The sequence below is a fragment of the Streptomyces sp. NPDC048600 genome, from assembly GCF_055587025.1.
Genome location: NZ_JBVJGZ010000003.1, coordinates 338,853 through 453,659 on the forward strand (window position 1 = coordinate 338,853; position 114,807 = coordinate 453,659).

Below are 114,807 nucleotides of genomic sequence, written 5' to 3' on the forward strand. Positions count from 1 at the left end.
CTCCTCCTCTTCCCCTCTCTCCCTCGGGGCCCCCCCCCCCCCCCTCTCTCCCTCCCCCCCCCCCCCCCCCCCCCCCCCCCCCCCCCCCCCCCCCCCCCCCCCCCCCCCCGCGACCGTTGTGACGCCGCGTCGGGCTTGCAGGAGAGGCCCTGTTGCAGTGCCCCGCAGGGAACCGGCGTCAGATGTGGGCCGCGCCCGCGCCGCCCGCCTCCGCGTTCGCGCCGCGCTTCGTGAGGAGGGCGACCAGGACGGCCACGCCCGCGACCCCCGCGGCGACCAGGGAGGCGAGGCTCATGCCCGAGATGAAGGTGTCGTGGGCCACGTCAGTGATCTTGGCGACGATCTGCTCGGGCGTCCCCGGGGCGACCGGCGGCACGCCGACCTGAACCGCCTCGGAGGCCTTGTCGAGCTGCTCGGGGGTGAGCTCGGGCAGGCCCGCGCCGGTCCAGTTGCCCGCCAGGTCGCTGTCGACCTTCGAAGCCATGACCGCGCCGAGCACGGCCGTGCCGAGGCTGCCGCCGATCTGCATGGCGGCCTGCTGGAGACCGCCGGCCACACCGGACAGCTCCATGGGCGCGTTGCCGACGATGACCTCGGTGGCGCCGACCATGACCGGGGCGAGGCCCAGGCCGAGGAGGGCGAACCAGAGCGACATCAGACCGCTGCTCGTGTCCACCTCGAGCGTGGACATGCCGTACATGGCGAGCGCGGTGACCGCCATGCCGCCCGCGAGCGGGACACGCGGGCCGAGCTTGGTGATCAGGGCGCCCGCGAGCGGGGAGCCGACGATCATCATGCCGGTCAGCGGCAGCAGATGCAGGCCCGCGTCGATCGGGCTCATGCCGTGCACGTTCTGGAGGTAGAACGTCACGAAGAACAGGCCGCCCATGAACGCGATGGCCATCAGGACCATCAGCACCACACCGGCGGACAGTGCGACCGAGCGGAAGAGGGTCAGCGGGATCAGCGGTTCGCGGACCCGGGTCTCCCAGAACGCGAACAGCGCGAAGCCCAGCAGCGAGGCACCGATGAACGTCCACGTCCGGCCGGCGCCCCAGCCCCACTCCGGAGCCTTGATCAGGGCCCAGACCAGGCAGAACATCGCGCCCGACAGCAGGCCGATGCCGAGCAGGTCGAAGGAGCGCGGGGCGTTCTCGGCCCGGTGGTCGAGCAGGATCATCGCGCCGAGGACGAGCGCGAGGACGCCGACGGGGACGTTGATGAAGAACACCGACTGCCAGCTGACGTGCTCGACCAGCACGCCGCCGAGGATCGGGCCGCCCGCGGTGGAGGCACCGATGACCATGCCCCAGATGCCGATGGCCATGTTCAGCTTCTCGGCGGGGAAGGTGGCCCGCAGCAGGCCCAGCGCGGCCGGCATCAGCAGCGCGCCGAACAGACCCTGCAGGACGCGGAAGGCGACGACCGCGGCGATCGAGGAGGACAGGCCGATCGCGCCCGAGGCGGCGGCGAAGCCGACGACGCCTATCAGGAAGGTCTGCCGGTGGCCGAAGCGGTCACCGAGCTTGCCCGCGGTGATCAGGGTGACCGCGAGGGCGAGGAAGTACCCGTTGGTGATCCACTGGACGTCGGCGAAGCTGGCGTTCAGGTCCTTCTGGATCGCCGGGTTGGCGATGGCCACGATGGTGCCGTCCAGGGCCACCATCATGACGCCGACGGCGACGGTGAGCAGGGTGAACCACGGGTGCCCGCGCAGGCCCCGGACAGGCGCCGGGGCCGGCGGGGTGAGCGGTGCGCCGTCCCCCGGCCCCGTCTTGTCGATGGTGGTCTGACTAGTCATGCCCAGAGGCTAGTGACAGCCGCTGACAATTGACAAAAGAAATCAGTAGTCGGTAACTGACAGCTATGGAAACACTGCGCGAGCGCAAGAAACAGCGCACCCGGGACGCACTGGTCCGAGCCGCGTTCGAACTCTTCACCACCCGGGGCTACGAGCAGACCACCGTCGACGAGATCACCGAGACCGTCGAGGTCTCCCAGCGCACCTTCTTCCGCTACTTCGCGGGCAAGGAGGACGCCGCCCTCTGGGTCGCACACCTGACCGAGGAGCACTTCTACCAGGCCGTACACGCCCGTCCGGCACAGGAGCCGCCGCTGGAGGCGATGCGCCGGGCCGTGCTGGAGGGCTGGGACACCATCAGCGAGGTCATCGAGTCCGTCGTACCGCTGGAGCTGTATCTGCGGATGTGCCGGGTGATCGAGTCGACGCCGGCGCTGCTCGCAGCGCATCTGCGGCGGTCCGCCGACACCGAGGAGCGCTTCGCGCGGCTGATCGCCGAGCGCGAGGGCCTGGACGTGGACACCGACCTGCGGCCCAGGGTGGCGGTGGCCGTCTTCGGCGGGGTGATGCGGATGACCGAGCGGCAATGGAGCGCCCGCGACGAACTGAACGTGGAGGCGATCCGTGAACTGACGACCGCGTACCTCGATCAGGTGGGACCGGCGCTCGCGGGGAGCTGGCGCACCCCCTGACCGGGCGCCCCAGGTCGCCGAACGTGACCACGGCCGTACGGTCCGAGAGAGCGTACGAATCGTCAAACGTGATCCCCATCACTCAGTTCACGCGAGACCGTGTCGTTCTCCTAGTGTGTCCTCCCAGTGACTTCCTTCGACACCTCCCCGCAACTCAACGTCTGGCGCATGCTGCTCGCGCTGGCCGTGGTGTTCGTGATGCTGGCGACCACCGGCTGGACCGCCATGCGCGGCCACCGCACGACCACCGAGCTGGCGGCCTCGCTCTCCGCGTGGGAGCACGGCAGCATCGCCGGGCACCGGCTGCCCGACCCCGAGGCGGCGCCCGCGCTGCTGGCCGGCTTCTTCGCCACGCTCACCGAGGGCCAGCAGACCTCGCTCGCCCGCCGCTACCCGCTCGCGGTGGGCAACATGAACGGTGCCCCCGCCCAGCTGCGCTACCGGGCGAACCGCATCGCCCTCGGCAAGGCCCGCCGGGTCGAGCTCGCCCGCATGCACGACAAACGCCTGACGGCCTCGGGACAGCATCTGGCGGGACGCCGGATGCACCGCCTGGAGTCACTCATGGAGCCCGGCCGGCAGATCCTCTCCTTCGATCCCGACGGCACCGGACGGGTCGCCGAGGTGCTCGGGGATCTCGACAAGGCCGAGCGCGTCTCCGTCGTCGTCCCCGGGGTCGACACCGACCTGCTCACCTTCCAGCGCACCGACCGCCGTCACTCGGCCCCCGCCGGCATGGCCGGGGCGCTCTACGACGCCGAGCGCGCGGCGAGCCCCGGGACGCGGACGGCCGTCATCGCCTGGGCCGACTACACCGCCCCCAGCGGGCTGGGCATGGACGCGGCGACCGCGCTGCGCGCCGAGGCCGGGGCCGTACGGCTGAACGGGCTGCTGCGGGCGCTGCCCGGCGATGCCCCGGTGTCGCTGTTCTGCCACAGCTACGGCTCGGTGGTGTGCGGGGTGGGCGCGCGGTCCCTGCCCGGGCGGGTGACCGACATAGCGGTGGCCGGCAGCCCCGGCATGCGCGCCGAGAGGGCCTCCGGGCTCGGCACCGGCGCGCGGGTGTGGGCCATGCGGGACGCCGACGACTGGATCGAGGACGTGCCCCATCTGGAGCTCGGCGGCCTCGGACACGGTGCCGACCCGATGTCCCGCGAGTTCGGGGCGCGCGTGCTGTCGTCCCGCGACGCCCGGGGCCACGCGGGCTACTTCGTGCCGGGCACGGACAGCCTCAGGAACTTCGCCGAGATCGGCACCGGCGCGTACCGCGCGGTGGACTGCGCCGACGACAAGGACACGTGCCGGGCTGGTTTGTCCGACGGTGCGTCGGCCTGACGCGCGTAGAGGCGCAGGAACTGCGGTCCGCGCGGGGAGGGGACGGAGAAGCTCGTGCCACATACGATGAGCCGCATGGGTGACGTACTGGCCGGATTTCATGCCGCCTGGGAGTTCGAGTCCGACTCCGTGCTCATCCGCTACGAACGGGGGATTCGGACACCCAAGCTGTTCCAGGCTCTGAAGGAGCGCCGGGTGCCGCTGGCGGCGCTGCGGGGGGTGTCGCTGACGCCGGGACGGCGGGGGACGGTGGTGCTGCGCGCCGAGCTGCGGCCGGGCGCCGATCCACTGCTGGAGGCTGCCGCCGGGCAGCTGAAGGAGACCAGTGATCCGTACCGGCTGGTGCTGCCGGCCGAGCGTGAGGTGCTGGCCGAGTACTACGCCGACGAGCTGCGGGCGGCGCTGCCCGCGGACACCGGGGCGGCCGACCGGTTCCTGGTGCCCGCGCCGGAGCCGTCGTTGCAGTTCAAGGCGTACGACGGGAAGGCGTCCTTCGACGGGTCGACCGTCGGGTTCCGCTGGTTCTGGACCGGGGCGTCCTCGGCGAAGTGGAAGGCCGGGGACCAGAGCTTCGGCCTCTCCGAGCTCAGCGGTGTCGAATGGCGCTCGCCGGAGGTGTTCGAGGGGCATCTGCGGCTGCTGACCCGCGAGGGCGGGCAGCCCGCGCAGGCCGACCAGGACCCCGCGGCCGTGGTGTTCGGGCTCGGGTACGGGCCGGTGCACGAGTCGCTGCCGTTCGCCGCGGCGGTGCTGGCCGCGGTGCGGGACAAGGGGCCCGTCGCCGCGGTGCCGGCCGGACCCCGCAGGGACCCGGCCGACATCGCCGAGCGCATCCGGCATCTCGGCGAGCTGCACCGGGCCGGGCTGGTCACCGACGAGGAGTTCTCCGTGAAGAAGGCCGAACTCCTGGCGGAGCTCTAGCGGCTGTCCCGGCAGGCCTCGCTCGCCGGCCTCACTCGCGGCCGGCGGAGGTGAACGCCATGTTCGGGTATCGGTCGCCCGCCACCCGGGCCGCGATGCCGTCGAGGAGCTCGAGGTCCGTCTCGTCCAGGGCGATCCCCACGGCCGCCGTGTTCTCCGCCACCCTGGCGGGGCTGCGGGTGCCCGGGATCGGGATCACCGGGAGGCCGAAGACCTCCGTCCGCCGCTGCACCCAGGCCAGGGCGATCTGGCCGGGGGTGGCGCCGTGCCGGGCGGCGACCGTGCGGACCGGCTCCAGCAGGGCCGCGTTGGCGGCGGCGTTCTCGCCCGTGAAACGGGGCTGATGACGGCGGAAGTCGTCCGGGGAGAGGTCCTCGGCGCGGGCGAAGGAGCCGGTGAGGAAGCCCCGGCCCAGCGGGGAGTACGGCACCAGCGTGACTCCGAGCTCGGCGGCGGCCGGCACGACCTGGGCCTCGATGTCCCGGCTGAACAGGGACCACTCCGACTGGACGGCCGCGATCGGGTGGACCGCGTGGGCCTCGCGCAGTTCGGCGGCGGTGACCTCGCTGAGGCCGAGCTGCCGGACCTTGCCCTCGCGCACCAGGTCGGCCATGGTGCCGACGGACTCCTCCAGAGGGACGTTCACGTCCCGGCGGTGCATGTAGTAGAGGTCGATGACCTCCACGTCGAGGCGGCGGAGGCTGGCCTCGACGGCCTCGCGTATGTACGGCGGGTCGTTGCGGGTGATCCGGCCGGTCGGCTGGTCGGGCACCACGGCCAGGGCGAACTTGGTCGCGACGAGCAGTTCGTCGCGGTGGGCCCGGAAGAACGGGGACAGGAAGCGCTCGTTCTCGCCGGAGCCGTACATGTCCGCGGTGTCGTACAGCGTGACGCCCAGTTCCAGGGCCCGCTCCAGGGTGGCCCGGGACTCCTTCTCGTCCGAGGGGCCGTAGGCGAAGCTCATGCCCATGCAGCCCAGGCCCTGCACACCGGCTTCGGGGCCGTCCACGCCGAGGCGGGCGGTGGGAATCCGGTTGTCGGTCATCGGTTCGTCTCCGTTTCGCGGGCGTCTGCGGCGCCGCTGTAGATGCTGATCTTGCGGTCGAGCACGGCGAGGGTGTCGCGCAGTTCGGCGATCCGGGCGAGCACGTCCCGGCGGGTGGACTCCAGCAGCTCGCGCCGCTCCCCGTAGGTCTCCTCGCCCTCGCGCACCAGCTCGGCGTACCGGACCATGTCGGCGACCGGCATGCCGGTCAGCCGCAGCTTTCCGACGAGGTCGAGCCAGTCCAGGTCACGGTTGGTGTAGCGGCGCTGGCCGGTGTGCGAGCGGTCGATGTGGGACATCAGCCCGATCCGCTCGTACCAGCGCAGGGTGTGCGCCGTGAGGCCGGTGAAGGCCGCGACCTCGCTGATCGTGTAGCGGTCGTCGCCGTCGGGGCGGGGGTGCGTGGGGGGTGGGGCGGCACAGATGTCCGCGGGGGTCTGCGGGGCTCCTTCGGTGGTCACGGCCGTGGTCTGTGTCACCGTCATGGCCACCACGCTATGGCCTTCGAGCGTGCTCGAAGCAAGCGAGAACCGTAAGAAACCAGAGGGAGTTGTCCCGGCCTTCACCCCTGTCGGGGGTGGTTCGACCGGCGTCGGGCGGGCGCGGGTCCGTCGTGGCCGCTCGCGCAGTTCCCCGCGCCCCTACAAACCGAGCGGGGTGACTGCCGTCGGGCAGGTGCGGGTCCGTCGTGGCCGCTCGCGCAGTTCCCCGCGCCCCCAAAAGCCAGCGCCGTCGTGGTCCGTCGCGCAGTTCCCCGCGCCCCTATAAGCCAGCGCCGTCGGGGTCGGGGGTGGGAGGGGCGCGGGGAACTGCGCGAAAGGGGTTGAAGGGGCGGAGCCCCTGTGGGACGGGACGGGTAGGGGCGGCGGGGGCGAGGAAAGAAGGGACTCGGCGCCCCGCGGCCCGGTGCGACCCCTCGATGGAGTGGTGGTCGGCGGGCGCATAGGGTCGGGGTATGTCGTTGAAGAGCCTCGCGTTGATCGAGAACTGGCCGGTCCCCACCGCTGCGGCGGGTGTCGTGCGGGCCGACGGTACGGTCCTGGGCACGCACGGACCGGCCGGCCGGCGCTTCCCCCTGGCCTCGGTCACCAAGCCGCTGGCGGCGTACGCCGCGCTCGTGGCCCACGAGGAGGGCGCGATCGAGCTGGACGAGCCCGCCGGGCCGCCCGGCGCGACGGTCCGGCATCTGCTGGCGCACACCTCGGGCCTGGCCTTCGACGAGCACAAGGTGATGGGCGCGCCCGGCGAGCGGCGGCTGTACTCCAACGCCGGGTTCGAGCAGCTCGGCGACCACATCGCCAAGGCGACGGACATCCCGTTCGCGGAGTATCTGCGGCAGGCCGTGCTGACCCCGCTGGGGATGGACGACACCTCCCTGGAGGGCTCCTGCGCCAAGGACGGCGTCTCGACCGTCGAGGACCTGCTGCGGTTCGCGGCCGAGGTGCAGGCACCGCGCCTGCTGGACCCGCGCACGGTGGCCGACGCGATGACCGTGCAGTACCCGGGCACCAAGGGCGTACTGCCGGGCTACGGCCACCAGAACCCCAACGACTGGGGCCTCGGCTTCGAGATCCGCGACGGCAAGTCCCCGCACTGGACGGGCGCCTCGTCCTCCCCGCGCACCTTCGGCCACTTCGGGCAGTCGGGCACCTTCCTGTGGATCGACCCGGCCGCCGGAGCGGCCTGCGTGGCGCTGACGGACCGGGCGTTCGGGCCGTGGGCGGTCGAGGCGTGGCCGCCCTTCACGGACGCCGTGCGCGCGGAGCTGTAGGGCCGGAAGAGGGCGGCGCTCAGTCGACCTTCTCGCCCGCGCGGGGCGCGGGCAGGGCGCCGAGCTTCTCGCCCGCCCCCTCGGTGTCGATGTGCGGCAGGACGCGGTCCATCCAGCGCGGCAGCCACCACGCGTGCGGGCCGAGCAGGGTCATCACCGCGGGCACCATCAGCAGCCGCACCACGGTCGCGTCGATGAGCACACTGACGGCGAGACCGAGCCCCAGCATCTTCACCACGATGTTGTCGCTGACGATGAACGCCGCGAACACGCTCACCATGATCAGCGCGGCACAGGTGATGACCCGCGCGGTGATCTCCAGCGCGTGCGCCACCGAGGCCTTCGCGTCGCCGGTGCGGATCCAGGCCTCGTGCACCCGGCTCAGCAGGAAGATCTCGTAGTCCATGCTCAGGCCGAAGATGATGGCGAACATCATCATCGGCACATAGCTCTCGATGGGCACCTTGCCGTTGACGCCCAGGGCGGGCCCGCCCCAGCCCCACTGGAAGACGGCGACGACCACACCGTAGGACGCGGTGATCGACAGCACGTTGAGGACGGCCGCCTTCACCGCGACCAGCAGACCGCGGAAGACCGTGAGGACGATCAGGAAGGCCAGCCCCACCACGACCCCGATGATCAGCGCCAGCCGTTCGGCGACGATGTCGCGGAAGTCGACCTGGGCGGCCGTGGTGCCGGTGACATAGCCCTCGGCGTCGGTGCCGGAGACCGACTTGGGCAGGGTGTCGTCCACGAGCCGGTTCACCAGGTCGGTGGTGTCCTGGTTCTGCGGGGACACCTTGGAGTAGACCGTGCCGATCAGGACGTCGCCGTCCTGCGTCGGGCTGAGCGGGGAGACGAACGCGGCCCCCGAGACACCGTTGAGGGCCTTCTGGACGTTCGAGGACAGGTCCGAGCGCTGCGAGTCGGGGACCGAGGTCTGGTCGACGACGACGGTGAGGGGCCCGTTGGAGCCGGGGCCGAAGGCGTCGGACATCAGGTCGAAGGCCCGCCGGTCGGTGAACGAGGTCGGGTCCGCGCCGTCGCCGATGTGGCCGAGCTGGATCGTGAAGGCGGGGATCGCCAGCACCGCGATGACGGCGAGGCCCGCGGTCAGATAGCGCAGCGGATGGTGCTCGACGCGCTGGGCGTAGCGGTGCCAGGTGCCCGTGGCCTCCGCGCCGGGCTCGGCGCCGGCCTCGGCCTCGGCGACGGGCTTGCGCACGGTGTAGCGGTCGATACGGGTGCCGATCAGGCCGAGCAGGGCGGGGACCAGGGTCAGGGCGCCGAGGACCGCCGAGACGACCGTGACGGCCGCGGCGAGGCCCAGTTTCCCGATGAAGGACACCCCGGAGGCGTACAGGCCCATGAGGGCGACGATGACGGTGGTGCCGGAGACGAGCACGGCCCGTCCGCTGGTGGCGGCGGCGTGTCCGGCCGCGCGCACCGGATCGGCGCCGTCCATCAGGTTCTGCCGGTGCCGGGTGATCAGGAACAGGGCGTAGTCGATACCGACGCCGAGGCCGATCATCGTGGCGAGGGTGGGCGAGACGGTGGCGAAGGTGAACGCCGCGGCGAGCAGTCCGAGGCAGGCGAGGCCGCCGACCACCCCGATCAGGGCGGTGACCAGGGGAAGCCCGGCGGCGATCACACTGCCGAAGCCGATCAGCAGGACGACGATCGCGACGGCGAAGCCGATCAGCTCGCTGACCCGGTCGTCGGCCTCGGGCCGGGCCAGCTCGCCCAGCGAACCGCCGTACTCGACCTGGACACCGGCGCTCTTGAGCGGCTGCACGGCGTCGTCGACGCCGTCGAGGTAGCCGTCGCCGAGGGTGCTGGGCTGCTCGCTGAAGCGGATGGTGACGTAGGCGGTCTTCCCGTCGGAGGACACGGGTCCGACCTGGGAGGAGGTCGCGTCCAGCGGGTTCTGCACGGACAGGACGTGCGGCAGTTTCTGGAGGTCGCCGACGGTGGTCGACATCTGCGAGCTGTACGACGTCAGGGCCTTGTCGTCGTGCAGGACGATCTGGCTGCTGTAGCCGCCGGCCTGCGGGTCGTGCTTCTCGAGGACCTCCAGGCCCTTCTGGGACTGCGCGTCCGACAGGGAGAAGTTGTCGGAGTACTCGCCGCCGTAGAAGTGGTTGAGGGTCTGGAGCGCCCCGAGGGCGACCAGCCAGGCGATGATCACGATCACGAAGTGGCGTGCGCACCACTGGCCCAGTCCGCGCAGTCCCCCGGCCGGTGCCTCGCCCCGTCCCCCTGCTCCGTCACGAGCGGCCATGGTCGGGTCTCACTCCCTGCCGGGCGGGTGCCCTGGCCCTTCCCAGTAGACGCCCGGCGCCACCCGTCGGCATCTCGGGCCCCGCTAGGCCCTGTCCGCCCCAGGGCCCCCATCCGTCATGTCCGCCATCTCCCACATCAGCAGTTCCGCCCGCGACGCGGCGACGGCCGTCAGTTCCCTGGAGTCCGTGATCCGCACCGAGTCCCCCGCCGCGAGCGTCACCTCGTCCACCCGCACCTCGCCGCGTACGACGTGGACGTACACATGCGCCGCGTCCGGGACGGCCGTGCGCTCCCCGTCGGCCAGCCGCCGCACGTGCAGCAGGGCGCCGGCCTCGGGGACGGCGTACGGGGTGGAGTCGGCGATCCCCGTCACGGTGCCGTACACCGGGTCGCCGCCCGGGTCCCTCGGCGCCAGCCACATCTGAAGGAACGTCAGCGGGGTGTCCCCGTCGTTGCGTTCCACATGGCGGACCCCGGCCGCCGAGCTGAGGTGCTGCACGTCGCCCGGCCGCACCCGGGTCTCGCGGCCCGTGGAGTCGCGGTGGGTCAGCTCGCCCTCGACGACCCAGGTGATCAGCTCGGTGTGGCTGTGCGGGTGCTCGTCGAAGCCCGCGCCGGGCGCGAGGCGCTCCTCGTTGCAGGCGATCAGCGCGCCGAAACGGAGGTTGTCCGGGTCGTAGTGCGGCCCGAAGGAGAAGGCGTGCCAGGACTCGATCCCGGCCTGCGGTTCCCCGCCGCGGTAGCGCTCTGCGGCGCGCCGTACGTCCATCACGGACCCCACGGTAGACCCCGCGCGGACCCCCCGCCGACCCCCCATGACGCATGCTCCCGTCCGGATAAGGCAGTCTTGTCCCCGTGCCCGAACCCGAAGCCCGCACCCCGGCAGCCGCAGCGCGTCCCGCCCATCCGCACTCCGCGACGCTGAAGCGGCTGGAGAGGTCCTCCGGATCGCTCGCCGCCCAGGCCATCGCGCGGATGGACGAGACGCTGCCGTGGTACCGGGCGATGCCGCCGGAGAACCGCTCCTGGATCGGGCTCGTCGCCCAGGCGGGTATCGCCGCCTTCACCGAGTGGTTCCGGCACCCGGACGCCCCGCAGGCCATCTCCACCGATGTGTTCGGCACCGCGCCGCGCGAGCTGACCCGGGCGATCACGCTGCGCCAGACCGTGGAGATGGTGCGCACCACCATCGAGGTCATGGAGAGCGCGATCGACGAGGTCGCCGCCCCGGGCGACGAGCGCGTGCTGCGCGAGGCACTGCTGGTCTACGCCCGCGAGATCGCCTTCGCCACCGCGCAGGTCTACGCGCAGGCCGCCGAGGCACGGGGTGCCTGGGACGCGCGCCTGGAGTCGCTGGTGGTGAACGCGGTGCTGAGCGGCGAGGCCGACGAGGGCGCCGTCTCCCGGGCCGCGGCGCTGGGCTGGAACGCGCCGGACCATGTGTGCGTGGTGCTGGGCACGGCACCCGACGGCGACTCCGAGCTGACCGTGGAGGCCATCCGGCGGGCGGCGCGGCACGCCAAGCTCCAGGTGCTCACGGGGGTGCTGGGCGACCGCCTGGTGGTCATCGCGGGCGGCAGCGACAACCCGCTGGGCGTGGCGAAGTCGCTGATCGGACCGTTCGCCGCGGGGCCCGTCGTCGCCGGGCCCGTGGTGCCGGACCTGCTGGCCGCCACCCGGTCCGCGCAGGCCGCCGCGGCCGGACTGAAGGCCTGTTCGGCGTGGCAGGACGCGCCGCGGCCGGTGCTGGCGGACGATCTCCTGCCGGAGCGCGCCATCGCCGGAGACCCGAGTGCGCGCGAGCAGTTGGTGGAGGAGATCTACAGACCGCTCGAGGAGGCCGGATCGGCGCTCCTGGAGACGCTGAGCGTGTATCTGGAACAGGCGAGCAGTCTGGAGGGCGCGGCGCGGATGCTGTTCGTGCATCCCAACACCGTGCGCTACCGGCTTCGACGTGTGACTGACGTCACGGGCTGGTCGCCGTCGGATGTTCGGTCCGCGTTCACGCTGCGGATCGCGCTGATCCTGGGTCGACTGGCCGACGGTGACCTGCCTCTCTAGCGCATTGTCGGAAGCCCACAAAACCCCCTCGTGTTCTTCGTCCTAGTCCCCACGGGCGGCCGTGGCCGTCCACAAGAGAGAGTGTGAGAGTGTTCGTACTCGTCGCTCCCGGCCAGGGCGCTCAGACGCCCGGCTTCCTGACCCCCTGGCTCGAACTGCCCGGCGCCGCCGACCGGCTGGCCGCCTGGTCCGAGACCATCGGTCTGGACCTCGCCCACTACGGCACGCAGGCCGACGCCGACGCGATCCGCGACACGGCGGTCGCCCAGCCCCTGCTGGTCGCCGCCGGGATACTGTCCGCCTCGGCACTGGGTGCCACCACGCCGGGCGCCGTCGCGGGTCACAGCGTCGGTGAGATCACCGCCGCCGCCTTCGCCGGAGTCCTGGACGACACCGCGGCCCTCACCCTCGTGCGCAAGCGCGGTCTGGCCATGGCCGAGGCCGCGGCGATCACCGAGACCGGTATGTCGGCCCTGCTGGGCGGCGACCCCGAGGTCTCCGTCGCGCACCTGGAGAAGCTGGGCCTGACCCCGGCGAACGTCAACGGCGCCGGCCAGATCGTCGCCGCGGGCACGCTGGAGCAGCTCGCCGTGCTGGCCGAGGACAAGCCCGAGGGCGTCCGGAAGATCGTTCCGCTCAAGGTCGCCGGCGCCTTCCACACGCACCACATGTCCCCCGCGGTCGACGCGCTCGCGAAGGCCGCCGAGGAGCTGACCCCGGCCGACCCGAAGATCGCCTACGTCTCCAACAAGGACGGCCGCACCGTCGACTCCGGCGCGGAGGTCCTCTCCCGTCTGGTCGGCCAGGTCGCCAACCCGGTCCGCTGGGACCTGTGCATGGAGACGTTCAAGGAACTCGGTGTGACGGCGCTGATCGAGGTCTGCCCCGGCGGTACCCTGACCGGTCTGGCCAAGCGTGCGCTCCCCGGCGTCGCGACGCTGGCCCTGAAGACCCCCGACGATCTCGACGCGGCCCGCGCGCTCATGGCCGAGCACGCCTGACGCGACGTCCCCAGAAGGAGCCGAACGGACATGCCGAAGATCAAGCCCTCCAAGGGCGCCCCGTACGCGCGCATCCTGGGTGTGGGCGGCTACCGGCCGACCCGGGTCGTGCCCAACGAGGTGATCCTCGAGACGATCGACTCCTCCGACGAGTGGATCCGTTCGCGCTCCGGCATCCAGACCCGTCACTGGGCGAACGACGAGGAGACGGTCGCCGCGATGTCCGTCGAGGCGTCCGGCAAGGCCGTCGCCGACGCGGGCATCGAGGCCGCGCAGATCGGCGCGGTGATCGTCTCCACCGTCTCGCACTTCAAGCAGACCCCGGCCGTGGCCACCGAGATCGCCGACAAGCTGGGCACGAACAAGGCCGCCGCCTTCGACATCTCGGCCGGCTGCGCGGGCTTCGGCTACGGCCTGACCCTCGCCAAGGGCATGATCGTCGAGGGTTCGGCCGAATACGTCCTGGTCATCGGTGTCGAGCGGCTCAGCGACCTGACCGATCTGGAGGACCGCGCGACGGCCTTCCTGTTCGGTGACGGCGCGGGCGCGGTCGTCGTCGGCCCCTCGGACGTGCCCGCGATCGGCCCCACGGTCTGGGGCAGCGAGGGCGACAAGTCCGAGACCATCAAGCAGACCGTGCCGTGGACGGACTTCCGCGACGGCACCGTGGAGCGGTTCCCGGCCATCACCCAGGAGGGCCAGGCCGTCTTCCGCTGGGCCGTGTTCGAGATGGCGAAGGTCGCCAAGGAGGCGCTGGACGCCGCCGGGATCTCGCCCGAAGAACTGGACGTCTTCATCCCTCACCAGGCGAACGAGCGGATCATCGACTCGATGGTGAAGACCCTCAAACTGCCGGAGTCCGTCACCGTCGCCCGCGACGTGCGCACCACCGGCAACACCTCGGCCGCCTCGATCCCGCTCGCGATGGAGCGGCTCCTGGCGACCGGGGAGGCGAAGAGCGGTGACACCGCGCTCGTCATCGGCTTCGGGGCGGGTCTGGTCTACGCCGCCACGGTCGTTACCCTCCCCTAGGCACACCGCCACACCCTCTGAGAAACATCTACGAAGGAGCGCCGACATGGCCGCCACTCAGGAAGAGATCGTCGCCGGTCTCGCCGAGATCGTGAACGAGATCGCCGGCATCCCGGTCGAGGACGTCCAGCTGGACAAGTCCTTCACCGACGACCTGGACGTCGACTCGCTGTCCATGGTCGAGGTCGTCGTCGCCGCCGAAGAGCGCTTCGACGTCAAGATCCCGGACGACGACGTCAAGAACCTGAAGACGGTCGGTGACGCCACCGACTACATCCTCAAGCACCAGGCCTGATCTTCCGATCAACCCCCTGGGCTGACTGCCCCGCCACCCGGCGGTGGCGCCGCTGATTCCTCGATTCTGGAGAACGAATTCCCGTGAGCTCGACCAATCGCACCGTGGTCGTCACCGGTATCGGCGCAACCACACCGCTGGGTGGCGACGTGGCCTCCACCTGGGAGGGCCTGGTTGCCGGCAAGTCCGGTGTCAAGCCCCTGGAGCAGGAGTGGGCCGCCGAGCAGGCCGTCCGCATCGCCGCTCCGGTCGCCGTGGAGCCGACCGAGATCATCCCCCGGCCGCAGGCCCGCCGCCTCGACCGCTCGGCGCAGTTCGCGCTGGTCGCCGCTCAGGAGGCCTGGAAGGACGCCGGGTTCACCGGCAGGGCCGGCGAGGACAGCAGTGTCGACCCCGACCGCCTCGGCGCGGTCATCGCCTCCGGCATCGGCGGCGTGACGACCCTGCTCGACCAGTACGACGTGCTCAAGGAGAAGGGCGTCCGCCGCGTCTCCCCGCACACCGTCCCCATGCTCATGCCGAACGGCCCGTCGGCGAACGTCGGTCTGGCCGTGGGCGCCCGCGCGGGCGTGCACACGCCGGTCTCGGCGTGCGCGTCCGGCGCCGAGGCGATCGGCTACGCCATCGAGATGATCCGCTCCGGCCGCGCGGACATCGTCGTGGCCGGCGGCACCGAGGCGGCGATCCACCCGCTGCCCATCGCCGCGTTCGGCAACATGATGGCGATGTCCAAGAACAACGACGACCCGCAGGGCGCCTCGCGTCCCTACGACACCGGCCGCGACGGCTTCGTTCTCGGCGAGGGCGCGGGCGTTGTCGTCCTGGAGTCCGCGGAGCACGCGGCGAAGCGCGGGGCCCGCGTGTACGCCGAGGCCGTCGGCCAGGGCATCTCCGCCGACGGCCACGACATCGTGCAGCCGGAGCCGGAGGGGCGGGGCATCTCGCACGCCCTCCAGAACCTGCTCGACAACACCGACCTCGACCCGGCCGAGATCGTGCACGTGAACGCGCACGCGACGTCCACGCCGGCCGGTGACATCGCCGAGCTGAAGGCTCTGCGCAAGGTGTTCGGTGACGACGCCGACCACATGGCGGTGTCCGCGACCAAGTCGATGACCGGTCACCTGCTCGGTGGCGCCGGCGGTGTCGAGACCGTCGCGACCGTGCTCGCGCTGTACCACCGACTGGCTCCGCCGACCATCAACATCGAGAACCTCGACCCCGAGGCCGAGGCCAACGCGGATGTCGTGCGCGGCGAAGCCCGCAAGCTGCCCGTGGAGGGTCGTATCGCCGCTCTGAACGACTCGTTCGGGTTCGGTGGGCACAACGTGGTGTTGGCGTTCCGTACGGTGTGAGCTGCGCCGCTTGGCTGAAGTCGGCCCGGGTTTCGTGACGAAGCCCGGGCCGACTCGCCGTTTCACCCCCACTCCCCTTTCGGGTGCGGGCCGGTGGCCGCTTTTCGCGCAGTTCCCCGCGCCCCTAAAAGCAGACCGCTCTCGCGAACTGAACCGTCTCATCCCCGGGTGCGGACCGGTGACCGCTCCTCGCGCAGTTCCCCGCGCCCCTAAAAGCAGACCGCTCTCGCGAACTGAACCGTCTCATCCCCGGGTGCGGACCGGTGACCGCTCCTCGCGCAGTTCCCCGCGCCCCTAAAAGCAGGGCACTCCCGCACCCGACGACAAAGAGAAGCAACTCAGGGGCGCGAGGAACTGCGCAAAGAGCGACCACGCCCCGCACCCGACCCCTGAGGGAAGCCCCCAAGGGGCGCGGGGAACTGCGCGAAAAGCGAACGCGACCCGCACCCGACGACAAAGAGCAACCCCCCTCAGGGGCGCGGGGAGCTGCGCGAGAGGTGACCGTGGGCCGCACTCCTCGCGAGCGGCAAGTGCGGCTGTCAGACGACCTGGTGGAGCCAGCGGACCGGGGCGCCCTCGCCGGCGTAGCGGAAGGGCTCGAGTTCGTCGTCCCAGGGCTTGCCTAGGAGTTTGGTCAGCTCCCCTTCCAGATCAGTCTCACCGCGCTGACTGCGGAGCAGGGCCGCCCGCAGCCGGTCCTCGGGGATGAGGATGTCACCGTGGATGCCGGTGACGGCGTGGAAGATGCCGAGGTCGGGCGTGCAGCTGTAGCGCTCGCCCTCGGTGGTGGAGCTGGGCTCGGCGGTCACCTCGAACCGCAGCAGATGCCAGCCACGCAGCGCGGAGGCGAGCTTGGAGGCCGTGCCGGCCTGGCCCTGCCAGGAGAACTCCGAGCGCCAGGTGCCCGGCGCGGCGGGCTGGCGGATCCAGTCGAGGTTGACGCGGGTGCCGAGCACCCCGGCGACGGCCCACTCGACGTGCGGGCACAGCGCGCGCGGAGCGGAGTGCACGTACAGAACTCCACGTGTCGTCACCGGGACCTCCGGGCAGAGCGGGACAGGCGGGCCGAGCGGCTGGCAGGACAGCCACGCTGATGGCGAGGCTACCGTGCGGCGGGGCAAGGAGTGTGACGTACCGTCGGTCCCGGTACCCGGAAACACACACCATTCACCCGGCAGGACGCCTGTGCGTGTCCGGAGCGTCACGGTCGGCGTATCCGGGAACTCCCGGACGTTGTCATGGTGGGGGTCGGGCGGGACGACGCCTGTCCGTCGGCCGAGGGGATCAGCAGGATGCGCAACCGTGTCTGGAGCGTCGCCGCCGTGCTGACGGCTGCCGTCGTCGGCGTCGCCGCGTGCGACGCGGTGGGCGGGAACTCCCCCTCGCCGACCGGCACCCGGGCCGCGCCCTCGCCCTCGCCGACGCCGGTGTGGGACCGCAGCCCCGGGTCGGTCGCGGCGGTGGGCGACTCGATCACCCGCGCCTTCGACGCGTGCGGGGTGCTGTCGGACTGCCCGGAGGTGTCCTGGGCGACCGGGAGCAGCGCGGAGGTGGACAGTCTCGCGGTCCGGCTGCTGGGGCGGACCCGGGCGGCGGAGCGCAGCTGGAACTACGCGGTGACCGGGGCCCGGATGGCCGATCTCCCGGGTCAGATGGCGCGGGCGGTGACCCGCTCCCCGGAGCTGGTCACGGTGATGGCGGGGGCCAACGACGCCTGTCGGCAGTCCGCCGCGGCGATGACCCCGGTGGCGGACTTCCGGGCCTCCTTCGAGGACGCGCTGCACACCCTGCGCCGCTCGCTGCCGAAGGCGCAGGTGTATGTGGCGAGCGTGCCCGATCTGAAGCGGCTGTGGTCGCAGGGCCGGACCAGCGACCTGGGCAAGCAGGTGTGGAAGCTGGGCATCTGCCCCTCGATGCTGGCCGACGCTGACGCGCTGGACGCGGCGGCCGACGAGCGGCGCGCGACGGTGCAGCGGCGCGTGGAGGAGTACAACGAGGTGCTGCGGGAGGTGTGCGCGAAGGACGAGCGCTGCCGCTTCGACGGGGGCGCGGTGTACGCGTACCGCTTCGGCGGCGCGCAGCTCAGCCGCTGGGACTGGTTCCATCCGAGTGTCGACGGACAGGCCCGGCTCGCGGAGATCGCCTACCGGACCGTGACGGCGAAGGACGCCTGACCCGGGGCCTGTCCGGCAGGCCTTAGGCTCCCCTCGTGATCGAACACTTTGGAACACTTTCCGACGGCACCCCGGTCCACCGCTGCACCCTGGAGCGGGCGGGCGTCCGGGTGCGGGTGCTGTCGTACGGCGGCATCGTGCAGTCCGTCGAGACGCCGGACCGCGAGGGGCAGCGGGCGGACGTGGTGCTGGGGTTCGCCTCCCTCGACGGCTATCTGGCGCTTCCCGGGCCGTACTTCGGGGCGCTGGTCGGGCGGTACGCGAACCGGATCGCGGCCGGCCGCTTCCCGCTGGACGGGCTGACCTACGCGCTGGAGCAGAACAGCGGGCCCAACTCCCTGCACGGCGGCGCGTACGGCTTCGACAAGCGAGTGTGGGACCTGACGCCGGTGGAGCACGGCGTACGGCTGTCCCGGGTCTCCCCGCACGGCGAGGAGGGCTTCCCGGGGCGTCTGGAGGTGTCGGCGCAGTACACGCTGGACGCGTCGGGCGCGCTGCGCATCGCCTACGAGGCGGTCACCGACACGCCGACCGTGGTGAACCTGACGAACCACAGCTACTTCAACCTGGCCGGGGCCGGGCCCGCAGGCGGCCACGAACTGCGTGTGGACGCCTCGCGCTACACCCTCGCCGACGCCGATCTGATCCCGACCGGCGAGTTCGCCGACGTCACCGGCACCCGCTTCGACTTCCGCGCGCCGCGCCGCATCGGGGCGGGCTACGACCACAACTTCGTGCTGGACAAGGGTGTGACGACGGAGCCCGTCGAGGTGGCCGAGCTGTACGACCCGGAGTCCGGGCGGGTCCTGACGGTGTCCACCACCGAGCCGGGTCTGCAGCTCTACACCGCCGAGCATCTGTCGGCCCCGTTCGCGCCGGGCGACGGGGTCGCGCTGGAGACCCAGCACTTCCCGGACTCCCCCAACCGTCCGGAGTTCCCGAGCACGGTGCTGCGGCCGGGGCAGGTGTTCCGCTCGGCGTCGGTGTACGCCTTCTCGGCGCGCTGAGGCGGCGGGCGCGGTTCCGGCGTCGTGAGGCGGGGTAGGACCTCGCTTCTCCACGGCGACGAAAGGAACTGAAGTCACGTGCGTCTCATACGTGTTCGGACGGGCGTCATCGGGGTCGGGCTGTTACTCGCGGCGGGGCTCCCGGCCCCGTTCACCTCGGCGGCCGCCGAAGCACCGGCCGTCGAGGCACCTGGCGCAGAGGCACCGGCCGTCGAGTCACCGGCCGTCGAGTCACCGACCGTCGAGGAGCGGCGGCTGGAGCAGGCGGTGCCCCAGGAGATCCTGCGCCGGTCGGGATTCGACTCCGTGGCACCGGAGTTCGCACGGGAGCTCGGCCGGGCGGACTCCTACGCGCAGGCCCGCCGGACCGTCGTACGCGCCGGGTCGGCCCTGTGGCGGCGGGCGGTGGACCGGGCCCAGGGGCGCGGCCCGGCCGGCGGGGACCTGAGCCGGGACGACGACCGGCCGCTGTACTGGGCGCGGCTCGGTCTGACCAGGGAAGTACGGGCGTTCCAGCCGGAGTTCGAGCTGACGGACGCCCGGCGGGCCGCGCTGCTGGACGCCCTGGAGCGGACCTCGCGCGGGCAGGACGACATCCGTCTGCCGCACGGCAAGGGCGTCCGGCGGGTCCTGGTCACCGGCTTCGACCCGTTCACGCTGGACCGGGACATCCGGATCTCCAACCCGTCCGGGGCGAGCGCGCTGGCGCTGGACGGCACGGTGATCGAGACGGCCGCCGGCCCGGCGCGGGTGGAGACGGCCGTGTTCCCGGTGCGCTGGCGGGACTTCGCCGAGGGCACGGTCGAGCGGACGCTGCGGCCGTATCTGGCGCGTGCCGATCTGTTCGCGACCGTGAGCCAGGGCCGGGTGGGCAGGTTCGACGTCGAGCGCACCAACGGGGCCTGGCGGGGCGGCTTCCCGGACAACGACAACATCTCCCGCACGGAGACCGTGCCGGTCGCTGACCCGGCCACGCAGCCGCAGTGGACGTCCACGACGCTGCCGTACGCGCGGATCACGACGGCGGCGACGGGGCGTTTCCCCGTGTACGACAACACGTCGGTGACCGAGATCCCGGCGGGCGGCACCGACCCCGTGGTGCGTCCGGACGGGCCGACGCCCGGTTCGGCCGCGCGGGCCGGTGGCGGCGGGAACTATCTGTCGAACGAGATCGCCTACCGGGCCACGCTGCTGCGCGACCGGCTCGGGCTGGGCGGGACCCTGCCGGGCGGGCATGTGCACACACCGGTGCTGCAGTTCGGGGCCGGGAACACCACGGAGGTGACCGACCCCGAGTTCGTGCGCAACCGGCTGGACATCGTCGCCCAGGTGCGGGCGGTCCTCGCGGTGGCCGTCAGTGCGACGGGGCGAACGCGAGGCTGACGCCGAGGCCCGCCAGCAGGGAGCCGATGACCTTGTTGAGGACCTTCTGGGCGCGCAGCATCGCGGTCCTCATGCGCTCCTGCGAGAAGAACACGGCGACCACGCCGAACCACAGCAGATGGGCGAGCGACATGAACAGGCCGTAGCCCGCCTGCTGCCACAGCGGTGTGCCGGGGCCGACCACCTGGGCGAAGGTAGAGACGACGAACAGGGTCGTCTTGGGGTTGAGGACGTTGGTGAGGAAGCCGCCGCGCAGCGCGGCGAGCGGGGTCAGGCCGGTGTGCTGCTCCAGGTCGACCTTCAGCTCGCCGCGGGTGCGGAAGGTGCGCACGCCGATGTACACGAGGTAGGCGGCGCCGGTGAGCTTGATGACGGTGAACAGGAAGGTGGAGGACGCGATCAGCAGGCCCACGCCGAGCATGGTGTAGGTGACGTGGACCAGCACACCGGCGGCGACTCCGGTGGCGGCGAGCAGTCCGGTGCGGCGGCCGTGCAGATAGCTGTTGCGGACGATCATGGCGAAGTCGGCGCCGGGGGCGATGACGGCCAGGACGGTGATGACGGCGACGGCGAGTATCTCGGTCACGCGGTGACGTTCTCCTCTTCTGTCTCGTCCTCCACGGCCCCTTCGCCCACGGTCTCCTCGCCGAGCAGCTCACGGGCCATGAGGGTGGCGCCCGCGACCGCGCCCGGCATCAGGAAGACCGCCACGAAGGGCACCAGGAAGGCCAGGGCGAGGGGCGTTCCGAAGCCCCAGACCAGGGTTCTGCGGGAGCGCAGCAGGGTGAGGCGGTCGCGCAGTTCGACACCGCGGCGCTGGAGGGCGACGGCGGCCAGTTCCTCGGTGAGGAAGAAGCCGGTGACGACGAAGCCGAGCACGGGCACGACGGTCTGGCCGAAGACGGGGACGAGCCCCAGCGCGAACAGCAGCACACCCCAGCACAGGGCCCGTGCGACGATGCGCAGGCTGTCCCGGGCGGAGATCCACAGTTCCCGCCACAGCGGCAGCCCCGACTCGGGGGCGGTGCCGTCGGGCGACACGTCCCGGTCGACCCGCTCCGACAGGCTCTCGTAGAACGGCTGCCCGATCAGCAGGGTCACCGCGGTGAAGGTGAGCACGGAGAGCAGCATGCCGAGCGCCCACAGCACGACGGTGAGGAAGCCGCGGAGCAGGCCGTCCCAGGGACTCGACCAGTCGTCGGCGAACGGCGTCGCCCATGTCACGAAGTCGTCGCCCCAGACGGCCAGCGCCACCAGCGCGCCGGCGTACAGCACCAGTGTGATCAGACCGGGGATCAGCCCGAACTCGTACTGCTTCCCGTGCCGGGCCACCCACCGCTGGCCCTTCACGAGGTACTTGAAACCCACCCCGAGATCGCGCATGGGCGCACTCTATCGGGCGACGATCGGGCCGCTCGGGGGGCGGTTGGCCCACGGGCGCCTCTTGTTGCGGTTGAGTCGAACAGGTACGTCTCGCCGTACCGATCCCAGGAAGCCCGGAGGAGGTACGTGTGCGCACCACCGCAAGCGCTCTGATCGCCCTCGCTCTCCCGGCCGGCTCCTTCGCTCACTCCCAGAGGGAATTCCCGCAGGTGGCTCGGGCATTGTTGATCACGGCGCAGACCCGCAGAGGCTGAGTCGACGTTGAAGGAGAGCGGATGACGCAGGAGATCCACGGCACCGTCGCCGACGGCTACGAGGCGGTACGCGAGGAGTTCGCCGCGTTCGTGGCGGACGAGCGCCCCGATTACGAGGGGCAGTTGTGCGCCTATGTGCACGGCAGACAGGTCGTGGACCTGTGGTCCGGCGACGGCGCGCGGGGCGACTCGCTGTACGGCGTGTTCTCCACGACCAAGGGTGCGGCGCACCTCGTGGTGGCGCTGCTCGTGCAGGACGGCACCCTCGAACTGGACCGGAAGGTCACCTACTACTGGCCGGAGTTCGGCGCCGAGGGCAAGGGTTCGGTGACCCTGCGGGATCTGCTGGCGCACCGGGCGGGTGTGGTGGGGCTGGACGCCGGGTTCAGCCGGGCGGAGCTGGCCGACGACCGGCTCGTCGCCGAGCGGCTGGCCGACCAGAAGCCGTTCTGGCGGCCCGGCACGGCGTTCGGCTACCACGCGCTGGTGATCGGCGCGCTCACCGGTGAAGTCGTGCGGCGGGCGACCGGCCGGACGACCCAGGACCTGTTCGAGGAGCGGGTCCGGGCGCCGTACGGGCTGGACTTCTACCTCGGTCTGCCCGAGGCGCTGGAGCCGCGCTACCGCAGTGTCCAGCCGCTGGAGCCCACGCCGCAGCAGCAGGCCGCGCTGGACGCGGCACCGACCGGGCGTCACTCGCTGACCTCGATCGCCTTCAACACGCACGTCCCGGACCCCGGGGAGCTGGTGGACCACGCCAACTCCCGTGCCGTACGGGCGAAGGGTCCCGCCTCGGCGGGCGGGGTCGCCGCCGCGCGCGGGATCGCCGGGATGTACGCGGCGGCGATCAGCGAGGTGGAGGGGCGTCCGCCGCTGCTGAAGCCGGACACCGTCGCCGAGGTCGGCCAGATCCACTCCGTCGGCCACGATCTGGTGGCCCGCATGCACAAGGCGTTCGGGCTGGGCTTCCAGGCGACCGCGGCGAACTGGTACCCGTTCCTCGGCGCCGGGTCCTTCGGCCACAGCGGCGCGGGCGGCTCCCAGGGGTTCGCCGACCCGCGCTCCGGGCTGGCGTACGGCTACACGCGGCGCCGGTGTTCCTTCCCCGGCGGGGCGGCCCTGGAGAACGAGCGGTTCGTGAAGGCCGTGCACGACGTGGCTCTGGCCGGCTGACTGTGGACGGCTGACGGCTGACGGCTGACCGGACGGCTGACCGGACGGGCAAGGGCCGCACCCCACGTCCAGGGGTGCGGCCCTCGTCCTACGCAACGACGGATGTCAGACGAGCGTCACGGTGATGTTCCCGCGGATCGCCTTCGAGTACGGGCAGATCTCGTGGGCCTGCTTGATCAGCGTGGCCGCCGTCTCGGCGTCGGCGTTCGGGATGTCGGCCGAGATCTCGACGATGATGCCGAAGCCGTCCTCGTTCTTGCCGATGCCGACCTTCGCGGTGACGGTCGAGCCGGAGACGTCGGCGCCCTCCTGGCGCGCGGCGACGGCCAGCGCGCCCTGGAAGCAGGCGCTGTAGCCGGCGGCGAACAGCTGCTCCGGGTTGGTGCCGGCGCCGCTGCCGCCCATCGCGACGGGCGGGTTCACCACGACGTCGAGTTTCCCGTCGTCGGTGGCGACCCGGCCGTCACGGCCGTTCTCGGCGGTGGCGACGGCCGTGTACAGGACATCGGACTGCTGGATGGGCATACGGTGCTCTTCCTCTTCGTCCGCGACGACTCGCGCCCACGATCGCCGACGGGTTCGGAAAGAAGTTACCGCATACCGGAAAGGTGACACCAGGGCCGGTGCCACGCCTCCGGGTTTCGGGTTTCGGGTTTCGGGTTTTTCGGGTTTCGGCTACAGCTTGACGATCATCTTTCCGGTGTTGTCGCCGCGGAGGACCCCGAGGAACGCCTCCAGGTTGTTCTCGATGCCCTCGACGACCGTCTCGCGATACTTCAGCGCGCCCGAGGCGACCCAGGGGCCGACCTCGCGCACGAACTGCGGCTGGAGGTCGTTGTGGTCGTTGACCAGGAGGCCCTCGATGCGGCCGCGGGTCTGGATCAGCCGGGCGAGGTTCCTCGGGCCGGGGGCCGGCTCGGTGTTGTTGTAGACCGAGATCATGCCGCAGACGGCGATCCGGCCGCCCTGGTTCAGGGAGCCGATCGCGGCCTCGAGGTGGTCGCCGCCGACGTTGTCGAAGTACACGTCGACGCCGTTCGGCGCGGCCGCGCGCAGCTGCTCGGAGACGGGACCGCTCTTGTAGTTGAAGGCGGCGTCGAAGCCGTACTCCTCGACCAGCAGCTTGACCTTGTCGTCGGAGCCCGCCGAGCCGATCACCCGCGAGGCGCCCTTCAGCTTCGCTATCTGGCCGACCTGGCTACCGACCGCACCCGCGGCGCCGGAGACGAACACGATGTCGCCCTCCTTGAAGGCGGCCGTGCGCAGCAGGCCCGCGTACGCGGTGAGGCCGGGCATGCCCAGTACGCCGAGGTACGTGGACAGGGGCGCGGCGTTCGCGTCGACCTTGATGGCGTGCTTGCCGCCCAGGACGGCGTACTCGCGCCAGCCGAGGAAGTGCAGCAGGTGGTCTCCGACCTCGATGCCCTCGGCGTTCGAGGCGACGACCTCGCCGACCGCGCCGCCCTGCATGACCTTGCCGAGCTCGAACGGGTCGACGTAGGACTTGGCGGCGCTCATACGGCCGCGCATGTACGGGTCGACCGACAGGTACAGGTTCCGCACCAGGACCTGCCCCTCGCCGGGGGTCGGGACCTCGGTCTCCACCAGGGCGAAGTCCTCGGCCTTGGGCCAGCCGACGGGACGGCTGAGCAGGTGCCACTCGCGGTTGATCATGGGGGGTGCCTTTCGGGATCGCCTGGGGCTGGGCCGCCGGGGCCGGGGGAGATTACTTCAGCGTCTGAAACAACCATGAGGGTGAATATTTCAGGTTGTCAAGTAATCGGGGTAGAGTTGGACCATGGCCCATCCCTCGCGACCCCGTCCCGACGAGCTGACCCTCGAGGTCGTCGACCTCATCGCGTCGGTCGTCGCCCGCTATCACGAGGAGTACGAGGAGGCTGCGGCCGAGCATGCGCTGACCGGGGCGCAGGCGAAGCTGCTGGGGTTGCTGACGCTCGAGCCGCTGCCCATGCGGAAGCTGGCGCAGCGGCTGAAGTGCGAGCCGTCGAATGTGACCGGGATCGTGGATCGGCTGGAGGCGCGGGGGCTTGTGTCCCGGCAGCCGGATCCCGCCGACCGGCGGGTGAAGGTGGCGGTGGTCACGGAGGAGGGGCGGGGGGTGGCGCGGAGTCTGCGGGAGTCTCTGCGGTTCGCCCGGGAGCCGCTGGCGGGGTTGTCCGTCGAGGAGCGGGTTTCCCTCCGGGGGTTGTTGCAGAGGATGCTCGACTCTTCGCCGTAGGGGTTGACGACGGTCGTCGACTGCGGCAGTTCGCGCAGTTCCCCGCGCCCCTACAGGGGTTTCGCTCGGGTCGGCCGATACGTGCGCTGCCCCGGGCAACAGGGGCGTCCCGCCCTCGGTTGTCGGCTTTCCACCGGACGTGGTTGCTCGCGCAGTTCCCCGCGCCCCCAAAAGAAGGGCGTCTCGCTCGCGCGTAGCCGGGCGCCACTGAAGACGACCCCTCAGGCACACGCCCTCAAGGGGCGCGGGGAACTGCGCGAACGGCCACAGCCGAGCCGCGCGTCGGCACGAGACACCAAGCCCCAGACACCCAAGGCGGCGCGGGGAACTGCGCGAGCAACCACGTCCGAGCCGCAAGCCAGCAACGGACACCAAGCCGCACACACCCAAGGGGCGCGGGGAACTGCGCGAACGGCCACAGCCGAGCCGCGCGTCGGCACGAGACACCGAGCCACGAACGCCCAAGGGGCGCGGGGAACTGCGCGAGCAACCACGTCCGAGCCGCAAGTCGACAATGCACACCAAGCCCGCAGGGACCTGAGGGGCGCGGGGAACTGCGCGAATGGCGATGCCGGCGGGGGTTACGCACACCACCACAGGAAGCGGTTGCAGGTTTCCGAAGGGGTGGGGCGGGGGTTCTTGGGCGGCGTCGAGGTGGGGCCCTGGGACGCCGGGGCCGGGTCCTGGGTGGGGGGCGGGTTGCCCGCCGACGTCGGCGCCGAGGCGGCGGAGGAGGGCGGCGGCGCCGAACTCGGCACCGCCTCCGGCGACGCGGACCGGCTCGCCGAGTCCGAGTCCGAGTCCGAGGGCGAAGGGGAGGCGGTCGGCGAAGCCGAGTCGCGAGGACCCGGCACCTCGGAAGCCGCCGGGTCGGAGAGCGGGTCGGCCGAGGGGTCGGCACCCACCTCTCCGGAGGTACCACCGTCCGGCCCCTGGCCACTCCCCGCCACGGCCGGCTCCGGCGAGGACCCCGGCGCCTCCAGGCCGAGCTCGGCCAGCCCGAGACCACCCGCGGCCAGCACGAAGCCCACGGCTATCAGCACCGTCCGGCGACGCCGGCGCCGATGCGCGGCCGCCTTGCGGTCCCGGCGGCTCACACCCGAGCGCCGCGAAGCACGACCGGGCGACGGCTCGGCCGGAGCCCCCTCCGCCTCGCGGGACGGACCCGCCGCGAACCCCTCCGCCTCGCGGTACGGACCTGCCGCGGCACCCTCCACCCCGCCGGCGGAACCCCCGCCGGCAGCGCCCCCCTCGCGCGCGAGTTCGTCGTCGTACGCGGGCTCCGCGGGCAGGCGGTCGGCCGGGAGGCCGCATCCCGGGCAGGCGAGCGCGCCGTTGAGGTGCCGTCGGCAGGGGTGGCAGTAGTCCATGACGCCGGAAGATTAAGTTCCCGACACATCACGTTCCTAGGCGTCCCCGTGAAGGTTCTGTAGGGAACCGGCCGTTCCGGCGTGGCACGTTGAGAACGCGGGGTTTCGAAAGTACCGAAACCGTTATCTGTGCGACCCATTGACACCTCCACCACCCCGTCCTTACTGTCACGCCAGCATTTCGAACGCATGTCGAAATATCGAACAGAGCCTACGTTCACGAGGGGCAACTGCCGTGCGCATCACCGGAATCAGCACACACGTGGTCGGGACGCCCTGGCGCAACCTGACGTACGTACAGGTGCACACCGACGAGGGCATCACCGGGGTCGGTGAGACCCGGATGCTGGGCCACACCGACGCGCTGCTCGGCTATCTGCGGGAGGCGGAGGCGAACCACATTCTCGGCTCCGACCCGTTCGCCGTCGAGGACCTGGTGCGGCGGATGAAGTACGGCGACTACGGCCGGGCCGGCGAGATCGTGATGTCCGGGATCGCCGTCGTGGAGATGGCCTGCTGGGACATCAAGGGCAAGGCCCTGGGCGTGCCCGTCTGGCAGCTCCTCGGCGGCAAGGTCACCGACCGGGTGAAGGCGTACGCGAACGGCTGGTACACCACCGAGCGCACGCCCGAGGCGTACCACAAGGCCGCGAAGGGCGTGATCGAGCGCGGCTACAAGGCGCTGAAGATCGACCCGTTCGGGACCGGGCACTTCGAGCTCGACCACGAGCAGTCCCTGTACGCCGTGTCCCTCATCGAGGCCGTGCGCGACGCCATCGGCCCGGACGCCGAGCTGATGCTGGAGATGCACGGCCGGTTCTCGCCCGCGACGGCCGTGCGGCTGGCGAAGGAGCTGGCCCCCTTCGCCCCGGCCTGGCTGGAGGAGCCGTGCCCGCCGGAGAACCTCAAGGCGCTGGAGAAGGTCGCCGCGAAGGTGGACATCCCGGTGGCCACGGGTGAGCGCATCCACGACCGCATCGAGTTCCGCGAGCTGTTCGAGAGCCAGGCCGTCGACATCATCCAGCCCGACGTCGGCCACATCGGCGGCATCTGGGAGACCCGGAAGCTGGCCGCCACCGCCGAGACCCACTACATGCTGGTCGCCCCGCACAACGTGGGCGGCTCGGTGCTGACCGCCGCCTCCCTGCAGGTCGGTTTCACCTCCCCGAACTTCAAGATCCTGGAGCACTTCAACGACTTCGCCGACGCGGACATCAAGAAGGTGGTCAAGGGCGCGCCGCAGGTCGTGGACGGCTACTTCGAGCTGTCCGACGCGCCCGGCCTCGGGGTCGAGTTCGACGCCGACGCCGCCGCCGAGTTCCCTCAGCAGCAGGCCCGGTTCGACCTGTGGGCCGAGGGCTGGGAGCAGCGCAGGCCGAAGGGCACCGACCAGTGACCCCGGCCGCCGTTGTCGTGGAGGCGCCCGGTGAGCACCGGCTGACCGATCACACCCCGCGCCGGCCCGGCCCCGGCGAGGCCCTGGTCCGGGTGCACGCGGTCGGCATCTGCGGCAGCGACCGCGAGGTGTACCAGGGCAACCGGCCCGAGGGATACGTCCGTTACCCGCTCACGCCCGGCCACGAGTGGTCCGGGACCGTGCAGGCGGTGGGCGCGGGGGTGCCCGCCTCCCTGGTCGGGCGGAAGGTCGTCGGCGAGGGGTTCCGCAACTGCCAGGTGTGCGACCGCTGCCACGCCGGTGAGACCACCCTGTGCACGGCCGGGTACGAGGAGACCGGGTTCACCGAGCCCGGCGCGATGGCGGCCACCCTCACCCTGCCCGCCCGGCTGCTGCACATGCTGCCGGACGACGCCGACCTCACCGCCGCGGCCCTGCTGGAGCCGGCCGCCTGTGTCGCGGCGGCCGCGCTGAAGGCGGGCGCCCGGCCGGGCGAGCGGGTCGCGGTCGTGGGCACGGGCACGCTCGGGATGTTCGCCGTGCAGTTCCTGCGGGCGGTGTCCCCGGCCGAGCTGCTGGTGGTGGGCACGCGCCGGGACCGGGAGGCGCTGTCGCGGCGGTTCGGCGCGACCGCCTTCCTGACCAAGGAGCAGGAGCTGCCGGACGGCTTCGACGTCGTCGTCGAGACCGCCGGGTCCGCCGACGCGGCGCGTACCGCGGCCGGGCTGCTGCGGCGCGGCGGGCGGCTGGTGCTGACCGGCATCCCGGCGCCGGGCGCCGACGGTCTGGACCCGACGGATCTGGTCGTACGGCAGCTGGAGGTGCACACCGTCTTCGGTGCGCCGCCCGACGCCTGGGCGCACACCGTGCGGGTCTTCGCCGCGGGGCTGCTGGACCCGGTGCCGCTGGTGACGCACGAGCTGCCGCTGGAGGAGTTCGCGCAGGCCATCGAGCTGGTCGGGTCCGGTGATCCGAAGGTCGGGAAGGTGCTTCTGCGCCCCTAGGGCCTGTCGTCAAACTCCCGCAACCCCCCGGCGTGCGCCGGTGCGGGGCGACCTGACCGTCGCCGTACCGGCGTACCACCAGCTCACACCCTCGGACGCGAACCACGTCCGAAATACCGAACACGAAGGACAGCTTGTGACCGACGCCTTCACGGCGACCCGGCGGCCCGGCGAGCAGGCGCTCGCCGCGCTCGGACTGGGCGCGCCCGACCCCTCCCCCGCCGACGCCTCGCCGCACTCCTTCCCCGGCGGCGGCCGCTGGCGCACCGAGATCCCCTCCGTGGAGGGACCCGAAGCGCTGGCCGTCGTCCTGAAGGAGGCCTCCCGGCTGGACGTGCCGGTCCACCGGATCAGCCAGGGCAGCGGTGTGTGGATGCTCACCGACGCCGAGATCACCGAGATGGCCGAGGCCACGGCCGAACGCGGTATCGAGCTCTGCCTGTTCACCGGCCCGCGCGGCACCTGGGACATCGGCGGTTCCGTGCGCACCGACTCGCGGGGTGCCGGAGTGCGCGCCCGGGGCCACGACGCTGTCGCCGGCTGTGTCGAGGACGCCGTACGCGCCACCGAACTCGGCGTGAGATGCCTGCTGGTGGCCGACGAGGGGGTGCTGTGGACCCTGCACCGGGCGCGTGAGTCCGGCATCCTCCCGGCCGACACCACGCTGAAGGTGTCGGCGCTGATCGGCCCGGTCAACCCGGCCGCCTACGCGGTCTACGAGCGGCTCGGCGCCGACTCGGTCAATGTACCCAGCGATCTGACGCTGGATCACCTCACCGAGATCCGGCGGGTGTCGGCCGCCCCGATGGACATGTACATCGAGGCGCCGGACGACCTCGGCGGCTATGTCCGGATGTACGAGGTCGCCGAGCTGATCCGGCGCGGGGCCCCGCTCTATCTGAAGTTCGGCCTGTCGAAGGCGCCCGGGATCTACCCGTACGGCACCCATCTGCGGGACCTGACCCTGGACACCGCCCGGGAGCGGGTGCGGCGCGGCCGGCTCGCCCTGGACCTCCTCGCCCGGCACGGCGCGGACGGCGGGATGGCCCCGCTCGGCTCCCGGCTGCCCGGCGACCTCAGCCGCTTCCCCGCGGAGCGCTCCACGGGATGAGCCCCCGCGGCCGCGGGCCGCCCGCGCGGCGCAGCCGCACCCCGACCCAACCCCGCACCCCGACCCAGCCCCGCGCCCCCTCGGGGGCACGCCTCACCCACCGCATCACCACCTCTCGACGACGAGAAGAACAGGGACCGATCACCATGCGCACTCGTAGAAGCGCCCTCGCCGGCACAGCCACCGCCGTCTGCCTCGCCCTCACCCTCACCGCCTGCGGCCAGAGCTCCGAGGGCGGCAGCGAGGAGGACAAGGGCGGCAGCGAGGGCGCCACCATCGGCATCGCGATGCCCACCAAGTCCTCCGAGCGCTGGATCGCCGACGGCGACAACGTCGTCAAGCACCTGAAGGAGAAGGGCTACAGGACCAAGCTGGTCTTCGGCGAGGACGACCCCGACCAGCAGGTCTCGCAGATCGAGAACCTCATCACCCAGGGCGTGAAGGCCCTGATCGTCGCGGCCATCGACAACAAGTCGATGAACAACGTCCTCCAGCAGGCGAAGGACGCCGGCATCCCGGTGATCTCCTACGACCGTCTGATCCTCGGCACCCCGAACGTCGACTACTACGCCTCCTTCGACAACGAGAAGGTCGGCGAGCTCCAGGGCGGCTACATCGTCGAGAAGCTGGGCCTGAAGGACGGCAGCAAGAAGGGCCCCTTCAACGTCGAGCTGTTCGCCGGGTCCAACGACGACAACAACACCCGCTACTTCTTCCAGGGCGCGATGAATGTCCTGCAGCCCTACATCGACAAGAAGCAGCTCGTCGTCCGCTCCGGCCAGACCGAGCTCACCCAGGTCACCACCCTGCGCTGGGACGGCGGCACCGCCCAGAAGCGCATGGACGACATCCTCACCTCGGCCTACAAGTCCGAGCGGGTCGACGCGGTGCTCTCGCCGTACGACGGCATCTCCATCGGCATCCTGTCGGCGCTGAAGTCCGACGACTACGGCTCCAAGGCCAAGCCGCTGCCGATCGTGACCGGGCAGGACGCCGAGGTCGCCTCGGTGAAGTCGATCATCGCCGACGAGCAGTCGATGACCGTCTACAAGGACACCCGCGAACTCGCCAAGGTCGCCTCGAACATGGTCGACGCGGTGCTCAACGACAAGAAGCCCGAGGTCAACGACGAGAAGACCTACGACAACGGGTCCAAGGTCGTCCCGGCGTACCTGCTGGAGCCGGTCAGCGTCGACAAGGGCAACTACCGGGCCACCGTGGTCGATTCCGGCTACATCAAGGCCGGCGACCTCAACTAAGCACCCCGACACAGGGATTGGAAGGCACGACCATGGCGGGACCCGTCCTGGAAATGCGCTCGATCGTCAAGACCTTTCCCGGCGTCAAGGCGCTGTCGGACGTCACGCTGACCGTCCGGCGGGGCGAGGTCCACGCCATCTGCGGGGAGAACGGCGCCGGGAAGTCGACCCTGATGAAGGTCCTCTCCGGAGTCCACCCGCACGGCACGTACGAGGGCGAGATCCTCTTCGAGGGGGATGTCTGCTCCTTCAAGGACATCAGGGCCAGTGAGCATCACGGCATCGTGATCATCCACCAGGAACTGGCACTGATCCCCTATCTCTCCATCGCGGAGAACATCTTCCTCGGCAACGAGCACGCCACCCGCGGGATCATCAGCTGGACCGAGACGCTGCGGCACGCCACCGAGCTGCTGCGCCGGGTCGGTCTCGGCGACCACCCCGACACCCGCGTCGCCGACATCGGCGTGGGCAAGCAGCAGCTGGTGGAGATCGCGAAGGCGCTGTCGAAGAAGGTGAAGCTGCTCATCCTGGATGAGCCGACCGCCGCCCTGAACGACGAGGACAGCGGCAAACTCCTCGATCTGATCCTGGAGTTGAAGAAACAGGGCGTCACCTCCATCATCATCAGCCACAAGCTGAACGAGATCCGCAGGGTCGCCGACTCGGTGACGATCCTGCGCGACGGCCGGACCATCGAGACCCTCGACGTGAAGGCCGAGGGGACCACCGAGGACCGGATCATCAGCGGGATGGTCGGCCGGGACCTGGAGCACCGCTTCCCCGACCGCACCCCGCACCCGCCCGAGGAGGGCGCGGCGCCGGCCCTCGAGGTCCGCAACTGGACCGTGCACCACCCGATCGACCAGCAGCGCAAGGTCGTCGACGACGTCTCCCTGGAGGTCCGTCGCGGGGAGATCGTCGGCATCGCGGGCCTGATGGGCGCGGGCCGCACCGAACTCGCGATGAGCGTGTTCGGGCGGACCTACGGCCGGTACGCGGGCGGCACGGTCCTCAAGGACGGCGAGGAGATCCGTACCAGGTCCGTCCCCGAGGCGGTCCGCAACGGCATCGCGTACGTCACCGAGGACCGCAAGCACTTCGGTCTGAACCTCATCGACACCGTCAACCGCAACATCTCGCTCAGCGCGCTGGGCAAGGTCGCCAGGCGGGGCGTGGTCGACGAGCACGAGGAGCGGCAGGTCGCCGAGGGCTTCCGCACGTCCATGAACATCAAGGCGCCGACCGTCTTCGAGCCGGTGGGCAAGCTCTCCGGCGGCAACCAGCAGAAGGTCGTCCTCAGCAAGTGGATCTTCGCGGGTCCCGATGTGCTGATCCTGGACGAGCCGACGCGCGGGATCGACGTCGGCGCCAAGTACGAGATCTACACCGTCATCGACCGACTGGCCGCCCAGGGCAAGGCGGTCGTCTTCATCTCCTCCGAGCTGCCGGAGCTGCTCGGCATGTGCGACCGCATCTACACCATGGCCGCCGGGCGGCTCACGGGTGAGTTCTCGAGGGCCGAGGCCTCGCAGGAATCGCTGATGCGTCAGATGACCAAGGACAAAGAGGTATCCCGATGAGCACGGATGTGACCGACAGGACGCCGGCCCCGGCGCCGCCCGGCAAGGGCGGTACGGCGGGCGCGGACGGCCTGCTCCACCTGGTGATGGAGGGCATGCGCCGCAACATGCGGCAGTACGGCATGCTGATCGCCCTCGGTCTGATCGTGGTGCTGTTCGCCGTGTGGACCGACGGTGACCTGCTGCTGCCGCGCAACGTCTCCAACCTGGTGCTGCAGAACAGCTACATCCTGATCCTCGCGATCGGCATGATGCTGGTGATCATCGCCGGCCATATCGACCTGTCGGTCGGTTCGCTGACCGCGTTCATCGGGTCCATGGCGGCCGTGTTCATGGTCAAGAACGATCTGCCGTGGCCGGTCGCCGTCGTCCTCTGTCTCGCCATGGGCGCGCTGGCGGGCGCGGCACAAGGGTTCTTCATCGCCTACGGCGGCATACCCTCGTTCATCGTCACCCTCGCGGGCATGCTCGTCTTCCGCGGTCTGACCGAGATCTTCCTGGAGGGGCAGACCCTCGGCCCGTTCCCCGAGGGCCTGCAGAAGGTGTCCAACGGCTTCATGCCCGAGGTCGGCCCGGAGACCAACTACCACAACCTCACCCTGCTGCTCGGTCTCGGACTGATCGTCTTCGTGGTCCTCCAGGAGTTCCGCGACCGCCGCCGCCAGCAGGAGTTCTCCCTCGAGGTCCTGCCGTTCAACCTCTTCCTGCTCAAGCTGGTCGCGCTGGGCGCCGCCGTCCTCACCCTGACGATGCTGCTCGCCAGCTACAAGGGCGCCCCGTACGTCCTGCTCGTCCTCGGGGTGCTGCTGGTCGGCTTCGGCTACGTCATGCGCAACGCGATCATCGGCCGCCACATCTACGCCATCGGCGGCAACCTGCCGGCGGCCAAGCTGTCGGGTGTGAAGGACAGGAAGGTCACCTTCCTGGTCTTCCTGAACATGGGCATGCTCGCGGCCCTGGCGGGTCTGGTCTTCGCCGCCCGCTTCAACGCGGCCTCGCCCAAGGCCGGCCTCAACTTCGAGCTGGAGGCCATCGCCGCCTCGTTCATCGGCGGCGCGTCGATGAGCGGTGGTGTCGGCACGGTGCTCGGCGCGATCATCGGCGGCCTGGTCCTGGGCGTGCTGAACAACGGTATGAACCTCGTCGGCATCGGCACGGACTGGCAGCAGGTCATCAAGGGGCTGGTGCTGCTGGCGGCGGTCGGGTTCGACGTGTGGAACAAGCGCAAGGTCGGTTCGTAGGGGCAGGTCGCTTCGGTCGTGGGGCAACTGCGGGCCGTGTGTGGCCGGTCGCGCAGTTCCCCGCGCCCCTTGCGGCGTTGTCCCACTCCCTCTCTTTGGAGTCGCTGCAATGGAACTGAACAGACGCACGCTCATCGCCGGGGCGGCAGCCGCCGGTGTCACCGCCGCCACGAGCGGCACCGCACATGCCAAGGGGGGCCACCGCCCGGTGAAGTCGCTGTTCGGCACGCTCGCCGACGGCACGAAGATCTACAGCTGGTCGCTGGTGAACGGCGGCACCCGGCTGAAGGTCCTCTCCTACGGCGGCATCGTCCAGTCCCTGGAGATCCCCGACCGGCGCGGGCGGTACACCAACGTCTCCCTCGGCTTCGACAACATCGAGGACTACGTCTCCTCCAGCCCCTACTTCGGCGCCCTGATCGGCCGCTACGGCAACCGCATCGGCAAGGGCCGCTTCACCCTGGACGACAAGGCGTACCAGCTGTCCGTCAACGACGGCGCGAACAGCCTGCACGGCGGGTCCAAGGGCTTCGACATGGTCGTCTGGGACATCGAGCCGTTCACCAAGGGCTCCGACGTCGGCCTGTACCTGTACTACACCTCGGTCGACGGCGAGATGGGCTACCCCGGCACGCTGCGCACCAAGGTGACGTACACCCTGACCCGCTCCGGCGACTGGCGCGTCGACTACGAGGCCACCACCGACAAGGCCACCGTCGTCAACCTCACCAGCCACGTGTACTGGAACCTGGCCGGCGAGGCGAGCGGCACCGTCTACGACCACGAGCTGTCCATAGCCGCCTCCCGCTACACGCCGGTCGACCCGGGGCTGATCCCCACGGGCGAGCTGGCGAAGGTAGCGGGCACGCCCTTCGACTTCCGCCGCTCCAAGACCGTCGGCGAGGACATCCGCGTCGCCCACCAGCAGCTGCTGTACGGCAAGGGCATCGACCACAACTGGGTCCTCGACAAGGGGATCACGTCGCGTCCTCAGTGGGTGGCGACCCTGCGGGACCCCTCCTCCGGCCGCACCCTGAGGATGGCCACGACCGAGCCGGGCCTGCAGTTCTACTCGGGCAACTTCCTCGACGGCACCCTGGTCGGCACCGGCGGTTCGGTCTACCGCCAGGGCGACGCGCTCTGCCTGGAGACCCAGCACTTCCCGGACTCGCCCAACCAGCCGTCCTTCCCCTCGACGGTGCTGCGCCCCGGCCAGATGTACCGCTCGACCACGGTGCACTCCTTCGACGCGTGAACCTCCACACGTTCCCCACGAGTTGAACATCACCACGCCGGTCTCCGTATGAATGGGTGGCCCGTGCTCCCCCGCGCGGGCCACCCAGAAACGGAGGGTCCCTTGACGACCGGCAACGTCACCTCGCTGTTCCGCAGCACCTCGGCGCACAGTCCGTCGATGGCGGCGCTGGCGCGCGAGGGAGGCGACGGGGCCGGTCCGGTGGACTTCTGCATCCCGTGCAACCCCTACTTCCCCACCCCGGCGATGTTCGACGAGATGGCGACCCGGCTGCGGGACATCATCACGTACTACCCCAGCAGCGCCGACACCATCACCGCCGAGCTGTGCTCCCTGCTCGGACTTCCGCCGCAGTGCGTGGCGATGGGCAACGGCTCCACGGAGCTGATCACCTGGATCGACCATCTGCTGGTCCGGGAGTCCCTCGCCATCCCCGTCCCCACCTTCGGCCGCTGGACCGACCAGCCCATGGAGACCAGCAAACGGGTCGACATGTTCCCGCTCCAGGAGTCCAGCGGCTTCGCCCTCGACCTCGCCCAGTACGCCGCGTTCATCCGGGCGCGGGGCACCCGGGTCGCGGTCCTGTGCAACCCCAACAACCCCGACGGCGGCTATCTGCAGCGCCACCACGTGGTGCAGTTCATGGACGCCATGGCCGATCTGGACCTGGTGGTCGTCGACGAGAGCTTCCTGGAGTTCGCCGACGCCGAGGCCGACCCGTCCGTCGTGCAGGAGGCGATGCTGCGGCCCAACGTCGTCGTGCTGCGCAGCCTCGGCAAGAACTTCGGCCTGCACGGCATCCGCTTCGGCTATCTCGTCGCCAACCCCGCGCTGGCGGGCAAGGTCCGTTCCATGCTCCCCAAGTGGAACCTCAACTCCTTCGCCGAGCACGTGGTGTTCATGCTGAAGGACCACGGACAGGAGTACATGCAGAGCCTCCAGCAGGTCCGCCGCGACCGGATGGAGATGTCCAGCGCCCTGTCCTCGCTGCCCGGTCTCACCGTCTACCCCTCCCAGGGCAACTTCCTCTTCGTCCGTCTGCCCGTAGGAGCCGAGGGCACCGTGGTCCGTGACCGGCTGCTCACCGAGCACCGGCTGCTGGTCCGCGAGTGCGGCAACAAGATCGGTTCCTCCAGTCGCTTCCTGAGACTCGTGGTGCGCCCCCAGGTCGACGTGCGTCGCCTGGTGTCCGGCCTGGAACAGGTGCTCTACGGGACCAGGAGGGGAGCGGCCGCCGTGCCCGAGCTGAGCACCGGGACCAGCTACAGCTCGGGCACGGCGGCCGTGGATCGGCTGATGGGCGCGACGAACGGCGCGGGCTTCGCGATGCCGGCCTCCGCCCCCGCGATGGCGGGCGCTCCCATGGCGGCCCCCGCGATGGCCGCGCCCGCGATGGCGGCCCCCGCGATGTCCGCCCCGGCCGCCATGGCGGCTCCGCAGATGATGGAGGCCCCCATGCCGGTGCCCGTGCCGGCCCCGGCGCCCGCCCCCATGCCCGTCGTGCCGCAGCAGGTCGCCCCGCCCCCGGCCCCCCAGCCGATACCCGTCGCCATGGGTCTCACCCCGCCCGGCGTCCCCGCCCAGGGCGGCCGCACCGCCGCCGAGGTGAGAGGCACGAACGGCCTCACCCCCGCCCCCGCCACGGGCTGGCCGAACACCCCCAACTGGCCGATGGCCGCCGGCTGAGGAAGACGGAGCCTCAGCCCGGGATCACCGGGCCGCCTCCAGCAACGCCGCGGTCCCCGGATACGGCCCCCGTCGCGCCCACTCCAGCGGGGTCAGGCCCGTGCCGCCGTCCTCGCGCAGGGACGGGTCGGCGCCGCCCGCGAGCAGGGCCCGTACCGCGGCCTCGTGGCCCCAGCAGGCCGCCGCGCACAGCGGGGTGCCCTCGGAGCCGTGGCCGCTCTCGGTGTCCGGGTCCGCCCCGGCCGCCAGCAGGAGGCGGACGATCTCCGCGTCGCCCTGCACGGACGCCTGGTAGAGCGGGGTCGTGCCGTCCGGGTCGGGGGCGCCCGGGGCCGCGCCCGAACGCAGCAGGGCCCGGACCTCGTCGGCCCGGCCCAGCAGCGCCGCCGTCACCAGCCGCCGCGACAGCTTCTTGCTCCTGCGTCTGTTCACGGCCGTCGAGCCTATGCCGACCCCGAGCTCCCCGCGCCCCCGACGGGTGGCCGTGCGTATGCGGATGCGGGCGTTCGGCGGCTGGTCGCGCAGTTCCCCGCGCCCCTGGAGGGGTGGCCGTGTGTGTGGGTGCGGGCGTTCGGTGGTTGTTCGCGCAGTTCCCCGCGCCCCCGACGGGTGACCGTGCGTGTACGGGTGCGGGCGTTCGGCGGCTGGTCGCGCAGTTCCCCGCGCCCCTGGAGGGGTGGCCGTGTGTGCGGGTGCGGGCGTTCGGTGGTTGTTCGCGCAGTTCCCCGCGCCCCTGAGGGGTGGCGCTGAGTTCGCGGGTGCGGGTCGGGGGTGGGATTTTGCGTGGTTCCCCGCGCTCTCGAAGGGGGCAGCACCGGGCTCACCCGAAGGGGCGCGGGGAACTGCGCGACCAGCCACGACGGAACCGTGACCCTCGAATCAGGGCAGCACGGGGCCCACCTCAAGGGGCGCGGGGAACTGCGCGAACAGCCGCGACGGACCCGCACCCGACAACGCGCACAAGGCACGGCGTCATCCGGGTTGATGCCGACCGCCGTACCGCGTAATCCTCCCGTGCCGCGCAGGTCGGAGCCCCGTCGCGCGCTCCCCGCACGGACACAATGACCGCGCACCCGCCCCCCACGGACCGTCACGGAGGCTCCCATGGAGCTGAGCAGACGCACCTTCCACACCCTCGCCGGCGCGACGGCCCTGGGTCTCGCCCTGGACGGGACGGCGACCGCGCGCCCCCGTCCCGCCGCCGCGCCGCCCCCCACCGCCGACGCCCTGCGGCACACGGTCGGCTTCGACCGTCACTCCCTGCTCGTGGACGGCGAGCGCGTGTTCGTCTGGTCCGGCGAGATGCACCCCTTCCGGCTGCCCAGCCCCTCCCTGTGGCGGGACGTGCTGCAGAAGATGCGGGCGTACGGCTACAACGCGGTCAGCGTCTACGTCGCCTGGAACGTCCACTCCCCCGCCCCCGGACAGTACGACTTCACCGGCGTCCGGGACCTGGACCTGTTCCTGCGCACGGCCGCCGAGACGGGCCTGTTCGTGATCCTGCGGCCGGGCCCCTACATCAACGCCGAGGTGGACGCGGGCGGCTTCCCCGGCTGGCTCACCGCCACCGCGGGCACCGCCCGCACCAGCGACCCCACGTATCTGGGCCATGTCGACGCGTGGCTGACCGCGGTGAACGGAATCGTCGCCCGCCATCTGTACACCCGGGGCACCGGCACGGTCCTGCTCTACCAGATCGAGAACGAGTACGACGCGCACGTGGACCAGCCCGCGGGCCGCGACTACATGGCCCACCTCTACGCCAAGGTCCGCGCCGACGGCATCGACGTGCCCCTCTTCCACAACGACAACGGGCGCAACGGCCACTGGGTGCCCGGCTCCTTCGACACGGGCGGGGAGACGGGCCGCTGGCTGTACGGGTTCGACGGCTACCCGAGCCCGTTCAAGACCCCGCCGGACTGGGGGCACTTCGGCAGCGGCGGCAGCAAGGGCGGCGCCACCGCCAGCCCGGACACGCCGGGCTTCGTGCCGGAGTTCGGCGGCGGCTGGTTCGACCCGTGGGGCGGGGTGGAGTTCCAGGGCAAGGGCTACGCGGAGTCCCGCCGGACCCGTGACGCGGCGTACGAGCGGCGCTTCTACCTCACCAACCTCGCCAACGGCATCACCCTGCACAACGTCTACATGACCTTCGGCGGCACCAGCTGGGGCTGGCTGCCCTCGCCCCAGGTCTACACGTCGTACGACTACGGCGCCGCCTTCGACGAGGGCCGGGGCGCCACCGCCAAGCTCGTCCCGATGCACCAGCTCGGCCATCTGCTGCGCGGCGTACCGGACTTCGCCGAACTCGTCAGTGCGGCGGAGGTGAAGGCGGCCGACGCGCGCGTGAAGGTGTACCACTTGACGGCTGCGTCCACCGGCGCCCATGTCTATGTGCTGCGCAACGACAGCGCGGACCCGGTCGCCACCACCGTCCCCGTGGGCGGCGTCCCGCTGCCGGTGTCCCTGCCGGGGCAGGACGCCCGGCTGCTGGCCGCCGGGCTGCGGCTCGGACGGCGGACGCTGCGCTACTCCAGCGCGCAGCCCATGCTCGGGATCACGGCCGGACGGCAGGACGTGCTCGTGCTGACCGGGCGCGGCGGCGAGGCCACCCGGACCGCCCTGGAGTGGGCGGCCGAGCCCGAGGTGCGGGTGCTGGAGGGGGACGCGCAGCACTCGTACCAGGACGGCGCGCTGCGGGTCGACGCCCGGCTCGACGGCCTGACCCGGGTGCTGATCAGCGGAGGCGGGGCCGCCGCGCCCGTGCTGCTGCTGCTCTGCGACGACGAGACCTCGGTGCGGCTGTGGCCGTACGAGACACCCTCCGGGCCGGTGCTCGTGCACGGCCCGGCGCTGCTGCGGACGGCCGCGCTGGACGGGACCGTGCTGCGGCTGACCGGGGACACCACCGAGGCGTCCGGACTGGAGGTGTGGGCACCGCGCGGTGTCGGCGAGGTCACCTGGAACGGCGTCGCCGTGCGCACCGGCGACTCCCCCTCGGGCGGCCTGCGCGCCGACGCCCCGCTCCCCGGGCCCGGCCCGGTCGCGCTGCCCTCGCTGAGCGGCGGCTGGCGGCGCCGGGAGGAGAACCCGGAGTCCGCGCCCGGCTTCGACGACTCCGCCTGGCGGCGCGCCGACCTGACCCGTTCGTTCAGCACCACGCCGGTGCCGGCCGGGCAGCCGGTGCTCTTCGCGGACGACTACGGCTTCCACTACGGCGACGTCTGGTACCGGGGCCGCTTCACCGGCGCCACCGGCGCCACGTCCCTCTCCCTCGGCTACAGCACCGGCACCCAGGGCATGCTGATGGCCTGGCTCGACGGGGTCGCGCTGGGCCGGCACCGGATGCCGGTTCCGGACAGCACCAGTGTGCGCAAGGGCAGTTGGGAGGCCACCGCCGAGCTGGCCGTGCCGGAGCGGCTGCGCACCCCCGGCGCGCATGTCCTGTCGGTGCTGGTGCGGCGGATGCAGCACGACATGGACGGCAAGTCCCTGGACACCCACAAGGCCGCCCGCGGTCTGACGAGGGCCGCCTTCACCGGGGCCGTGCCGAGGATCGCCTGGCGGCTGCAGGGCGAGGCGGCGTACGACCCGGTGCGCGGCCCGCAGAACAACGGCGGACTGTACGGCGAGCGGCAGGGCTGGCATCTGCCGGGGTACCCGGACGCCGACTGGGCGGCCGCCGAGCTGCCGGGCTCGGCCGCGCGGCTCGGGGTGACCTGGTACCGGCGGTCGTTCCGGCTGGACGTCGACCCCGGCACGGACGCATCGATCGGTCTGGTCCTGGACGACGACCCGGCGCTGGCGTACCGCGCGCAGATCTTCCTCAACGGCTGGAACATGGGGCAGTACATCAACGACGTGGGTCCGCAGCACACGTTCGTGCTGCCGAACGGGATTCTGCGTACCCGGGGCGGCAACACGCTCGCCCTTGCCGTGCTGTCCGACGGCACGACGGTTTCCGGGCCGGGGGTGGTGCGGCTTGCCCTGCTGGGCGCGGCGGTGGGGGGCGTGCCTGTCGAGGCGGTCGACTCTCCTGGTCGGTGAGCTGACTCGGGCAGAGTCCGGGGCGTGGTCCTGCGTCGCTTGTCGGGGGTGGTTGGGGTGAGTTGGCGGCTGACCGTCGCCGATGGTTGCTCGCGCAGTTCCCCGCGCCCCCAAAAGAGGCGGGTGCTGCTCAGGCGGGTCGGGAGCTGATGCCTGGCGCGTCCGCGCAGCGGAGCCGCATATCGACACAGCCCCGCGCCCCCAAAAGAGGCGGGTGCTGCTCAGGCGGGTCGGGAGCTGATGCCTGGCGCGTCCGCGCGGCGGAGCCGCATATCGACACAGCCCCGCGCCCCCAAGAAAAGGCGGGTGATGTTCGGGCGGGGCGGAGGGCTGGGGTCGGGCGAGGTTGTAGGCGGTGGTTTTTGGTCGAGGGGGGTCAAAGGTGATCGTTCCTGGTCGAACAACGGTCGCCGGATCGAGTGACGCGGGGCGTTCTCCCCGCGTAGGCTCGAACAGCCCGCTGTACGGCGGCGGAAGGGGGCTCGATGGACAGCGCGGGGGCGCGCGGGAAAGCGGCCCGGTGGGTCGCGGCACTCCGGCGGCCGAGGGCGGCCTCCGCCATGCGCGGGCTGGCCCGCGATCTCGGCGCCGCGCTCGGCGAGCGGGCGCGGCAGCCCGCCGACGTGCGCGAGCTGTGCCGGGCCCTGTGCGAGGAGATGAGCGCGCGGCGCGGCGGCAGACCCGTCGAGCTGCGCTTCGAGCGGTTCCCGGACGAGATCGAAGTGACCGGGCTGTGCGTGGAGTTCCAGGACTTCGACCTGGTCATCGTGGAGGAGCGGGCCGAGGCCTCCCAGCAACTGGTGATCCTCGGGCACGAGTTGTGGCATCTGCACGCAGGACACCGCCATCTGCACGGCCCCGGGCACGCGGCCGCCGCGCACGCGCTGGCCGGATTCGGCGGTTCCGCGCTGACCGTCGCCGCCCGCAACGGCTCCCGCCAGGCCGACGAGGCCCAGGCCGACGACTTCGGCCACCGCCTCGCCACCGCCTTCCGGCCGCTGCTGAGGGGCCAGGACCCGCGCCCGTCCCTCGACCCCGTCCAGCGGTCGATGGGCTACCGGGGACGTGGAGGTTCCGCGCGGTGACCCCCGCCCTCGGCGGGCCGCTCGTGCTGACCGCGCCCCGCGTGCTCACCGATCTCGACCTGGCCATCTGGCTGCCGACGGCGCTGCTGGCGACCGCCCTGGCGATCAAACTGCCCAGCATCGTCAAGATGTGGCGGGACCCGCTGCTGCGCGCGGTGGGCGGACTGCTGCTGTTCGGCTGCGCGGTGTTCGTCTTCGCGGCCCCCTCCACCATCGCCTGGACCAACCGGGTCACCGGCGTGCCCAACATCGCCGCGCCCTGGGTGTACTCCCTGCTCACCACGCTGTGCGCGTCCTGGCTGCTGCTGATCGTGGCCTGGCGCAACGGCGCCGACCGCTCGGACGCCACTCGCCGGGCCACCCGCCGGGTCGTCGCCGTCTGCGCGGGTGTGGTCGTCACCCTGTGGGTGCTGTTCGCCTTCGCCGACGCGCCCGTGGAGCGGACGCGGGACCTGGACACGTACTACGCCAACACGCCGTTCATGCGCGAGCAGATCGTGCTCTACCTGATCGCGCACACCGTGGCGTGCGGGGTGATGGCCCGGCTGATCTGGAACTGGATCCGCACCGACGGCCTGGACGCGTGGCTGCGCTGGGGGCTGCGGTTCCTGGGCATGGGCTACACCACGAACCTGCTGTTCGACGCGGCCAAGTTCACCGCCGTCGGGGCCCGTTGGACGGGCCACGACCTGGACTGGCTGAGCACGTACGTGGCGCCGGCCGCCGCCTGCTTCTCGGCGGCCCTGGTCGGCGTGGGCTTCATCGTCCCGCACACCGGCCAGTACCTGCAGGAGCACTGGCGGCTGCGCGCCCAGTACCGCGGACTGCGGCCGCTGTACGTGGTGACGCGCACGGTCAGCGGCGGTCGCGAGCCCTACGACCCGCGCGCCACGGCCGAGTTGCGGCTGATCCGCCGCGAGACCTTCATCCGTGACGCCCTGCTCCAGGTGTCCCGTTACCTCGACGACGAACTGGGCAGCCGGTCCCGGGCCGCCGCCCGCGCCCTCGGCCACCCGCCCGGCCGGGCGGAGGCGCTGGCCGCCGCCGTGGCGCTTCTGGCGGCCGTCGAGGCCCGGCGGCTGCACCCCGACCGCGAGGGCAGCGGCTCGGCGGACACCGAGTACCTGATGCGCGAGATCCAGTCCGTCTCGCTCGCCCTGCGGCATCCCGAGGACCTCGAGGCGGTCCGCGCCCGTGCCACCGCCCCTGCAGAAAGTGCCCCCGCATGACCGAACGCACCTCCTCCGACGCCAGAACGGCCGTGGTCCTCGGGGGGTCCCACTCCGGCATGCTCGCCGCCCGCGCCCTGACCGCCGTCGCGGACCGGGTCGTCGTCGTCGAGCGCGACACCCTGCCGACAGGTCCCGCGCCCCGCAGGGGACTGCCGCAGGCCCGGCACGGCCACCTGCTGTGGTCGGGCGGGGTCCGCGCGATGGAGGATCTGCTGCCGGGCGTGACGGGCGCGCTTCGCGCGGCCGGGGCCCACCGCATGCCGGTCACCACGGGCATCGTGGCCCTGTCCCCGTCGGGCTGGTTCCGCCGCTGGCCCGAGTCGCACCATGTGATCCTGGCCGGGCGGGATCTGCTGGACGCCACGGTCCGGGCCGAGGTCCTCGCCGACGGGTGCGTCGAACTTCTGGACGGCACCGAGGCGCTGGCGCTGACCGGCACGGCGCAGGCCGTCACCGGCGTACGCGTACGGCCGTGCGGCGGGGGCGAGGAGCGGGTCCTGGAGGCCGGTCTGGTGGTCGACGCCACGGGGCGCGGCTCGGCGCTGCCGGGCTGGCTGGCCGCCCTGGGGCTGCCCGCCCCCGAGCGCCGCGAGGTCGACTCCGGCCTCGCCTACGCCAGCCGCCTCTTCCGCGCCCCCGAGCAGGCCCGCACGGGCTTCCCGGTCGTCAACATCCAGCCGGACCCGCGGGCCGGCGGCCCCGGCCGCAACGGGCTCCTGCTGCCCGTCGAGGACGGCCGCTGGATCGTCACCCTGTCCGGCACCCGCGGCGGCACCCCCTCCCCCGACACCGCCGACTTCGCCCGCTTCGCCCGCGTGGAGCTGCGTCATCCACTGATCGCCGACCTCGTCGACCTCGCCGAGCCGCTCACCGACGTGTCCTTCAACCGTTCGACCGCCAACCGCCGCCAGTTCTACGAGCGCGCGCCGCGCTGGCCCGAGGGCCTGGTCGTCCTCGGCGACGCGCTGGCCGCGTTCAACCCGGTCTACGGGCACGGGCTAGCCGTCGCCGCGCAGAGCGCGCTGATCCTGCGCGACGTGACACGCCGTCACGGCTTGGGCGCGCCGGGCGTCGCCCGCCGGGTGCAGCGGGCGGTGGCCCGGCCGGTCGGCGCCGCGTGGGACCTCGCGATCGGCCAGGACGTCTTCTACCCGGGCGCCGCGGAGCGCGGACCCACCCGGCGGGAGCGGCTGGTGGCCGACTACGTGGGGCGGCTGATGCACACGGCGACGGGGAACGGCCGGATCGCGCGCCGGGTGACGGATGTGACGTCCCTGGAGCGCGGCGGCGCGGTACTGCTGACGCCGAGCGTGCTGCTGGCCGCGGCGGTCGGCCCGCTCAGACCGGCGCTGGACGGGCCGCCGCTGACCGTGGCGGAGAGAAAGGCGGCGGGACTGCCGTAGGGCGGGGCCCCGCCCCGCCGCACCCGGTCCGGCGGGGACCCCGCCCCGCTCGCCCGGACTCCCTCCTCACCCGGCGAACGCGGGCTGCGCGATCCCCTTCCCCGCGCCGGGGACGACCAGCAGCGACCCCGCGAACGGGCCGGGCCCGGTGAGTCCCGTGCGGGCCGTGGTGATGTACAGGTCGGACAGGTCCGCACCGCCGAACGCGCACGCGGTCGGCCTGCGCACGGGCAGTTCGAGGACCCGGTCCAGGACACCGTCCGGCGTGTACCGGCGTACGGCGCCGCCGTCCCACAGGGCGACCCAGACACAGCCTTCGGCGTCCACGGTCAGTCCGTCGGGGAAGCCCGCGCCCTCCTCGATCGCGGCGAGGGTCCGGCGGCCGGAAACCCGGCCGTCGGCGTGGTCGAGGACGTCGACGCGTCGGGTGTGCGAGTCGATGTAGTACATCAGCCGCCCGTCCGGACTCCAGCCCGTGCCGTTGCTGACGGTGACCCGGTCGAGGACGACGGACGGCCGCCCCTCGCCGGTCAGCCGGGACAGGGTGCCGCCGCCCGGTGCCTCGTCGTAGCGCATGGTGCCCGCCCACAGGGAGCCGTCGGGCGCCACGGCCGCGTCGTTGCCGCGCCGGCCGGGGACGGGCTCGCGGTGCAGCCAGCGGAAGGAGTCGTCGGGGTCGAGCAGGCCGACGCCGTCGCGCAGGTTCAGCACCAGGCCGCCGCCGGTCCGCGGCTTGGCCGCGCCCACGTGCTGCTCGGTGCGGCGCACGGTGCGCACACCGGTGAACGGGTCGTACGTGTGCACCCGGCGGCCCAGGATGTCGACCCAGAGCAGCCGGCCGGCGGCGGCGTCCCAGGTCGGGCCCTCGCCGAGCTCGGCCTCGGCGCGGACCGCGATCTCACAGCCGCTCACACCGCGCTCCGGTGGCCGAGCCGCTCGGACAGCTCGGCGGCGCCCTTCACGGCGAGCTGCTCCAGCTCGGCGTGGCGGTCCTCGCTCCAGCGGATCATCGGCACGGAGATGGACAGCGCCGCGACGACCTGCCCGGTGCGGTCGCGCACGGGGGCGGCCACGCAGGAGACGTCCGGGTTGGACTCCCGGCTCTCGACGGCGATGCCGCGGGTCCTGATCCCGGCCAGGGCCTCGCGCAGCGCGCCCGGGTCGGTGATGCTGTTCGGGGTCATGGCGACCAGCTCGGCGCCGTCGGGGACGCGCGCGGCGAGCTCCTGTTCGGGAAGGGAGGCGAGCAGCATCTTGCCGACGGAGGTGCAGTGCGCCGGCAGTCTGCGGCCGGCCGCGGAGACCATCCGCACGGCGTGGGTGGAGTCGACCTTGGCGATGTAGATGACGTCCGTGCCCTCCAGGATCGCCACATGCACCGTCTCGTCGCAGGTCTCGGCGACCGAGCGGGCCACCTGCTGGCCCTCGGCGGCCAGGTCGAGCTGCTCGGCGTAGCGGCTGCCGAGCTGGTAGGGGCGTACGCCGAGCCGGTAGCGTCCGGGCTGGCCGGGCACGGGGACGATGTACTGGCGTGCGGCGAGCGTGGTCACCAGCTCGTGCACGGTGGTGCGCGGCAGCTGGAGCCTGCGCACGATGTCGGGGGCGGAGAGTGTGCCGTCCCCGTCGAGGAAGAGCTCGAGTATGTCGAGAGCCCGGGTCACGGCAGGCACGAGGCGTCCCACGTCGGCCCCCTCCCTTGATGAGGCTGTGTTCGAAATTTCAACAGCCGATCGGAATGACGAACACAGGCTACTCAAAGGGGGTTTCACCCGGCAATGGCTCGGCGCGCGGCGCTCCGCGCGCATCCCGGCCACCGACAGCACCTCTCCGACCGGCCCGGCGGCGCACGCGATGGCGTATGCGGGGGCCGTCCTGCTGTTCGCCCGTGCGGGAGCGTCGTGGCTGGTCGCGCAGTTCCCCGCGCCCCCGGACGCAGGGCGTCGTGTGCTGGTCGCGCAGTTCCCCGCGCCCCTGGAAGCGGGGTGCGCAGGTCGGCGTGGGTCTGTCAGTCGACCGCTTCGCCCAGGCGGCCGCGAAGGCGCTGGGCGCGCAGGACCAGTTCCAGTTCGAAACGGCGGTCGGGGTCGTCGATCTCGTCGCCCCACATCTCACGGATCTGACGGAGGCGGTAGCGGACGGTCTGCGGGTGGACGCCGAGCCGCGCGGCCACCTCGGGGGCGCCGCCGCGGGTCTCCAGCCAGGCAAGCAGCGTCTCGGCGAGCCGCCGCCCGTGCGTGGGCCCGCACTCGGCCAGCGGCGCCATGCACCGCAGGGCGAGATCGTCGAGCAGTTCCTCGGGCTGGAGCAGGACGAGCGCCTCGGTGTGCTCGGTACAGAACAGCACCTCACCGGCCGGCAGCAGCCGCCGCTGCATCAGCCGCACGGCGGCCTCGGCCCAGCGCAGCGACTTCGCCGCGTCGGCCAGCGGCACCGGCGGCCCGATCGCGCCCGCCCAGCCGGCCAGCGCCCTGTTCAGCAGCTCGCGCCGCCCCGCCGCGTCGGGATCGGGGACGACCATGCGCGGCTGCTCGTACTCCATGTCGAGCAGCACCTCCTGCCCCACCGCGGGCGCGACCGCCTCCCGCGCCGGGCGCAGCAGCACCCCCACGGCGACCCGGCCGGGCAGCGCCCAGCCGACCCGGGCGGCACGCTCGCCGAGGGCGTCGCCGCCGTCGCTGCGGTGCCGGTCGGCGAGGAGCTGTTCCATGAGCCGGCGCTGGAGGCGCAGCCGCTCCCCGGCCTGGCGGGCGGCGGCCTCGGCGTAGCCGCGCACGGTCCGGTCGACGAGGCCGTCGAGAAACTCGTACCCGGCGTCGACCAGCTCGTACATCGCGGGCGGCGGGATCTCGACGCGCTGGCCGATCTCGGCGAACCGGCGCCAGGCGAGGCGTACGCCCATCCGGTAGATGGCCTGGAGGGAGTCCAGGCTGCGGCCCTCCAGTCCCTCGCCGAGTCCGAAGGTGTGGAAGACCTCGGGCGGCACGGTGGGGCGGATCTCGGAGTTCTCCACGCGCCGGACGAAGGCCTCGATGGCATGGCGGATGCCGACCAGGGCCATGGGTTCGCCGTTGTCGTCGAGGACGACGGGCAGGTGGGGGTACTCGCGGCGGATCTCGCTCATGATCTGCTGGGCGAGTTCCGGTGCCTCGGCGAGGGCGATGGCGGCGAACCGGCGCACCTGCATGCGCGGCACGTCGTGCCAGGCGGAGCGGGTGGCGACAGCGGTGATTTCTACGGTCACGGTGTGCTCCCGTCGCCCGCCTGCTCATAGGTGATCAGCGGACTGTTGGGCTGCTCGGGTGCGGCTTCGAGCAGGGCGACGACGCCGAGGGCGGCGCCCACGGCGAGCGCGGCGGCGGCCACGACGGTGACAGTTGCGGCGAGCAGTCTGGACATCTCAGGGTCAGCCTCTCCGGTCCGAAAGGTCGTCCCACCCCGGCGTCCCACCCCTGTCTCAGGCGTGCCCAGTGTCGACACACTGTTGACACACAGTCAAGGGTCGGTGATGTGATTTGCCGAACAGTGTGAACATTCGCCCGGTTTTTCGGGCCTCCGCCGGGGCCTGCCCCGCACCTCCCCCGGACCTCCCCCGGGCCCTCGCGGGACCACCTCCACCCCGGCTCACGATCTGACACGGCATCAGCCCGGACCGTGCCCGAAATTGTCACCTCGGTGAGTAGCCGTGGGGAACGCCTGGGCGAAAACTGTCGAACCCCACCCCAGCACAGGCCGTCCACACACCCCTCGTACGAACGGCTCAGTCCCCCCACAGTCACGCATGACCCCACGCTGAGTTCCGCACCCTGACCCCTGTTGGAGCACCGATGCCCCAGCACGTGCCATCCCCGCTGCGCACCGCGCTCCCCCGGACGCAGCTCCCCCCGGCGCCTCCCCCAGAACCGCGCCGGATCGTCTTCCTCGCCCACCGCGACCTCGGGAACCCGTCGGCAGGCGGCTCCGAGCTGCTCGTCGACCGGCTCGCCGACGGCCTCACCCGCCTCGGCCACCAGGTCACCCTGCTGTGCGGGGGCCCCGCGGCCTACCGCGACTACCGTGTCGTGTCCGCGGGCGGTACCTACGGCCACTACCTTCGCGCCCGCTCCGCCTTCGCCCGCCAGGTCGGCGAGACCGACCTGCTGGTCGAGGTCTGCAACGGCATGCCCTATCTGTCGCCGCTGTGGCACAAGGGGCCCACGTTGTGCCTGGTCAACCATGTCCACACCGACCTGTGGAAGATGCGCTTCGGCGGGCCCCTGGCCCCCGCGGCCCGCATCGGCCGCCGGCTGGAGCACTGGGCGCTGACCGGGGCCCGGCGGCAGGACGGGCTGCTCGTCGCCGTCTCGCCGTCCACCGCGCAGGCGCTGCGCGGGATCGGCGTCGAGCGCGAACGCATCCGCGTCGTGCACAACGGCGTCGAGGAGCCGGGCCCCCTCGCCGAGCGCTCGCCCGACCCGCTGTTCGTGGCGGTGGGCCGGCTCGTCGAGTACAAACGGATCGATCTGCTGCTGCGGCTGTGGGAGCGGGTCAGACCCGTGACCGGCGGCAAGCTGGTGATCATCGGCGACGGGCCCGAGCGCGAGCGGCTCCAGCGGCTCGCCGGCGAGAGCGTCTCCTTCGTCGGGCACGTGTCCGAGGCCGAGAAGCACCGGCTGCTGTGCGCGGCCTGGCTGCTGCTCCATCCCTCCGCCGTGGAGGGCTGGGGTCTGGTCGTCACCGAGGCCGCCGTCCGGCAGACGCCGGCCGTCGCCTTCGACGTCCCCGGGCTGCGCGACTCCGTCGTGGACGGCGAGACCGGGGTGCTGGCGAGGGGCGAGTCGTCCTTCGCGGCGGCCTGGTGCTCGCTCGCGCTGTCCGCCCGTCGCCGTGAGCTGATGGGCAAGGCCGCGCGGGAGCGGGCCGCCGTCTATCGCTGGGAGCGGACCGTACGGCAGTTCCGTGCGGTCGCCGCCGAGGCCGTCAGGGGCTGGGGCACGTGACTCCCGACCGACTCGAGGGTGAGGCCGGCTCCCGGACACGGGCCGTTCACGGCGGCACCGCGCCGCCCGCCCGGTTCAAGGACCCCTCCTTCCGGCGGTCCCTCACCCTCTTCCGGGCCTTCCTGCGCGAGCAGGACGACCCGGAGTACTGCTACTCGCTCCTCGCCCGGGACGCCGCCGACCAGGTGGAGGCCCACGCCGGCCCGCTCGGCGGGCAGGTCGTCGTCGACGTCGGCGGCGGCAGCGGGTACTTCACCGAGGAGTTCCGGCGGCGCGGCGCGAACGCCTACCTGTTCGAGCCCGATCCGGTGGAACTCGGCGAAGGGGCGCCCGAGGGGTCCGTCGTCGCCGACGGCTATCTGCTGCCGCTGGGCGACGGCGTCGCGGACGTCACCTTCTCCTCCAACGTGCTGGAGCACGTGGCCGATCCGCAGACCTTCCTCAGCGAACTGGCCCGGGTGACCCGGCCCGGCGGCCTGATCTACGTGTCGTTCACCAACTGGCTGTCCCCGTGGGGCGGTCACGAGTGGGCGCCCTGGCACTACCTCGGCGCCGACCGCGCCCGGGAACGCTACCGGCGCCGCACCGGACGACCGGCCAAGCACACCCTCGGCGAGAACCTGTTCGCCGTACACATCGGGCCCACGCTGCGGCAGGTGCGGGCCCGGGACGACGTGCGGGTCGTCTCGGCGCGCTCGCGCTACTGGCCCTTCCTGGCGGAGACGATCGTCAAGGCACCCGGCCTTCGCGAACTCGCCACCTGGAACCTCCTTCTCATCCTCCGGCGGTGTGCCCCATGACGACCACGGTCCAGACTCCTCCCCCGGCGGCCGTCCCCACCTCCGCGACCGCGCCCGGCCCGCCCGAAGAGCCGCGGTCACGGCGCTGGCTGCTGGGGTTCTGGGCCGTGGTCCTCACGCTGTTCCTCGCGGTGCAGCCGGGCCGGCAGACCTTCGACACCAAGCTCGGCGTCACCACCGACCCCGGCCAGTTCCTGGCCGACCTGGGCCAGTTGTGGCACGACCGGGGCGGCTTCGGCGGGATCTCCGACCAGTACGTCGGCTATCTGTGGCCGATGCTGCCCTTCCACTGGGTGTTCCGTACGGCCGAGGTGCCGGTGTGGCTCGCCGAACGGCTGTGGCTCTCGCTGATCGTGACGGCCGCCTTCTGGGGCGCGCTGCGGCTCGCCGAACGGCTCGGCGTGGGCAGCGGCGCCTCACGGCTGCTGGGCGCGACGGCGTACGCGCTGTGGCCGGTGTTCACGATCGTCGTCGGCTCCACCTCGGCCGCCGCGCTGCCCGGCGCCCTGCTGCCCTGGGTGCTGCTGCCGCTGGCCGACGAGCGGTACACGGCCCGGGTCGCGGCCCTGCGCTCGGCGCTGCTCGTGCCGTTCATGGGCGGGGTCAACGCGGCCTCCACGCTGGCCAGTCTGGTCCCGGTCGGGCTGTATCTGCTGTCCCGGCCGCCAGGACCCCGGCGGCGCAAACTGATCGCCTGGTGGACACCCGCGATGATCGTCGCCACCGCCTGGTGGTGGATCCCGCTGCTGCTGCTCGGCGCGTACGGCGAGAACTTCCTGCCCTATGTGGAGAGTTCGCAGACCACGACGGAGACCATGTCGGCCGCCGAGGCGCTGCGCGGCGCCGGGAACTGGGTGGCCTATCTGCACTTCGGCGAGGCCTGGCTGCCCGCCGGATGGACCGTGGCGTCCTCGGCGCTGGTGATCGTCTGCTCGGCGCTCGCGGCCGGGGCCGGGCTCGCCGGACTGGCCCGCCGGGACATGCCGGAGCGGCGCTGGCTGGTGCTGACCGTGCTGGTGTGCGCGCTGGTGCTGCTCGCCGGGTACGGCGGCACGTTCGGCGCGCCCTTCCACGGGACCGTGCAGACCTGGCTGGACGGGGCGCTGGCCCCGTTCCGCAACATCTACAAGTTCCAGACCGGTGTGGCCCTCGCCCTCACCCTCGGCCTCGCCCATCTGGTGGCGGTGGCCGCCGAGACGCGCGGGGCGCGCGCGGTGCCCGGCAGGCGGCTGGTGCCGCTCCTGGCGGCGGTGCTCGTGCTTCCCGGGCTGCTGCTGCCGTACCTCAACGGGTCGATCCTCAACCCCGGTTCGTTCCAGCAGATCCCCACGTACTGGAAGGCGACGGCCGGCTGGCTGGAGAAGTACTCGCCCGACTCGCGGGCCCTGGTCGTACCGGCCACCGCGCACGGTGTCCACACCTGGGGATCGACCATCGACCAGCCCTTCGACGTGGTCGCCGAGTCCCGCTGGGCGCAGCGCGACTACGTCCCCTTCGGCACGGCCGGCAACCGGCGCGCGATGGACGCCGTCGAGCAGGCCCTGCTGACCGGCGGTGAAGTGCCGGGCCTCGCCGACTACCTGAGCCGGGCCGGGCTGTACTACGTGGTCGTCCGCAACGACCTGGACCCCGACCAGATCGGCTACACCCCGACCACCACCGTCAAGCGGACCCTGGAGCAGTCCGGCTACGAGCGGGTCACCGGGCTCGGCCCGGTCATGACCGTCGGCCGGATCGCCGAGGACACCCCGATCCAGGTCGAGGGCCTGTACCCGCGGGTGCGCGCGGTGGAGATCTACCGGCCCGCCGACACGGCCGTGCCCCGGCCGGGACAGGCGGGGCTGACCGCGGTCGCCGACACCGCCGAGGTCTCCGGCGGCCCCGAGGCGCTGCTGCCGCTGGCGGCCGAACTGCGCGGCCGGGCGTCCGTGCTGACCGGCGACAACCACCCCGGGCTCGGCACCCCGCCGGTCCGCGTCGACGGGGACGGGCTGCGCCGGGCGGACACCCGGTTCGGGCTGGTCAACGCCAACACCTCGTACACGTACACCCGCGACGAGCGCAACGCGCCCGAGGCCCACCAGGACGCGGGCGAGAAACCGCACCAGATCCTGCCGGTGACCGGCATCGACCACCAGACGGTGGCCGAGCTGCGCGGCGCCCGCTCGGTGACGGCCTCCTCCTACGGCAGCTGGTTCTTCCATCTGCCGCAGTTCGACCCGGTGGGCGCCTTCGACGGCGACCCGAACACCGCGTGGGCGGAGGGCTCGGCCGGTTCGCCCGACGGGCAGTGGCTGCGCATCGCCTTCACCGGCGAGTACGCCATGCCGTCCTCGTTCGACGTCACTCCGCTGCCGCAGGGCAGTGTGCGGGCCGCGCCGACGAAGGTGCGGGTGGAGACCGAGCGGGGCTCGGTCACCAGCCTGCTGCGGCCGGACGGCCAGAAGCAGAGCGTGCGGGCGCCCGAGGGCGCCACCGGCTGGATGAGGCTGACCATCGTCGACTCGGTCGAGCGGCGCACCGGGCTGGCCGGCGCGGGCTTCTCCGAGATCGGCCTGCCGGACGTGACCGTGGCGCGGCTGCTGCGGCTGCCCGCCGACTCCCGCGACTCCGGTTCCGCCGCGGACGTGGTGTCCCTGCACCGCACGGCCGACCCGGCGAGCGTCTCCCCGACCGGCACCGAGGCGGGCCTGCGCCGCGTCTTCGGCGTGCACGCGGCCGGCACCTACCAGGTCCGCGCCTCGGCCGTGCCCGTGGCCGGTGAGCAGCTCGACCGGCTGCTCTACGAGGTGGCGCCCGACCAGCGGAGCCGGATCACCGCCACCGCCGACTCCACCGCCCGCCTGGGCGTGGGCCTGTCGGCGCGCAACCTCACCGACGGCGACCTGACCACGGCCTGGATCGCCGGGGACCGTCCCACGCTCCGGCTGAGCTGGCCGGACAAGCAGCCGGTGAGCGAGCTGGTGCTGGCCCCGGCGGGCGGTCTGACCACCCGGCCGACCGAGGTGACCCTCAGCTCCCCGGACGGCGCCACCGTCGCCGCCGTGGACGAGAACGGCTGGGTCCGTTTCCCGGCCATCACCACCGACCGGCTCGACATCACCGTCACCAGGACGGCACCGCTCACCCTGCACAACCCGGTCGTCGACGAGGACCTCCAGCTGCCGGTCGGCCTGACCGAGGCCTACATCCCCGTCCTCGACCGCTACCGCGCCCCGCAGCCCGACCCCGAGCGCGCCTTCGAGCTGCCGTGCGGGAAGGGCCCGGTGGTCGCGGTCGACGGAAAGCTGTACGAGACGGGTGTCTCCGGACTGGTGCGCGATCTCACCGAGCACCGGGCCGTGCAGGTCACGCTCTGCGGGACGGACGCCGAGGGCGGCGCGCTGGAGCTGTCCGAGGGCAGCCACCGGCTGGAGTCCTCGGACTCCGGGGCGCTGCTGCTGACCGATGTGACGCTGACCCGGGGCACGTTCACCGAGCCGTCCTCCGCCGGGCGGGAGCTGGGCATCGAGGACTGGCTGGGCGACCGCCGCGAGGTGACCGTCGGCTCCGGAGCGGCCTCGTACCTCACCACGTACGAGAACCACAACGACGGGTGGAAGGCCACCCTGAACGGCAAGGAGCTGACCGCGGTCCGGCTCGACGGCTGGCAGCAGGGCTGGCGCGTCCCGGCCGGGGCGGGCGGCACGGTGCAGCTGTCCTACGAGCCGTCCGGCACCTACGAGGCCGCACTGATCGGCAGCGGCGTGGGCATCGCCGTCCTGATCGGCCTGGTGCTGTGGCGCCGGCGCGCCGAGAACCCGGACGAGCCGCAGCCGGCCGCGCCCGCGCCGGGCGTCTGGCTGGGCACGGTGGCGCTGACGCTGGTGGCGGTGGCGGTCGCGGGCTGGTTCGCGCTGCTGGTGCCGCCGCTGGCCCTGCTGGCCCACCGCCGTCACACCGTCCTCGTCCCGCTCGCCCTGGCCTGCCTCACGGTCGCGGGCATCGCGGCGGCGACGGGTGCGGGCCGGCCGGTGGCCGAAGGGGACGGCGCCTTCGGGCCCGCCGCCCAACTGCTCGCGCTGGTCGGCCTGTTCGCCGCGCTGGTGAGCGTGCGGGAGCCGGGTCCGGCGCCCGGGGGCGGCTCGGGGGTCCCGGGTCCTCGCGCGGCACCCTCCCTGCCCCGGCGGCGCCGTCGCGGCGGCGCGGCCGAGCCCTTCCCGCGCGGCGCGTCCGGGCCGACGGTCTCCGCGCGGGGGCCGGGCGAGCCGGGCGCGAAGGGGGACCGCGGATGACGGCCCGGGTCCCCTTCCCCGTCGTGGACGAGGTCTCCCGGCACTGCCTCCAGGAGGCGGAGCCGGAGACCGTCCACATCGAGGTCCACCTCCCCGGGCCCGTCGATCCGCCCCGGCTGCGCAAGGCGTTCTACGAGGCGCTGCGCCGGCACCCCCGCGTCCTGATGCGCGAGGCGCCGGGCCGCTGGTACCGCCGCCGCTACGAGTGGGAGCTGACGGCCGGCCCGGACACGGAGGTGGTGACCTTCACCGGGCCGGGCCAGGACGCGCTGCGCGCCGCGCGGGCCCGCGCCCTGGCGTCCGCGCCCGCGCTGTCGATGTCGCCGCCGGTACGGCTGGAGGCGGTCGAGGGCGTCGACGGGGGCACGGCCCTCGTCCTCACCGTCAACCACACCGCCCTGGACGGCCCGGCCTGTCTGCGGGTGCTGGCCACCGCCGCGGAGCTGTACAGCGGGCGGGACAACTCGCCCGCCGCGCCTCCCGTGCGCAGTACCCAGGCCGTCCCGCCGCCCGCCGCGCCCTCCAACTGGGCCAGGCCCGCGCGCGTGGCCCCCGGCACCCCGGACCGCTCTCCCGGCAACGCCGTCATCGTGACCGAACTGCCGCTGCCGCGCCGCCCCGAGGGCGCCGGGTACACGGTGAACGACCAGTTGATGGTGGCGACCGCGCTCACCCTGGCCCACTGGAACCGGGAGCACGGCACCCGTCCCCGCCCGCTGCGGATGACCATGCCGGTGGACGACCGGCCGAGGGACGCGTCGATGCCGATCGGCAACGGCACCCGGCTGGTGGAAGTCACCCTGGCCCCGGAGGAGTTGGACGTCCCGCTGCCGCAGCTGCTGCGCCGCACGGCCGCCCGCACCCGCGCCCTGAAGGCGCAGCCGCGGCCCCAGCTCGGCCACGGCGCGGCCCTGCTGACCGCGCCCGTCGCCCCGGTCGTGTGGCGGGCGGCCGCGACCCGGGGCCTGCGCCGGGCCGCCGCGCCGTGGACCTCGACCGCGCTGCTCAGCAACATCGGCCGCATCCCCTACCCGCTGGACTTCGGCGAGGACACCGGCCGCGCCCGGGCGGTGTGGTTCTCCGCCCCCGCCCGCATGCCGCGCGGCCTCACCGTGACGACGGCGTCCACCGCGGGCCGCCTCCATCTCGCGCTGCGCTGGTCGCGCAGCCTGCTCGGCCAGGCCGACGGCGCCCGTCTGCGCGACCTCTTCGAGCACCATCTGCACTCCACGGAGGTCACCGAATGACGGCCACCGCTCCGCCGCCCAAGGACCTGCGCGACTTCTACGAGAACCCGGCCGTGCCGGTCGCCTCCGGCAGCGCCCGCTCGCTGCGCCAGGCCCGGATGCTCGCCGAGGCGCTCGGCCCGGCCTCCGGCCCCGCGGGGCCCGCCACCGTCCTGGACATCGGCTGCGGCGACGGCACCGCCGCCGCCACCGCCGCACCCCTGCTGGCCGGGCACCGGCTGGTCGGCGTCGACTGGTCGCAGGACGCGCTGCGCCGCGCCCGCACCCGGCTGCCGTACGCGGTGCGCGGCGAACTCACCGGCGGCGGACTGCCGTTCGGGACCGGCTCGGCGGACGCCGTGCTGTTCAGCGAGGTGATCGAGCACCTCGTCGACCCGGACGCGGCCCTGGACGAACTGCGCCGGGTGCTGCGCAAGGGCGGTCATCTGATGCTCTCCACACCGAACCTGGCCGCCTGGTACAACCGCGGGCTGCTGCTGGCCGGGGTGCAGCCGGTGTTCTCCGAGGTGAGCCTGCGCGCGATCCACGGCCGGCCCGGCCGGGAGGTCGTCGGGCATCTGCGGCTGTACACGGCACGGGCGCTCAGTGAGTTCGTCGCCGCCTCCGGCTTCGAGGTCGTACGGCTTCGGGGCGCGCCCTTCCACGGGGTGCCGCGGCCGCTGCGGGCACTGGACCGGCTGGCCTGCGCCCGCGCGCCGCTCGCCTCGATCCTGCTGCTGCACGCGCGAAGGACGTAACCGGATGTGGTGGGGTGTGGCCGCGGCCCTTCTGGCGAACCTGCTGTACAGCGGTGGGTTCGTGCTGGAGAAGCGGGCGCTGACGGGCATGCCGGAGGTGTCGGTGCGGCGTCCGGCGCGGCTGCTGCGGCAGGTGCTGGGCAGCCCGCTGTGGATCGCCGGGTCGGTGGCGCTCGCCGCCGGGTTCGCCGCCCAGCTCCTCGTCTACCGGACGCTGCCGATCGCCGCCGCGCAGGGCATCTTCGTCTCCGGACTGGTCCTGCTGGTGCTGCTGTCGGCACGGCTGCTGGAGGAGGAGACCAGCGGCCGGGAGCGGTACGCGCTGGCGGCGATCCTCGGCGCGCTGCTGATGGTGGTGCTGTCGCTGGACGAGCACGACCGCAGCGGTGCCACCGTCGGCCGATCCGCGCCCTATCCGCTGGTGCTGCTGGTGTGCGTGCCGTCGCTGGCGGGCGGGGTGTGGCTGTACCGCGCGGCCGAGCGGCGGGCCGCGCGCCGGCACCGGATGCCGACCACGGGCGTCGAGTACGGCGTGGCGGTCGGGGTGCTCTACGGCGTCAGCTCGCTGGCCATCAAGGGAGTGTCCGGGCACCTGGGCGCGGGCGGGCCGTGGGCCGCGCTGACCGGTGTGCTGCGCTCGCCGTACCCCTATCTGCTGCTGTTCACCGGCGCGTTCGGGCTGGTGATGTCGCAGGCGGCGCTCCAGCGCTGCCGGGCGTCGCTGATCGTGCCCGTGTGCACGACCGTGACCTGCCTGTACACGGCCGTGCTGGGCTCGCTGACCTTCGGCGAGGCGCTCCCGGCCGATCCGGTCCGGCTCACGCTGCGGCTGGCGGGCATCTGCCTCGCGGTGAGCGTGCTGCTGTCCATACCGAAGCACGACACCGTTTCCCGACCCCCGATAGGTGCCAAGGAGTTGACCCCACCGTGAAGTCCGACGACCCGCTGCTGAAGATTCTCGCCTGTCCGCTCGACAAGGGCCCGCTGCATCTGCTGGCGCCCGACGACCCGGGCGCGGCCGAGGCGCTGTACAACCCGCGGCTGCGGCGCCGCTACCCGATCGTGGACGGCGTGCCGCAACTGCTGCCGTCCTCCGGGGAGCAGGTGGCGGAGGACGAGCACGAGGACCTGCTGCTGCGGATGCCCGGGGAGGACCGTTCCACGGCCCCGGGGACGGCGCCGTGAACGCGGCGGGGAAGGGAGGGGGCGCGTGAGCGCGGACCGGGAGCACAGCGGGCGCGTGGGCGCGGGCGGGGCCGAGACCGGGCGCGTGGGCGCGGGCCCGGAGGAGACCGGACGCGCGGGCGGTGCGGAGGGCGGGCGTCCCACGCTGGCCGCCCGGGTCGTCCCGCATCTGCCGCCGCGTCTGGTCGCGGCGGCGGCACGGGCGGTGTACCCGCGCTTCGAACCGGAGCTGGCCCGGCTCGGCGACCTGTGCCCCACCGGCTGCGGCACCGCCGTGGACGTGGGCGGCTGGTACGGCCCGTGGACCCGGCGGCTGTGCGGACGGGCCCGCCGGGTGGTGACCGTGGAGCCGGTGCCGCATCTGGCGCGGCTGCTGTCGCGGACGGCCCCGGCGAACGTCCGGGTGATCCAGGCCGCCGCCGGAGACCGCCCCGGCATGGCCCGGCTCTGGTTACCGCAGGACGACCCGGGCGACCGCGGGGTCTCCTCGCTGGTACGGCGGGACATCCACGCCCGTGCCGTGCCGGTGCGGGTGGTCGCGCTGGACGACCTGGGCCTGCGGGACGTCGGCTTCGTCAAGGTCGACGTGGACGGCAACGAACTGGCGGTGCTGCGCGGCGCGACCGCGCTGCTGGCGCGCGACCGGCCCGCGCTGTTCGTGGAGCTGGAGTCGCGCATCCAGCCGGTCGCGCCGGTGGTGACGTATCTGGGGCTGCTCGGCTACGAGGGCTGGGTGCTGCCCTCGGACCGCTGGGTGCCGCTGGCGGCCTTCCCCCTCCAGGAGCACCAGGCGGGCGCGGCGCACGTCGCCTCGCACGGCCTGCTCCGCCGGGTACTGCCCTTCTCCTCGCGGCCCCGGTACGTCAACTCGGTGCTGTTCCTGCCGGACGGCCGACGGCCGGGCGCGCCGCGGGTGCGCGACGATGGGGGGCATGCCGTCCGCTGAGCCGTTCACACCGCTCCACTTCCAGCTGGTGCTCCTGCGCCGGATGGCCGACCACAACCCGGGGCTGGTCGAGAACGCCCGGCGCGAGCTCGGCGTGTCGGCGGGCGAGATGCGCGAGGCCAACAAGCGGTGGCAGGCGATGGCCCGTTCACCCCGCGCGCGTGGCGCCGCCCGCCGCTACCGCTCCGTCCTCGGCCCCCCGGAGTCCACGGCCGCCCGCCGCGTCGGCGACCTGGACTGCGAGGCCCTGCTCTGGCCCGTCCCGCTCTGGCCCGGCCTGCGCTTCGAGGTGCTGCTCGCCCCGGACGGCGGAGTCTGGAACGAGTGGCTGATCCGCGCCCCCGGAGCCCCTGCGCCCCGGCTTCGGACACTGGAGGACCTCACGCCCTGGTCCTGCACGGTCGAGGAGGCCGCCCGCGCCTTCGCCCCGGCCCGCCCCCTCCAGGGCACCGCCCCCACGCGCTGGGGCCTGGCCTTCACCGCCCCCGACGCCCAGGGCGTACGTCACGACGTGGCGGCCGAGTTCACCTGGGGCCTGCTGCAGCGGACCGGGGTCGGCCCAGCCGCAGGGCCGGGCAGCCCTTGACCTTCACCTTCGGGCAAGCCCCAGCATCGGTGGTGCAAGGACGAGAACGAGGCGAGGTGCTCATGGACATGCTGACGATCGGCGCCTTCGCGAAGGCCTGCCGGCTGACGCCGAAGGCGCTGCGGCTGTACGACGAGCTGGAGCTGCTGCGCCCGGCGCGGGTGGACCCGGACACCGGGTACCGCTACTACGCCGCCGGACAGCTGGAGGCGGCCCGGCTCGTGGCGTGGCTGCGGCGGCTCGGGATGCCACTGGCGGCGATACGCGAGGTGCGCGCGCTCCACGAGCACGACCCGGCCGCCGCCGCGGCGGAGATCCGCGCCCACTGGGCCAGGGTCGAGGCCGAGACGGCGGTGCGGCGGGACCTCGCCGCGTTCCTCGTCGGACATCTGTCGGCACCGTCGCAGGAGGACACCGTCATGCTGGAACTCCGTTACGCCGCCCGCTCCGACCGGGGCCTGGTGCGCCCCGCCAACCAGGACACCGCCTACGCGGGCCGCCGGCTGCTCGCGGTGGCCGACGGCTACGGGCCCGGCGGCGAGGGCGCGAGCGGCGCCGCGGTACGCGCCCTGACCGCGCTGGACACCGCCGAGGTACCGGCCGGAGGCGTCCTCGGGCTGCTGGAGGACGCCGTGCGCGAGGCGTCCGAGGCCGTCCGGGAAACATCCGGCTCCGGGGACGCGGGCACGACCCTGACGGCCATGCTCTGGACGGGTTCGGCGCTGGCACTGGCCCACATCGGCGACTCACGGGCGTATGTGCTGCGCGACGGCGAACTGTTCCGCATCACCCAGGACCACACCCTCGTGCAGTCCCTGCTGGACGAGGGCCGGCTGACGCCGGAGGAGGCGGAGACCCACCCGCAGCGCCTGCTGCTGCTGAAGTCCCTCTCCGCCACGAGCGAGCCACTTCCGGACCTGCGGCTGCACGAGGCCCGCCCGGGCGACCGCTATCTGCTGTGCTCCGACGGCCTGCCCACCTGCGTGCCGGACGACCGCATCCGGGACCTGCTGGCCACCGCGTCCACCCCCGACGACGCGGTCGCCGCGCTGACGTCGGCGGCGAACAGCGCGGGCGGCGCGGACAACGTCAGCTGCGTGGTGGCGGACGTGGTGGAGGCGGCGGCCTGAGCCCGGGAGGACGGGCGGCGCCCGGTGGAGACCCCGTCAGGGCGCCCGGCAGGATCGGGGCATGTCGCTGAACGGAACCGCCGCGCACGCCTCGGCGGGCGGACTGCCCCCACTGGTCGACCGGGCCGTCGCCGCCGCCCGGGCCCACGGATTCCCGTACTCCTGCCGTCCCGAGCAGGGCCGTCTGCTGCACGCCCTGGCGGGCGGTGCCGCGCGGGTGATCGGGGAGACCGGCACCGGGCTCGGTGTGGGACTGGCCTGGCTCGCCTCGGGGGCGGGGGCCGGGGTCCGGCTGGTGAGCGCGGAGCGGGACGCCGAGCGGGCCGAGGCGGCCGCGGCCGTGTTCGCGGACCGGCCGGACGTCCGGGTGCTGGCCGGGGACTGGCGGCGTCTCGAGGAGCACGGGCCGTTCGACCTGCTGGTCCTGGACGGCGGCGGGCAGGGCAAGACGGACGGGGACCCGCCCGCCGACGTGGAGCGGCTGATCGTGCCGGGCGGCACGGTCGTGGTGGACGACTTCACGCCCGCCACCGCCCGGCCGCCGGTGCACGACGGCCGCCCGGACCTGGCCCGGCTGCACTGGCTGCGGCACCCGGCGCTGGACGCCGTGGAGCTGCGTCTCGCGCCGGATCTGGCCGTGGTGGTGGGAACCCGGCGATTGTCGGAGGGGGTGGACGTCACGGCAGGTCGGTGACCGGGGTCACGGGTCGGGTGCGGCCCTTGGGGGCGGGGTTCGGGTAGGAAGTGGGTGTTGTCCCCCAGTTGTCTCCCCCGGTGTCCGACGGTCAAGGAGTGCCCGCGTGTCCTCCCTCTTTCCCGCACTCGCCCAGGGACCGGGCGAGCGTGTCGCGCTCCGGTTCGGTGAGCGGTCGCTGACGTACGCCCGGCTCGCCGCCGCGGCCGGTGCCCTCGCGCCGCGGGTGCGCGGCGCGCGCCGGGTCGCCGTGTGGGCGACACCGGAGCTGGAGACGGCGGTCGGCGCGGTGGGCGTGCTCCTCGCCGGCCTGCCGCTGGTGCCGCTGAACCCGAAGTCCGGCGGGAAGGAGCTGGGGCACATCCTGGCCGACAGCCGGCCGGAGATCGTGCTCGCCGCCCCGGGCGCCGAACTCCCCGCCGCCCTCGGGGACCTGACCCGGATCGACGTCGACGTGCACGCCTCGGGAACGCTCCCCGAGGAGACGGCCGGGGACGACGACCCCGCTCTCGTCGTCTACACCTCGGGCACCACCGGCCCGCCCAAGGGCGCCGTCCTCCCCCGCCGGGCCGTCGCCTCGACCCTGGACGCGCTGGCCGACGCCTGGCAGTGGACGGACGCCGACGTCCTGGTGCACGGACTGCCGCTGTTCCATGTGCACGGGCTGGTGCTCGGCGTGCTGGGCCCGCTGCGGCGCGGCGGCGGCGTACGGCATCTGGGCCGGTTCGACACCGACGGCGTGGCACGGGAGCTGGCCTCGGGCGCCACGATGCTGTTCGGGGTGCCGACGATGTACCACCGCCTCGCCGAGGCCCTGCCCGCCGACCCGGAGCTGGCGAAGGCCCTGGCCGGGGCACGGCTGCTGGTGTCCGGGTCGGCCGCGCTGCCGGTGCACGACCACGAGCGGATCGCCGCGGCGACGGGACGCCGGGTCATCGAGCGCTACGGCATGACGGAGACCCTGATGAACACCAGCGTCCGGGCCGACGGCGAGGCCCGCGCCGGGACCGTCGGCGTGCCACTGCCGGGCGTGCGGCTGCGCCTGGTGGAGGAGGACGGCTCCGAGATCACGGCGTACGACGGGGAGAGTGTCGGGGAGATCCAGGTGAGCGGGCCCAACCTGTTCACCGAGTACCTCAACCGGCCCGACGCCACCGCCGCCGCGTTCACCGGCGACGGCTTCTTCCGCACCGGCGACATGGCGGTACGGGAGCCGGACGGGTACGTCAGGATCGTCGGCCGCAGAGCCACCGACCTGATCAAGAGCGGCGGTTACAAGATCGGGGCCGGGGAGATCGAGAACGCGCTGCTGGAGCACCCGGCCGTTCGCGAGGCGGCCGTCACCGGGGAGCCGGACCCCGACCTGGGCGAGCGGATCGTGGCCTGGGTGGTGCCCGCCGACCCCGCGGCGCCGCCCACCCTGGAGGAGCTGGCCGGGCATGTGGCCGCACGGCTCGCCCCGCACAAGCGGCCCCGGGTGCTGCACCACCTCGACGCCCTGCCGCGCAACGACATGGGCAAGATCATGAAGCGGGCGCTGACCCCGTGACCGGCCGTCCCACCGCGCGGCAGGCCATCGGGCTGGTCGCGGACGAGGCGACCTTCACCGAACTGCCGCCGCCCGTCCGCCCGTCCGTCCCCGACGGCCCGCTCGGCTGGCGGGGCTACGACGCCGCGCACGCGCGGGCCGCCGAGCGCACCGGCGAGACCGAGTCCGTGATCTGCGGCACCGCCCGGGTCGAGGGCACCCTCGCGGTACTGATCTCCTTCGAGTTCGGCTTCCTCGGCGGCTCGCTGGGCGAGCGCACCGGGGACCGGCTGGAGGCCGCCTACGTCCACGCCCGCGAACACCGGCTGCCCGTGGTGCCGTTGATCGCCACGGGCGGCAGCCGGATGCAGGAGGGCATGATCGCCCTCACCCAGCTCCAGCGCGTGGCCCGGCAGTCGGTGCTCCTGCGTGAGGCGGGGCTGGCGCAGATCGCCCTGCTGCGCGACCCGACGACCGGGGGCGGCTGGGCCACCCTGGGCGCGGGCGCCGACGTGGTGCTGGCGCTGCCCGGGGCGCAGGTGGGCTTCGCCGGGTCCCGGGTGCGCCCGGCGGACGCCGACCCGGCCGCGTACACCGCCGAGGCGCAGGTGGCGGCGGGCGCCGCCGACGCGGTCGTCCCGCCCGGTGAACTGCGCGGGACGCTGGGCCGCTGGCTGCGGCTGCTGGCCGGGCCGTCCCGGGAGGACAGCCCCTCCCCCGCGCCCCCGCCACCGCCCCTCGGCGCACTCGACCTGCCCGCGACCGGCTGGGACGCCGTGCGCCGCGCCCGCGCCGCCGGGCGGCCGCGCGCGCGGGCCTATCTGGACGCCTACTTCACCGAACGGGCGGCCATCAGCGGCGACCGCTGCGGCGGCACCGACGAGGGCATGCTGTGCGGCTTCGGCGAACACGACGGCCGTACGGTCGCCTACGCCGCCCAGTGCGGCACCGCCACCCGCCCGGCCGGCTACCGCACGGCCACCCGGCTGATCCGGCTCGCGGACCGGCTGGGCGTCCCGGTGCTGACGCTGGTGGACACCCCGGGCGCGGCGAACGACGCCGAGGCCGAGCGGCAGGGGGCGGGCGCGGCGATCGCGGACCTGTTCGCGGCGGTGGCGGGCGCGCGCACCCCGGTGACCACGCTGGTCATCGGCGAGGGCGGCTCGGGCGGCGCCCTGGCCCTGGCCTCCCCCGGCAACACCTGGACCACACCGGACAGCTACTTCTCGGTGATCGCCCCGGAACTGGCCGCCGTCATCCTCAAACGCCCACCGGACCAAACCGAAACGACCGCCGGCCAACTCCACCTACGCCCCCAGGACTTGTCAGCCCTGGGCCTGACCCACCCACACGACCACCACCCGTAACCCCTTCAGGACCGCCTCCCCCAGAGGCGCGAGGAACTGCGCAAACACCCACCACCCACCCCAAGGGGCGCGAGGAACTGCGCGACCAGCCCCCGACCTCCCGCACCAAAACCCCACACGAGCCACCCACCCCCCAAGGGGCGCGAGGAACTGCGCGATCAGCCCCGGATCACCCGCGCCGAACAACGCACACAAGCAACCCCACCCCTCAGGGGCGCGGGGAACTGCGCGAACGCCCCCCGGCCGCCACCCGGACGATCCCCCGACGGCCGGAGCCACCCACGACCGCCAACAGAACACCCACACCTGACGCCCCCTTAGGCCAGAAAGGGCAAATCAACCGTTCGGCGGCGCCCCACCCGGCGCATCCCAGAAGGCGCCCTCCCCCCACCCCCCGCACGATGCGAGTACGGCCCGCCACCCGGCGGGCGGCAAGCGAGGCCCGCCAGTCACCAGGGCGGCGCCCCACGGTCTGCGCTCTCGGGAGGACCAGCCAATGACCGCCAGTCTGGAGCAGTTGCGCCGCTGCCACTTCGCCGTCGACCTCGGCGCGGCGCGGACGCGGGTGTACGTCAAGGGCGCCGGGCTCGTCGTGGACCAGCCCTCCGCCGCCGCCGTCAACACCCGCACCGGCGCACTGATCGCGGTCGGCGAGTTCGCCGAGAAGATGACGGGCCGCACCCCCAGCTACATCCGGGTCGTACGCCCCGTCTCCGGCGGCACGGTCGTCGACATCGAGATGGCCCAGCGGATGCTGCGCCATCTGCTCGGCGACAAGATCCGCCGCTCGCTGCGCCGCAGGCCCCGGCTGCGGGCGGCCGCGTGCACCCCGCACGACGCGGACCCGCTGGCCCGGCGCGCCACCATCGAGACCCTGGTCGGCCTCGGGGCGCGCCGCGTCGAACTGGTCGACACGCTGATCGCCACGGCCGTCGGCTGCGGCCTCCCGGTCGAGCAGCCGGAGGCGACCATGGTGCTGGACTGCGGGGCGGCGGCCACCCAGGTCGCCGTGCTCTCCCTCGGCTCGATCGTCACCGCCGAGCGCATCCCGGTCGGCGGCGAGGCCGTGGACCACGCGATCGTCCAGCACCTGCGGCACGAGCACGAGCTGATGCTGCCGAGCCAGTCGGTGCGGCCGCTCCAGCTCGCCCTGTCCGGGAACGGCCTGACCGCGCAGGGCCCGGCCTCCACGGAGATCCACGGCCGGGACGTCGCCACCGGCCTGGCCCGCTCCGTGCAGGTCGACACCGCCGCCGTGCGCGACGCGATCCAGACCCTGCTGACGGCCGTCCTCGACGGCATCGGCAAGGTGCTGCGCGACTGCCCGCCCGACCTGGTGGCCGATCTCGCCGACCGCGGCATCATGATGGTCGGCGGCAGCGCCCTGCTCCCCGGCCTCGACCAGATGCTGCGCCAGGCCACCGGCATGCCGGTGCACATCGCCGAACGCCCCGACATCTGCGCGGTGCAGGGTCTCGGCACCATGCTGGAGGGCCGGATCCAGCCCCTGGAACTGGACCCGCTGGGCTCCTGAGCACCCCCGCCCCGTCAGCCGAAGCGCCCCTCCACGTAGTCCGCCGTGCGCGGATCCTGCGGCGTGGAGAACATCGCCCCGGTGGCGCCGTGCTCGACGATCGCGCCCGGGGTGCCCTGCTCCGCGAGGAAGAAGGCGCACTGGTCGGAGACCCGGGCGGCCTGCTGCATGTTGTGGGTGACGATGACGATGGTCACCTCGTGGGCCAGTTCCCGGATGGTCTCCTCGATCCGGCGGGTCGAGGTCGGGTCCAGGGCCGAGCAGGGCTCGTCCATCAGCAGCACCTTGGGCCGCACCGCGAGGGAGCGGGCGATGCACAGCCGCTGCTGCTGGCCGCCGGACAGCGCGCCGCCGGGCTGCCGGAGCCGGTCCCTGACCTCCTTCCACAGGCCGCCCTTGGTGAGGCACTCCTCCACCAGGTCGTCCTTGGCCTCGGAGCCGAGCCGGAGACCGGTGAGCTTCAGGCCGGAGGTGACGTTGTCGTAGATCGACATCGCGGGGAACGGGTTCGGCTTCTGGAAGACCATGCCGACCTTGCGGCGGGCCTCGGTGAGCCGCTGCCCGGCGGCGTAGATGTCCTGGCCGTCGACCAGGACCTCGCCGGACAGGGAGGCGGCGGGGACGAGTTCGTGCATACGGTTGAGGATGCGCAGGAACGTCGACTTGCCGCAGCCGGAGGGGCCGATGAGGGCCGTGACCAGGCCGGCGGGCATGGTCAGCGACACCCGGTCGAGCACCTTGTGGTCGCCGAACCAGGCCGAGATGCGGCGGGCGTCGAGCGTCGCGCCGGTCACCACGGGCGCCGGGACCGTCGGGAGGGGCAGCGTGGTCTCGGTCTGGGTTGTCTGGTCGGTCACGGCGTGTCCTTCATCAGCGGGTGAACTCAACAGTCGTCACAGCAGGTTGGGCAGGAGCATGAGCGCCCGGTCGGCGACCGCCAGGCCGAGCGCGCTGAGCAGCGGTACACCGACGACCCAGGTGTGCGGCCTGCCCCAGCGGGCGTGCGCCCAGGCGAGGGCGGCGGCGGCCAGCACGAGCGCCTGTCCCCACAGCACCAGCGCGAGCCAGGCGGACTGTCCGAGCGCCATCGGCTTCTCGTCCTCCGGCAGCGCGCCGGCGGCGACGGCGGGGGCCGGGGTGGGCTGCACGTCGGAGACCAGGTCGGCGTCCACGCGCAGGATGCCGCGAGGCATGAACGGGGTGCCGTCGGCCGTGACGAGCGTGATGCGGCCGCGGCCGTTCTCCGGCGGGGGCGGCTGCGGGTCGCCGGCCCGGCGCGGGCCGATCACCTTGTAGGTGTGCCTGCCCTGGCCGGTGGTGACGGTGAACGTGTCGCCGGTGTTCAGCTCGTCGAGGTGCCGGAACGGACCGCCGTAGGTGGCCTGGCGGCCCAGGACGACGCTGGTGCCGGACTGGCCGGGCAGCGGGGTGTCCCGGCGGTGGCCGGGGCCGCGCGCCAGGTCGTCGGCGGTGGTGCCCTCGCGGACGACCTCGCGCAGATCCAGCGCGGGGATCTCCAGGAGCGCCACCAGGTCACCGGGCGCGGGGACCGTGCCGCCGCCCGCGGAACGCCCGATCGGCGCGGTGCCGTTGGCCAGGGCGAGCCGCAGCGCGGCGTGGTCGACCTGCCGGTCGCGGGACTGGCGCAGATCACCGAACAGGCCGGCGTCGGCGACGAGGCCGAGGAGCAGCGCGGCCAGGATGCTCAGCGCGGCCCCGGCGACGCGCAGGCCGGGGCCGGCCGCCGGGCGGCGTGCGGGCCGGTCCCGGCCGGGCAGGGGAGCCGACGTGCGGTCGGCTGCCCCGGGCCCGGCCGGGGCGGTGGTGGGTGCCGTCATCCGATCTTCACCGCGGCGGAGGTGGCGGTGCCGGTGGAGTAGGCGGTGCGCTTGGCCTTCACCCTGACGGTGAGCTTGTGGCCGCGGTCGGATCGGGTGGCGATGTAGGTGGAGCGGGTGGCGCCGCTGATCGCCCGGCCGTCGCGCAGCCACTGGTAGGTGTACGAGGTGGCGCTGGGCGACCAGCTGCCCGGCCTGGCGGTCTGCTTGTAGCCGACCCGGTGGGTGCCGGAGATCGACGGCTTGACGACGTTCTTCAGCGCCGGGCCGACGGCGACCGGGCCGACCTGCGGGCTGGTGGAGGTGGTGCTGCCGGTGCTGTTGGTGCCCTTGGCCCGGCAGGCGATCCTGTGCTTGTAGTCGGCGGAGGTCAGCTTGCGGGTGCGCGCGGTGGCGCCGCTGATGGTGGTGCCGTCCCGCAGCCAGGAGTACGCCACCGAGCTCGCGCCGTTGAAGGTCACCGCGCAGGTGACCGTCGAGGCGACCTTGACCGTGCCGGTCACCTTGGCCGCCGAGACGACCGCCGGGGGCTTGATCTTGACCTTGTAGGTCAGTTCCACGGACTCCGAGGCGCCGTACGCCGGGTCGGCCGGGGTGAAGGCGGCCTTCAGCTTGTGGGTGCCGACGGCGAGGGTGCTGGTGGTCAGGGCGGCCTTGCCGGCGGTGACGGTGACGGGGCCGCCGAGCGCCTGGCCGTTGTCCCGGAACTGGACGGTGCCCGTGGCGGCGGCCGGGGCGACGGTGGCGGTGAGGGTGACCGGCTTGCCCTCGACGACCTCGGTGGCGGGGCTCGCGGCGAGGGCCGTGGTGGTGGCCGCGGCGGGCGCGGTGTCCTGGTAGGCGGTGTTGCCGGTGAACCAGATCGGCGCGGTGAACTCGCCGTAGGTCGCCGAGCCGAAGGCGCCGCGGCAGGTGAGCGTGAAGTCGTAGCGGCCGGCCAGGGTGTCGAACCCGGCGGTGCTGGCGTAGTCGCGCATGGTCGAGGTCAGCGGCACCACGATGCCGCCGCTCGGAGCCCCGGCGTAGGCGCTGATCGGCGAGTTGCCGACCACGACCTGGCCCTCGGCGGGGAAGCCCTGGCCCTTGACCCCGACGATGACGTTGGTGGCCGGTGCGGGGCAGGCCGCCGACGTGGTCAGCGACATGCCCTGGGTGTCCGAACCGGAGTGCGGAGTCACCTCCATCGAGCCGATGGGGTCGGCCTCGGCGCCGCTCGTGCCGAGTGCGAGCGCACCGGCGGCGAGCACGGTCACGAGGGTGGCCGCCAGGGGGCGGCGTACAGCCTTGGCATGCATGGTGTGTCGTCTCTCCAGTGGTTGTCTGGGCGTTGTCGCGGTGCCGGGCCCCCGGCCCACCGGCAGATGCCCTGGTGGGCCGGGGTGCCGGACTCAGAGGTGCGTGCCGCCGGTGCCGGGGAAGTCCTCGCGGGGACGGGAGCGGCGGACCAGGTAGAGGCCGCCCAGGACCATCGCGGCCGACAGCGCGCCGAGGCCGACCGCGTTGCTGCCGGTGGCCGCTAGCGAGCCACCGCCGCCGCCCGAACCGCCGCCGGAGGCACCGCCGTCGACCTCGGTGGAGATGTCCTGGGAGCCGTCGCCGCCGTCCGTGGTCGTGTCGTCGGTGGGCGGCGTGGTGTCGTCGGTGGGGAAGCCGGTGTCGGTCGGCTCACCCGTGTCGGTGGGCTCGCCGGTGTCCGTGGGCTCGCCGGTGTCCGTGGGCTCACCGGTGTCGGTCGGCGTGGCCGAGCCGCTCGGGGTGGTGCTGGTGGTGTTCGACGGGGTGGGGTCGCCGGTCGCCCCGGACGGGTCGGAGTCCTGGTACGCGGTGGTGGAGGTGAACCAGACCGACCCGCCGAAGTCGCCGTGGGTGTCGCTGCCGAAGGCCTCGCGGCAGGTCAGGGTGAAGTCGTAGCGGCCCTTCAGGTTCTCGAAGCCGGCGATCTTCGCGTAGTCCTGCATGGTCGAGGTCAGCGGCACCTGGTAGCCGCCCGCCTCGTTCGCCGGGTAGGCGCTGACAGGCGAGTTGCCGACCACGATCTGGCCCTCGGCGGGGAAGCCCGTGCCCGTCACCCTGACGATCACGTTGGTCGCGGCGGCCGGGCAGGCGGCCGAGGTGTTCAGCGTCATGCCCGACGTGTTCGTGCCCGTCTTCGGGACGACGCCCAGCGTGCCGAGCGAGACCTGCGCCTCCGCGGCCGAGGCCTGCACGGCGGTCGCGGCCGTGACGAGCAGCCCCGCCGTGCCGACGGCGGCGATCAGCGAGCCGACGCGGGTCGCGGCCGCCCTGGACATCCGGGGTGTGCGAGCTGTGAGGGACACGGGGTTTCTCTCCTAGGCAGTGGTTCGGTCGGTGGGTGGTGGGTGCGCGGTCACTCGGCCGGGGTCCGGCGTCCGCGCAGCCACAGGGCGGCGCCCGCCGCCAGGGCCAGCGCGAACACGCCGAATCCGGCCAGGGACCATGCGCTCGGGCCGCTGTCGGAGGCCGTGGCGGCGGCCTGGGGCTGTGCCGCGCCCTGCGCGGCGACGTCGCCGCCGGGCGGGACGGAGCCGGGTACCGGGATGGCGCCCGACTGCTGGGGCTGCTGCCCCTGCGCCCCGGTCGCGCCGGTGCCCGGGGCCGGGGTGGTGCCGCCGGCCCGGCCGCCGGTGGCTGCGCCGGCCGACGGAGCGGGCGCGGGGGTCCTGGGCGGCGCGACCTCGGTGCCGTTCTCGTACGCCTTGCCGGCCTTCCCCTGCCGGAAGGTCAGCGAACCGGTGAAGTCCTTGATGCCGTCCAGCTCGAAGGGGGCCTCGAGGCAGCTGACGGTGAAGGTGTAGGTGCCGCGCAGGTCGGTGAAGCCGGCCGTGGTGGCGTAGTCCCGCAGGGTGAAGGTGAGCGGGATGGCCGGGCCGCCGCCGGGGGCCTGTCCGTAGGTGGTGATCGGGGCGTTGCCGACGACGATCTGGCCCTCGCGCGGGAAGCCCGCGCCCTTGACGCGGGCGATGACGTTCTTGGTCCTCGCCGGGCAGGGCGCGGCCGCGGTGAGGGTGATGGGCTGGGTGTCGCTGCCCTCGGCGGGGGTGACGCCGAGCTTGCCGCCGTCCGCAGCCCGTGCGTCGCCGGGCGTACCGGCGACGATCATGGTCGCGGCGAGCAGCGCGGCGGCGGCGAGACCGACGGCCTCCCGGGTGCGGCCGCCGACGGGCGCGAGCGGGGCCCGGGCGGCCCGGCGGCGCCGGCTGCGGCGCAGCAGCAGCGCGGCGGTGAGCAGCGCGAGCGCGAGCAGCAGGCCGAGGAAGGCCCAGGGCACGGCGGTGAAGGCCTCGGTGCGGGTGACGCGCGGCAGGACGCGGTGCTCGATGTCGCCCTTCACGGGCAGCGGGTCGACGGTGACCGTCGTCCTGTCGCGGAAGGCGGGCAGCACGCCGGTGGCGGTCGTCCGGAACGTCACGGAGTCGCCGGGCAGCAGCTCGGGCAGGGCGGGCACCTTGCCGACCTTCGCCGAGCCGCCCAGTCCGTCGCGGACCTCGACCTTCTGACGGGCCGCCAGCCGTACGTTGCCGGTGTTGCGGACGGTGTACGTCACCGTCGCGTCGCCCGTGCCGAAGGGGTTGGCGTCGCCGTGGTACCCGGTGCGCAGGTTCTCGACGGACAGCCGGGGCGAGAGCTCGCCGGCCACCCGGAGGTAGACGCGCGCGCCGACGCGCTGGTCGAGGGCGACGTCGTTGCCCTTGGCGTCCTTGGTGCCCGCCGACAGGGAGGCGACGATGCCGCCGACGTGGTCGCCGGGGGTCGCCTTCGCGGGGACGGTCATCGTGAAGGGCACGATCGCGCGGCCGCGGGCGGGGACCTTCACCCGGTTCTCGCGCAGCCGGATCCAGGAGCCGACGTCGTCGGGCCTGTGCTTGGCGGCGAAGAGGTCGAAACCGCCGTCGGCGGTGGTGAACGCGTCCTGGGCGTAGACCCGCAGGGTCAGCGGCTTCCTGCTGTAGTTGACGACCGCGATGTGGTCCAGGACGCGGGCGCCGGGGGTGGCGCCGTAGGAGAAGTTCGGGCGGGCGTCGGGTTTCTTGGCGGCCGAGGGCTGGACGCCGAACGTGACGCGTCCCTCGCCCGCACGTCCCGCGTCGTCCGGTACGGCGTCCGGCGCCGCGGCCGACGCACCGGCGGCCGGCAGGACCGCGAGGACGCAGGCGGCCAGGACGGCGGCGATGCGGCGGGCGGTGCTGGTGATCATGTCGGATCGTCCGTTCTCGGCTGGGGCCTGGCCGGTGGAGCGGGGGTGGGCCGGGACGGAAGTGCCGTCCGTCCCGGCCCGGGCGATGTCCTCAGGGGGTGAGGTGTTCGCCCCCGGCCATCCGGTGAGGGTCAGATGGCCGTGAGGGTGAGCGTGGCGGTGTAGGTACCGGCCACGGTCGAGGTCGGCGCGTCGAGGGCCAGGTCGGCGCCGAGGTGGGCGGTGCCCAGACCGGTGCCGTTGGCCAGCGAGCGGGACGACTTCAGACCGGCCGAACCGGCGTCGCCGGGGGCGACACCGTGCGCGGCGGCGACCGCGGCACCCGGGGTGACCGTCTGGGACGCGCCCTTGTCGATCAGCTTCGGGGACCAGCCGAGGTTCTGGCCGTTGATCAGGTGCGAGCCACCGTCGGAGAAGTCGGTGACCTGGCCGCTGACGCTCCAGCCCGGGTTGCCGGCACGGGTGTCCGTGAGGGTGACCGGGTTGATGGCGCCCGCGGTGGAGAGCAGGTCCCCGTTGCTGTTCAGCTGCGGCGAGGGCAGCGTCACGTGCGGGTTGTCGACGCTGATGACCAGGGCACCGGCCTCGACCGTGGTGGTGATGTCCTCGGACGCGGTGACACCCTGGAAGGCGCCGATCACGTAGGGGACGGCACCGGAGGTGGAGCCGAGGTGGGCGGCGGTGTCCGCGGGGACGAACACGGCCGTGAAGGAGTGGTCGCCCTCACCGAGGCTGCTGGTGGTGAAGGAGGCCTGGCCGCCCACGACCTGGACGGTGCCCAGGGTGGAGGTGGTGCCGCCCACGGTGTCCTGGAACCTGACGGAGCCGGCCGCCGAGGCGGGCGACACCGAGGCCGTCATGGAGACCGGGCTGAACCTGGTGGCCGTACCGGCCGGGGAGACCGCGAGCGCCGTGGTGGTCTGGGTCGCAGGGGCGGCCTCGACGGTGTAGGCGACGGCGGCGGAGGTGGAGCCGTTGTAGCCGGCGCCGGCCGGGGTGAAGACCGCGGTCAGCTGGTGGCTGCCCGCGCCCAGGGCGCTGGTGACGAGCTGGGCCTGGCCGCCGGCGACGGTGACCGGGTTGCCGAGGGCCTGGCCGTTGTCACGGAACTGGACCTGGCCGCCCGCGGCCGCCGGGGCGACGGTCGCGGTCAGGGTGACCGGGGTGCCCGCGGTGACCGGCGAGGCCGGGGAGACCGCGAGGGAGGTGGTGGTGTCGGTGACCGCGGCCGGGTCGGAGTTCTGGTACGTCGTGTTGGACGTGAACCAGATCGAGGCCGGGAAGTCGCCGAGGCTGGTGGCGTTGAACGCGGTGCGGCAGGTGACCTTGAAGGTGTACTTGCCGGTCAGGTTCGTGAAGCCCGCCGTGTTGGCGTAGTCCCGCATCGTGGAGGTCAGCGGGATGATCAGACCACCGCTGGGCGCGGTGCCGTAGCTGCCGATCGGCGAGTTGCCGACCACGTTCTGGCCGCCGGCCGGGAAGCCGGTGCCCGTCACCGAGACGATGACGTTGGTGGCATTGGCCGGGCAGGCCGCCGACGTGGTCAGGGAGATACCGCTGGTGTCCGCACCGGTGGCCGGGGTGACCTCGGCGGTGCCGATCTCGGCGGCCTGCGCGGCCGGAGCCGCGACGATGCCGCCGGCCAGCACGGCGAGGGCACCCGCGATGCCGCCCGCCAGCGCCCGCGAGAGGGTCTTCTTCAGCACTGTCGTGCTCTCCTTCTTACGAAGTTCTCAGAAGTCAGGGGGTCTGCTTGGAGGTGTCGCCGCACTGCGGGCTGGTCGCGAAGCCGTAGGTGTTGATCACCGCGGGCTGCTGGCAGACCAGGGAGTTGCCGCCGACGAAGACCGTGCTCCACGGGGCCGTGGTGAGCTTGGACGTCGGGATCACGTTGTAGACGTCGCGCTTGATCGCGAAGTCGCTGTTCAGCACGTTCGGCGCCTTGTCGTCGATCGTGCCGAGGATCGCGCGGCCACGGAGGTCGGCGATGGTCTGCGACGCCTGCGAGTTGTACTGCGCGATGGAGAACGGGACGATCGACTTGTCGTCGACGACACGGCCGTCGTGCTCCTGCACCGGGCCGTTCTTGTTGTCCTTGACGCAGGGGTAGTTGCCCGAGGTGATGTCGCCCTCGGTGAGGCCGACCTGGCCCAGCCAGAAGCTGCGGGTGCCGGAACCGGCCTGCGGCAGCAGGGGGGTCACGTCGTAGTTCGGGCCGGTGCCCACGTAGTTGGGGTCGCAGTGGTAGATGGCCGTGAGGTCGGTCTTGGAGAGCTTGCGCGGCACGACCGACGACGGCGTGATCGCGTAGGTCACCGCGTCCACGGCGAACGGCACATAGGTCAGGCCGTTGGCGGTGGCCGCCAGGTTCAGGCTGGAGGAGCGGGAGAAGTCCAGGCAGCCGTTGGCGGCTCCCAGGGAGTTCACCAGGGCGGTACGGCCCGCACCCGAGCCGTTCGGACGGGCCATGCTGCAGCCCGTGGCCTTGGTGGTGATGGTGGCGGAGCCCGTGGCGTCGTAGGAGCCGATGACCTTCTGGCCGCCGATGGTGATCGCGTTGGCCAGGCCGTTCATGACGTCCTGCGTGGTGTCGGAACCGACACCGGCCAGCTGACGGTACTGCGGCGGGCCGGACGGGTCGGCCGAGGCCTGCGAGACGCTGAGGGTGCCAGTGACGAGGCCGGCGAGACCCACGGCGGCAACTGCGGCCATTCTCTTGTTCACTTGCTTGATACCTCTCGACTAGGCTTTGCCGGGCGGTGATGCCCGGCGCGGTGGTTCAGGACAGTTCGTTGGCGCGGACCTGTCGGTGGATCGGGCCGGGCATCACCTCTTTCGGACGGCTGACTGTCGGTCCCTGCGCCAGTCGGCCACGGCCAGGGCCAGTCGCGGTACGGCCCTCGGCAGGAGGGGACCGCAGACGGCGGCGGCGAGGCCGGCGACGAGGGCGATCAGGAGGGCGTAGCGCACAGCGCCGAGCGCCCAGGCGGGGGTTCGCAGCAGCGGGCTGCCCGCGGCCGCCGCCGGTGTGGTGGACGGATTCCCGGAGGGGCCGCCGCTCGCGGCGCTCTCGGTGGCGGACGGCGAGGTGCTCGGGTTCCCGGCGCCGTCGGCCGGCCCGCCGCCGGGGCCCGTTCCGCCGGCCGGACCGCCTCCACCGGTGCCGCCGCTGTCGCCGCCCGAACCGCCGTTGCCGCCGGAGGAGTCGCTGCCGGTGGTCGGCTTGTTGGGCGCCTCGGCCCCGGCCCGGCGCACGATCGCGTCGGCGGCCTCGCGGGTCTGGGTGCGCAGCGCGCCGGGCAGGGGGGCGTAGCCCTCGGGGAGGGTGCCCGCCGCCACGCCGGGAATCTGTCCGTCGCCGACCCCGTACCTCAGCAGGGCGGCGTACTCGCCGGCCGCTTTCCTGTCGAGCAGTTCGGGGACGGTCGCGGCGTAGACGAGCTGGGTGAGCGGGTAGGCGGCCCGGCTCCTGGTGGTGGGGTCGGCGACCAGGAATCCGGGGACGCCACTGGGCTTCATGGCCGCCTGGGCGGCCAGCAGCCCGCGGTTGTCGGGGGCGACGAACTCACCGGCCGCGTTCTGGAGCCTCGCCGTGACCAGGCCGTAGCGGGCGGCGGTCGCCGAGTCGGTGAGGGCCAGCATGGCCCGCTTGCCCGCGGGCTGGAGCGGCTCCTTCTTGTAGCCGGGCGGGGTGGAGGTGGCATCCCAGTTGGTGCGGGCCAGGGTGTCGCCGCGCGCGGCGGCGCGGGCCGCGACGTGCAGGTCGCCGGCGTAGGGGTGCTTGTCCTGGATGCACAGCGGTTGCTCCGGATGGTCCTCGAACTGCTGGCAGAACGGGTCGCTCTTGGGGAACTCGCTGCGCGGCAGGGTCATGCCCTCGTAGGCCGGGTTCAGCTTCATGCCCGAGAAGGCGGGGTCGCCGTGGCTGCCCTCGTTGTCGGGGGTGCCGGCCAGGAACTCGGCGGCCGCCGGGTCGCTCTTCACCCACTCCCACAGTGCCCAGGTCGCGTCGGACACCGGCTGGGGCACGAGCACGTCGCCGAGGGCGCCGACGAAGAGGAGGTCCTCGAAGCCTGGGTTGTACTTCAGGAACTCGGGGTCGTGGCCGAGGTTGAAGGGGTTCTTCCGGGTGCTCTCCGCCAGGCGGGAGTTGCCGTCCTGGTACGACTCGGTGAGCAGCTTGGCGACCAGGCGCGCGGTGAGGTTCAGCGACCGCAGCCGGGTGCCGTTGCGGGAGGCGACCTCGTCGGGGGCGTTGAACCCCGCGTGGCTCTCGATGAAGAAGCCGAAGGACAGACCCGACAGGGAGACGGGGGCGTAGACCGGGCGCCGGTCGGCGGGCACCGTGCCGCGGTCGGGCGGGCGGCCGAAGAACACCAGGCTCTGTTCCTCGCCCTGCGTCAGCTGCCCGCGGGCGGTGTCGTCGGTGACGGAGGAGTAGGAGTAGATGGTCCTGCCCGCCTTGGTGCACATCGCGGGCTGCCAGCGCTCCACGGCCTCGCGGACGATCTCGGTGCCGAGCGTGGCCCGCTCCTGCGCGCCCAGCGGGCAGAAGGTGCCGATCCGCTCGAACTGCAGCGGTACGACGAGACGGTGCTTCCAGTTGCTCGCGCTGAGCGGCGACGACTGGAGCATGCCGCCGGACTGGGTGGTGTACGAGGTGCCGTCGACCTCCTTGTCGTTGCGCGGCACGACGACCAGCCAGCACTTGCGTCCCACCGTGGACGACCCGGCGACCTTCTCGCCGCAGCCCAGGCCGGGGGCCTCCATGCCGGTCTGGGCCTCGAACCACACCTCGCCCCTGCCGCTGGGGCCGCTGCGGGCGTAGGGGACCTCGTTGGTGGTGTTGCCGTCGAAGAAGTCGTTCGAGCCGGGCGTGCTGAACACGTCCCCGGAGACCGAGCGGAACGGCATGAAGGACAGGCCCGTCGGGGAAGGGGGCGGCAGCTCCTGCCCGGGGTCCTTCAGCCCGCTGCCGTAGCTGAGCTGGCGGGAGTTGGTGAAGGCTCCGGCCGTCTGGCCGCCGGCGCCCGAGCCGAAGTCCGACGAGCCGCCGAACTGGCACTGCCGGGGGTCGGGGCCACCGCTGCCGTCGCCCCAGCACTGCATGATCTGGAGGTAGTTCGCGGAGTAGTCGGAGGGCGAGATCGTCTGGGCGGCGCCCTTCCAGGACACCTTGACGACCTGGTTGACCAGGTTGCGGGTCTGGCTGACCGTCACCTTCAGGTTCGCGAAGTCGCCCTTGCCCGAGACGGTCACCTCGGAGGAGGTGCCCGCCGCCTCCGCGGGGGCGGGCGCCGAGACCAGCACGGTGACGCCGATCACGGAGCACAGGGTGACCGCCACGGCCGTGGACGTGGTGAGGAAGCGGCACGCCGCGCCGAACACGGCGGACCTGCGGACTGCGGAGATCATGCGCGCCCGCCCCGCCTCAGCCGCCGCCCGAGCAGCGGGGGCCCGACCGTGAGGGCGACCAGCAGCACGCCGGCCACCGCCATGAGGGCCGTGCGGGTGCCCGAGCTGATGCTGCGGGAGGTGCTGACGGGCACGGCGAAGGCGTCCACACCGGTGCCGCCGGCCGCCGCGCCGCCGTCGGCGCCGATGACCTGGCCGGTGTCGGGGTCGACCGTCGCGCCGCCGGTCCCGCCGGAGGCCGCGGTGCCGCCGCTGTCCGCGCCGGTGCCGCCGCCCGTGGTGCCCGCGCCTCCGCCGCCGGTTCCCGCGCCGCCGGTGCCGGAACCGCCCGAGCCGGAGCCGTTGCCGCCGCCCGTGCCGCCGGTGCCGCCGCTGCCGCCGGTCGAGCCGCCCGTCGAGCCACTGGAGCCGCCGCCGACCTGGGTCGGGTCCAGGGCACCGCCCGTGCCGGTCGCGCACTGGCTGGAGCCGCGCTTGTCACAGGACTTGGGGTACGGAGCCGTCTTGGCGAGGGTGTTGCTGCCGTCGCTGGAGAAGGTGGGGTTGTTGCACTTCTTGATGTCGATCCGCTGTGTGTCGACGCCGGGAACCTTGCGGACCTGGTCCAGGCCCGCCTGCACGAGGTTGATCGGCAGCGGCGAGTAGCCGAGGCTGTCCACCTTGCGCTGACCCTCGCACAGGACGTAGTAGGCGAAGGCGCCGAGCGTCTTGCCCTTCTGGGGGTTGAAATTCTGCTCGACCCTGGTCGGAATGATCATGTAGCTGTAGCTGGACAGCGGGTAGGAGCGCGGGTCGCTGCTGTTGTAGACGTCGTCGAGGATCTGGGTCAGGTACTTCGGCGAGCGGGGGTTCTGGTCGATGCGCGCCTTCAGCAGCGCCACCGCCACGTTCTTCGCGGTCGGCTCGACGTAGTACCCGCTCCTGTTCAGCACCTTGGCGACCGGGAACCTGGTCGTGTAGACGGCGTAGGAGTACTCGACGTAGGTGATGGTGCCGACGTTGCCGGGCTGGGAGACGTAACCGGAGACACCGTTGGAGCCGGACTGGCCGACGAAGCCGCTGCCGGAGACGACGGGGTAGTTGGACGTGGCACCGCAGGGCGTGGTGCGGCCCGCGCGGCGGCAGTAGTCGTCCCACAGACCCTGGTACTGCTTGCTCATCCAGGTGGTGAACTGCGCGGTCGTGCCGGAGCCGTCGGAGCGGACCACGGGCACCACCCGGCGGGCGGGCAGCGCGGCGGCGAGCCCCGGGTTGTCGGCCTTGATGGCCGGGTCGTTCCAGGTCTTGATCTGACCGGTGAACATCTTGGCGATCACGTCGCCGGACAGCCGCAGGTTGGTGACCCGCCTGTTGCCGATGGTCAGGTTGTACATGAACGACGTACCGCCGGCCACGATCGGCATGTAGGCGTACTTGCGCGCGGGCGGGTTGTCGACGACCCCGGAGTCCTTGATGCCGTACGGGATCTCGGAGACGGCGTAGTCCACGGTGCCGTTGCGGAACTGGTTGCGGCCGTCGGAGGAACCCGTGCCGTTGTAGGTCAGGTTCATGCCGTACTGCTTGACGTTGGCCCGCCACTGGTCGATCGCGTTCTGGCTCCAGGTGGAGCCCGCGCCCGAGATCGGCACATAGGTCGCCGCGTGCGCGGGCAGGGCGCCGAAGAACAGGGCGGCGAGCAGCACGAGCGCGGTGACGGCCCGCGTACGGACGTGGGTGGACGTGGCCGGAGGTGATCCGGGCATAACGGGGAACTCCTGGTCGGTGATGTCGCGGGTGTGTGCGGGCGGCGGGTTACGCCGGGTTCGGTCCGGACCGGTCGGCGGCCGGCCGGTGCCGTGCGCCGGTGGGCGGGTGGGGGCGCCGGGCGCGCGCGGACATGCGCTCGACGTCGCGCCGGGAGGCCAGTACGCGGCGGTGGCGCTGACCGCGGGTCAGTTCGCCGGGGCCGCGCCCGCCGACCACGCGGGCCAGCACGAACAGCAGCAGGACGAGGGCCATGAGGAGCGCGGCGGTGCCGAACCCCCGGACGATGAAGCTGGGCTGCGGCGAGCGCACCAGGTCGAAGGTGGCCAGCGGCAGCGAGATCTGGGGGCCGTTGAACGGGTCGGCGTTCAGGCCTGCGTTGACACCGGAGGTGAGCAGCACGGGCGAGGTCTCGCCGATGCCGCGGGCGGTGCCGAGGATCACGGCGGTGGTCAGGCCCGAGCGGGCGGTGGGCAGCACCACCGTCCACACCGTGCGCCAGCGGCTCGCGCCGAGGGCGTAGGACGCCTCGCGCAGGGAGCCGGGGACCAGCCTCAGCACCACGTCGGCGGCGCGGATGATGATCGGCAGCATCATCACGCTGAGCGCGAGGGCTGCGGCGAAGCCGGACTTGTCGAAGCCCAGCATCAGGATCACCGTGGCGTAGATGAACAGACCGGCGACGATCGAGGGCAGGGCGGTCATCGCCTCGACGATGGTGCGCACGAAACGCGCGTAGCGTCCGGGCACCTCGTTGAGGAACACCGCGCACGACAGGCCGAGCGGGACGGTGACCAGCAGCGAGACGGCGATCTGCCACAGCGTGCCGACGATCGCGTGGACCATGCCGCCCTTGGTGAGCGGCTCCAGCGGGCCGGTGCTGGACATGTCCTCGGTGAAGAAGTTGAGGTGCACCAGCGCCGAGCGGCCGCGCCACAGGGTGAACGCCACCACCATCACCAGCGCGGTGAGCAGCAGCAGGGCGAGGCTCTGCCAGACGACGGCGGCGACCTTGTCGCGCACGGCCGGCCCGTCCTCGTCGAAGGAGACGAGGGTGGCGTAAAGGCCGAGGAAGCACAGGTACGCGACGACGATGAAGCCGAGGACCGAGTCGAACGGGGCGACCCGGACGAACAGCAGCGCGGTCAGGGCGAGCGAGCCGGCGGCGGCGCCGGCCAGGGCGAGCAGGTCGGAGGCGTGCACGGTCGAGGTGGAGCGGCGCGTCTCCGGGCCGTTCTCGGCGACGGGCAGCACGGTCGCGGGCTGTTCGAGGACGTCGGTGGTCATGGTTCAGGCCTCCGCGCCGGCGCCCGAGCGGCTGCGGGCCGCGATCGAGGACGCGATGAAGTTGACGACGAGGGTCAGGACGAACAGGGCGAGGCCGGCGGCCATCAGGGCCGACATGCCGAAGCCGCTGGACGAGCCGTAGCGCAGGGCGATCAGCGAGGAGACGGAGTTGGCGCCGTTCTCCAGGACGTGCCACTGGATCTTGAACACCGGCGAGATGATCATGAAGATCGCGATCGTCTCGCCCAGCGCCCGGCCGAGGCCGAGCATGGTGCCGCCGATGATGCCTCCGCGGCCGTACGGCAGGACCACCGCGCGGATCATGCCCCACCGGGTCGAGCCCAGCGCCAGCGCGCCCTCCCGCTCGCCCTGGGGCGCCTGGGAGAACGTCTCGCGCATCACCGAGCAGGCGATCGGCGTGACCATCAGGGCCACGACCATGCCCGCGATGAAGGTCGAGGAGGTGTAGGCGGTGGCCGTCTGGAGCGGGTCGCCCGGGTCGGCCCCGTCCACCTGGAAGACCGGGATCCAGGCGAAGTAGGTGGAGATCCAGCGGGAGACCCCGGTCACCTCCCCCTGGAACAGGAACAGGCCCCACAGGCCGAACACCACGCTGGGCACGGCGGCCATCAGGTCGACCAGGCTGATCAGGGTCCGCTTCAGCTTCCGCGGCGCGTACTCCGAGATGTACAGCGCGGTGCCGAGCGCCAGCGGCAGCGCGAAGAGAATCGCCGTCACGCCGATCAGAACCGTGCCGCTCAGGACGGCGGCGATGCCGAAGTTGTGCGAGTCCGGCTCCCACGCCTCGGTGGTGATGAAGTCCCACTGGGCCACGCGCAGCGCCTGCCCCGCGCGGTAGGTGAGGAACACGCCGACCAGCAGCATGATCGCCAGTACTCCGGCCCCGCTGCCGCGCAGCAGGCCCTGGAAGACGCGGTCCACCGGCTCGACGCGGCCGGGTGAGACCCGCCGCGCGTCGTCGGCGGGGCCGGCTTCCGGTCCGGGCTCGGGCGAGGACCCAAGCCTGGGCATGACAACGCTCATCTCACACCCGATCCGGCGCGGCGCGTGACACCGCGGTCCTCGGCGGCGGCCCGGGCCCGGACCGCTCGTTCGTCCTTCGCCCGGGGCGGCGTCGGCTCGGTGAGCTCCGCCACCGGGACCGCGTTCAGGAACTGCCCGAGGTTGTACTGGCAGTCCCGCTGCCGCTGGTACGGCCGTCCGGCGTTCGCGGCGGCACGGCCGTCGATCTCCAGGCGCCAACTCCAGCCACCGGCCGACTCCGTGGTCGTCAGCAGCACCCGGGCGTCCCCGATCCGCTCGCGCAGCGTCAGCAGCGCGGCCCGGCACTCGGCGAACCCGGCGTACATCTCGGCACTGCGGCCCAGCTCACGATGGTTGGAGCCGACGAGCCGCCAGCCGACGCGATCACCCTCCCCCGTCCCCACGGGTCTTCGCTGCGCCCCGCGCACGACGTACAGAAAACGCGACGGAACCATGGAAACCACCCCCTCCCTGTCGCCCCAGGGACTGTTTTCCGCCACCGGCGAAGAACAGCCCAAAGCGCACTGAGAGTCCCGGACCTGTGTACGAGCTGAGCCCACAGATGAGTGAAGGCCGAACGCAGGTGAGATGAACGAGGGGGTTCGCTGCTTGTGGAGATTCCGAGGAGAGCGGCCCGAACCCCACCCACCTCACCCGACAGCGCCCGGACATGGGAATCCCCCGGCGCGGGCGTGCCGCGCCGGGGGATCCGGGTGAGGTGGCAGGGCCGGGAACGGCCCTGGTACCGGCTAGTCGACCTCCGCCACCGCCTCCGCGAACTGGGCCTTGTACAGGCGGGCGTACGCTCCGTCGGCGGACAGCAGGTCCGCGTGGGCGCCCTGTTCGACGATCGAGCCGTTCTCCATGACCAGGATCGTGTCGGCGTCGCGGATCGTGGAGAGGCGGTGGGCGATGACGAAGGACGTGCGGCCGTGGGCGAGTTTGGACATGGCCTTCTGGATGAGGACCTCCGTGCGGGTGTCCACCGAGGACGTCGCCTCGTCCAGGACCAGGATCACCGGGTCGGAGAGGAAGGCCCGGGCGATGGTGACGAGCTGCTTCTCGCCCGCGCTGACGCCCGTGCCCTCGTCGTCGATCACCGTGTCGTAGCCGTCCGGGAGCGTGCGGATGAAACGGTCCGCGTGGGCCGCCCGGGCGGCCTCCTCGACCTCACCGCGGGTGACCTCCCGCGAGGCCCCGTACGCGATGTTCTCCGCGATCGTGCCGCCGAACAGCCAGGTGTCCTGGAGGACCATGCCGATGGCGGACCGCAGGTCGTCGCGGGACATCCCGGCGATGTCGGCGCCGTCGAGGGTGATCCGCCCGCCGGACACCTCGTAGAACCGCATCAGCAGGTTGACCAGCGTGGTCTTGCCCGCGCCGGTCGGCCCGACGATCGCGACCGTCTGCCCCGGCTCGACCTTCAGCGACAGGTCCTCGATGAGCGGCTTGTCGGGGTCGTAGCGGAAGGAGACCTCCTCCAGCGCGACCCGCCCGCGCAGCTCCTGCGGCCGCCCGCCCGCCACCGGGTCCGCCGACTGCTCCGGCGCGTCCAGCAGTTCGAAGACCCGCTCGGCGGAGGCGACGCCCGACTGCACGAGGTTCGCCATCGACGCGATCTGCGTCAGCGGCATGGAGAACTGGCGGGAGTACTGGATGAACGCCTGCACGTCGCCGATCGAGAGGGAGCCGGACGCCACCCGCAGACCGCCGACCACCGCCACCAGCACATAGTTGATGTTCGACACGAACATCATCAGCGGCTGCATGATCCCGCTGTTGAACTGCGCCTTGAACCCGGCCTCGTACAGCGCCTCGTTCTGCTCGGCGAACTGCTTCGCCGACTCCTGCTGCCGACCGAACACCTTCACCAGCGTGTGGCCGGTGTACATCTCCTCGATGTGCGCGTTCAGCTGGCCCGTGGTCCGCCACTGCTGCACGAAGTGCGGCTGCGACCGTTTGCCGACCCGGGTCGCCACGACGAACGACAGCGGGACGGTCACCAGCGCGACCAGCGCCAGTATCCAGGACACCCAGAACATCATCGCCAGTACGCCGATGACGGTGAGCACCGAGTTGATCAGCTGTCCCATCGACTGCTGGAGGGTCTGCCCGATGTTGTCGATGTCGTTGGTGGCCCGGCTGAGCACCTCACCGCGCCGGCTCTTGTCGAAGTACGACAGCGGCAGCCGGGACAGCTTCGTCTGCACATCCTCGCGCATCCGGAACATGGTGTTGTTGACCGACCGGTTGACCAGCCGCGTCGCCACCGCCATCAGCAGGCCGGCGGCCAGGAACACCCCGAGCGCGATCAGCAGCACATGCCCGACGGCGGTGAAGTCGATGCCCTCGCCGGGGGTGAAGTCGGTGCCGCCCAGCATGTCGGCGACCTCGCCGTCGCCACGCTCGCGCATCCCGTCGAGGACCTGCTCCTTGGTCTGCCCGGGCTCCATCTCCCGCCCGACCAGTCCCGCGAACACCAGGTCGGTGGCCGTGCCGAGGATCTTCGGACCGGCCACCGACAGCCCCACGCTGACGATCACGCACAGCAGCAGCAGACCGATCGTCAGCCGTTCCGGGCGGAACTGCCCGACGAGCCGCTTGAACGACCCCTTGAAGTCCAGCGAGCGCTGGTCGGGGCCGCCGCCGGCCATCATCCGCCCCATGGGCCCGGCCATCAGGCGGCCTCCGCTTCCGTCAGCTGGGAGAGCACGATCTCCCGGTAGGTCTCGTTGTCCGCCATCAGCTCGTGGTGGCGGCCCTCACCGACCACGCGGCCCTCGTCCAGCACGACGATCCGGTCCGCGTCCCGGATGGTCGCCACCCGCTGGGCCACGATCACCACGGTCGCCTCGGCCGTCTCCCGGGACAGCGCGGCCCGCAGGGCGGCGTCGGTGGAGTAGTCGAGCGCCGAGAAGGAGTCGTCGAACAGATAGATCTCCGGGCGCTGCACCAGGGTGCGGGCGATCGCCAGGCGCTGACGCTGACCGCCGGAGACATTGGTGCCGCCCTGCGCGATCGGCGCGTCCAGACCGCCCTCCAGCGCCTCCACGAACTCCTTGGCCTGCGCCACATCCAGCGCCTGCCACAGCTCCGCGTCGGTGGCGTCCGGATCGCCGTAGCGCAGATTCGTCGCGACCGTGCCCGCGAACAGGTACGGCTTCTGCGGCACGAGGCCGACCACCCGCGCCAGCACCTGCGGGTCCACCCCGGCCACGTCCTCCCCGTCGACCAGCACCCGGCCCTCGGTGACGTCGAACAGCCGCGGCACCAGCCCCAGCAGGGTGGACTTGCCGCTGCCGGTCGAGCCGATCACGGCCGTGGTCTGGCCCGGCCGGGCCACCAGGTCGACATTCCTGAGCACCGGCTCCTCGGCGCCCGGGTAGCGGAACCCGGCGCCACGGATCTCCAGATGCCCGTGCCGGCGCAGCTCGCGCACCGGGTCCGCCGGCGGCACCACACTGCTCTCGGTGTCCAGGACCTCCTGGACGCGCTCGGCACAGACCTCGGCGCGCGGCACCATCATGAACATGAAGGTGGCCATCATCACGGACATCACGATCTGCATCAGATAGGCGAGGAACGCCGTCAGATCGCCGATCTCCATGCCGCCGCTGTCGATGCGGTGCGCGCCGAACCACACCACCGCGATCGACGACAGGTTCACCACCGTCATCACGATGGGGAACATCAGCGCGAGCAGCCGGCCGGTGCCCAGCGACATCTCGGTCAGCTCGGTGTTGGACTTCCGGAACCGCTGCTGCTCGTACTCGTCGCGGACGAAGGCGCGGATGACGCGGTTGCCGGTGATCTGCTCGCGCAGCACCCGGTTCACCGTGTCCAGCCGCTCCTGCATGGACCGGAACAGCGGCCGCAGCGCCCGCACGATCAGCGTCACGCAGATGCCGAGCACCGGCACCACCGCGATCAGCACGGCGGACAGCGGCACGTCCAGGCCGAGGGCCATCACGATGCCGCCGACGCACATGATCGGCGCCGACGCGAGCAGCGTGAACGCCATCAGGGCCAGCATCTGCACCTGCTGGACGTCGTTGGTCGTCCGGGTGATCAGCGAGGGGGCGCCGAAGTGGCCGAGCTCGCGCGAGGAGAAGGACTGGACGCGCTCGAAGACGGCGGCGCGCACGTCCCGGCCGAGCGCGGCGGCCGTGCGGGCGCCGTAGTGGACGGCGCCGATGTTGCACACGATCTGGACCATCGAGATGGCGATCATGAGCGCGCCGAAGCCGAGGATGTAGCCCGTGTCCCCGTGGACGACACCGTTGTCGATGATGTCCGCGTTGAGGGTGGGCAGGTAGAGGGTGGCGCACGTCTGGAGGAACTGGAGCAGCACCAGCAGGGCGATGGGTTTGCGGTAGGGACTGAGATAGGTCCGCAGAAGTCGTATGAGCACGTCGCTTCTCTCGGAGTCGGCGGGGTCCGGCGATGGGGGCGAATGGTTGCCCCTGGCCCCTATCGTCGAACACCGCACCCGCGTTACCTCAACCGATTAATGTCCCGGCGCGCCGCGGTCCGTCCCTTACTGCCGGAACGCCCCGGGATGCGTCTGCTCCCGCACCGACACGAACTGCTGGCGCACCGCCTGTCCCACGGCCAGGTCGTCGCCCGGGTCGAGCACCTGGCCGGCCGCGCCCTGCCACGGCGGCGGGGTGCGCGGGTCGAGTGTGCCCTGCGACACACCGAGGGCCCAGGCGGCCTGCCGGGCGGCGCCGATCGCGGCGTAGTCGGCCGGCTGCGGCACCACGACCCGTGCCCCGAACAGCGCGGGCGCGGCCGCCTGCACCGCGGGCAGCTCGGCGGCGGGGCCCAGCAGGAAGATCCGCCGCACCTCCACGCCCCGGCCGCGCAGCACGTCCAGGGCGTCGGCGAGCCCGCACAGCATGCCCTCGAAGGCCGCCCGCGCCAGGTGCTCCGGGCGCATCGCCTCGCGCCTGAGGCCCGCCAGGGTCCCGGCGGTGTGCGGCAGATGCGGGGTGCGCTCGCCCTCCAGATAGGGCAGCAGCACCAGCCCGTGCGCGCCGGGCGTCGACTTCATCGCCAGGTCGGACAGAGCCTCGAGATCGGGCAGCCCGAGCAGCTCGGCGGTGCCCCGCAGGGCCCGTACGGCGTTCAGGGTGGTCACCACCGGCAGATGCATCCCGGTCGCGTCGGCCAGCGAGGTGATCATCCCGGTGGCGTCGTGCAGCGGCTCGGGGTGCACGGCCATCACCGAGCCGGACGCGCCCAGCGACACGACGGCGTCGCCGAACCCCACGCCCAGCCCGAACGCGGCGGCCATGGTCTCGCCGGTCCCGGCCGAGATCAGCAGGCCCTCCGGCGTGGTGCCGGCCGCCTCGGCGGGCCCGATCACCTCGGGCAGCATCACCTGGTGACCGAGCGCCAGCTCCACCAGATCGGGCCGGTAGGCGCCGGTCGCCGCCGACCAGTAGCCGGTCCCGGAGGCCCCGCCCCGGTCGGTCGTCCGGCGCGCCGGACGGCCCAGCAGCTGCCAGACCAGCCAGTCGTGGGCCTGCATCAGCCCGGCGGTGCGCAGCGCGTTGTCCGGCTCGCTCCTCTGGAGCCAGCGCAGTTTGGTGATCGCCTGCGCGGCGGTGGGGACACTGCCCACCGCCTGCGACCATGCCTCGCGGCCGCCGAGCGCGTCGGTCAGGTCCGCGGCGGCGACCTGGGCGCGCTTGTCGCCGCCGACCATCGCCGGGCGCACGGTGCCGCCCTGCGTGTCCAGCGGGACCACGGCGTTGGCCTGCGAGGAGACGCCGATGGCCTGGACGCCCTCCAGCAGCCCGCCGCCGGCCGCCTCACCGAGGGAGAGCAGCCAGACCTGCGGGTCCACGTCACTGGGGCGTGTGTCATCGGCGCCCTCCACCGGGTGAGGGGCGTACCCCTGCCTCAGTACCGACCCGGTGTCCGTGTCACAGACCACGATGCGCGTGAAATCGGGTGAGCTGTCCAACCCGGCGACTATCCCCATGAGTGAGATTTTGCCGTACGCGGGCCGCATCGGCGTTCACAGGATCAGGTGTTGCTCGTGCCCCAGTCGTCGTCCTCCGGGAAGCTGCCGTTGCGGTCCCTCAGATGACGGACCCGGGCGGCCACGGAGGCCGGGATCCGGTCGCCCACCTTGGTGCCCACCGCGTGGAAGGCCTTGCCGGTGAACTCGCGGCCCTGGTGCGCGGCGGTCTCCGCGGTGTTGCGGACGGCCGGGTTCTGGGCGACCCGGCGGGCGGACTTCTTCAGCTGTTCGTAGCGCTCGCGCCCGGCACGCGTGCCCAGCACGTAACCCGCGGCCAGTCCGGCGACGAACGTGAGCTTGTAGCGCATGGCGGAGCCACCCTTCCGTGGTGGTGGAGAACCGATTGGCGGAGCACCCCCCTGCTTGCGCTAATGTATGTGTCGCAGCGAGCGAGCGCCCCCTGGCGAATACCCAGGTAGGTACGTTCGATGCAACGAGGCATTCCTCCGTAGCTCAATTGGCAGAGCAGCCGGCTGTTAACCGGCAGGTTACTGGTTCGAGTCCAGTCGGGGGAGCTCGGTCCTCCGTAGCTCAATTGGCAGAGCAGCCGGCTGTTAACCGGCAGGTTACTGGTTCGAGTCCAGTCGGGGGAGCATCGTGAAGAGGACCCCTCCGGGGTCCTTTTTCATGTCCGGTTCGGGCCGGGTGGAACCGCCGCAGCCAGGGCGGAGTCTCCATGGTCACGAAGGCAGCAGGAAGCCGACCATCCGGAGCAGGAGATCGTATGAGCGGCTATGCTGCGGCAGACGGCGCGCACACATGTACGCGACACGCCGCTATGGGGCGGTAGCTCAGCCGGTTAGAGCAGCGGACTCATAATCCGTCGGCCGTGGGTTCGAGTCCCACCCGCCCCACCGCAAGCCTGCCGTGCAGGAACGTTAGTCCAGATATCCCCGCAGCTGGTCCGCGAACGCGTGGTCCCTCAGCTTGTTCAGGGTCTTCGACTCGATCTGCCGGATGCGCTCCCGGGTCACCCCGAAGATGCGGCCTATCTCCTCCAGCGTGCGCGGCCGTCCGTCCACCAGGCCGTAACGCAGCTGGACCACCTTGCGCTCCCGCTCCCCCAGCGTCGACAGCACCGCCTCCAGGTGCTCCCTCAGCAGCAGGAACGCGGCCGACTCGACCGGGGAGGCGGCGTCGCCGTCCTCGATCAGGTCGCCGAGCGCCACGTCGTCCTCCTCGCCGACCGGCGCGTGCAGCGAGACCGGCTCCTGGGCCAGGCGCAGCACCTCGCCCACCCGCTCGGGCGCCAGGTCCAGTTGGCCGGCCACCTCCTCCGGGGTCGGCTCGTAGCCGCGCTCCTGGAGCATGCGGCGCTGCACGCGCACCACACGGTTGATGAGCTCGACGACATGGACGGGCACCCGGATGGTGCGGGCCTGGTCGGCGAGGGCGCGGGACATGGCCTGGCGGATCCACCAGGTGGCGTAGGTGGAGAACTTGTAGCCGCGGGCGTAGTCGAACTTCTCCACGGCCCGGATCAGCCCGAGGTTGCCCTCCTGGACCAGGTCGAGCATGGTCAGGCCGCGGCCGACGTACCGCTTGGCGACGGACACCACCAGGCGCAGATTCGCCTCGATGAGGCGGCGTTTGGCCATCCGGCCCATGACGACGAGCCGGTCGAGGTCGAGGGCGAGCCGGGTGTCCAGGTGGGGGGTGCTGAGCAGCTTCTCCTCGGCGAACAGGCCGGCCTCGACGCGGCGGGCGAGGTCGACCTCCTCGGCGGCGGTGAGCAGCGGGATGCGGCCGATCTCCCGCAGGTACTGGCGGAACAGGTCCGAGGACGGCCCGCTGGTGTCGGCGCGCGCGGGAGCCGGTTCGGCGGGCTCGGGGGCCTCCGCCGCCTGCAGCGCCCCGGCGGACGGTTCGGGCGGCTCGGACGCCGGCTCCGGGCCGGCCTCGGGCCGGAGCGTGGCACGGCCCTGCGGCGGTACGGCGACGAGCATGCCGCCGTCGGGGCCGGGCTCCGGCCCGTCGGTGTCGGTGTCGTTCTGGACGAGGGTCTGGGTCTGCACGGGGGCGACCTCCAGGGTGATCGCTGCGGAGTGGCACGGCAGCGCTGCTTCGGGGGCGGAGTCGGCGGCCTCGCCGCTGTCCGTCCCGTCCGCGATGAGCGGAATCGCGGGGGTGGGGGACCCGTCGGGGACGGATCGGCCGCGCTCCGGGGACTCAGGCACCGGGACCCAGTGTGGGGTAAGACACATCGCCGCCACGAGGGGCGTGCGAGGACTTTTTGGGACCGGTCCGTGACCGCGTGGTTACCGTGACGGCAAACCGGGGTGCCGACGCCCCCGCTGATCTGGCACGATCCCCCGGTGTCCGGATCCTTGTACGAAACCCATGTCACGGTCCGCTGCGACGGCTCCGCCGAGTCCGCGCGGCTCGACGGCTGGGCGGCCGCGGCCGGCCTGAAGCTCACCCGCATCGAACTGGCCCGGGGCCGGATGCGGGTGCAGCCCATGCTGACGCTGACCGGCTCGCCGTCGTACGCCGCCGCCGCGGCGGACGCCGAGCGGGTGGTGGCCCGGCTGCGGGCGGACGGGTTCGTTCCGGTCCGGGTGAAGACCGAGTCGGCGCCGTGGGCGCCCGAGGTGCCCCAGCGGCCCTGCGCGGCCCCGCGGTACTTCGAGCACCACGTGAAGCTGCGGCTGCCCGCCGGTGCCGGCCTCGACGCGCTGGCCGCCCTGGTCGTGCCGCACGGCGCCCATCTGTCGTGGAACGCCCGGCGCGTCCTCGGCGGCGGCCGGCACGAGCGGTTCGTCACCCAGCGCTGCCGGGACGTGGACGCCGAGGGCGCGGGACATGCGCTCGACGCGCTGCTCGCCGCCCTGGACGGACACGAAGTGGTCGACGTGGAACGGGAGTTCGTGCTGTACGACAGCGACCTTTCGGTCGACGACGGCTGGATCGAGGACGGGACGGCGGCACGGGAGGTGCGGCGATGAGCAGGTCATGGCGGAAGTGGTCCCTGTGGAACAAGGACGTGCCCAGGGAGGAACTGGACGACAGGACCCGGCGCGATCGCTCGTTCCCGCTCACCCTGCGGACCGTGCCCGGCAAGGGGGTCAGCCAGCAGCTGGTGTTCGACCCGGCCATGAAGCACCACCGCAACGGCTATCGCGCCACCGACCCCGCCTTCGCCGACCCGGAGCGCACCGACGCCTGGCGCACGGCCCGGCGCCGCGCGCTCGGCCTGGTGCTGTCGGCGGTCGCGGACTCCGAGTGGGTGGAGTCCCTGGTGCTGCGCGGCAGCGTCCTGATGGCCCTCTGGTTCGGCGAGGCCGCCCGTGAGCCCGGTGACCTGGACTTCGTCGTCGTACCGCACAGCTGGGGCATCGACGACGAGCGGACCGCGCGGATGTTCGAGGGGATCGCGCGGGCCGCCGAGGAGGCGTCCGGGGACGGCGTCCGCGTCCACGCCGAGGGCGCGGTCGTGGAGGACATCTGGACCTATGAGCGGGTGCCGGGCCGCCGCATGGTGCTGCCCTGGAGCGCGCCGGGGCTCCCCCACGGCCATGTCCAGCTCGACTTCGTCTTCAACGAGCGGCTGGCCGAGGAGCCGGAGCCCGTCGAGCTGCCGGGCGGCGCCGTCCTCCGGGCCGCGACACCCGCGCTGTCCCTGGCGTGGAAGATGATGTGGCTGCTCAACGACGCCCACGCGCAGGGCAAGGACCTCTACGACGCCGTCCTGCTCGCCGAACGGCACCCCCTGCGCTACGAGCTGTTGCACAAGGTGTTCGAACTGTCGGGCGAGTGGCCCTATCCGCAGCAGCGGTATGTCACGTTCGACGATGTGACCGAGCTGGTGCGGTACGTCGAGTGGGAGCACTTCGCCGTCGAGTACCCGCGCCACGCCGACGCCGAGGCGGAGTTCACCGGCCGGCTCGTCCGGGCCGTACGTCCCGCCTTCGAGGAGGGGGAACGGTCACAGGGCGCCGGCCCCGTGCTCCCGTAGCGCCTGGTCATACTGCTGGAGCACCCACAACTCGTTCTGTACGGCGGCCAGTTCGGCCGGGTCGCCGCCGGCGGCCAGCCGGGTCAGCCGGGACTGGACGTCCCGGATGCGCCGCTCCACCGCGCGGCGGCGGACCTGGACCAGCACCATGCCCGCGTACACCTCGTCGACCGTGCGGCGCATGATCGCCTCGACGGCCAGCTCGGTGACCATCGCGCGGACGGTGTCGTCGGGGGCGGCCTCGCGGACCTGGACCAGATACTGCTGCGGGTCCGGAACGCCGTACTCGGCGCCGCCCGCCTCGATGATCGCCAGCCGCACGGCCGCGTAGGGCGCCGCGGTGAACTCGTCCACCCCGTAGGCGTCGAAGGCCGGGGAGACCAGGTCCGGGCGCTGGAGGGCGAGCTTGAGCAGCTCGCGCTCGGTGGCGTAGACGGGGTTGCGCAGGTTCAGCGCCGGGCCGGCGGGCGCGGCGGGGGCCGCCTGCTGGATCTGCCCGCCGCGCTGCCGCTCGGGGGCCGGGCCCCGGCCGCCGCGGTCACGGGCCCAGCGGGCCAGCTGGCCCACCCGCTTGACGACGAACTGCGTGTCCAGGATGCCGAGCATCCCGGCGAGCTGGACGGCGACCTCGTGCTGGGCGCCGCTGTTCTTGATCCGGGCGACGATCGGCGCGGCCTCGTCCAGGGCGGCGGCGCGGCCGGCCGGGGTGTTCAGGTCGTAGCGCAGGACGATCTGGCGCAGCGCGAACTCGAAGAGAGGGGTGCGCGGTTCGGCCAGGTCGGCGACGGCCTCGTCGCCCTTGGCCAGGCGCAGCTCGCAGGGGTCCATGCCGTCGGGGGCGATGGCGATGTAGGTCTCGGCGGCGAACTTCTGGTCGTCCTCGAACGCGCGCAGGGCGGCCTTCTGGCCGGCCGCGTCACCGTCGAAGGTGAAGATCACCCGGGCCGAGCCGTTGTCCATCAGCAGGCGGCGCAGGATACGGATGTGCTCGCCGCCGAAGGCCGTGCCGCAGGTGGCGATGGCCGTGGTCACCCCGGCGAGATGGCAGGCCATGACATCGGTGTAGCCCTCGACGACGACGGCCCGGCTGGACTTGGCGATGGGCTGCTTGGCCAGGTCGATGCCGTAGAGGACCTGCGACTTCTTGTAGATCGGGGTCTCGGGGGTGTTGAGGTACTTCGGGCCGTTGTCCGCCTCGTACAGCTTGCGCGCGCCGAAGCCGACGACCTCGCCGCCGATGTCGCGGATGGGCCACATCAGCCGGCCGCGGAAGCGGTCGATGGGGCCGCGGCGGCCCTCCTGGGACAGGCCCGAAAGGATCAGCTCCTTGTCGGTGAAGCCCTTGCCGCGCAGGAAGCGGGTGAGGTGGTCCCAGCCCTGGGGGCTGTAGCCGACGCCGAAGTGCACGGCCGCGGCCTGGTCGAAGCCGCGCTCGGCGAGGAAGATCCGGCCGGTGTCGGCCTCGGGGCCGGTGGCGAGCTGCTCCGCGTACCACTCGGCGGCGATCTTGTGCGCCTCGACCAGGCGGATGCGCTCGCCGCGCTGGTGGGCGGGGTTGTAGCCGCCCTCCTCGTAGCGCAGGGTGATGCCCGCCTGGCCGGCCAGGCGCTCGACCGCCTCGGAGAAGGTGAGGTGGTCGATCTTCATCACGAACGTGATGGTGTCGCCGCCCTCCTGGCAGCCGAAGCAGTGGAAGAACCCCTTGCTCGGGCTGACCTGGAAGGACGGCGACTTCTCGTCGTGGAACGGGCACAGCCCCTTGAGGTTGCCGCCACCCGCGTTGCGCAGCTGGAGGTACTCGGACACGACGGCGTCGATGGGAACCGCGTCCCGTACCGCCTTCACGTCCTCGTCATTGATCCGTCCTGCCACGAGGAGATTCTACGGTGAGGGACTGACACACCCGCGCCCGAAGGGGGCGGGACCGTATCGATGTGCGGCTCCGCCGCGTGGGCGCGGGCAACCGCACGACACCCGCACCCGCGGGACGGCAGGAACAGGGCAGACGCCTAGGCGCCCAGCGAGTCCAGCGCCACGCCGGGATCGGCGAGGGCATCCGAGGAGACCCGGACCTTGGTCCGGATCAGCCGCTGGATCGGCTCTGTGACGTCCCACACGTTCACGTTCATCCCGGCCAGCACCCTCCCCTCCTTCACCCAGAACGCGATGAACTCACGCTTCCCGGCGTCCCCGCGGACCACGACCTCGTCGTACGACCCCGGCGGCGCCCATCCGCTGTACTCCATGCCGAGGTCGTACTGGTCGGAGAAGAAGTAGGGCACCCGGTCGTAGACGACGTCCTGGCCGAGCATGGCCTTCGCGGCGGCGGGTCCGCCGTTGAGGGCGTTGGCCCAGTGCTCCACCCGCAGCCGGGTGCCGAACAGCTCGTGCGGGAACGAGACCACGTCACCGGCGGCGTAGATGTCCGGGTCGGAGGTGCGCAGCCGGTCGTCGGCGAGGATGCCGCCGCCCTGGGCCCGGTCGGCGATCTCCAGCCCGGCCGCCTCCGCGAGCGCGGTGCGCGGGGCCGCGCCGATCGCGGCGAGGACGGCGTGCGCGGGGTGCTCCTCCCCGTCGGAGGTCTGCGCCGCGAGGACCATGCCGTCCTGGCCGGTGATCTCGGTCAGCCGCGCCCCGAAGTGGAAGCGGACGCCGTGCTCGCGGTGCAGCTCGGCGAAGAGGTTGCCGAGCTCGGGGCCGAGGACGCCGTGCAGCGGGGTGGGCTCGGGCTCGACGACGGTGACCTCGGCGCCGTAGCCGCGGGCGGCCGCCGCGACCTCCAGGCCGATCCAGCCGGCGCCGGCGATCACCAGATGGCCGTTGTCGCGGCCGAGCGCGGTCAGGGCCTGCTTGAGCCGCTCGGCGTGGGCGAGGCGGCGCAGATGGTGGACGCCGACGAGGTCGGTGCCGGGGATGTCCAGGCGGCGCGGTTCCGCGCCGGTCACGATCAGCAGCTTGTCGTAGTGGACGAGGGTGCCGTCGTCACCGAAGCGGACCGTCCTCGCAGCGCGGTCGATCCGGTCGACGGTCTGGCCGAGGTGGAGTTCGATGTCGTTGCGCGCGTACCAGGCCGGTTCGTGCACGAAGACGCTGTCGCGGCCCTCCTTGCCGAGCAGGAACCCCTTGGACAGCGGGGGCCGCTCGTAGGGGTGGTCGCGTTCGTCGCAGATCAGTATCACCCGCCCCGAGAAGCCCTCCGCCCGGAGCGTCTCGGCCGCCTTGGCTCCCGCGAGACCGCCACCGACGATGACGAATGTCTGATCCGCGTCGACCACTTGATGCCTCCTCGTTGACGTAGCGCCACATGCGAGCCTCCCGCACGCAGCGTGATGGGGGAAGAGGGAGTGACCCGATCAGGCCACGGAGGGTCACGTACCTACGGTGTATGCCCCTGTCACGGGTACCCCGTCAGACGTGTGTGCAGCGACCGCGCGGACGCGTCGGTGAGGGAGGCGATCTGGTCGACGATCACCCGCTTGCGGGCGCGGTCGTCGCCGGCCCGGTCGAACAGCGCGCGGAACTGCGGGTCGAGGCCGTCGGGGGCGCGCAGGGTGAGCGCGTCGGCGAGTCCGGCGACGACGATCCGCTGGTCGGCGCGGATCCGGGTCTGTTCGTCGCGCTGCATGACGTACCGGTCGGCGACCGCCTTCAGCACCGCGCACTCCATGCGTGTCGCGCGCGGCACGACCAGTTCGGCGGAGTAGCGGGTGAGCCGGCCGCCGCCGTACGCGGCCCGGGTGGCGGTCTCGGCGGCCAGACAGAACCGGCCGATGAGCTGGCTGGTGGCGTCCTTCAGCCGGGCCTGGGCGAGGGCCGTGCCGTCGTAGCCGTGCGGCCACCACTCCTCGTCCTGGAGCCGGTCGAGGGCCTCGGCGAGTTCGGCCGGGTCGGTGTCCGCGGGCACATAGCGGCCGACGGCCACCGCGAACACGTCCTGCCGTTCCGGCTCGGCGTGCAGGAGGTTGGGGTCGATGTGCCCCGCGTGCAGACCGTCCTCCACGTCGTGCACCGAGTACGCCACGTCGTCCGACCAGTCCATGACCTGCGCCTCGAAGCAGGTGCGGGTGCCCGGGGCGTCCTTGCGGGCCCAGTCGAAGACCGGGCGGTCGTCCTCGTACACGCCGAACTTCTGCGAGCCGGGGGTGTCGGGGTGGGCGCCGCGCGGCCAGGGGTACTTGGTGGACGCGTCCAGGGCGGCGCGGGTGAGGTTCAGTCCGACGGAGCCGTCCTCGGTGAACCGCTTGGGCTCGATGCGGGTGAGGAGCCTGAGGGACTGGGCGTTGCCCTCGAAGCCGCCGCAGTCCGCGGCGAATTCGTTGAGGGCCTGTTCGCCGTTGTGGCCGAAGGGCGGGTGGCCGAGGTCGTGGGACAGACAGGCGGCCTCGACCAGGTCGGGGTCGCAGCCGAGGGCCGCGCCGAGCTCCCGGCCCACCTGGGCGCACTCCAGGGAGTGGGTGAGGCGGGTGCGGGGGCTGGCGTCCCAGGCGCTGCCGCTGGCGCCGGGGGTGACGACCTGGGTCTTTCCGGCGAGCCTTCTGAGAGCGGAGGAGTGCAGGACGCGGGCGCGGTCGCGCTGGAAGGCGGTGCGGCCCGGGCGTTTGTCGGGCTCGGGGGCCCAGCGTTCGGTTGCCGTGTCGTCGTAGGGGGTGCCAGCCATGGTTCGACAGTAGTGCGCCTGTGCGTCGGCGACGTGCTGTTGTGTCGCGGGTTCGTTCGCCGTGTGCCGTTGTGTCGCGGGTGCGGGTGGTTCGCGGCGGTCCCGCGCCCCGTCGGGCCGCCGCGCCCGCCCGCGTCGAGAAGGCCTCGGCGGTTCCGTGAACGATCAGGCGGCCGTCCTCACCCGCGTGGCGAGGGCCTGGTCGTAGCGGTGCAGGAGGAGGCGGGCCATCGCCGGGTGGGCGCCCAGGGGGGCCGCGGCGATGAAGGGGGCCGCGTTCGCGCACTCCGTCGCGAAGCGGCCGGGGGCGGTGAAGCAGGAGGCGACGGCGACGCGGTGGCGGCCGCGCGCGGTCAGGGAACGGATCGCGGCCGGGACGGTGGGCTTGGCGGCGCAGGCGTAGGCGGGGACGACCGGCACACCCACGCGCTCGGCGAGCAGGGCGGCGATCCGGCGCGTGCCCACGGCGGACTCGGGGTCGCGGGAGCCGGCGGCGGCCAGCACGACCGCGCTGGAGCGGCGCTCGGACTCGGTGCGCGGGGCGCGCCAGCCGGCCTCGGTCAGGCGCTCGTGGAGGGCCTCCACCAGCAGCGGGTGCGGGCCCAGCGGTTCGGCCACGTAGGTGTGCGCCCGTGCCTCGGCCGCCATCTCGGGGATGTCCTGCTTGACGTGGTAGCCGCGGCTCAGCAGCAGCGGGACCAGGACGGACTCGCCGGGCAGGGCGGCGAGGGTGTCCGTCAGCAGCGGCGCGTTGAGCTCGATGTGGCCGAGGTGGACGGCGAGGCCGGGGCGCAGCTCGCGGACCCGGTCGAGCAGTTCGCGCACGGTCGCCAGGGCCCGCGGGTCGCGGCTGCCGTGGGCGACCAGGACGAGCGCGGGCGCGGCCGGGCGGTGGCCGTCGAGCGGGGCGAGGCCGAGGCGGCTCGCGAGCTCGCCGCTGATCCGGTTCCTGAGATACGCCGTCATGCGGAGAGCCTGGCGTACGGAGATTGCGTGGCCGTTGCACGGCCGTCACGGGTGTTTTCCGCTGCTTCACGGAATGCCGGGGAGCGGTGTGAGGTGCGGCGCGGGACCGGTGCACGGTGAACCGGACCGCGGTGTGAGGTGCCGCGCGGTGAACCGGACCGGCGTGCCCGGCGTCCTCCCTTCTCGGGACCGGAGGGGACCGGTGCCGGATCGGAGGGTGGCCGGATGAAGATCGCGCGACCTCGGCTGCCGCGCACGCGTACCGGGTGGCGGCGCCTGACGCAGGCCGTGATGGCGGTCTGCGCGCTGGCGCTGCTGCCGTCGGCGTGGCTGCATCTCGTGACCGACGGACGGTTGCGTACGACGGCGGACGTGCCGCGCTCGGACGTGGCCGTGGTGTTCGGCGCCGGGCTGTGGAACGGGGAGCCGTCGCCGTACCTCGCGCACCGGCTGGACGCGGCGGCCGAGCTGTACCGCGCGGGGCGGGTGAAGGTCGTCCTGGTGACCGGGGACAACAGCCGCAAGGAGTACGACGAGCCGGACGCGATGCGCGCCTATCTGACCCGGCACGGCGTACCGGACCGGCGGATCGTGTCGGACTACGCGGGCTTCGACACCTGGGACTCCTGTGTGCGCGCGAAGAAGATCTTCGGGGTCGACGAGGCGGTGCTGATCAGCCAGGGCTTCCATGTCCGCAGGGCGGTGGCGCTGTGCGAGGAGGCGGGGGTGCGCTCGTACGGCGTCGGGGTCGACGAGCCGCACGACGCGACCTGGTACTCCGGCGAGGTCCGGGACGTCGTCGCCTCCGGCAAGGCCGCGCTGGACGCCCTGCTCGAGCCGGACCCGCGGTTCCTGGGGCGCAGGGAGCCCGGTGTGACGCGGGCGCTGCGGGACGCCGGCCGAGGGGTGTGAGCTCGCCCACGCCCGCGGAGGCCGGTGGGGCGTGTGACCTGGCACCTCACGGCGGGCGCGGGGCCCCGGGGAGGTCGCCGTGCGCTTCGTTTAACAATCAGCCGTCCTCCGCGTAACACGCCCGACCCACGCTGAGGTGCATGGAGACCACCTCGACGCCCACTCACTGCCCGTACTGCGCCCTGCAGTGCGGGATGAACCTGTCGCCCGCACGCGAGGGGGGCGTCGAGGTGACCGAGCGCGCCGACTTCCCGGTGAACCGGGGCGCCCTGTGCGGCAAGGGCCGCACGTCGGCGGCGGTCCTGGCGCCGGGCGTGCGGCTGACCACCCCGCTGGTGCGCTCGGGCGGGGTGCTGGTGCCGGCCGGCTGGGACGAGGCGCTCGACCGGATCGCCGGGTCGATGCGCGGCACGCGCGCCGAGCACGGCCCCGACGCGTGCGGGGTGTTCGGCGGCGGCGGCCTGACCAACGAGAAGGCCTACAGCCTGGGCAAGTTCGCCCGGATAGCGCTCGGCACCTCGCAGATCGACTACAACGGCCGGTTCTGCATGTCCTCCGCGGCGGCGGCCGGGATCAAGGCGTTCGGGCTGGACCGCGGGCTGCCGTTCCCCCTGGAGGACATCCCCCGCACCGGGTGCGTGATCCTGGTCGGCTCCAACCTCGTGGAGACGATGCCGCCCGCGCTGCGCTACCTCACCGAGCTCAAGGAGAACGGCGGCACGCTGATCGTCGTCGACCCGCGCCGCACCCGCACCGCCGAGCAGGCCGATCTGCATCTGGCCCCCCGGCCGGGCACCGACCTGGCGCTCGCGCTGGGCATGCTGCACCTGGTCGTGGCGGAGGGGCGCACCGACGAGGGCTACATCGGTGAGCGGACGACGGGCTGGGAGGAGGCCCGCGCGGCGGCGATGGCGCACTGGCCGGAGTACGTCGAGCGCATCACCGGCGTGTCCGTGCCCGAACTGCGCGAGGCGGTACGGCTGTTCTGCGAGCCCGAGGCGGCGATGGTGCTCACCGCGCGCGGACCCGAGCAGCAGTCCAAGGGCACCGACACCGTGGGCGCCTGGATCAACCTGTGCCTGGCCACGGGCCGCGCGGGCCGCCCGCTGTCCGGGTACGGCTGTCTGACCGGCCAGGGCAACGGACAGGGCGGCCGCGAGCACGGCCAGAAGGCAGACCAGCTGCCCGGCTACCGCAAGCTGGACGACCCCGAGGCGCGGCGGCACGTGGCCGCGGTGTGGGGCGTGGACCCCGACTCGCTGCCGGGGCCGGGGCGCAGCGCGTACGAGCTGCTGGAGGCGCTCGGCTCCGACATCAAGTCCCTGCTGCTGATGGGCTCCAATCCGATCGTCTCCGCGCCGCGCGCCGCGCACATCGAGGAGCGGCTGCGGTCGCTGGACTTCCTCGCGGTGGCCGACGTGGTGCTGTCGGAGACGGCCGAACTCGCCGACGTCGTGCTGCCGGTGACGCAGTGGGCGGAGGAGACCGGCACGACGACCAACCTGGAGGGCCGCGTCCTGCTGCGCCGCCGGGCGCTCACCCCGCCCGACGGCGTCCGCAGCGACCTGGACGTCCTGCACGGCCTCGCCGCCCGGCTGGGGGTGGAGAAGGGCTTCCCGACCGATCCCGAGGAGGTCTTCGAGGAGCTGCGGCGCGCGAGCGCGGGCGGGGTCGCGGACTACTCCGGGATCACGTACGGGAGGCTGGCGGAGGAGAACGGGGTGTTCTGGCCCTGCCCGGGTCCGGTGGAGCCGGGTTCGCCCGACGACGCCGGGGTCGCCGGGGATGGCTCGTCCGGTCCGCATCCCGGGACCCCGCGCCTCTTCCTGGACCGTTTCGCCACTCCGGACGGGCGGGCCCGGTTCGCCCCGGTCTCGCACCGGGCGATCGCCGAGGAACCCGACGAGGAGTACCCGGTGCTGCTCACCACCGGCCGGGTGGTCTCGCAGTACCAGTCGGGCGCGCAGACCCGGCGGGTGGCGGAGCTCAACGCCGCGGCGCCGGGCCCCTTCGTGGAGCTGCACCCGCGGCTGGCGGCCCGGCTGGGCGCGGCCGAGGGCGACCCGGTGGCGGTGGTCTCACGGCGCGGACGCGCGGTGGCACCGGCCCGTATCACCACGGCCATCCGCCCGGACACGGTGTTCATGCCGTTCCACTGGCCGGGCGAGGGCCGGGCCAACTCGCTCACCAACCCGGCCCTGGACCCGACCTCGCGGATGCCGGAGTTCAAGGCGTGCGCGGTGCGGCTGGAGGCGGTCGCGCAGGCCGGTGAACGACCCGTGCCCGGCCCGGAATTGACCCATGATTCCCGGGCCTGAATGCACCCCGTGGCGGGTCTTTGCGCCTCGTAGATTCGAGACATGACGACCTACCAGGTACCCCAGCGCATGAACTTCTCCGCCGTCGCCCCGAAGGTGTTCAAGGCGGTTCTGGCCCTCGACGCGGCCGCCCGGCAGGGCATCGACCCGGTCCTGCTGGAGCTGGTCCAGATCCGCGCCTCGCAGATCAACCGGTGCGCGTACTGCATCGACTACCACACCGGTGACGCGCGCAAGGGCGGCGAGAGCGAGGACCGGATCTACCAGCTGTCGGCGTGGCAGGAGTCGAGCCTGTACACGGAGAGGGAGCGGGCCGCGCTCGCCCTCACCGAGGCGGTCACGCTGCTGCCGCACGGCGTCCACGACGAGGTGTACGAGGAGGCCGCGCGCCACTTCGGGGAGCAGGAGCTGGCCCAGCTGATCGCGCTGGTCTTCACGGTGAACACATGGAACCGGATGAATGTGACGACCCGTAAGACGCCCGGCACGATGTGAGCGGCGGCGGCCCGGGGGCGGGTCAGCCGCCGCCCGGGAGGGGCCGCTCGCGGGCGAGCCAGTCGCCGCCCGCGATGAGCCGCCCGCGTGCCCGCAGCCGTACGGCGACGGAGGGCGCGGCGAGGTAGACCCAGGCGCGCACGGCGGTCCGGTCGGCGTCCCGGGTCACCTCGCGGGCGACCCGCTCGTAGAGGCTGCGGCGCGGGTCGCCGGGGACGTACTCCTCCAACCGGTCCAGTTCTTCGAGGAGTCGGCCGTAGGCCTCGGGCCGCGCGGTGACCAGTTCCCCGCTGACCTCTCCCCCGGCCTCCTCCACGGCGTAGGGGTAGCCGGGGCCGTCGTACAGCACCGCGCCGGCGAGCCGGGCGGGGTCCTCGGCGCGGGTGCGGCCGCGCAGGAAGGCGTCGTGGTTGGGCTCGCCGGGGCGGAGGGTGCCGTAGACGAAGAAGGGGAGGCGGCGGGGGCTGTCGGGCGTCACAGAAACGATTCTCACCTCTCACACACCTGCACGGAATCGCTATGGCCATGACAGGTGCACGACCCCTTGAATCTTGGTCACCTCCGCCGCCGTCCCCGTACGAGGAGACCCATGAGCCGGATACGGCCGTCCGCCGTCCGCCGTCTGTCCGCCGCCGCAGCCGTGGCCCTGCTGGCCGGGCTGCTGTCCCCCGCCGCCGGTGCGGCACCCGCCCCGACCGCCCTGGAGAACGCCGCCGCCGCGCTCAGCCGGCACGGCGGTGAACTCGGCCTCACCGACGCGCAGTCGGTGAAGGTCAGGGACGTGATCGTGGACGCGGACGGCACCCGGCACGTGCGCTACGACCGCACGTACCGGCGACTGCCCGTCCTCGGCGGGGACTTCGTGCTGCACCTGGCGCCGGACGGCCGGCTGACCGGCACCTCGCGCGCCACCTCTCGGCAGATCTCCCTGCCGGACGTCACCCCGGCACTGACCGCCGCGAGCGCCGCCGACCTGGCGGCCCGTGCCCTGCGCGCGACACGGCCCGGCTCGCTGCTGCGGCAGCTGACCTCCCGGCCCGAGCTGGTCGTGGACGCCCTGCACGGCGCGCCGAGGCTGGCGTGGCGCACCCGGGCCGCCGCCCTGGACGGCCGGGGCAACCCGGTCGCCCGCACCGTCCTGACGGACGCCACGACCGGGGCCCGGCTCGCCGCCTGGGACACGCTGGAGACCGCGTCGGGCGAGGGCAACTCCCTCTACGGCGGCACGGTGGCGCTGGAGACGACGGCGTCGGGATCGTCGTACCAGCTGAAGGACGGCGCGCGCGGCGGCACCTTCACGGGAGACGCCGCCGGCCAGTCCGACCTGTGCCTGCTGGGCACCCTGTGCCTGAGCCGCGCCCCTTCCACGGTCCTCACCGACACCGACAACCGCTGGGGCGACGGCACCACCGCCGACCGCGCCTCGGCGGCGGTGGACGCCCAGTACGGCACGGCGACCACCTGGGACTACTTCGAGAAGACCCACGACCGCAAGGGCATCGCGGGCGACGGCAAGGGCTCCTACAACCGCGTCCACTACGGCAACCGCTACGCCAACGCCTTCTGGGACGACACCTGCTTCTGCATGACGTACGGCGACGGCGACGGCACCCAGCTGGGTCCGCTGGTCTCCCTGGACGTGGCCGGACACGAGATGTCCCACGGAGTGACCTCGAAGACGGCGGCGCTGGCGTACTCGGGCGAGTCCGGCGGCCTGAACGAGGCCACCTCCGACGTATTCGGCACCCTGGTGGAGTTCCACGCGGCCAACGCCGCCGACCCCGGGGACTGGCTGATCGGCGAGAAGATCGTCCGCCCGGGCTTCGGCCGCACGGCCCTGCGGTACATGGACCGCCCCAGCCGCGACGGGAAGTCCGCCGACTGCTGGACCTCCGCCACCGGCAGCCTGGACGTCCACTACTCGTCCGGCGTCGCCAACCACTTCGCGTACCTCCTCGCGGAGGGCAGCGGCACCCGCACCCTGAACGGCGTCACCTACGACTCCCCCACCTGCGACGGCTCCACGGTCGACGGCATCGGCCGCACCGCCCTGGGCGCCATCTGGTACCGCGCCCTGACGGTCTACATGACGTCCTCGACGAACTACACGGGCGCCCGCACGGCCACGCTGAGCGCGGCGCGGGATCTGTACGGGGCGGGCAGCGCGCAGCACGCGGCGGTGGGCGCGGCCTGGAGCGCGGTCGGGGTGCGCTGAGGCGCCCGGCCCCGGCGGTCCCCGGCGGGGGAACGCCCCCGGGGCGCCGGTGGCGGGGACGGCCGCGGGGCGGCGCGGGCACCGCGCCGCCGCCGGTCACCCGTTCACCCCGTCGCCCTGCGCCCTTCGGGTGTTCTTCCGCGACACCTCCCCCTCACGGTCGTGACCTGCCGAAACGGGCTCCGGGGGGCACCCGCTGGGCGGCCGCGCGCGGCGTTTCTGACGGTGGGTCAGCAAGCGGGCCCGGCGTGCTGCCCTTTACCTCGGAGGAGCAGGGAAGAGCAGACCACCGATGCTCGTGAGGAGCGACCGATGCGACGTACCGCCCGGCTGCTGACCGGTGCCGCGCTCGCCGCCGCCGTCGGCGGGCCGCTCGCCGCACCTGCTCTGGCCGCGGGCGGGCTCGACGTGCTTCCGTCGTCCGTGGTGCCGGGCGGCGCGGTCACCGTGAGCACGGCCGCCTGCGGTGACGGCGGTACGGCGGCCGGTGACGCCAGCGCGGTCGGGGCGGGGCACTTCACCCTGGCGCCCGGCACGCACGAGGGCGAGGCGACCGGGCGGTTCAAGGTGCCGCCGAGCGCGCAGCCCGGGACGTACGAGATCGTCGTGGCGTGTGCCCGGGGCGGCCCCGAGGTGCGCGGCGACCTGGTGGTGACGCTGACCGCCGTGCAGCCGCGCGGCAGTGTGAAGACGGGGGTCGGCGGCGCGTTGGGCCCCGATCCCGTGCAGACCGCGGCAGGCGTGGCGGCTCTCGCCGTCGCCGCCGCGGGCGGTACCTGGCTCCTGCATCGCCGGGCGAGAGGCGACGGGATCTGACGGACACCCTCCGCTGTCCGTCCGCCGGTACCGCTTGTCCCCTCCCCCTCCGGGTCCGACCGCCCCCCACGGCCCGGAGGGGGCACGGGCAGGCCCCACGGGAGGTCAAGGTGCGCCGATACGGCACCGCCGCGACAGCGGCCGTCACCGTCATCGCCCTGTGCGCGGGCGCCTGGCTGCTGCACAACGGCGTCGCCACGCACGCCCCGCCGCAGCCCTCCGCGGCCGAGGCCAGCGCCGACACCGCCGCCGAGCCCGCCGCCCGCCCGCTGCCGCCGTCGCCGCCGGACCGCATCCGCATCCCCGCCATCCGCGTGGACGCGCCTCTGACGGGCCTCGGCCTCACCGCTTCCGGCAGCCTGGACGTGCCGCCCGCCGAGCGCGAGAACCTGGCCGGCTGGTACGAGGCCGGCACCACCCCCGGCGAGAGGGGCACCGCGATCGTCGCCGGGCACGTCGACAACGCGGACGGCCCGGCCGTCTTCTTCTCCCTCGGCGCGCTGAAGAAGGGCGGCGTCATCGAGATCGACCGGCGCGACGGCGGCACGGCCCGGTTCACCGTCTACGCCGTCGAGGTCTACCGGGCCGCGGACTTCCCCGACCAGAAGGTCTACGGCGCCGCGCCTTGGCCCGAGCTGCGGGTGATCACCTGCGGCGGCGGCTGGTCACGCGCGACCGGCTACCAGGGCAACGTCGTCGTCTTCGCCCGGCTCACCGGTGCCGTGCGCTGACCCGCCCAGCACGTTCTCCCTGCCCCACGCCCCGAGCGGCTCCAGCGCGGCGTCGAGGCTCTCGCCACGCGGCGTCAGGGAGTACTCCACCCTGGGCGGCACCTCGTCGTACTCCTCGCGGTGCACGACGCCGTCCGCCTCCAGCTCGCGCAGGTGCGCGGCGAGCACCTTCTCCGTGACGCCGGGCAGTTCGCGGCGCAGTTCGCCGAAGCGGTGCGGGCGGGTGCGCAGCGCCCACAGGATCAGCACCTTCCACTTGCCGCCGATCACGTCCATCGCCGCGTCGATCCCGCAGACGTACGACCCCGGCCGCCTGCCCGCCGTCCCGCCCGGGCCCCTGCCCGGCCCCGTCGCCATGTCCGGCCCCGTCCCCGTCGCCATGCCCGGTCTCCCTGCCTGGATGCTTTCCCGGCGGTAACCACCCACTCCGAAGTGCGTACTTGAGCGGGCCCGCCACCCTGATCGAGCCTAACCGGCATGACCGACACCGCACTTGCCCCGCTCACCGTCCTCGGCACCGGCGCCATGGGCAGCGCCCTGGTGCGCGCCTGGCTCACCGCAGGCCACCCCGTCACCGTCTGGAACCGCACCCCCGCCCGGGCCGAGGCGCTGGCCGCCGAGGGAGCCGCCGTCGTCGGCAGCGCGGCGGAGGCGGTCGCCGCGGGCGGGCCGGTGATCGTCTGCCTGCTCGACGACACCTCCGTCGGCGAGGCCCTGGAGCACACCGTCCTCACCGGCCGGGACCTGGTGAACCTCACCACCGGCACCCCCGCACAGGGCCGTGCCCGGGCCGCCTGGGCCGAGGCGCGCGGCGCCCGCTTCCTGGACGCGGGCATCATGGCCGTGCCGCCGATGATCGCCGACCCCGGCTCGGGGGCGTACGTGTTCTACAGCGGTTCGGCCGAGCTGTTCGAGGAGCACCGGGACACGCTCGCCGTACCGGCCGGGGCGGTCTTCACCGGCACCGACCCGGGCTTCGCGGCGCTGCACGACGTGGCGCTGCTCAGCGCCATGAGCGGCATGTTCGCCGGGGTGTTCCACGCCTTCGCGCTGGTGCGCCGCGAGAACATCGCGCCCGGGGAGTTCGCGCCGCTGCTCGAGGGCTGGCTCACCGCGATGGCGGGCCAGGTGCACGGCGCGGCCGCCCGGCTGGAGAGCGGGGAGTACACCGAGGGCGTCGTGTCCAACGCGGCGATGCAGGCGGCGGGCAACGCCACGCTGCTGCGCACCGCCGAGGAGCAGGGCGTCAGCCCCGAGCTGCTCACGCCGTACATGGCGCTGATGGACCGGCTGGTCGCCGAGGGGCGGGGCGCGGAGGACACCGTCGGGATGGTCGACCTGCTCGCGGGGCGCGCCGCCGGGTCCTGACGCCCGGCCCGGTCACCGCGGCCTGACGCCCGGCCCGGTCACCGCGTCCCGGCACCGCGCCCGCTCACCGCGTCCCGGGCACCGCGCCCGCTCACCGTGCACGCCCCCGGCGGATCAGGCGAGCCACTGCTCCCACGCCAGCTTCGCCACCAGCGTGAACACCACCGTCAGCAGCACGACGCGGACGAAGCCGCTGCCCTTCTTCAGGGCGGTGCGGGCGCCCAGCGTGCCGCCCACGAGGTTGAACACGGCCATCAGCGCGGCCAGCTGCCACAGCACGGCGCCCTGCCAGGCGAACATGGCGAGGGCGCCGGCGTTGGTGCAGCAGTTGACGATCTTGGCGGTGGCGGAGGCGGTCACCAGGTCGAGATGGAGGACGGCGGTGAGGGCGAGAACGAGGAACGTACCGGTGCCGGGGCCGATCAGCCCGTCGTAGAACCCGATGCCGAGGCCCGCCAGGCCGATCGCGGCGAGAATCCGGCGGCGGGTGACCGCGCCCGGCGCCGGGGCCGTGCCGAAGGCGGGCCGCAGGATCACGAACGCCGCCACCCCCAGCAGCACGACCATGATCACCGGCTTGAGGACCTCGGTGCTCATCCCGGCCGCGAAGAACGCCCCCGCCGAGGACCCGGCCAGCGCCGCGAGCCCGATCCGCACGGCCAGCCGGACGTCCACCGGCGCCTTGCGCGTGTACGTCACGGCGGCGCCCGTGGTGCCCACGATGGCCACCGCCTTGTTCGTGCCCAGCGCGTGCGCGGCCGGGGTGTTCCCCGGCAGACCCAGCAGCAGCGCCGGAAGAAGCAGCAGCCCGCCACCGCCCACCACGGCGTCGATCCAGCCGGCCGCGAGGGCGGCCAGGCAGAGCAGGGCGATCATGGTGAGAGGTATGTCGGGCATGGTCGGGACCCTACGGGACGGGATACATGCCCTGTCCACGTAGATCGGCGGGTTCAGAGCGTCCTCTGAGGTTCGGCCCGGTTCCCTCACATCGCGGCGCCCCGCATGCTGAGGGCAGAGTTCCCCCCGTGAAACAGACGTGATGCGACCGGGTAACACCCGCACCGCACGCTCGTTGACATGACCTCGAAATCGCGTGTGGTGGTGATCGGCGCCGGCCTCGCGGGCGTACGGCTCGCCCGGCGCCTGGCGGAGCTCGGCATGCCCGCGGTGCTCGTCGGCGAGGAGGAGCACCGGCCCTACAACCGGGTGCTGCTCGCCGAGGTGCTGGCCGGGCGCTACAGCCCCGACGTCATCGCGCTGCCCGCCCCGGCGGACCTGGTCCGCGCCCGGGTGACCGGGATCGACCGCGCGGCCCGCAAGGTGAACTGCGCGGACGGGGCGGAGATCGCATACGACACGCTGGTCCTGGCCACCGGCTCCAACCCGGTGCTGCCCCCGCTGCGCGGACTGTTCACCCCCGAGCACGTGCTCCCCGAGGGCGTCCACGCCTTCCGCACCCTGGACGACTGCCTGGGACTGTCCAAGGCGGTCCGCCCCGGCATCAGGGCCGTCGTCATCGGCGGCGGACTGCTCGGCGTGTCCGCCGCCCGCGCCCTCGCCCTGCGCGGCGCCTCGGTCGTCCTGGCCCAGCAGTCGGAACGGCTGATGGAGCGCCAGCTCGACCCGGCCGCCTCGCAGCTCGTGCACCGCCACCTCGTCGCGCTCGGCGTGGAGATCCACACCGAGTCCCGGGTCCGCGACGTGCGCTGCGTCGGCGGCGCCGTCCGCTCCGTGGAGATGCCCGACGGCTACGCCCTCGACGCCGACCTCGTCGTCCTGGCCTGCGGCGTCCACCCCCGGGTGGGCCTCGCCAAGGACGCCGGGCTCTCCGTGCACAAGGGCGTCCTCGTCGACGACGAGCTGCGCACCTCCGACCCGGACATCTTCGCCGTCGGCGACTGCGCCCAGCACGACGGCGAGGTCTACGGCCTCGCCGCGCCCGCCCTGGAGCAGGCCGACGTCCTCGCCGAGGTACTCGCCGGCCGCGCCGGTGCCCGCTACCGCGGCACCCGCGCCCTGACCCGGCTCACGCTCACCGGGCTCGACCTCGCCGCGTTCGGCGAGACCGTGCCCCTGCCGGGCGACGACGTCGTCCAGCTCGCCGACGCCACGCGCGGCACCTACCGCAAGGTCGTCGTCCGCGACGACCGCCTGGTCGGCGGGGTTCTCGTCGGCGAACTCGGCACCGTCGGCGCGCTGGCGCGCGCCTGGGAGGGAGCAGAGCCGCTCCCCGACGACGGCCCCCTGCTCCACCTGCTCACCAACGACGGAGGCTCCTCATGACCGCCACCCCGGGGGCCACCCCCACGATCGTGCTCGTCGGCCACGGCATGGTCGGCCAGTGCTTCCTCGAAGCCCTCGCCGAGCGCGGTCTCACCGCCACCCACCGCGTCGTCGTCCTGTGCGAGGAGCCGCGCCCGGCCTACGACCGCGTCCAGCTGACCTCGTACTTCTCGGGCACCTCGCCCGAGGAGCTCTCCATGACCGACATGGAGTTCATCAAGGCCCACGGCATCGAGCTGCACCTCGGCGACCCGGCCGAGACCGTCGACCGCGAGGCCAAGAAGGTCACCGCCCGCTCCGGTCTCGTCGTCGACTACGACATCCTCGTACTGGCCACCGGCTCCTACCCGTTCGTGCCGCCGGTGCCGAACAAGGACGCCGCCGGCTGCTTCGTCTACCGCACCATCGACGACCTGCTGGCCATCGAGGACTACGCCAGGACCCGCACCACCGGCGCGGTCGTCGGCGGCGGTCTGCTGGGCCTGGAGGCCGCGGGCGCGCTCAAGGGCCTCGGGCTCGACAGCCACATCGTGGAGTTCGCCCCCCGGCTGATGCCCGTCCAGGTCGACGACGGCGGCGGCGCGGCGCTGCTGCGCACCATCGAGGGCATGGGCCTGTCGGTGCACACCGGGGTCGGCACCCAGGAGATCCTCACCGGCGACGACGGCTCGGTGACCGGTATGAAGCTGTCGGACGGCTCCGAACTCTCCGTCGACCTGGTGGTGTTCAGCGCCGGTGTCCGCCCCCGCGACCAGCTCGCCCGCGACTGCGGCCTGACGGTCGGCGAGCGCGGCGGCATCACGGTCGACGAGCAGTGCCGCACGGTGAACGACCCGAGCGTGTTCGCCATCGGCGAGTGCGCGCTGGCCGCGGACGGCCGGGTCTACGGCCTGGTCGCGCCCGGCTACGAGCAGGCGAAGACCGCCGCCGCGACCATCGCCGCCGACGAGGCCTCCTTCACCGGCGCCGACCTCTCCACCAAGCTGAAGCTGCTCGGCGTGGACGTGGCCTCCTTCGGCGACGCCCACGGCGCCACCGAGAACTGCCTGGACGTCGTCTACTCCGACTCCCGCTCGGGCCTGTACAAGAAGCTGGTCATCGGCAGCGACGGCACCCTCCTCGGCGGCATCCTGGTCGGCGACGCGGAGGCGTACGGCACGCTGCGGGCCCTGACCGGCACGGTTCCGCCCGTCGCCCCGGAGAGCCTGGTGCTGCCGGCCGGCTCCGGCGAGGCCGTGCAGCTCGGCCCCGGCGCGCTGCCGGACGACGCGATCATCTGCTCCTGCCACAACGTCACCAAGGGCGCGATCCGCGGCGCGGTCACCGACCACCAGTGCACGTCCGTGCCCGAGGTGAAGAAGTGCACCAAGGCCGGCACCGGCTGCGGCAGCTGCATCAAGGTCCTCGGCCAGCTCGTGGACGCCGAGCTGGAGGCCGGCGGCATCGTGGTCGACAAGGGCCTGTGCGGCTGCTTCTCGCAGACCCGCGAGGAGCTCTACGAGATCGTCCTCGCCCTGCGGATCAACTCCTACCAGGACCTGCTCGACCGGCACGGCCGCGACAGCGCCCGCGGCGGCGACGGCTGCGAGGTGTGCAAGCCCGCCGTCGGCTCGATCATCGCCTCCCTGGCCCCGACCATCGGCGCGAGCGGCTACGTCCTCGACGGTGAGCAGGCCGCCCTCCAGGACAGCAACGACCACTTCCTGGCGAACCTCCAGAGGAACGGCTCGTACTCGGTCGTCCCGCGGATCGCCGGCGGTGAGATCACCCCGGAGAAGCTGATCGTCATCGGCGAGATCGCCCGCGACTTCGGCCTCTACACCAAGATCACCGGCGGCCAGCGCATCGACCTCTTCGGCGCCCGCGTCGAACAGCTGCCGCTGATCTGGACCCGGCTGGTGGACGCCGGTTTCGAGTCCGGCCACGCCTACGGCAAGGCGCTGCGCACGGTGAAGTCCTGCGTCGGCTCCACCTGGTGCCGCTACGGCCAGCAGGACTCGGTCCGCATGGCCATCGACCTGGAGCTGCGCTACCGGGGCCTGCGCTCCCCGCACAAGCTGAAGTCGGCGGTGTCCGGCTGCGCCCGCGAGTGCGCGGAGGCCCAGTCCAAGGACTTCGGCGTGATCGCCACCTCCAACGGCTGGAACCTCTACGTCGGCGGCAACGGCGGCGCCACCCCGCGCCACGCGGACCTCCTCGCGCAGGACCTCTCCGACGCCGAACTGATCCGTCTGATCGACCGGTTCCTGATGTTCTACATCCGCACCGCGGACCGCCTGGAGCGCACCTCCACCTGGCTGGAGCGCATCCCGGGCGGCCTGGACCACGTCCGTGACGTGGTCGTGGAGGACTCCCTCGGCATCTGCGAGGAGCTGGAGTCCCTGATGACCGACCACGTGGCGAACTACCGCGACGAGTGGGCCGAGACCATCAAGGACCCGGAGAAGCTCGCCCGGTTCGTGTCCTTCGTGAACGCGCCCGACACCCCCGACCCGGTCGTCGGCTTCGTCCCCGAGCGGGACCAGATCAAGCCCGACCTCCCCCTGCTCACCATCGGCCACCGTCCCCTGGAAGGGAGCGCCCAGCGATGACCCTGGCACTCGAGACGACCGACCTGAAGGTCGAGATCCGACTGGCCTCCGAATGGCTGGCGATCTGCGAGCTCGGCCGGCTGCTGCCCGGCCGGGGTGTGGCGGCGCTGCTGCCCGACGGCAGCCAGATCGCCCTGTTCCGCGACCGGGCGGGCCGGGTGTACGCCATCGACAACCGCGACCCGTTCAACGGCGCCGCCGTGCTGTCCCGCGGCCTCATCGGCACCCACGAGGGCCGCGCCTACGTCGCCTCGCCGCTGCTGAAGCAGCGCTTCGACCTGGAGACGGGGGCCTGTCTGGACGACGACACGGTCAGCGTGCCGACGTACGAGGTCCGCACGTCCTGACCTGCTGAGGAAGCCAGGCGTGCGAGGCGCGCACCCACGCCGACGGGTGCGCGCCTCGCCGTGTGCGCCCGGCGCCGGCGCTCAGCCGGCCCGCCCGTAGGTGCCGTGGGCGTGCGGGAGCGGCCGGGTCTCCAGGTAGAACCACTCCGAGGTGGGGCCGGGCACCGGCGACGGGCTCACGAGGTCGGGCCACTCCCCGTCGTCCCCGGTCTCCGGCCAGGGCGGACCGTCCACGGACGGGGTCGGTCCGGACGGCGACGGTCCGGACGGCGACCGGGGCTGTTCCGCGCCCGGTTGCTGCTGTTCCGCCGCCGGTTGCTGCCGTTCCGCCGCCGACTGCGGCTGCTCTGCCGCCGGTTGCGCCCGCTCCTCCACCGGTCGGGGCTGCTCGTCCGCCTGCCGGGGCATCAGTACGTCCACCAGGACTCCCGCGCCCCGCTGCTGGGCCGTGAACTCGTCGATCTGGGTGCGGCAGGCGTGGTCCAGGTGGGTCACCGCGCTCAGGTCCAGCCGGATGCGGGGCCGGCCGGAGGCCGCGGCCTGCTCCAGGCCCTCGATCAGCCGGGGCAGCCGCAGGAACGTGGCGTTGCCCGCCACGACGACCTCGGCGGTGTCGTCCGCGGTGCGCAGCCGCACGACGGCCTGGGACATCCGCAGCGCGGCCACCACCACGCCGGCCAGCAGGCCGACGAGCACGCCCTCCAGCAGCGCGGTGACGGTGATGACGGCGGTGGTGAGCGTCATCACCGCGAACTCGGCCCGGTCGGCCCGCCACATCTTCGGGAACTCCTCCGGTGCGAACAGCTTCCAGCCGCTGTGCACCAGCACCCCGGCCAGCACCGAGATCGGGATCAGCGCCAGGACCTGGGGCAGCAGCAGTGCGAAGGCCAGCAGCCACACACCGTGCAGGGTGCGGGAGATCCGGGTCTTCGCCCCGGCCTGGACGTTCGCCGAACTGCGGGCGACGACCGCCGTCACGGGCAGTGCGCCCAGCAGTCCGGCGACGGTGTTCCCCGCGCCCTGGGCGAGGAGCTCGCTGTTGTACTTCGTACGCGGCCCGCTGTGCATCCGGTCCACGGCCGCCGCGGTGAACAGGCTCTCCGCCGACGCGATCACCGTGAAGGTGAGGACGGCGGTGACGATCCCGGCGTCGGCGAGCAGCGCGAACTGCCCGGGTCCCGGCACGTCCACCGCGTCCGCGAGGTCGCCGACCTGGAGCGTCCTGACGTTCACGCCCGGCAGCGCGGCGACCGCGATACCGATGCCGACGGCGACGAGGGCGGCCGGGATCCTGCGGACCGGTCCGGGCACCTTCTTCCAGGCGAAGCTGAGCAGGATCGTGACGACGCCGAGGCCCGCCGCGATCGCCGCCTGCGGATCGGCCGCGACACCGGCGGCCAGCGCGGGGACACCGGCGATGTTCTCGACCGGTGTGCCGGGGGCCTTCGCGTCGGACATCGGATACAACTGGCTGAACATCAGCGGCAGTCCGATGCCGGCGAGCATGCCCTGCACGACGGCGAGGGAGATCGCCTGGAACATCCGGCCGAGCCGCACCAGCCCCAGCACGATCTGCAGGACGCCGGAGCCCAGGACGATCACCCCGAGCGCCGCCACCCCGTGCTCGGCCACCGTCTCGGCCACCAGTGCCGCCAGCCCCGCGGCCGGACCGCTGACCTGGAGGGTGCTGCCCCGCGCGGCCCCGACCACGAGCCCGCCGACGACCCCGGAGACGATGCCGAGCTCGGCGGGCACCCCGGAGGCGACGGCCACGCCGATGCACAACGGGAGGGCGACGAGGAAGACGACCAGGGACGCGGTGATCTCGGTACCGAGGTCGACACCCCCCTTGCGCGGCGCGCGGGCACCCCCGGTTCCGGAGCCGGCCCCGCGCTTCGGAACCTCCGTGCCGGAGCCGGCCCCGCGCCGCGGATTCTCCGCGGCGGACCCGGCGGACCCGGCGGACCCGGTGGCGCGCGGCGGGCGGGAGCGGCGCCGCGCGTGTGCCCCGCTCACGAGCCGTGCACCCGGAACAGACCGTCCTCGTCCAGCTCGTGGACCCGCCCGGAGTCCACCTCGTAGTACCAGCCGTGCAGCCGCAGCCTCCCGGCCTCGGTCCGCCGGTGCACGGCCGGATGACCGCGCAGCACGTCGAGCTGGTGACGGATGTTCAGCTGGACGACCTCCCGCAGCGCGGGCTCCGGCGGCCCGCCCACCCCCTCCAGCGCGGGCCGGACCATGTCCAGCCAGGCGTCCACCCGGGGCAGTGCGGACAGGTCGGTGCCGTGCCGCAGCGCACCCATGGCACCGCAGTGGGAGTGGCCGCAGACGACGACGTCCTGAACGCCCAGCACCTCCACCGCGTACTCGATGGTGGCGGCCTCCCCACCGGCGGTTCCCTGTGCGTCGTGGGGCGGCACGATGTTGCCCGCATTCCGCAGCTCGAATATCTCTCCCGGGCGCGCTCCGGTGATGAGCGCGGGAATCACCCGCGAGTCGGAGCAGGTTATGAAGAGTGCCTCGGGAAATTGCCCGACGGCCAGTTTCCGGTATTCGTCACCCTCGAAGTCCACACGCCGCTTGAACGACCGGGCGCGGTCCAGCAATGCCTTCATCATGCCTCCAGACACGGGTCCGAACAGGTCCGACGACCGTAGGAGGGGCAAATGCAGAGGAAGGTTAGAGGAATGCCAAAAGACTGGACGCAAGCGGTTTCTGAGGGTCATTTCACATTGCCTCGGATTTACTGCCGAAGGCCGGGATCCTCCTTGTAGCGTGTCGAACCCCGTCCCCCATTCATGGAGAGACACGACGCCATGGGCGTACGAGTGCTGCTCATCGAGGACGACGAGACGATCGCCGACCCGCTCGGCGAAGGACTGCGGGGCTACGGACTGACGGTCCGCCATGTCCCCACCGGAGCGGAGGGGCTGCGCGGTCCGTACGGCGATGTCGTGCTGCTGGACCTGGGACTGCCCGACATGGACGGCATCGATGTGTGCCGCGGCATCCGGCGGACCTCCGACGTGCCGGTCATCATCCTCAGCGCGCGCGGCGAGGAGGCCGACCGGGTGCTGGGCCTGGAGCTCGGCGCCGACGACTACCTGGCGAAGCCGTTCAGCGTGCGGGAGCTGGTCGCCCGCATCCGGGCCGTGCACCGGCGCCGTGGACCGGCCCGGGAGACGCCGCACGAGGGGGAGCCGGAGCGGGCCGCGCCCGGCCCGCTCGTCGTGGACCGCCGCACCCGGCAGGTGTGGGTGGGCGAGGAGCAGGTGGCGCTGACCCCGAAGGAGTTCGAGCTGCTGGCGCTGCTCGCCGAGGACGCCGGAGCGGTGTACTCCCGGCAGCAGATCCTGGACCGGGTCTGGGACGAGCACTACGACGGCCCGACCAGGACCCTGGACGTCCATGTGGCCACGCTGCGCCGCAAGCTGGGCGAGCCGGGGTGGATCCGTACCCTGCGCGGGGTCGGTTTCCGCCTTGCGGTCCAGACGCCCGAGCAGGGCCCGCCGCGGGGCGCAGCATGACCCGCCGGCTGCTGCTGAGCTATGTCGGCCTGGCCACGATCGTGCTGCTGTGCCTGGAGATCCCGCTGGGGATCGTGCACTCGCGGACCGAGCGGGCGCGGATCGTCGAGGCGGCCGCCGCGGAGGCCGAGGCGGTCGCCGCGTACACGGAGCTGTCCCTGGCCTCCGGCCGGC

At 72.8% G+C, this 114,807-nt stretch carries 96 protein-coding genes and 3 tRNA genes (1 of these 99 cut by a window edge); 57 read left to right on the forward strand and 42 right to left on the reverse strand.

The annotated features are described in order from the left end of the window. Positions 1-178: 178 nt before the first annotated feature. Positions 179-1,801: an MFS transporter gene (locus tag ACZ6SQ_RS05745; protein WP_469557049.1), complete on the reverse strand. Its 1,623-nt coding sequence runs from the start codon at positions 1,799-1,801 to the stop codon at positions 179-181. Between the two features lie 65 nt (positions 1,802-1,866). Between ACZ6SQ_RS05745 and ACZ6SQ_RS05750 the strand changes: the two genes are divergently transcribed. The 3 genes from ACZ6SQ_RS05750 (at position 1,867) to ACZ6SQ_RS05760 (ending at position 4,749) form a co-directional block, all read left to right on the forward strand. Next, complete coding sequence (locus ACZ6SQ_RS05750; protein WP_469557050.1) at positions 1,867-2,493, forward strand: TetR family transcriptional regulator; 627 nt, start codon at positions 1,867-1,869, stop codon at positions 2,491-2,493. 126 nt (positions 2,494-2,619) lie between these two features. Then, a complete protein-coding gene (locus ACZ6SQ_RS05755; protein ID WP_469557051.1) occupies positions 2,620-3,828 on the forward strand; it encodes an alpha/beta hydrolase in 1,209 nt (402 codons plus the stop codon). 66 nt (positions 3,829-3,894) lie between these two features. Further along, positions 3,895-4,749 carry a DUF4429 domain-containing protein gene (locus ACZ6SQ_RS05760; protein ID WP_469557214.1) on the forward strand — a complete coding sequence of 285 codons (855 nt, stop codon included), beginning with the start codon at positions 3,895-3,897 and terminating at the stop codon, positions 4,747-4,749. 31 nt (positions 4,750-4,780) lie between these two features. On the opposite strand, the gene ACZ6SQ_RS05765 is transcribed toward ACZ6SQ_RS05760, so the two are convergent. Together ACZ6SQ_RS05765 and ACZ6SQ_RS05770 are read right to left on the reverse strand one after the other, a co-directional pair. After that, entirely contained in the window at positions 4,781-5,794 is a 1,014-nt protein-coding gene (locus ACZ6SQ_RS05765) for an aldo/keto reductase (RefSeq protein WP_469557052.1), read from the reverse strand. Beyond that, positions 5,791-6,279 carry a MerR family transcriptional regulator gene (locus ACZ6SQ_RS05770; RefSeq protein ID WP_469557053.1) on the reverse strand — a complete coding sequence of 163 codons (489 nt, stop codon included), beginning with the start codon at positions 6,277-6,279 and terminating at the stop codon, positions 5,791-5,793. Before ACZ6SQ_RS05770 ends, ACZ6SQ_RS05765 begins: the two co-directional genes overlap by 4 nt. A gap of 470 nt (positions 6,280-6,749) precedes the next feature. On the opposite strand from ACZ6SQ_RS05770, the gene ACZ6SQ_RS05775 reads away from it, so the two are divergent. Next, positions 6,750-7,565 (forward strand): serine hydrolase domain-containing protein, encoded by an 816-nt coding sequence (locus tag ACZ6SQ_RS05775; RefSeq protein ID WP_469557054.1) that lies wholly within the window; start codon positions 6,750-6,752, stop codon positions 7,563-7,565. A 19-nt stretch (positions 7,566-7,584) separates the two neighbouring features. Here ACZ6SQ_RS05775 and ACZ6SQ_RS05780 read toward each other — a convergent pair whose 3' ends face one another. Beyond that, the gene (locus tag ACZ6SQ_RS05780; protein ID WP_469557055.1) at positions 7,585-9,846 is read right to left on the reverse strand and encodes an MMPL family transporter; all 2,262 of its coding nucleotides are present in this window, start codon (positions 9,844-9,846) and stop codon (positions 7,585-7,587) included. An 84-nt stretch (positions 9,847-9,930) separates the two neighbouring features. After that, entirely contained in the window at positions 9,931-10,617 is a 687-nt protein-coding gene (locus ACZ6SQ_RS05785) for a pirin family protein (RefSeq protein ID WP_469557216.1), read from the reverse strand. An 86-nt stretch (positions 10,618-10,703) separates the two neighbouring features. On the opposite strand from ACZ6SQ_RS05785, the gene fasR reads away from it, so the two are divergent. From fasR to fabF, 5 genes are all read left to right on the forward strand, one after another. Then, positions 10,704-11,909, forward strand: a complete 1,206-nt coding sequence (gene fasR / locus ACZ6SQ_RS05790; RefSeq protein WP_469557056.1) for a fatty acid biosynthesis transcriptional regulator FasR — start codon at positions 10,704-10,706, stop codon at positions 11,907-11,909. A gap of 89 nt (positions 11,910-11,998) precedes the next feature. Further along, positions 11,999-12,910: an ACP S-malonyltransferase gene (locus tag ACZ6SQ_RS05795; protein WP_469557057.1), complete on the forward strand. Its 912-nt coding sequence runs from the start codon at positions 11,999-12,001 to the stop codon at positions 12,908-12,910. Positions 12,911-12,940: 30 nt separating this feature from the next. Beyond that, positions 12,941-13,942 carry a beta-ketoacyl-ACP synthase 3 gene (locus tag ACZ6SQ_RS05800; protein ID WP_469557058.1) on the forward strand — a complete coding sequence of 334 codons (1,002 nt, stop codon included), beginning with the start codon at positions 12,941-12,943 and terminating at the stop codon, positions 13,940-13,942. Positions 13,943-13,988: 46 nt separating this feature from the next. Continuing rightward, complete coding sequence (locus ACZ6SQ_RS05805) at positions 13,989-14,237, forward strand: acyl carrier protein (protein WP_004931691.1); 249 nt, start codon at positions 13,989-13,991, stop codon at positions 14,235-14,237. 83 nt (positions 14,238-14,320) lie between these two features. Next, a complete protein-coding gene (fabF, locus tag ACZ6SQ_RS05810; RefSeq protein WP_469557059.1) occupies positions 14,321-15,592 on the forward strand; it encodes a beta-ketoacyl-ACP synthase II in 1,272 nt (423 codons plus the stop codon). 539 nt (positions 15,593-16,131) lie between these two features. Here fabF and ACZ6SQ_RS05815 read toward each other — a convergent pair. Continuing rightward, positions 16,132-16,626, reverse strand: a complete 495-nt coding sequence (locus ACZ6SQ_RS05815) for a DUF3145 domain-containing protein (protein ID WP_469557060.1) — start codon at positions 16,624-16,626, stop codon at positions 16,132-16,134. A gap of 258 nt (positions 16,627-16,884) precedes the next feature. Here ACZ6SQ_RS05815 and ACZ6SQ_RS05820 point away from each other — a divergent pair, with 258 nt between their 5' ends. From ACZ6SQ_RS05820 to ACZ6SQ_RS05830, 3 genes are all read left to right on the forward strand, one after another. Next, positions 16,885-17,766, forward strand: coding sequence for an SGNH/GDSL hydrolase family protein (locus ACZ6SQ_RS05820; protein ID WP_469557062.1), 882 nt, complete (start codon positions 16,885-16,887; stop codon positions 17,764-17,766). Positions 17,767-17,801: 35 nt separating this feature from the next. Next, the gene (locus ACZ6SQ_RS05825; RefSeq protein ID WP_469557067.1) at positions 17,802-18,773 is read left to right on the forward strand and encodes an aldose epimerase family protein; all 972 of its coding nucleotides are present in this window, start codon (positions 17,802-17,804) and stop codon (positions 18,771-18,773) included. 78 nt (positions 18,774-18,851) lie between these two features. After that, positions 18,852-20,156 carry a pyroglutamyl peptidase gene (locus tag ACZ6SQ_RS05830; protein ID WP_469557069.1) on the forward strand — a complete coding sequence of 435 codons (1,305 nt, stop codon included), beginning with the start codon at positions 18,852-18,854 and terminating at the stop codon, positions 20,154-20,156. On the opposite strand, the gene ACZ6SQ_RS05835 is transcribed toward ACZ6SQ_RS05830, so the two are convergent. Together ACZ6SQ_RS05835 and ACZ6SQ_RS05840 are read right to left on the reverse strand one after the other, a co-directional pair. Next, the gene (locus ACZ6SQ_RS05835) at positions 20,128-20,742 is read right to left on the reverse strand and encodes a LysE family translocator (RefSeq protein ID WP_469557071.1); all 615 of its coding nucleotides are present in this window, start codon (positions 20,740-20,742) and stop codon (positions 20,128-20,130) included. The two genes, ACZ6SQ_RS05830 and ACZ6SQ_RS05835, sit on opposite strands and share 29 nt — an antisense overlap. Continuing rightward, positions 20,739-21,539, reverse strand: a complete 801-nt coding sequence (locus tag ACZ6SQ_RS05840; RefSeq protein WP_469557073.1) for an EI24 domain-containing protein — start codon at positions 21,537-21,539, stop codon at positions 20,739-20,741. The genes ACZ6SQ_RS05835 and ACZ6SQ_RS05840 overlap by 4 nt, the downstream gene beginning before the upstream one ends. 275 nt (positions 21,540-21,814) lie before the next feature. Between ACZ6SQ_RS05840 and ACZ6SQ_RS05845 the strand changes: the two genes are divergently transcribed. Then, positions 21,815-22,966, forward strand: a complete 1,152-nt coding sequence (locus ACZ6SQ_RS05845) for a serine hydrolase domain-containing protein (protein WP_469557075.1) — start codon at positions 21,815-21,817, stop codon at positions 22,964-22,966. Positions 22,967-23,071: 105 nt separating this feature from the next. Here the strand turns inward: ACZ6SQ_RS05845 and ACZ6SQ_RS05850 are convergent, their stop codons facing one another. Together ACZ6SQ_RS05850 and ACZ6SQ_RS05855 are read right to left on the reverse strand one after the other, a co-directional pair. Continuing rightward, on the reverse strand, positions 23,072-23,491 hold the full coding sequence (locus ACZ6SQ_RS05850) for an organic hydroperoxide resistance protein (RefSeq protein WP_469557077.1): 420 nt from the start codon (positions 23,489-23,491) through the stop codon (positions 23,072-23,074). Between the two features lie 150 nt (positions 23,492-23,641). Next, positions 23,642-24,640 (reverse strand): NADP-dependent oxidoreductase, encoded by a 999-nt coding sequence (locus tag ACZ6SQ_RS05855; protein WP_469557078.1) that lies wholly within the window; start codon positions 24,638-24,640, stop codon positions 23,642-23,644. A gap of 124 nt (positions 24,641-24,764) precedes the next feature. Here ACZ6SQ_RS05855 and ACZ6SQ_RS05860 point away from each other — a divergent pair, with 124 nt between their 5' ends. Next, on the forward strand, positions 24,765-25,205 hold the full coding sequence (locus tag ACZ6SQ_RS05860) for a MarR family winged helix-turn-helix transcriptional regulator (protein WP_469557080.1): 441 nt from the start codon (positions 24,765-24,767) through the stop codon (positions 25,203-25,205). A 581-nt stretch (positions 25,206-25,786) separates the two neighbouring features. On the opposite strand, the gene ACZ6SQ_RS05865 is transcribed toward ACZ6SQ_RS05860, so the two are convergent. Next, positions 25,787-26,575, reverse strand: a complete 789-nt coding sequence (locus tag ACZ6SQ_RS05865) for an SCO2400 family protein (RefSeq protein ID WP_469557082.1) — start codon at positions 26,573-26,575, stop codon at positions 25,787-25,789. A 235-nt stretch (positions 26,576-26,810) separates the two neighbouring features. Between ACZ6SQ_RS05865 and ACZ6SQ_RS05870 the strand changes: the two genes are divergently transcribed. The 8 genes from ACZ6SQ_RS05870 to ACZ6SQ_RS05905 all read left to right on the forward strand — a co-directional run bounded on the left by ACZ6SQ_RS05870 (position 26,811) and on the right by ACZ6SQ_RS05905 (position 37,110). After that, positions 26,811-27,971, forward strand: a complete 1,161-nt coding sequence (locus ACZ6SQ_RS05870; RefSeq protein WP_469557084.1) for a mandelate racemase/muconate lactonizing enzyme family protein — start codon at positions 26,811-26,813, stop codon at positions 27,969-27,971. After that, complete coding sequence (locus ACZ6SQ_RS05875; RefSeq protein ID WP_469557086.1) at positions 27,968-28,975, forward strand: zinc-dependent alcohol dehydrogenase; 1,008 nt, start codon at positions 27,968-27,970, stop codon at positions 28,973-28,975. The genes ACZ6SQ_RS05870 and ACZ6SQ_RS05875 overlap by 4 nt, the downstream gene beginning before the upstream one ends. A 136-nt stretch (positions 28,976-29,111) precedes the next feature. Next, on the forward strand, positions 29,112-30,086 hold the full coding sequence (locus ACZ6SQ_RS05880) for a hypothetical protein (protein WP_469557088.1): 975 nt from the start codon (positions 29,112-29,114) through the stop codon (positions 30,084-30,086). 146 nt (positions 30,087-30,232) lie between these two features. Beyond that, the gene (chvE, locus tag ACZ6SQ_RS05885) at positions 30,233-31,345 is read left to right on the forward strand and encodes a multiple monosaccharide ABC transporter substrate-binding protein (protein ID WP_469557090.1); all 1,113 of its coding nucleotides are present in this window, start codon (positions 30,233-30,235) and stop codon (positions 31,343-31,345) included. Between the two features lie 32 nt (positions 31,346-31,377). After that, positions 31,378-32,928: a multiple monosaccharide ABC transporter ATP-binding protein gene (gene mmsA, locus ACZ6SQ_RS05890; protein WP_469557092.1), complete on the forward strand. Its 1,551-nt coding sequence runs from the start codon at positions 31,378-31,380 to the stop codon at positions 32,926-32,928. Next, positions 32,925-34,169: a multiple monosaccharide ABC transporter permease gene (gene mmsB, locus ACZ6SQ_RS05895; RefSeq protein WP_469557094.1), complete on the forward strand. Its 1,245-nt coding sequence runs from the start codon at positions 32,925-32,927 to the stop codon at positions 34,167-34,169. Before mmsA ends, mmsB begins: the two co-directional genes overlap by 4 nt. Before the next feature lie 109 nt (positions 34,170-34,278). Beyond that, positions 34,279-35,424 (forward strand): aldose epimerase family protein, encoded by a 1,146-nt coding sequence (locus ACZ6SQ_RS05900; RefSeq protein WP_469557095.1) that lies wholly within the window; start codon positions 34,279-34,281, stop codon positions 35,422-35,424. A gap of 159 nt (positions 35,425-35,583) precedes the next feature. After that, positions 35,584-37,110: a pyridoxal phosphate-dependent aminotransferase gene (locus ACZ6SQ_RS05905; RefSeq protein WP_469557218.1), complete on the forward strand. Its 1,527-nt coding sequence runs from the start codon at positions 35,584-35,586 to the stop codon at positions 37,108-37,110. Between the two features lie 24 nt (positions 37,111-37,134). Here the strand turns inward: ACZ6SQ_RS05905 and ACZ6SQ_RS05910 are convergent, their stop codons facing one another. Then, complete coding sequence (locus ACZ6SQ_RS05910; protein WP_469557097.1) at positions 37,135-37,542, reverse strand: ankyrin repeat domain-containing protein; 408 nt, start codon at positions 37,540-37,542, stop codon at positions 37,135-37,137. A 672-nt stretch (positions 37,543-38,214) separates the two neighbouring features. Between ACZ6SQ_RS05910 and ACZ6SQ_RS05915 the strand changes: the two genes are divergently transcribed. The 4 genes from ACZ6SQ_RS05915 (at position 38,215) to ACZ6SQ_RS05930 (ending at position 44,874) form a co-directional block, all read left to right on the forward strand. Next, positions 38,215-41,154: a beta-galactosidase gene (locus tag ACZ6SQ_RS05915; RefSeq protein WP_469557099.1), complete on the forward strand. Its 2,940-nt coding sequence runs from the start codon at positions 38,215-38,217 to the stop codon at positions 41,152-41,154. Between the two features lie 485 nt (positions 41,155-41,639). After that, a complete protein-coding gene (locus ACZ6SQ_RS05920) occupies positions 41,640-42,239 on the forward strand; it encodes a toxin-antitoxin system, toxin component family protein (RefSeq protein ID WP_389321032.1) in 600 nt (199 codons plus the stop codon). Positions 42,240-42,265: 26 nt separating this feature from the next. Further along, positions 42,266-43,468 carry an MAB_1171c family putative transporter gene (locus ACZ6SQ_RS05925; RefSeq protein WP_469557219.1) on the forward strand — a complete coding sequence of 401 codons (1,203 nt, stop codon included), beginning with the start codon at positions 42,266-42,268 and terminating at the stop codon, positions 43,466-43,468. Next, entirely contained in the window at positions 43,465-44,874 is a 1,410-nt protein-coding gene (locus tag ACZ6SQ_RS05930; protein ID WP_469557101.1) for an FAD-dependent oxidoreductase, read from the forward strand. The genes ACZ6SQ_RS05925 and ACZ6SQ_RS05930 overlap by 4 nt, the downstream gene beginning before the upstream one ends. A 66-nt stretch (positions 44,875-44,940) precedes the next feature. Here the strand turns inward: ACZ6SQ_RS05930 and ACZ6SQ_RS05935 are convergent, their stop codons facing one another. The 4 genes from ACZ6SQ_RS05935 to ACZ6SQ_RS05950 form a co-directional block, all read right to left on the reverse strand. Then, the gene (locus ACZ6SQ_RS05935) at positions 44,941-45,786 is read right to left on the reverse strand and encodes an SMP-30/gluconolactonase/LRE family protein (RefSeq protein ID WP_469557103.1); all 846 of its coding nucleotides are present in this window, start codon (positions 45,784-45,786) and stop codon (positions 44,941-44,943) included. Further along, entirely contained in the window at positions 45,783-46,556 is a 774-nt protein-coding gene (locus ACZ6SQ_RS05940) for an IclR family transcriptional regulator (RefSeq protein WP_469557107.1), read from the reverse strand. Before ACZ6SQ_RS05940 ends, ACZ6SQ_RS05935 begins: the two co-directional genes overlap by 4 nt. 323 nt (positions 46,557-46,879) lie before the next feature. After that, the gene (locus tag ACZ6SQ_RS05945; RefSeq protein WP_469557221.1) at positions 46,880-48,058 is read right to left on the reverse strand and encodes a PucR family transcriptional regulator; all 1,179 of its coding nucleotides are present in this window, start codon (positions 48,056-48,058) and stop codon (positions 46,880-46,882) included. Between the two features lie 53 nt (positions 48,059-48,111). Then, positions 48,112-48,270, reverse strand: coding sequence for a hypothetical protein (locus ACZ6SQ_RS05950; protein WP_386381309.1), 159 nt, complete (start codon positions 48,268-48,270; stop codon positions 48,112-48,114). Between the two features lie 428 nt (positions 48,271-48,698). Here ACZ6SQ_RS05950 and ACZ6SQ_RS05955 point away from each other — a divergent pair, with 428 nt between their 5' ends. The 14 genes from ACZ6SQ_RS05955 (at position 48,699) to ACZ6SQ_RS06020 (ending at position 65,878) form a co-directional block, all read left to right on the forward strand. Continuing rightward, a complete protein-coding gene (locus ACZ6SQ_RS05955; RefSeq protein ID WP_469557109.1) occupies positions 48,699-49,850 on the forward strand; it encodes a glycosyltransferase family 4 protein in 1,152 nt (383 codons plus the stop codon). 122 nt (positions 49,851-49,972) lie between these two features. Beyond that, positions 49,973-50,650 carry a class I SAM-dependent methyltransferase gene (locus ACZ6SQ_RS05960; RefSeq protein ID WP_469557223.1) on the forward strand — a complete coding sequence of 226 codons (678 nt, stop codon included), beginning with the start codon at positions 49,973-49,975 and terminating at the stop codon, positions 50,648-50,650. Further along, positions 50,647-54,924 carry an alpha-(1->3)-arabinofuranosyltransferase gene (locus ACZ6SQ_RS05965; RefSeq protein WP_469557111.1) on the forward strand — a complete coding sequence of 1,426 codons (4,278 nt, stop codon included), beginning with the start codon at positions 50,647-50,649 and terminating at the stop codon, positions 54,922-54,924. The genes ACZ6SQ_RS05960 and ACZ6SQ_RS05965 overlap by 4 nt, the downstream gene beginning before the upstream one ends. Next, positions 54,921-56,171, forward strand: a complete 1,251-nt coding sequence (locus tag ACZ6SQ_RS05970) for a condensation protein (RefSeq protein ID WP_469557112.1) — start codon at positions 54,921-54,923, stop codon at positions 56,169-56,171. The genes ACZ6SQ_RS05965 and ACZ6SQ_RS05970 overlap by 4 nt, the downstream gene beginning before the upstream one ends. After that, entirely contained in the window at positions 56,168-56,908 is a 741-nt protein-coding gene (locus ACZ6SQ_RS05975; RefSeq protein WP_469557114.1) for a class I SAM-dependent methyltransferase, read from the forward strand. The genes ACZ6SQ_RS05970 and ACZ6SQ_RS05975 overlap by 4 nt, the downstream gene beginning before the upstream one ends. A gap of 16 nt (positions 56,909-56,924) precedes the next feature. After that, positions 56,925-57,839, forward strand: a complete 915-nt coding sequence (locus ACZ6SQ_RS05980) for a hypothetical protein (protein WP_469557225.1) — start codon at positions 56,925-56,927, stop codon at positions 57,837-57,839. After that, positions 57,836-58,093: a Trm112 family protein gene (locus ACZ6SQ_RS05985; RefSeq protein ID WP_469557116.1), complete on the forward strand. Its 258-nt coding sequence runs from the start codon at positions 57,836-57,838 to the stop codon at positions 58,091-58,093. Before ACZ6SQ_RS05980 ends, ACZ6SQ_RS05985 begins: the two co-directional genes overlap by 4 nt. A 145-nt stretch (positions 58,094-58,238) precedes the next feature. Further along, positions 58,239-59,039 carry an FkbM family methyltransferase gene (locus ACZ6SQ_RS05990; RefSeq protein WP_469557227.1) on the forward strand — a complete coding sequence of 267 codons (801 nt, stop codon included), beginning with the start codon at positions 58,239-58,241 and terminating at the stop codon, positions 59,037-59,039. Continuing rightward, positions 59,017-59,625 (forward strand): hypothetical protein, encoded by a 609-nt coding sequence (locus ACZ6SQ_RS05995; RefSeq protein ID WP_469557118.1) that lies wholly within the window; start codon positions 59,017-59,019, stop codon positions 59,623-59,625. The genes ACZ6SQ_RS05990 and ACZ6SQ_RS05995 overlap by 23 nt, the downstream gene beginning before the upstream one ends. A gap of 62 nt (positions 59,626-59,687) precedes the next feature. After that, positions 59,688-60,755: a MerR family transcriptional regulator gene (locus tag ACZ6SQ_RS06000; protein WP_469557119.1), complete on the forward strand. Its 1,068-nt coding sequence runs from the start codon at positions 59,688-59,690 to the stop codon at positions 60,753-60,755. 61 nt (positions 60,756-60,816) lie between these two features. After that, positions 60,817-61,449: an O-methyltransferase gene (locus ACZ6SQ_RS06005; RefSeq protein ID WP_469557122.1), complete on the forward strand. Its 633-nt coding sequence runs from the start codon at positions 60,817-60,819 to the stop codon at positions 61,447-61,449. A gap of 106 nt (positions 61,450-61,555) precedes the next feature. Further along, the gene (locus tag ACZ6SQ_RS06010) at positions 61,556-62,998 is read left to right on the forward strand and encodes an acyl-CoA synthetase (protein ID WP_469557124.1); all 1,443 of its coding nucleotides are present in this window, start codon (positions 61,556-61,558) and stop codon (positions 62,996-62,998) included. Further along, entirely contained in the window at positions 62,995-64,344 is a 1,350-nt protein-coding gene (locus ACZ6SQ_RS06015; protein ID WP_469557126.1) for a carboxyl transferase domain-containing protein, read from the forward strand. The genes ACZ6SQ_RS06010 and ACZ6SQ_RS06015 overlap by 4 nt, the downstream gene beginning before the upstream one ends. A 496-nt stretch (positions 64,345-64,840) precedes the next feature. After that, positions 64,841-65,878, forward strand: a complete 1,038-nt coding sequence (locus ACZ6SQ_RS06020) for a rod shape-determining protein (RefSeq protein ID WP_469557127.1) — start codon at positions 64,841-64,843, stop codon at positions 65,876-65,878. A gap of 14 nt (positions 65,879-65,892) precedes the next feature. On the opposite strand, the gene ACZ6SQ_RS06025 is transcribed toward ACZ6SQ_RS06020, so the two are convergent. The 16 genes from ACZ6SQ_RS06025 to ACZ6SQ_RS06100 all read right to left on the reverse strand — a co-directional run bounded on the left by ACZ6SQ_RS06025 (position 65,893) and on the right by ACZ6SQ_RS06100 (position 87,760). Beyond that, on the reverse strand, positions 65,893-66,672 hold the full coding sequence (locus ACZ6SQ_RS06025) for a phosphate ABC transporter ATP-binding protein (protein WP_469557228.1): 780 nt from the start codon (positions 66,670-66,672) through the stop codon (positions 65,893-65,895). 99 nt (positions 66,673-66,771) lie between these two features. After that, positions 66,772-67,716 (reverse strand): sortase, encoded by a 945-nt coding sequence (locus ACZ6SQ_RS06030; protein ID WP_469557129.1) that lies wholly within the window; start codon positions 67,714-67,716, stop codon positions 66,772-66,774. Next, on the reverse strand, positions 67,713-69,011 hold the full coding sequence (locus tag ACZ6SQ_RS06035; RefSeq protein ID WP_469557131.1) for an Ig-like domain-containing protein: 1,299 nt from the start codon (positions 69,009-69,011) through the stop codon (positions 67,713-67,715). Before ACZ6SQ_RS06035 ends, ACZ6SQ_RS06030 begins: the two co-directional genes overlap by 4 nt. Before the next feature lie 93 nt (positions 69,012-69,104). Further along, complete coding sequence (locus ACZ6SQ_RS06040; protein ID WP_469557132.1) at positions 69,105-70,034, reverse strand: hypothetical protein; 930 nt, start codon at positions 70,032-70,034, stop codon at positions 69,105-69,107. A 50-nt stretch (positions 70,035-70,084) separates the two neighbouring features. Continuing rightward, positions 70,085-71,932, reverse strand: a complete 1,848-nt coding sequence (locus ACZ6SQ_RS06045) for a hypothetical protein (protein WP_469557134.1) — start codon at positions 71,930-71,932, stop codon at positions 70,085-70,087. 131 nt (positions 71,933-72,063) lie between these two features. Continuing rightward, on the reverse strand, positions 72,064-73,638 hold the full coding sequence (locus ACZ6SQ_RS06050; protein ID WP_469557136.1) for an Ig-like domain repeat protein: 1,575 nt from the start codon (positions 73,636-73,638) through the stop codon (positions 72,064-72,066). 34 nt (positions 73,639-73,672) lie between these two features. Further along, on the reverse strand, positions 73,673-74,644 hold the full coding sequence (locus ACZ6SQ_RS06055; protein ID WP_469557138.1) for a hypothetical protein: 972 nt from the start codon (positions 74,642-74,644) through the stop codon (positions 73,673-73,675). A 114-nt stretch (positions 74,645-74,758) separates the two neighbouring features. Further along, complete coding sequence (locus tag ACZ6SQ_RS06060) at positions 74,759-77,347, reverse strand: hypothetical protein (protein WP_469557140.1); 2,589 nt, start codon at positions 77,345-77,347, stop codon at positions 74,759-74,761. Then, positions 77,344-79,089, reverse strand: coding sequence for a phosphate ABC transporter substrate-binding protein PstS (gene pstS / locus ACZ6SQ_RS06065; RefSeq protein ID WP_469557142.1), 1,746 nt, complete (start codon positions 79,087-79,089; stop codon positions 77,344-77,346). Before pstS ends, ACZ6SQ_RS06060 begins: the two co-directional genes overlap by 4 nt. Before the next feature lie 49 nt (positions 79,090-79,138). After that, complete coding sequence (gene pstA, locus ACZ6SQ_RS06070; protein WP_469557144.1) at positions 79,139-80,377, reverse strand: phosphate ABC transporter permease PstA; 1,239 nt, start codon at positions 80,375-80,377, stop codon at positions 79,139-79,141. 3 nt (positions 80,378-80,380) lie between these two features. Further along, entirely contained in the window at positions 80,381-81,409 is a 1,029-nt protein-coding gene (gene pstC / locus ACZ6SQ_RS06075) for a phosphate ABC transporter permease subunit PstC (protein WP_469557146.1), read from the reverse strand. A gap of 8 nt (positions 81,410-81,417) precedes the next feature. Beyond that, positions 81,418-81,825 (reverse strand): YegP family protein, encoded by a 408-nt coding sequence (locus ACZ6SQ_RS06080; RefSeq protein ID WP_469557148.1) that lies wholly within the window; start codon positions 81,823-81,825, stop codon positions 81,418-81,420. A gap of 345 nt (positions 81,826-82,170) precedes the next feature. Further along, positions 82,171-84,099, reverse strand: coding sequence for an ABC transporter ATP-binding protein (locus ACZ6SQ_RS06085; RefSeq protein ID WP_469557150.1), 1,929 nt, complete (start codon positions 84,097-84,099; stop codon positions 82,171-82,173). Then, entirely contained in the window at positions 84,099-85,832 is a 1,734-nt protein-coding gene (locus ACZ6SQ_RS06090) for an ABC transporter ATP-binding protein (RefSeq protein ID WP_469557152.1), read from the reverse strand. The genes ACZ6SQ_RS06085 and ACZ6SQ_RS06090 overlap by 1 nt, the downstream gene beginning before the upstream one ends. 126 nt (positions 85,833-85,958) lie before the next feature. After that, entirely contained in the window at positions 85,959-87,410 is a 1,452-nt protein-coding gene (locus tag ACZ6SQ_RS06095) for an FGGY family carbohydrate kinase (RefSeq protein WP_469557154.1), read from the reverse strand. Positions 87,411-87,454: 44 nt separating this feature from the next. Further along, on the reverse strand, positions 87,455-87,760 hold the full coding sequence (locus ACZ6SQ_RS06100; protein ID WP_386381273.1) for a YtxH domain-containing protein: 306 nt from the start codon (positions 87,758-87,760) through the stop codon (positions 87,455-87,457). A gap of 134 nt (positions 87,761-87,894) precedes the next feature. On the opposite strand from ACZ6SQ_RS06100, the gene ACZ6SQ_RS06105 reads away from it, so the two are divergent. The 3 genes from ACZ6SQ_RS06105 (at position 87,895) to ACZ6SQ_RS06115 (ending at position 88,306) form a co-directional block, all read left to right on the forward strand. After that, positions 87,895-87,967, forward strand: a tRNA-Asn gene (locus ACZ6SQ_RS06105). A 5-nt stretch (positions 87,968-87,972) separates the two neighbouring features. Continuing rightward, positions 87,973-88,045: transfer RNA gene (locus tag ACZ6SQ_RS06110), tRNA-Asn, on the forward strand. Between the two features lie 187 nt (positions 88,046-88,232). After that, positions 88,233-88,306: transfer RNA gene (locus ACZ6SQ_RS06115), tRNA-Ile, on the forward strand. A 24-nt stretch (positions 88,307-88,330) separates the two neighbouring features. Here ACZ6SQ_RS06115 and ACZ6SQ_RS06120 read toward each other — a convergent pair. Beyond that, the gene (locus tag ACZ6SQ_RS06120) at positions 88,331-89,629 is read right to left on the reverse strand and encodes an RNA polymerase sigma factor (RefSeq protein WP_469557157.1); all 1,299 of its coding nucleotides are present in this window, start codon (positions 89,627-89,629) and stop codon (positions 88,331-88,333) included. Positions 89,630-89,767: 138 nt separating this feature from the next. Between ACZ6SQ_RS06120 and ACZ6SQ_RS06125 the strand changes: the two genes are divergently transcribed. Together ACZ6SQ_RS06125 and ACZ6SQ_RS06130 are read left to right on the forward strand one after the other, a co-directional pair. Beyond that, complete coding sequence (locus tag ACZ6SQ_RS06125; protein WP_469557158.1) at positions 89,768-90,397, forward strand: hypothetical protein; 630 nt, start codon at positions 89,768-89,770, stop codon at positions 90,395-90,397. After that, positions 90,394-91,407, forward strand: coding sequence for a nucleotidyl transferase AbiEii/AbiGii toxin family protein (locus tag ACZ6SQ_RS06130; protein ID WP_469557160.1), 1,014 nt, complete (start codon positions 90,394-90,396; stop codon positions 91,405-91,407). Before ACZ6SQ_RS06125 ends, ACZ6SQ_RS06130 begins: the two co-directional genes overlap by 4 nt. Here ACZ6SQ_RS06130 and dnaG read toward each other — a convergent pair. The 4 genes from dnaG to ACZ6SQ_RS06150 form a co-directional block, all read right to left on the reverse strand. Beyond that, entirely contained in the window at positions 91,378-93,279 is a 1,902-nt protein-coding gene (gene dnaG, locus ACZ6SQ_RS06135) for a DNA primase (protein WP_469557162.1), read from the reverse strand. The two genes, ACZ6SQ_RS06130 and dnaG, sit on opposite strands and share 30 nt — an antisense overlap. 137 nt (positions 93,280-93,416) lie before the next feature. Beyond that, the gene (locus ACZ6SQ_RS06140) at positions 93,417-94,682 is read right to left on the reverse strand and encodes an NAD(P)/FAD-dependent oxidoreductase (protein ID WP_469557164.1); all 1,266 of its coding nucleotides are present in this window, start codon (positions 94,680-94,682) and stop codon (positions 93,417-93,419) included. A 119-nt stretch (positions 94,683-94,801) separates the two neighbouring features. Next, positions 94,802-96,064, reverse strand: coding sequence for a deoxyguanosinetriphosphate triphosphohydrolase (locus ACZ6SQ_RS06145; protein WP_469557166.1), 1,263 nt, complete (start codon positions 96,062-96,064; stop codon positions 94,802-94,804). Between the two features lie 165 nt (positions 96,065-96,229). Further along, positions 96,230-97,030: a sirohydrochlorin chelatase gene (locus ACZ6SQ_RS06150; protein WP_469557168.1), complete on the reverse strand. Its 801-nt coding sequence runs from the start codon at positions 97,028-97,030 to the stop codon at positions 96,230-96,232. 225 nt (positions 97,031-97,255) lie between these two features. Here ACZ6SQ_RS06150 and ACZ6SQ_RS06155 point away from each other — a divergent pair, with 225 nt between their 5' ends. The 3 genes from ACZ6SQ_RS06155 to ACZ6SQ_RS06165 all read left to right on the forward strand — a co-directional run bounded on the left by ACZ6SQ_RS06155 (position 97,256) and on the right by ACZ6SQ_RS06165 (position 100,755). Then, a complete protein-coding gene (locus tag ACZ6SQ_RS06155; RefSeq protein ID WP_469557169.1) occupies positions 97,256-97,942 on the forward strand; it encodes a SanA/YdcF family protein in 687 nt (228 codons plus the stop codon). 140 nt (positions 97,943-98,082) lie between these two features. After that, positions 98,083-100,260, forward strand: coding sequence for a molybdopterin oxidoreductase family protein (locus ACZ6SQ_RS06160; protein WP_469557170.1), 2,178 nt, complete (start codon positions 98,083-98,085; stop codon positions 100,258-100,260). Between the two features lie 42 nt (positions 100,261-100,302). Next, positions 100,303-100,755 (forward strand): carboxymuconolactone decarboxylase family protein, encoded by a 453-nt coding sequence (locus ACZ6SQ_RS06165; protein WP_469557172.1) that lies wholly within the window; start codon positions 100,303-100,305, stop codon positions 100,753-100,755. Positions 100,756-100,777: 22 nt separating this feature from the next. Here ACZ6SQ_RS06165 and ACZ6SQ_RS06170 read toward each other — a convergent pair whose 3' ends face one another. Then, positions 100,778-101,233 carry a gamma-glutamylcyclotransferase family protein gene (locus tag ACZ6SQ_RS06170; protein WP_469557174.1) on the reverse strand — a complete coding sequence of 152 codons (456 nt, stop codon included), beginning with the start codon at positions 101,231-101,233 and terminating at the stop codon, positions 100,778-100,780. Positions 101,234-101,344: 111 nt separating this feature from the next. On the opposite strand from ACZ6SQ_RS06170, the gene ACZ6SQ_RS06175 reads away from it, so the two are divergent. The 3 genes from ACZ6SQ_RS06175 to ACZ6SQ_RS06185 all read left to right on the forward strand — a co-directional run bounded on the left by ACZ6SQ_RS06175 (position 101,345) and on the right by ACZ6SQ_RS06185 (position 104,517). Beyond that, positions 101,345-102,970 (forward strand): M4 family metallopeptidase, encoded by a 1,626-nt coding sequence (locus ACZ6SQ_RS06175; RefSeq protein ID WP_469557176.1) that lies wholly within the window; start codon positions 101,345-101,347, stop codon positions 102,968-102,970. Between the two features lie 312 nt (positions 102,971-103,282). Continuing rightward, positions 103,283-103,786 (forward strand): hypothetical protein, encoded by a 504-nt coding sequence (locus ACZ6SQ_RS06180; RefSeq protein WP_469557177.1) that lies wholly within the window; start codon positions 103,283-103,285, stop codon positions 103,784-103,786. A 110-nt stretch (positions 103,787-103,896) separates the two neighbouring features. After that, positions 103,897-104,517, forward strand: a complete 621-nt coding sequence (locus ACZ6SQ_RS06185; protein ID WP_469557179.1) for a class F sortase — start codon at positions 103,897-103,899, stop codon at positions 104,515-104,517. Here ACZ6SQ_RS06185 and ACZ6SQ_RS06190 read toward each other — a convergent pair. Further along, positions 104,452-104,898 (reverse strand): winged helix-turn-helix transcriptional regulator, encoded by a 447-nt coding sequence (locus ACZ6SQ_RS06190; RefSeq protein ID WP_469557181.1) that lies wholly within the window; start codon positions 104,896-104,898, stop codon positions 104,452-104,454. The two genes, ACZ6SQ_RS06185 and ACZ6SQ_RS06190, sit on opposite strands and share 66 nt — an antisense overlap. A 96-nt stretch (positions 104,899-104,994) precedes the next feature. On the opposite strand from ACZ6SQ_RS06190, the gene ACZ6SQ_RS06195 reads away from it, so the two are divergent. Next, complete coding sequence (locus ACZ6SQ_RS06195) at positions 104,995-105,885, forward strand: NAD(P)-dependent oxidoreductase (protein ID WP_469557182.1); 891 nt, start codon at positions 104,995-104,997, stop codon at positions 105,883-105,885. Positions 105,886-105,999: 114 nt separating this feature from the next. On the opposite strand, the gene ACZ6SQ_RS06200 is transcribed toward ACZ6SQ_RS06195, so the two are convergent. Further along, positions 106,000-106,782 carry a sulfite exporter TauE/SafE family protein gene (locus ACZ6SQ_RS06200; protein WP_469557184.1) on the reverse strand — a complete coding sequence of 261 codons (783 nt, stop codon included), beginning with the start codon at positions 106,780-106,782 and terminating at the stop codon, positions 106,000-106,002. 180 nt (positions 106,783-106,962) lie between these two features. Here ACZ6SQ_RS06200 and ACZ6SQ_RS06205 point away from each other — a divergent pair, with 180 nt between their 5' ends. The 3 genes from ACZ6SQ_RS06205 to nirD are packed head-to-tail and all read left to right on the forward strand — an operon-like array spanning position 106,963 to position 111,106. Then, complete coding sequence (locus ACZ6SQ_RS06205; protein ID WP_469557185.1) at positions 106,963-108,168, forward strand: NAD(P)/FAD-dependent oxidoreductase; 1,206 nt, start codon at positions 106,963-106,965, stop codon at positions 108,166-108,168. After that, the gene (nirB, locus tag ACZ6SQ_RS06210) at positions 108,165-110,759 is read left to right on the forward strand and encodes a nitrite reductase large subunit NirB (RefSeq protein ID WP_469557187.1); all 2,595 of its coding nucleotides are present in this window, start codon (positions 108,165-108,167) and stop codon (positions 110,757-110,759) included. Before ACZ6SQ_RS06205 ends, nirB begins: the two co-directional genes overlap by 4 nt. Beyond that, the gene (gene nirD, locus ACZ6SQ_RS06215) at positions 110,756-111,106 is read left to right on the forward strand and encodes a nitrite reductase small subunit NirD (RefSeq protein ID WP_469557189.1); all 351 of its coding nucleotides are present in this window, start codon (positions 110,756-110,758) and stop codon (positions 111,104-111,106) included. The genes nirB and nirD overlap by 4 nt, the downstream gene beginning before the upstream one ends. 81 nt (positions 111,107-111,187) lie before the next feature. Here nirD and ACZ6SQ_RS06220 read toward each other — a convergent pair whose 3' ends face one another. Together ACZ6SQ_RS06220 and ACZ6SQ_RS06225 are read right to left on the reverse strand one after the other, a co-directional pair. Then, positions 111,188-113,122: a SulP family inorganic anion transporter gene (locus ACZ6SQ_RS06220; protein WP_469557191.1), complete on the reverse strand. Its 1,935-nt coding sequence runs from the start codon at positions 113,120-113,122 to the stop codon at positions 111,188-111,190. After that, on the reverse strand, positions 113,119-113,721 hold the full coding sequence (locus ACZ6SQ_RS06225; RefSeq protein ID WP_469557229.1) for a carbonic anhydrase: 603 nt from the start codon (positions 113,719-113,721) through the stop codon (positions 113,119-113,121). Before ACZ6SQ_RS06225 ends, ACZ6SQ_RS06220 begins: the two co-directional genes overlap by 4 nt. 201 nt (positions 113,722-113,922) lie before the next feature. Between ACZ6SQ_RS06225 and ACZ6SQ_RS06230 the strand changes: the two genes are divergently transcribed. Next, positions 113,923-114,633: a response regulator transcription factor gene (locus ACZ6SQ_RS06230; RefSeq protein WP_469557230.1), complete on the forward strand. Its 711-nt coding sequence runs from the start codon at positions 113,923-113,925 to the stop codon at positions 114,631-114,633. Beyond that, a protein-coding gene (locus ACZ6SQ_RS06235; protein WP_469557193.1) for a sensor histidine kinase crosses the window boundary here: on the forward strand, positions 114,630-114,807 show its beginning. 1,295 nt of this gene lie beyond the right edge of the window; only the first 178 of its 1,473 coding nucleotides appear in the window; the start codon lies at positions 114,630-114,632; the stop codon falls past the right edge of the window. Before ACZ6SQ_RS06230 ends, ACZ6SQ_RS06235 begins: the two co-directional genes overlap by 4 nt.

Bases quoted from the DNA above. Each gene is read 5' to 3' on its own strand.
- ACZ6SQ_RS06045 (WP_469557134.1), bottom strand. From the start codon at position 71,932: ATGATCACCAGCACCGCCCGCCGCATCGCCGCCGTCCTGGCCGCCTGC.
- ACZ6SQ_RS05955 (WP_469557109.1), top strand. From the start codon at position 48,699: ATGCCCCAGCACGTGCCATCCCCGCTGCGCACCGCGCTCCCCCGGACG.
- ACZ6SQ_RS05855 (WP_469557078.1), bottom strand. From the start codon at position 24,640: ATGATCAACCGCGAGTGGCACCTGCTCAGCCGTCCCGTCGGCTGGCCC.
- ACZ6SQ_RS05840 (WP_469557073.1), bottom strand. From the start codon at position 21,539: ATGCGCGATCTCGGGGTGGGTTTCAAGTACCTCGTGAAGGGCCAGCGG.
- ACZ6SQ_RS05865 (WP_469557082.1), bottom strand. From the start codon at position 26,575: ATGGACTACTGCCACCCCTGCCGACGGCACCTCAACGGCGCGCTCGCC.
- ACZ6SQ_RS06145 (WP_469557166.1), bottom strand. From the start codon at position 96,064: ATGGCTGGCACCCCCTACGACGACACGGCAACCGAACGCTGGGCCCCC.
- ACZ6SQ_RS06175 (WP_469557176.1), top strand. From the start codon at position 101,345: ATGAGCCGGATACGGCCGTCCGCCGTCCGCCGTCTGTCCGCCGCCGCA.
- ACZ6SQ_RS05905 (WP_469557218.1), top strand. From the start codon at position 35,584: ATGGCGGCGCTGGCGCGCGAGGGAGGCGACGGGGCCGGTCCGGTGGAC.
- ACZ6SQ_RS05775 (WP_469557054.1), top strand. From the start codon at position 6,750: ATGTCGTTGAAGAGCCTCGCGTTGATCGAGAACTGGCCGGTCCCCACC.
- ACZ6SQ_RS06030 (WP_469557129.1), bottom strand. From the start codon at position 67,716: ATGACGGCACCCACCACCGCCCCGGCCGGGCCCGGGGCAGCCGACCGC.
- pstC (WP_469557146.1), bottom strand. From the start codon at position 81,409: ATGCCCAGGCTTGGGTCCTCGCCCGAGCCCGGACCGGAAGCCGGCCCC.
- ACZ6SQ_RS06095 (WP_469557154.1), bottom strand. From the start codon at position 87,410: ATGGGGATAGTCGCCGGGTTGGACAGCTCACCCGATTTCACGCGCATC.
- ACZ6SQ_RS05970 (WP_469557112.1), top strand. From the start codon at position 54,921: ATGACGGCCCGGGTCCCCTTCCCCGTCGTGGACGAGGTCTCCCGGCAC.
- ACZ6SQ_RS06155 (WP_469557169.1), top strand. From the start codon at position 97,256: ATGAAGATCGCGCGACCTCGGCTGCCGCGCACGCGTACCGGGTGGCGG.
- mmsA (WP_469557092.1), top strand. From the start codon at position 31,378: ATGGCGGGACCCGTCCTGGAAATGCGCTCGATCGTCAAGACCTTTCCC.
- ACZ6SQ_RS06165 (WP_469557172.1), top strand. From the start codon at position 100,303: ATGACGACCTACCAGGTACCCCAGCGCATGAACTTCTCCGCCGTCGCC.
- ACZ6SQ_RS06000 (WP_469557119.1), top strand. From the start codon at position 59,688: ATGGACATGCTGACGATCGGCGCCTTCGCGAAGGCCTGCCGGCTGACG.
- ACZ6SQ_RS05805 (WP_004931691.1), top strand. From the start codon at position 13,989: ATGGCCGCCACTCAGGAAGAGATCGTCGCCGGTCTCGCCGAGATCGTG.
- ACZ6SQ_RS05950 (WP_386381309.1), bottom strand. From the start codon at position 48,270: ATGTCCAGACTGCTCGCCGCAACTGTCACCGTCGTGGCCGCCGCCGCG.
- mmsB (WP_469557094.1), top strand. From the start codon at position 32,925: ATGAGCACGGATGTGACCGACAGGACGCCGGCCCCGGCGCCGCCCGGC.
- ACZ6SQ_RS05915 (WP_469557099.1), top strand. From the start codon at position 38,215: ATGGAGCTGAGCAGACGCACCTTCCACACCCTCGCCGGCGCGACGGCC.
- pstA (WP_469557144.1), bottom strand. From the start codon at position 80,377: ATGACCACCGACGTCCTCGAACAGCCCGCGACCGTGCTGCCCGTCGCC.
- ACZ6SQ_RS05745 (WP_469557049.1), bottom strand. From the start codon at position 1,801: ATGACTAGTCAGACCACCATCGACAAGACGGGGCCGGGGGACGGCGCA.
- ACZ6SQ_RS05965 (WP_469557111.1), top strand. From the start codon at position 50,647: ATGACGACCACGGTCCAGACTCCTCCCCCGGCGGCCGTCCCCACCTCC.
- nirB (WP_469557187.1), top strand. From the start codon at position 108,165: ATGACCGCCACCCCGGGGGCCACCCCCACGATCGTGCTCGTCGGCCAC.
- ACZ6SQ_RS06190 (WP_469557181.1), bottom strand. From the start codon at position 104,898: ATGGCGACGGGGACGGGGCCGGACATGGCGACGGGGCCGGGCAGGGGC.
- ACZ6SQ_RS05900 (WP_469557095.1), top strand. From the start codon at position 34,279: ATGGAACTGAACAGACGCACGCTCATCGCCGGGGCGGCAGCCGCCGGT.
- ACZ6SQ_RS05995 (WP_469557118.1), top strand. From the start codon at position 59,017: ATGGGGGGCATGCCGTCCGCTGAGCCGTTCACACCGCTCCACTTCCAG.
- ACZ6SQ_RS05920 (WP_389321032.1), top strand. From the start codon at position 41,640: ATGGACAGCGCGGGGGCGCGCGGGAAAGCGGCCCGGTGGGTCGCGGCA.
- ACZ6SQ_RS06180 (WP_469557177.1), top strand. From the start codon at position 103,283: ATGCGACGTACCGCCCGGCTGCTGACCGGTGCCGCGCTCGCCGCCGCC.
- ACZ6SQ_RS05770 (WP_469557053.1), bottom strand. From the start codon at position 6,279: ATGACGGTGACACAGACCACGGCCGTGACCACCGAAGGAGCCCCGCAG.
- ACZ6SQ_RS06055 (WP_469557138.1), bottom strand. From the start codon at position 74,644: ATGGCCGCAGTTGCCGCCGTGGGTCTCGCCGGCCTCGTCACTGGCACC.
- ACZ6SQ_RS06085 (WP_469557150.1), bottom strand. From the start codon at position 84,099: ATGGCCGGGCCCATGGGGCGGATGATGGCCGGCGGCGGCCCCGACCAG.
- ACZ6SQ_RS06160 (WP_469557170.1), top strand. From the start codon at position 98,083: ATGGAGACCACCTCGACGCCCACTCACTGCCCGTACTGCGCCCTGCAG.
- ACZ6SQ_RS05975 (WP_469557114.1), top strand. From the start codon at position 56,168: ATGACGGCCACCGCTCCGCCGCCCAAGGACCTGCGCGACTTCTACGAG.
- ACZ6SQ_RS06205 (WP_469557185.1), top strand. From the start codon at position 106,963: ATGACCTCGAAATCGCGTGTGGTGGTGATCGGCGCCGGCCTCGCGGGC.
- ACZ6SQ_RS05780 (WP_469557055.1), bottom strand. From the start codon at position 9,846: ATGGCCGCTCGTGACGGAGCAGGGGGACGGGGCGAGGCACCGGCCGGG.
- nirD (WP_469557189.1), top strand. From the start codon at position 110,756: ATGACCCTGGCACTCGAGACGACCGACCTGAAGGTCGAGATCCGACTG.
- ACZ6SQ_RS06005 (WP_469557122.1), top strand. From the start codon at position 60,817: ATGTCGCTGAACGGAACCGCCGCGCACGCCTCGGCGGGCGGACTGCCC.
- ACZ6SQ_RS05750 (WP_469557050.1), top strand. From the start codon at position 1,867: ATGGAAACACTGCGCGAGCGCAAGAAACAGCGCACCCGGGACGCACTG.
- ACZ6SQ_RS05765 (WP_469557052.1), bottom strand. From the start codon at position 5,794: ATGACCGACAACCGGATTCCCACCGCCCGCCTCGGCGTGGACGGCCCC.
- ACZ6SQ_RS05860 (WP_469557080.1), top strand. From the start codon at position 24,765: ATGGCCCATCCCTCGCGACCCCGTCCCGACGAGCTGACCCTCGAGGTC.
- ACZ6SQ_RS06195 (WP_469557182.1), top strand. From the start codon at position 104,995: ATGACCGACACCGCACTTGCCCCGCTCACCGTCCTCGGCACCGGCGCC.
- ACZ6SQ_RS05945 (WP_469557221.1), bottom strand. From the start codon at position 48,058: ATGCAGGTGCGCCGGTTCGCCGCCATCGCCCTCGCCGAGGCACCGGAA.
- ACZ6SQ_RS06035 (WP_469557131.1), bottom strand. From the start codon at position 69,011: ATGCATGCCAAGGCTGTACGCCGCCCCCTGGCGGCCACCCTCGTGACC.
- ACZ6SQ_RS05850 (WP_469557077.1), bottom strand. From the start codon at position 23,491: ATGCCCATCCAGCAGTCCGATGTCCTGTACACGGCCGTCGCCACCGCC.
- ACZ6SQ_RS06200 (WP_469557184.1), bottom strand. From the start codon at position 106,782: ATGCCCGACATACCTCTCACCATGATCGCCCTGCTCTGCCTGGCCGCC.
- ACZ6SQ_RS05845 (WP_469557075.1), top strand. From the start codon at position 21,815: ATGACGCAGGAGATCCACGGCACCGTCGCCGACGGCTACGAGGCGGTA.
- ACZ6SQ_RS06230 (WP_469557230.1), top strand. From the start codon at position 113,923: ATGGGCGTACGAGTGCTGCTCATCGAGGACGACGAGACGATCGCCGAC.
- ACZ6SQ_RS06130 (WP_469557160.1), top strand. From the start codon at position 90,394: ATGAGCAGGTCATGGCGGAAGTGGTCCCTGTGGAACAAGGACGTGCCC.
- chvE (WP_469557090.1), top strand. From the start codon at position 30,233: ATGCGCACTCGTAGAAGCGCCCTCGCCGGCACAGCCACCGCCGTCTGC.
- ACZ6SQ_RS06060 (WP_469557140.1), bottom strand. From the start codon at position 77,347: ATGATCTCCGCAGTCCGCAGGTCCGCCGTGTTCGGCGCGGCGTGCCGC.
- ACZ6SQ_RS06020 (WP_469557127.1), top strand. From the start codon at position 64,841: ATGACCGCCAGTCTGGAGCAGTTGCGCCGCTGCCACTTCGCCGTCGAC.
- ACZ6SQ_RS05785 (WP_469557216.1), bottom strand. From the start codon at position 10,617: ATGGACGTACGGCGCGCCGCAGAGCGCTACCGCGGCGGGGAACCGCAG.
- ACZ6SQ_RS06225 (WP_469557229.1), bottom strand. From the start codon at position 113,721: ATGAAGGCATTGCTGGACCGCGCCCGGTCGTTCAAGCGGCGTGTGGAC.
- ACZ6SQ_RS06100 (WP_386381273.1), bottom strand. From the start codon at position 87,760: ATGCGCTACAAGCTCACGTTCGTCGCCGGACTGGCCGCGGGTTACGTG.
- ACZ6SQ_RS05760 (WP_469557214.1), top strand. From the start codon at position 3,895: ATGAGCCGCATGGGTGACGTACTGGCCGGATTTCATGCCGCCTGGGAG.
- ACZ6SQ_RS06150 (WP_469557168.1), bottom strand. From the start codon at position 97,030: ATGACGGCGTATCTCAGGAACCGGATCAGCGGCGAGCTCGCGAGCCGC.
- ACZ6SQ_RS05820 (WP_469557062.1), top strand. From the start codon at position 16,885: ATGCGCAACCGTGTCTGGAGCGTCGCCGCCGTGCTGACGGCTGCCGTC.
- pstS (WP_469557142.1), bottom strand. From the start codon at position 79,089: ATGCCCGGATCACCTCCGGCCACGTCCACCCACGTCCGTACGCGGGCC.
- ACZ6SQ_RS05930 (WP_469557101.1), top strand. From the start codon at position 43,465: ATGACCGAACGCACCTCCTCCGACGCCAGAACGGCCGTGGTCCTCGGG.
- ACZ6SQ_RS05800 (WP_469557058.1), top strand. From the start codon at position 12,941: ATGCCGAAGATCAAGCCCTCCAAGGGCGCCCCGTACGCGCGCATCCTG.